The organism is Mesorhizobium sp. J428 (assembly GCF_024699925.1).
Lineage (GTDB): Bacteria > Pseudomonadota > Alphaproteobacteria > Rhizobiales > Rhizobiaceae > Mesorhizobium_A.
On the sequence record NZ_JAJOMX010000001.1, the window covers coordinates 1 to 112,505 of the forward strand.

At 65.4% G+C, this 112,505-nt stretch carries 103 protein-coding genes, 1 other RNA gene and 12 pseudogenes; 55 read left to right on the plus strand and 61 right to left on the minus strand.

Annotated elements, in window-relative coordinates; all coding sequences use genetic code 11:
• Positions 1-244: PfkB family carbohydrate kinase (locus LRS09_RS00005; protein ID WP_257803496.1), on the minus strand; the 244-nt coding region annotated here is incomplete at its 3' end.
• A gap of 377 nt (positions 245-621) precedes the next feature.
• Here LRS09_RS00005 and LRS09_RS00010 point away from each other — a divergent pair.
• The 8 genes and pseudogenes from LRS09_RS00010 to LRS09_RS00045 all read left to right on the plus strand — a co-directional run bounded on the left by LRS09_RS00010 (position 622) and on the right by LRS09_RS00045 (position 6,891).
• Complete coding sequence (locus LRS09_RS00010) at positions 622-927, plus strand: hypothetical protein (protein WP_257803497.1); 306 nt, start codon at positions 622-624, stop codon at positions 925-927.
• A gap of 149 nt (positions 928-1,076) precedes the next feature.
• Positions 1,077-1,250, plus strand: coding sequence for a hypothetical protein (locus tag LRS09_RS00015; protein WP_257803498.1), 174 nt, complete (start codon positions 1,077-1,079; stop codon positions 1,248-1,250).
• Between the two features lie 11 nt (positions 1,251-1,261).
• Positions 1,262-1,909, plus strand: coding sequence for a hypothetical protein (locus tag LRS09_RS00020; RefSeq protein ID WP_374684890.1), 648 nt, complete (start codon positions 1,262-1,264; stop codon positions 1,907-1,909).
• Positions 1,910-2,103: 194 nt separating this feature from the next.
• Positions 2,104-2,388 carry an acyl carrier protein gene (locus LRS09_RS00025; RefSeq protein WP_085465735.1) on the plus strand — a complete coding sequence of 95 codons (285 nt, stop codon included), beginning with the start codon at positions 2,104-2,106 and terminating at the stop codon, positions 2,386-2,388.
• Between the two features lie 49 nt (positions 2,389-2,437).
• Positions 2,438-3,608, plus strand: a pseudogene (locus LRS09_RS00030) (beta-ketoacyl-ACP synthase).
• 5 nt (positions 3,609-3,613) lie between these two features.
• A pseudogene (locus tag LRS09_RS00035) lies at positions 3,614-4,880 on the plus strand (beta-ketoacyl-ACP synthase).
• 46 nt (positions 4,881-4,926) lie between these two features.
• Positions 4,927-5,954 (plus strand): annotated as a pseudogene (locus LRS09_RS00040) (zinc-binding dehydrogenase).
• A gap of 4 nt (positions 5,955-5,958) precedes the next feature.
• Positions 5,959-6,891, plus strand: a complete 933-nt coding sequence (locus LRS09_RS00045) for a lipid A biosynthesis lauroyl acyltransferase (RefSeq protein ID WP_257803502.1) — start codon at positions 5,959-5,961, stop codon at positions 6,889-6,891.
• Between the two features lie 22 nt (positions 6,892-6,913).
• On the opposite strand, the gene LRS09_RS00050 is transcribed toward LRS09_RS00045, so the two are convergent.
• The 4 genes and pseudogenes from LRS09_RS00050 to LRS09_RS00065 all read right to left on the minus strand — a co-directional run bounded on the left by LRS09_RS00050 (position 6,914) and on the right by LRS09_RS00065 (position 11,968).
• Entirely contained in the window at positions 6,914-7,837 is a 924-nt protein-coding gene (locus tag LRS09_RS00050) for a DmsC/YnfH family molybdoenzyme membrane anchor subunit (RefSeq protein WP_257803503.1), read from the minus strand.
• A gap of 2 nt (positions 7,838-7,839) precedes the next feature.
• On the minus strand, positions 7,840-8,598 hold the full coding sequence (locus tag LRS09_RS00055) for a 4Fe-4S dicluster domain-containing protein (protein WP_257803505.1): 759 nt from the start codon (positions 8,596-8,598) through the stop codon (positions 7,840-7,842).
• Positions 8,595-11,444 (minus strand): annotated as a pseudogene (locus LRS09_RS00060) (molybdopterin oxidoreductase family protein). The gene LRS09_RS00055 and the pseudogene LRS09_RS00060 overlap by 4 nt, the downstream one beginning before the upstream one ends.
• A 92-nt stretch (positions 11,445-11,536) precedes the next feature.
• Entirely contained in the window at positions 11,537-11,968 is a 432-nt protein-coding gene (locus tag LRS09_RS00065) for a L,D-transpeptidase (RefSeq protein ID WP_257810090.1), read from the minus strand.
• A gap of 190 nt (positions 11,969-12,158) precedes the next feature.
• Here LRS09_RS00065 and LRS09_RS00070 point away from each other — a divergent pair, with 190 nt between their 5' ends.
• The 7 genes and pseudogenes from LRS09_RS00070 to LRS09_RS00100 all read left to right on the plus strand — a co-directional run bounded on the left by LRS09_RS00070 (position 12,159) and on the right by LRS09_RS00100 (position 20,379).
• Entirely contained in the window at positions 12,159-13,439 is a 1,281-nt protein-coding gene (locus tag LRS09_RS00070) for an acetylornithine deacetylase/succinyl-diaminopimelate desuccinylase family protein (protein ID WP_257803506.1), read from the plus strand.
• A gap of 130 nt (positions 13,440-13,569) precedes the next feature.
• Entirely contained in the window at positions 13,570-14,004 is a 435-nt protein-coding gene (locus tag LRS09_RS00075; protein ID WP_257803507.1) for a L,D-transpeptidase, read from the plus strand.
• 180 nt (positions 14,005-14,184) lie between these two features.
• Positions 14,185-15,667: pseudogene (locus tag LRS09_RS00080) on the plus strand (ABC transporter substrate-binding protein).
• Positions 15,668-15,818: 151 nt separating this feature from the next.
• The gene (locus LRS09_RS00085) at positions 15,819-16,766 is read left to right on the plus strand and encodes an ABC transporter permease (protein ID WP_257803508.1); all 948 of its coding nucleotides are present in this window, start codon (positions 15,819-15,821) and stop codon (positions 16,764-16,766) included.
• Complete coding sequence (locus LRS09_RS00090) at positions 16,763-17,629, plus strand: ABC transporter permease (RefSeq protein WP_257803509.1); 867 nt, start codon at positions 16,763-16,765, stop codon at positions 17,627-17,629. Before LRS09_RS00085 ends, LRS09_RS00090 begins: the two co-directional genes overlap by 4 nt.
• Positions 17,626-19,252: pseudogene (locus tag LRS09_RS00095) on the plus strand (ABC transporter ATP-binding protein). The gene LRS09_RS00090 and the pseudogene LRS09_RS00095 overlap by 4 nt, the downstream one beginning before the upstream one ends.
• A gap of 326 nt (positions 19,253-19,578) precedes the next feature.
• Positions 19,579-20,379 carry a sulfotransferase family protein gene (locus LRS09_RS00100; RefSeq protein ID WP_257803510.1) on the plus strand — a complete coding sequence of 267 codons (801 nt, stop codon included), beginning with the start codon at positions 19,579-19,581 and terminating at the stop codon, positions 20,377-20,379.
• Between the two features lie 24 nt (positions 20,380-20,403).
• Here LRS09_RS00100 and LRS09_RS00105 read toward each other — a convergent pair whose 3' ends face one another.
• Entirely contained in the window at positions 20,404-20,832 is a 429-nt protein-coding gene (locus tag LRS09_RS00105) for a TerB family tellurite resistance protein (protein ID WP_257803511.1), read from the minus strand.
• 164 nt (positions 20,833-20,996) lie between these two features.
• On the opposite strand from LRS09_RS00105, the gene LRS09_RS00110 reads away from it, so the two are divergent.
• From LRS09_RS00110 to LRS09_RS00125, 4 genes are all read left to right on the plus strand, one after another.
• Positions 20,997-21,167: a hypothetical protein gene (locus tag LRS09_RS00110; protein ID WP_257803512.1), complete on the plus strand. Its 171-nt coding sequence runs from the start codon at positions 20,997-20,999 to the stop codon at positions 21,165-21,167.
• An 88-nt stretch (positions 21,168-21,255) separates the two neighbouring features.
• A complete protein-coding gene (locus tag LRS09_RS00115) occupies positions 21,256-22,083 on the plus strand; it encodes an AraC family transcriptional regulator (protein WP_257803513.1) in 828 nt (275 codons plus the stop codon).
• 74 nt (positions 22,084-22,157) lie between these two features.
• Complete coding sequence (locus LRS09_RS00120; RefSeq protein WP_257803514.1) at positions 22,158-22,574, plus strand: VOC family protein; 417 nt, start codon at positions 22,158-22,160, stop codon at positions 22,572-22,574.
• Complete coding sequence (locus tag LRS09_RS00125; RefSeq protein WP_257803516.1) at positions 22,571-22,960, plus strand: cupin domain-containing protein; 390 nt, start codon at positions 22,571-22,573, stop codon at positions 22,958-22,960. Before LRS09_RS00120 ends, LRS09_RS00125 begins: the two co-directional genes overlap by 4 nt.
• A 4-nt stretch (positions 22,961-22,964) precedes the next feature.
• Here LRS09_RS00125 and LRS09_RS00130 read toward each other — a convergent pair whose 3' ends face one another.
• Together LRS09_RS00130 and LRS09_RS00135 are read right to left on the minus strand one after the other, a co-directional pair.
• Entirely contained in the window at positions 22,965-24,431 is a 1,467-nt protein-coding gene (locus LRS09_RS00130) for a cobyric acid synthase (RefSeq protein ID WP_257803517.1), read from the minus strand.
• Complete coding sequence (locus tag LRS09_RS00135) at positions 24,431-25,033, minus strand: dimethylsulfoniopropionate lyase (protein WP_257803519.1); 603 nt, start codon at positions 25,031-25,033, stop codon at positions 24,431-24,433. Before LRS09_RS00135 ends, LRS09_RS00130 begins: the two co-directional genes overlap by 1 nt.
• A gap of 129 nt (positions 25,034-25,162) precedes the next feature.
• Here LRS09_RS00135 and LRS09_RS00140 point away from each other — a divergent pair, with 129 nt between their 5' ends.
• Positions 25,163-26,338: an acyl-CoA dehydrogenase family protein gene (locus tag LRS09_RS00140; RefSeq protein ID WP_257803520.1), complete on the plus strand. Its 1,176-nt coding sequence runs from the start codon at positions 25,163-25,165 to the stop codon at positions 26,336-26,338.
• 147 nt (positions 26,339-26,485) lie between these two features.
• Positions 26,486-27,364 (plus strand): 3-hydroxyisobutyrate dehydrogenase, encoded by an 879-nt coding sequence (mmsB, locus tag LRS09_RS00145; protein WP_257803521.1) that lies wholly within the window; start codon positions 26,486-26,488, stop codon positions 27,362-27,364.
• 303 nt (positions 27,365-27,667) lie between these two features.
• On the opposite strand, the gene LRS09_RS00150 is transcribed toward mmsB, so the two are convergent.
• From LRS09_RS00150 to LRS09_RS00170, 5 genes are all read right to left on the minus strand, one after another.
• Entirely contained in the window at positions 27,668-28,312 is a 645-nt protein-coding gene (locus LRS09_RS00150) for a cytochrome c oxidase assembly factor 1 family protein (RefSeq protein ID WP_257803522.1), read from the minus strand.
• A gap of 66 nt (positions 28,313-28,378) precedes the next feature.
• Positions 28,379-28,789, minus strand: coding sequence for a carboxymuconolactone decarboxylase family protein (locus LRS09_RS00155; RefSeq protein ID WP_257803524.1), 411 nt, complete (start codon positions 28,787-28,789; stop codon positions 28,379-28,381).
• The gene (locus tag LRS09_RS00160; RefSeq protein WP_257803525.1) at positions 28,789-30,168 is read right to left on the minus strand and encodes an aspartate aminotransferase family protein; all 1,380 of its coding nucleotides are present in this window, start codon (positions 30,166-30,168) and stop codon (positions 28,789-28,791) included. Before LRS09_RS00160 ends, LRS09_RS00155 begins: the two co-directional genes overlap by 1 nt.
• 193 nt (positions 30,169-30,361) lie before the next feature.
• On the minus strand, positions 30,362-31,117 hold the full coding sequence (locus tag LRS09_RS00165; RefSeq protein WP_257803527.1) for a DUF72 domain-containing protein: 756 nt from the start codon (positions 31,115-31,117) through the stop codon (positions 30,362-30,364).
• Positions 31,118-31,158: 41 nt separating this feature from the next.
• On the minus strand, positions 31,159-32,346 hold the full coding sequence (locus tag LRS09_RS00170; protein WP_257803529.1) for an MFS transporter: 1,188 nt from the start codon (positions 32,344-32,346) through the stop codon (positions 31,159-31,161).
• Between the two features lie 164 nt (positions 32,347-32,510).
• Here LRS09_RS00170 and LRS09_RS00175 point away from each other — a divergent pair, with 164 nt between their 5' ends.
• The 4 genes from LRS09_RS00175 (at position 32,511) to LRS09_RS00190 (ending at position 38,425) form a co-directional block, all read left to right on the plus strand.
• Entirely contained in the window at positions 32,511-32,717 is a 207-nt protein-coding gene (locus LRS09_RS00175; protein WP_257803530.1) for a hypothetical protein, read from the plus strand.
• Positions 32,718-32,869: 152 nt separating this feature from the next.
• Complete coding sequence (locus LRS09_RS00180) at positions 32,870-34,438, plus strand: trimethylamine methyltransferase family protein (protein ID WP_257803531.1); 1,569 nt, start codon at positions 32,870-32,872, stop codon at positions 34,436-34,438.
• A gap of 30 nt (positions 34,439-34,468) precedes the next feature.
• Entirely contained in the window at positions 34,469-37,036 is a 2,568-nt protein-coding gene (locus LRS09_RS00185; RefSeq protein WP_257803532.1) for an FAD-dependent oxidoreductase, read from the plus strand.
• A gap of 42 nt (positions 37,037-37,078) precedes the next feature.
• Positions 37,079-38,425 carry a Xaa-Pro peptidase family protein gene (locus LRS09_RS00190; protein WP_257803533.1) on the plus strand — a complete coding sequence of 449 codons (1,347 nt, stop codon included), beginning with the start codon at positions 37,079-37,081 and terminating at the stop codon, positions 38,423-38,425.
• A 2-nt stretch (positions 38,426-38,427) separates the two neighbouring features.
• Here LRS09_RS00190 and LRS09_RS00195 read toward each other — a convergent pair whose 3' ends face one another.
• Positions 38,428-39,243, minus strand: a complete 816-nt coding sequence (locus LRS09_RS00195) for a PhnD/SsuA/transferrin family substrate-binding protein (RefSeq protein WP_257803534.1) — start codon at positions 39,241-39,243, stop codon at positions 38,428-38,430.
• A 49-nt stretch (positions 39,244-39,292) separates the two neighbouring features.
• Positions 39,293-40,324 carry a fatty acid desaturase gene (locus LRS09_RS00200; protein ID WP_257803535.1) on the minus strand — a complete coding sequence of 344 codons (1,032 nt, stop codon included), beginning with the start codon at positions 40,322-40,324 and terminating at the stop codon, positions 39,293-39,295.
• 140 nt (positions 40,325-40,464) lie between these two features.
• Here LRS09_RS00200 and LRS09_RS00205 point away from each other — a divergent pair, with 140 nt between their 5' ends.
• Positions 40,465-41,316 (plus strand): helix-turn-helix domain-containing protein, encoded by an 852-nt coding sequence (locus tag LRS09_RS00205; RefSeq protein ID WP_257803536.1) that lies wholly within the window; start codon positions 40,465-40,467, stop codon positions 41,314-41,316.
• A 47-nt stretch (positions 41,317-41,363) separates the two neighbouring features.
• Complete coding sequence (gene bmt, locus LRS09_RS00210) at positions 41,364-42,374, plus strand: betaine--homocysteine S-methyltransferase (RefSeq protein ID WP_257803537.1); 1,011 nt, start codon at positions 41,364-41,366, stop codon at positions 42,372-42,374.
• Between the two features lie 6 nt (positions 42,375-42,380).
• On the opposite strand, the gene LRS09_RS00215 is transcribed toward bmt, so the two are convergent.
• The 4 genes from LRS09_RS00215 to LRS09_RS00230 form a co-directional block, all read right to left on the minus strand.
• On the minus strand, positions 42,381-42,839 hold the full coding sequence (locus tag LRS09_RS00215; RefSeq protein ID WP_257803539.1) for a hypothetical protein: 459 nt from the start codon (positions 42,837-42,839) through the stop codon (positions 42,381-42,383).
• Between the two features lie 91 nt (positions 42,840-42,930).
• The gene (locus tag LRS09_RS00220; RefSeq protein ID WP_257803540.1) at positions 42,931-43,368 is read right to left on the minus strand and encodes a PadR family transcriptional regulator; all 438 of its coding nucleotides are present in this window, start codon (positions 43,366-43,368) and stop codon (positions 42,931-42,933) included.
• Between the two features lie 323 nt (positions 43,369-43,691).
• The gene (locus LRS09_RS00225) at positions 43,692-45,539 is read right to left on the minus strand and encodes a von Willebrand factor type A domain-containing protein (protein ID WP_374684798.1); all 1,848 of its coding nucleotides are present in this window, start codon (positions 45,537-45,539) and stop codon (positions 43,692-43,694) included.
• A gap of 185 nt (positions 45,540-45,724) precedes the next feature.
• Complete coding sequence (locus tag LRS09_RS00230; protein ID WP_257803542.1) at positions 45,725-46,285, minus strand: RNA polymerase sigma factor; 561 nt, start codon at positions 46,283-46,285, stop codon at positions 45,725-45,727.
• Positions 46,286-46,433: 148 nt separating this feature from the next.
• Here LRS09_RS00230 and LRS09_RS00235 point away from each other — a divergent pair, with 148 nt between their 5' ends.
• Positions 46,434-47,399 carry an SDR family oxidoreductase gene (locus LRS09_RS00235; RefSeq protein WP_257803543.1) on the plus strand — a complete coding sequence of 322 codons (966 nt, stop codon included), beginning with the start codon at positions 46,434-46,436 and terminating at the stop codon, positions 47,397-47,399.
• A gap of 3 nt (positions 47,400-47,402) precedes the next feature.
• Here the strand turns inward: LRS09_RS00235 and LRS09_RS00240 are convergent, their stop codons facing one another.
• From LRS09_RS00240 to LRS09_RS00265, 6 genes are all read right to left on the minus strand, one after another.
• Positions 47,403-48,833 (minus strand): APC family permease, encoded by a 1,431-nt coding sequence (locus tag LRS09_RS00240; protein ID WP_257803545.1) that lies wholly within the window; start codon positions 48,831-48,833, stop codon positions 47,403-47,405.
• An 83-nt stretch (positions 48,834-48,916) separates the two neighbouring features.
• Positions 48,917-49,591: a hypothetical protein gene (locus LRS09_RS00245; protein WP_257803547.1), complete on the minus strand. Its 675-nt coding sequence runs from the start codon at positions 49,589-49,591 to the stop codon at positions 48,917-48,919.
• A 188-nt stretch (positions 49,592-49,779) separates the two neighbouring features.
• Positions 49,780-50,229, minus strand: coding sequence for a hypothetical protein (locus LRS09_RS00250; RefSeq protein WP_257803548.1), 450 nt, complete (start codon positions 50,227-50,229; stop codon positions 49,780-49,782).
• Between the two features lie 501 nt (positions 50,230-50,730).
• Positions 50,731-51,465 carry a dienelactone hydrolase family protein gene (locus LRS09_RS00255; RefSeq protein ID WP_257803549.1) on the minus strand — a complete coding sequence of 245 codons (735 nt, stop codon included), beginning with the start codon at positions 51,463-51,465 and terminating at the stop codon, positions 50,731-50,733.
• 716 nt (positions 51,466-52,181) lie between these two features.
• Entirely contained in the window at positions 52,182-52,631 is a 450-nt protein-coding gene (locus tag LRS09_RS00260) for a hypothetical protein (protein WP_257803550.1), read from the minus strand.
• 480 nt (positions 52,632-53,111) lie between these two features.
• Positions 53,112-54,707, minus strand: a complete 1,596-nt coding sequence (locus LRS09_RS00265) for a trimethylamine methyltransferase family protein (RefSeq protein ID WP_257803551.1) — start codon at positions 54,705-54,707, stop codon at positions 53,112-53,114.
• 264 nt (positions 54,708-54,971) lie between these two features.
• Here LRS09_RS00265 and LRS09_RS00270 point away from each other — a divergent pair, with 264 nt between their 5' ends.
• The 12 genes from LRS09_RS00270 (at position 54,972) to LRS09_RS00325 (ending at position 65,361) form a co-directional block, all read left to right on the plus strand.
• The gene (locus LRS09_RS00270; protein ID WP_257803552.1) at positions 54,972-55,670 is read left to right on the plus strand and encodes a B12-binding domain-containing protein; all 699 of its coding nucleotides are present in this window, start codon (positions 54,972-54,974) and stop codon (positions 55,668-55,670) included.
• Between the two features lie 81 nt (positions 55,671-55,751).
• Positions 55,752-56,366 carry a DUF1638 domain-containing protein gene (locus tag LRS09_RS00275; protein ID WP_257803554.1) on the plus strand — a complete coding sequence of 205 codons (615 nt, stop codon included), beginning with the start codon at positions 55,752-55,754 and terminating at the stop codon, positions 56,364-56,366.
• 53 nt (positions 56,367-56,419) lie between these two features.
• A complete protein-coding gene (locus tag LRS09_RS00280) occupies positions 56,420-56,998 on the plus strand; it encodes a DUF4893 domain-containing protein (RefSeq protein ID WP_257803555.1) in 579 nt (192 codons plus the stop codon).
• A 100-nt stretch (positions 56,999-57,098) separates the two neighbouring features.
• Positions 57,099-57,755 carry an exopolysaccharide biosynthesis protein gene (locus LRS09_RS00285; protein WP_257803557.1) on the plus strand — a complete coding sequence of 219 codons (657 nt, stop codon included), beginning with the start codon at positions 57,099-57,101 and terminating at the stop codon, positions 57,753-57,755.
• Between the two features lie 123 nt (positions 57,756-57,878).
• Positions 57,879-58,181, plus strand: coding sequence for a virulence factor (locus tag LRS09_RS00290; RefSeq protein WP_257803558.1), 303 nt, complete (start codon positions 57,879-57,881; stop codon positions 58,179-58,181).
• Complete coding sequence (locus LRS09_RS00295; protein ID WP_257803559.1) at positions 58,174-58,812, plus strand: methylenetetrahydrofolate reductase C-terminal domain-containing protein; 639 nt, start codon at positions 58,174-58,176, stop codon at positions 58,810-58,812. The genes LRS09_RS00290 and LRS09_RS00295 overlap by 8 nt, the downstream gene beginning before the upstream one ends.
• Complete coding sequence (locus LRS09_RS00300; protein ID WP_257803560.1) at positions 58,809-59,912, plus strand: methylenetetrahydrofolate reductase; 1,104 nt, start codon at positions 58,809-58,811, stop codon at positions 59,910-59,912. Before LRS09_RS00295 ends, LRS09_RS00300 begins: the two co-directional genes overlap by 4 nt.
• Before the next feature lie 60 nt (positions 59,913-59,972).
• Positions 59,973-61,040 carry a methyltetrahydrofolate cobalamin methyltransferase gene (locus LRS09_RS00305; protein ID WP_085465788.1) on the plus strand — a complete coding sequence of 356 codons (1,068 nt, stop codon included), beginning with the start codon at positions 59,973-59,975 and terminating at the stop codon, positions 61,038-61,040.
• A gap of 30 nt (positions 61,041-61,070) precedes the next feature.
• Positions 61,071-63,131, plus strand: coding sequence for an ASKHA domain-containing protein (locus LRS09_RS00310; protein WP_257803561.1), 2,061 nt, complete (start codon positions 61,071-61,073; stop codon positions 63,129-63,131).
• A 78-nt stretch (positions 63,132-63,209) separates the two neighbouring features.
• Complete coding sequence (locus LRS09_RS00315) at positions 63,210-63,383, plus strand: hypothetical protein (protein WP_176247564.1); 174 nt, start codon at positions 63,210-63,212, stop codon at positions 63,381-63,383.
• A 70-nt stretch (positions 63,384-63,453) separates the two neighbouring features.
• On the plus strand, positions 63,454-64,401 hold the full coding sequence (locus tag LRS09_RS00320) for an alpha/beta hydrolase (protein ID WP_257803564.1): 948 nt from the start codon (positions 63,454-63,456) through the stop codon (positions 64,399-64,401).
• A 45-nt stretch (positions 64,402-64,446) separates the two neighbouring features.
• Complete coding sequence (locus tag LRS09_RS00325; RefSeq protein WP_257803566.1) at positions 64,447-65,361, plus strand: alpha/beta hydrolase; 915 nt, start codon at positions 64,447-64,449, stop codon at positions 65,359-65,361.
• Positions 65,362-65,364: 3 nt separating this feature from the next.
• Here LRS09_RS00325 and ligD read toward each other — a convergent pair.
• Both ligD and LRS09_RS00335 read right to left on the minus strand, forming a co-directional pair.
• Positions 65,365-67,895 (minus strand): annotated as a pseudogene (gene ligD / locus LRS09_RS00330) (DNA ligase D).
• Positions 67,896-67,983: 88 nt separating this feature from the next.
• Positions 67,984-68,895 (minus strand): LysR family transcriptional regulator, encoded by a 912-nt coding sequence (locus LRS09_RS00335; RefSeq protein WP_257803568.1) that lies wholly within the window; start codon positions 68,893-68,895, stop codon positions 67,984-67,986.
• A 129-nt stretch (positions 68,896-69,024) separates the two neighbouring features.
• On the opposite strand from LRS09_RS00335, the gene LRS09_RS00340 reads away from it, so the two are divergent.
• The 6 genes from LRS09_RS00340 to nhaA all read left to right on the plus strand — a co-directional run bounded on the left by LRS09_RS00340 (position 69,025) and on the right by nhaA (position 72,662).
• The gene (locus LRS09_RS00340) at positions 69,025-69,189 is read left to right on the plus strand and encodes a hypothetical protein (protein ID WP_257803570.1); all 165 of its coding nucleotides are present in this window, start codon (positions 69,025-69,027) and stop codon (positions 69,187-69,189) included.
• 222 nt (positions 69,190-69,411) lie between these two features.
• Positions 69,412-69,588, plus strand: coding sequence for a hypothetical protein (locus tag LRS09_RS00345; protein ID WP_257803571.1), 177 nt, complete (start codon positions 69,412-69,414; stop codon positions 69,586-69,588).
• 124 nt (positions 69,589-69,712) lie between these two features.
• Positions 69,713-69,901, plus strand: coding sequence for a hypothetical protein (locus LRS09_RS00350; protein ID WP_257803572.1), 189 nt, complete (start codon positions 69,713-69,715; stop codon positions 69,899-69,901).
• Positions 69,902-69,958: 57 nt separating this feature from the next.
• Entirely contained in the window at positions 69,959-70,099 is a 141-nt protein-coding gene (locus LRS09_RS00355) for a hypothetical protein (RefSeq protein ID WP_257803573.1), read from the plus strand.
• Positions 70,100-70,334: 235 nt separating this feature from the next.
• Positions 70,335-71,333, plus strand: coding sequence for a GlxA family transcriptional regulator (locus tag LRS09_RS00360; protein WP_257803574.1), 999 nt, complete (start codon positions 70,335-70,337; stop codon positions 71,331-71,333).
• Between the two features lie 141 nt (positions 71,334-71,474).
• Entirely contained in the window at positions 71,475-72,662 is a 1,188-nt protein-coding gene (gene nhaA / locus LRS09_RS00365; protein ID WP_257803575.1) for a Na+/H+ antiporter NhaA, read from the plus strand.
• 7 nt (positions 72,663-72,669) lie between these two features.
• Here nhaA and LRS09_RS00370 read toward each other — a convergent pair whose 3' ends face one another.
• Positions 72,670-73,467: a DUF1194 domain-containing protein gene (locus LRS09_RS00370; RefSeq protein ID WP_257803576.1), complete on the minus strand. Its 798-nt coding sequence runs from the start codon at positions 73,465-73,467 to the stop codon at positions 72,670-72,672.
• Between the two features lie 238 nt (positions 73,468-73,705).
• Here LRS09_RS00370 and LRS09_RS29920 point away from each other — a divergent pair.
• The 5 genes and pseudogenes from LRS09_RS29920 to LRS09_RS00390 all read left to right on the plus strand — a co-directional run.
• Positions 73,706-73,930, plus strand: a pseudogene (locus LRS09_RS29920) (DUF6766 family protein); the annotation flags it as partial.
• Positions 73,931-74,006: 76 nt separating this feature from the next.
• A complete protein-coding gene (locus LRS09_RS29925; RefSeq protein WP_308240261.1) occupies positions 74,007-74,342 on the plus strand; it encodes a DUF6766 family protein in 336 nt (111 codons plus the stop codon).
• A gap of 3 nt (positions 74,343-74,345) precedes the next feature.
• A complete protein-coding gene (locus LRS09_RS00380; protein WP_257803577.1) occupies positions 74,346-74,606 on the plus strand; it encodes a KTSC domain-containing protein in 261 nt (86 codons plus the stop codon).
• Positions 74,603-74,857, plus strand: coding sequence for a hypothetical protein (locus LRS09_RS00385; RefSeq protein ID WP_257803579.1), 255 nt, complete (start codon positions 74,603-74,605; stop codon positions 74,855-74,857). The genes LRS09_RS00380 and LRS09_RS00385 overlap by 4 nt, the downstream gene beginning before the upstream one ends.
• Positions 74,857-75,030: a hypothetical protein gene (locus LRS09_RS00390; RefSeq protein ID WP_257803580.1), complete on the plus strand. Its 174-nt coding sequence runs from the start codon at positions 74,857-74,859 to the stop codon at positions 75,028-75,030. Before LRS09_RS00385 ends, LRS09_RS00390 begins: the two co-directional genes overlap by 1 nt.
• On the opposite strand, the gene LRS09_RS00395 is transcribed toward LRS09_RS00390, so the two are convergent.
• From LRS09_RS00395 to LRS09_RS00415, 5 genes are all read right to left on the minus strand, one after another.
• A complete protein-coding gene (locus LRS09_RS00395; protein WP_257803581.1) occupies positions 75,027-75,581 on the minus strand; it encodes a DUF421 domain-containing protein in 555 nt (184 codons plus the stop codon). The genes LRS09_RS00390 and LRS09_RS00395 overlap by 4 nt on opposite strands.
• A gap of 58 nt (positions 75,582-75,639) precedes the next feature.
• On the minus strand, positions 75,640-76,461 hold the full coding sequence (locus LRS09_RS00400) for an aldo/keto reductase (protein WP_257803582.1): 822 nt from the start codon (positions 76,459-76,461) through the stop codon (positions 75,640-75,642).
• A 29-nt stretch (positions 76,462-76,490) separates the two neighbouring features.
• Positions 76,491-77,123: a DapH/DapD/GlmU-related protein gene (locus LRS09_RS00405; protein ID WP_257803583.1), complete on the minus strand. Its 633-nt coding sequence runs from the start codon at positions 77,121-77,123 to the stop codon at positions 76,491-76,493.
• A 37-nt stretch (positions 77,124-77,160) separates the two neighbouring features.
• The gene (locus tag LRS09_RS00410; protein WP_257803584.1) at positions 77,161-77,643 is read right to left on the minus strand and encodes a CreA family protein; all 483 of its coding nucleotides are present in this window, start codon (positions 77,641-77,643) and stop codon (positions 77,161-77,163) included.
• Positions 77,644-77,720: 77 nt separating this feature from the next.
• Positions 77,721-78,224 carry a cytochrome b gene (locus LRS09_RS00415; RefSeq protein ID WP_257803585.1) on the minus strand — a complete coding sequence of 168 codons (504 nt, stop codon included), beginning with the start codon at positions 78,222-78,224 and terminating at the stop codon, positions 77,721-77,723.
• A gap of 68 nt (positions 78,225-78,292) precedes the next feature.
• Here LRS09_RS00415 and LRS09_RS00420 point away from each other — a divergent pair, with 68 nt between their 5' ends.
• From LRS09_RS00420 to LRS09_RS00430, 3 genes are read left to right on the plus strand one after another with little or no spacing between them, the layout of a single operon-like run.
• A complete protein-coding gene (locus LRS09_RS00420; RefSeq protein ID WP_257803587.1) occupies positions 78,293-78,493 on the plus strand; it encodes a hypothetical protein in 201 nt (66 codons plus the stop codon).
• 37 nt (positions 78,494-78,530) lie between these two features.
• Entirely contained in the window at positions 78,531-79,106 is a 576-nt protein-coding gene (locus LRS09_RS00425; RefSeq protein ID WP_257803588.1) for an SCO family protein, read from the plus strand.
• Positions 79,107-79,108: 2 nt separating this feature from the next.
• A complete protein-coding gene (locus LRS09_RS00430; RefSeq protein ID WP_257803589.1) occupies positions 79,109-79,981 on the plus strand; it encodes a 50S ribosomal protein L11 methyltransferase in 873 nt (290 codons plus the stop codon).
• 83 nt (positions 79,982-80,064) lie between these two features.
• Here the strand turns inward: LRS09_RS00430 and LRS09_RS00435 are convergent, their stop codons facing one another.
• Positions 80,065-80,250 (minus strand): hypothetical protein, encoded by a 186-nt coding sequence (locus LRS09_RS00435; protein WP_085465809.1) that lies wholly within the window; start codon positions 80,248-80,250, stop codon positions 80,065-80,067.
• Between the two features lie 220 nt (positions 80,251-80,470).
• Here LRS09_RS00435 and LRS09_RS00440 point away from each other — a divergent pair, with 220 nt between their 5' ends.
• Complete coding sequence (locus tag LRS09_RS00440) at positions 80,471-82,321, plus strand: aminopeptidase P family protein (protein WP_257803591.1); 1,851 nt, start codon at positions 80,471-80,473, stop codon at positions 82,319-82,321.
• Here the strand turns inward: LRS09_RS00440 and LRS09_RS00445 are convergent.
• The 27 genes and pseudogenes from LRS09_RS00445 to LRS09_RS00575 form a co-directional block, all read right to left on the minus strand.
• Positions 82,306-82,602 (minus strand): AzlD family protein, encoded by a 297-nt coding sequence (locus LRS09_RS00445; RefSeq protein ID WP_257803592.1) that lies wholly within the window; start codon positions 82,600-82,602, stop codon positions 82,306-82,308. The genes LRS09_RS00440 and LRS09_RS00445 overlap by 16 nt on opposite strands.
• The gene (locus LRS09_RS00450; protein WP_257803593.1) at positions 82,599-83,348 is read right to left on the minus strand and encodes an AzlC family ABC transporter permease; all 750 of its coding nucleotides are present in this window, start codon (positions 83,346-83,348) and stop codon (positions 82,599-82,601) included. Before LRS09_RS00450 ends, LRS09_RS00445 begins: the two co-directional genes overlap by 4 nt.
• Positions 83,349-83,432: 84 nt before the next feature.
• A pseudogene (gene ligA / locus LRS09_RS00455) lies at positions 83,433-85,588 on the minus strand (NAD-dependent DNA ligase LigA).
• Between the two features lie 102 nt (positions 85,589-85,690).
• Complete coding sequence (recN, locus tag LRS09_RS00460; RefSeq protein WP_257803594.1) at positions 85,691-87,355, minus strand: DNA repair protein RecN; 1,665 nt, start codon at positions 87,353-87,355, stop codon at positions 85,691-85,693.
• A 10-nt stretch (positions 87,356-87,365) separates the two neighbouring features.
• Complete coding sequence (locus tag LRS09_RS00465) at positions 87,366-88,193, minus strand: outer membrane protein assembly factor BamD (RefSeq protein ID WP_374684891.1); 828 nt, start codon at positions 88,191-88,193, stop codon at positions 87,366-87,368.
• Between the two features lie 180 nt (positions 88,194-88,373).
• Complete coding sequence (gene lpxC, locus LRS09_RS00470) at positions 88,374-89,324, minus strand: UDP-3-O-acyl-N-acetylglucosamine deacetylase (protein ID WP_257803597.1); 951 nt, start codon at positions 89,322-89,324, stop codon at positions 88,374-88,376.
• Between the two features lie 281 nt (positions 89,325-89,605).
• Positions 89,606-91,252 carry a cell division protein FtsZ gene (gene ftsZ, locus LRS09_RS00475; RefSeq protein ID WP_257803599.1) on the minus strand — a complete coding sequence of 549 codons (1,647 nt, stop codon included), beginning with the start codon at positions 91,250-91,252 and terminating at the stop codon, positions 89,606-89,608.
• Between the two features lie 72 nt (positions 91,253-91,324).
• Positions 91,325-92,631: pseudogene (ftsA, locus tag LRS09_RS00480) on the minus strand (cell division protein FtsA).
• A complete protein-coding gene (locus tag LRS09_RS00485; RefSeq protein WP_257803600.1) occupies positions 92,628-93,563 on the minus strand; it encodes a cell division protein FtsQ/DivIB in 936 nt (311 codons plus the stop codon). Before LRS09_RS00485 ends, ftsA begins: the two are co-directional and overlap by 4 nt.
• The gene (locus tag LRS09_RS00490) at positions 93,551-94,477 is read right to left on the minus strand and encodes a D-alanine--D-alanine ligase (RefSeq protein ID WP_257803601.1); all 927 of its coding nucleotides are present in this window, start codon (positions 94,475-94,477) and stop codon (positions 93,551-93,553) included. Before LRS09_RS00490 ends, LRS09_RS00485 begins: the two co-directional genes overlap by 13 nt.
• A 234-nt stretch (positions 94,478-94,711) precedes the next feature.
• Positions 94,712-95,260 carry a hypothetical protein gene (locus LRS09_RS00495; protein ID WP_257803602.1) on the minus strand — a complete coding sequence of 183 codons (549 nt, stop codon included), beginning with the start codon at positions 95,258-95,260 and terminating at the stop codon, positions 94,712-94,714.
• Between the two features lie 6 nt (positions 95,261-95,266).
• Entirely contained in the window at positions 95,267-96,226 is a 960-nt protein-coding gene (gene murB, locus LRS09_RS00500) for a UDP-N-acetylmuramate dehydrogenase (protein WP_257803603.1), read from the minus strand.
• Positions 96,227-97,645 (minus strand): UDP-N-acetylmuramate--L-alanine ligase, encoded by a 1,419-nt coding sequence (gene murC, locus LRS09_RS00505; RefSeq protein WP_257803604.1) that lies wholly within the window; start codon positions 97,643-97,645, stop codon positions 96,227-96,229.
• Positions 97,642-98,768: pseudogene (gene murG / locus LRS09_RS00510) on the minus strand (undecaprenyldiphospho-muramoylpentapeptide beta-N-acetylglucosaminyltransferase). The gene murC and the pseudogene murG overlap by 4 nt, the downstream one beginning before the upstream one ends.
• 3 nt (positions 98,769-98,771) lie before the next feature.
• A complete protein-coding gene (ftsW, locus tag LRS09_RS00515) occupies positions 98,772-99,923 on the minus strand; it encodes a putative lipid II flippase FtsW (protein WP_257803605.1) in 1,152 nt (383 codons plus the stop codon).
• Complete coding sequence (murD, locus tag LRS09_RS00520) at positions 99,923-101,323, minus strand: UDP-N-acetylmuramoyl-L-alanine--D-glutamate ligase (protein ID WP_257803608.1); 1,401 nt, start codon at positions 101,321-101,323, stop codon at positions 99,923-99,925. Before murD ends, ftsW begins: the two co-directional genes overlap by 1 nt.
• Complete coding sequence (mraY, locus tag LRS09_RS00525) at positions 101,323-102,405, minus strand: phospho-N-acetylmuramoyl-pentapeptide-transferase (RefSeq protein WP_257803609.1); 1,083 nt, start codon at positions 102,403-102,405, stop codon at positions 101,323-101,325. The genes murD and mraY overlap by 1 nt, the downstream gene beginning before the upstream one ends.
• 26 nt (positions 102,406-102,431) lie before the next feature.
• A pseudogene (locus tag LRS09_RS00530) lies at positions 102,432-103,855 on the minus strand (UDP-N-acetylmuramoylalanyl-D-glutamyl-2,6-diaminopimelate--D-alanyl-D-alanine ligase).
• Positions 103,852-105,306 carry a UDP-N-acetylmuramoyl-L-alanyl-D-glutamate--2,6-diaminopimelate ligase gene (locus LRS09_RS00535; protein ID WP_257810091.1) on the minus strand — a complete coding sequence of 485 codons (1,455 nt, stop codon included), beginning with the start codon at positions 105,304-105,306 and terminating at the stop codon, positions 103,852-103,854. The pseudogene LRS09_RS00530 and the gene LRS09_RS00535 overlap by 4 nt, the downstream one beginning before the upstream one ends.
• 42 nt (positions 105,307-105,348) lie before the next feature.
• A complete protein-coding gene (locus tag LRS09_RS00540) occupies positions 105,349-107,070 on the minus strand; it encodes a penicillin-binding protein 2 (RefSeq protein ID WP_257803610.1) in 1,722 nt (573 codons plus the stop codon).
• Positions 107,070-107,408 (minus strand): hypothetical protein, encoded by a 339-nt coding sequence (locus LRS09_RS00545; protein ID WP_257803611.1) that lies wholly within the window; start codon positions 107,406-107,408, stop codon positions 107,070-107,072. The genes LRS09_RS00540 and LRS09_RS00545 overlap by 1 nt, the downstream gene beginning before the upstream one ends.
• Positions 107,409-107,451: 43 nt before the next feature.
• The gene (gene rsmH / locus LRS09_RS00550; protein ID WP_257803613.1) at positions 107,452-108,468 is read right to left on the minus strand and encodes a 16S rRNA (cytosine(1402)-N(4))-methyltransferase RsmH; all 1,017 of its coding nucleotides are present in this window, start codon (positions 108,466-108,468) and stop codon (positions 107,452-107,454) included.
• A complete protein-coding gene (mraZ, locus tag LRS09_RS00555; RefSeq protein ID WP_257803615.1) occupies positions 108,465-108,929 on the minus strand; it encodes a division/cell wall cluster transcriptional repressor MraZ in 465 nt (154 codons plus the stop codon). The genes rsmH and mraZ overlap by 4 nt, the downstream gene beginning before the upstream one ends.
• A gap of 566 nt (positions 108,930-109,495) precedes the next feature.
• Positions 109,496-109,896, minus strand: an RNA gene (rnpB, locus tag LRS09_RS00560) — RNase P RNA component class A.
• A 74-nt stretch (positions 109,897-109,970) separates the two neighbouring features.
• The gene (locus LRS09_RS00565) at positions 109,971-110,732 is read right to left on the minus strand and encodes a lytic transglycosylase domain-containing protein (protein WP_257803616.1); all 762 of its coding nucleotides are present in this window, start codon (positions 110,730-110,732) and stop codon (positions 109,971-109,973) included.
• 190 nt (positions 110,733-110,922) lie between these two features.
• Positions 110,923-111,690, minus strand: coding sequence for an N-acetylmuramoyl-L-alanine amidase (locus LRS09_RS00570; protein WP_257803618.1), 768 nt, complete (start codon positions 111,688-111,690; stop codon positions 110,923-110,925).
• Complete coding sequence (locus LRS09_RS00575) at positions 111,687-112,397, minus strand: DnaJ family molecular chaperone (protein ID WP_257803619.1); 711 nt, start codon at positions 112,395-112,397, stop codon at positions 111,687-111,689. Before LRS09_RS00575 ends, LRS09_RS00570 begins: the two co-directional genes overlap by 4 nt.
• Positions 112,398-112,505: the final 108 nt, after the last annotated feature.

Sequence of the window (112,505 nt, forward strand, 5' to 3'; positions counted from 1 at the left end):
GGCCGCATCCGGTTCTGAGCCGCCTTAGTCCAGTTCGACAGGAATGCGTCCGCGTCCGTCCGCCTCGGATAGCTGGCGCGGCCTCCACTGCCGGCACATTTGAGCGCCGCGGCGCATTGGCATAACGGATCGCCGCCTCTTCGCTTTCGCCCTCGGCAAGCTTCAGCGTAAAGGCGCCGTGCTCCACATCGCCCGCACCAAGCGTCTCCACCGCGGTTACGGCAACAGCCGGGACGCTGCGCACGTCGTCTCCGTCTAACCACAAGACGCCCTTCGCGCCGTCCGTTACGCAAACCCAAGCGCCTGTGGTACGCCGCCTCGCGCAATCCCTTCGCAAGGTCGGAATGACCCACATAGTCGCGCAAACCTTGCGCAGAGAAGGCAATGTGCGAGGCGAGCATCAGCGCGCCCTCCCCGGGCGCAGTCAGTCCTTCGGCGTCCAGCACGCCCGGCACGCCGCGCTCCCTCGCCCGGCCGAGCACCGCGGCGCCGCATTGCGGCCAGCGCGTGTCCGACAGTGCAGCGTCAAATTGGCCGAGATCCGCAACCGCCAGCCACTCCGCCCCAAGGGAAATGTCCATGTCGCGATAATTGACGATCTGTCGCTCGCCCGCCGCGTCGATGAAGACCGCCGAGAAAGACGATTTCCGCCCGGCGAAGCGGCGGACCAGCGCGCGATCGACCTCGACTTCCAGCGAACACGATCATGTCCGCGACGGCATCGTCGCCCAGGCGCGCGGCAAGGCGGGCCCGACGCCGAGCCGCGAGATCGCGACGGCGGCATTGGCCGCGTTGCCGCCTGGTCATCCAGGCGTCCTTTGCCCGGTATTTTTCGGCGCGGCGCGGCATCTCGTCGAGTTGGTAGACGAAATCGATGACCGCGACGCCCGCGCACAGGATGGTCGTCATAGAAAGCCGCCAGCGTGATCGTCCGCGGTGTCGCGGACAGGGCCAGCCTATCCTCTTTGGCGCCGGCCGGCGAAGCGATTTCTGGAGCCTCCCGCTGCGGAACAAGGCCGGCGGGTTCCGCTGTCGCCCGTGCTCGGATAAGAGGCAAGGGCAAGGGGCAACCGGACATGAAACTCGTTCACATCTCCGACATCCGCATCAATGCCGACCCGATCGCGGGACAGAATTCGGTCGCCGCCTTCGAAGCCTGCCTTGCCCACGTGGAGAAGCGGCATGCCGATGCCGACGCGGTCGTGATCTCCGGGACCTCACCCATCACGGCAAGCGCGAGGCTTATCTGAAGCTCCGCGAGATCCTTGCCGCGTCTCCGATCGAGCCGATTCTTATGATCGGCAATCACGACCACCGGGAGACCTTCAAGGAGATATTCTCCGACGCGCCGGTGGACGCGGATGGCTATATCCAGCACGTCCGCGAGATCGGCGGCCATCGTCTGATCTTCCTCGACACGAACCTTGCCGGCAATCACAGCGGCCGCCTCGGGCCGAAACGCCTCGCATGGCTGTCGGCCCAGCTCGAGGAATCTCAGCGCGAGCGCAAGCCGGCGCTCGTGTTCCTGCACCATCACCCGGTGCAGATCGGCGTGCTCGCGACCGATATCCTCGCGCTGGTCCAGAAGAAGGAGTTCGCCGCGATCCTGAGCCGCCACCGCGACACGATCCGCCACGTCTTCTTTGGTCACTGCCATATGTCGCTGTCCGGCTCGATCGAGCGCGTCCCCTTTTCCGCGCCGCGTTCCACCAGCCATCCGGGCTGGCCGGAATTCGAGGGACGCCTCGCCTACGGGCATGGTCCGATCGAGCCGAGCTACAACCTCGCCTTGATCGACGACACGTCCGTCGTGATCCATACGATCGAGTATCGGCTGGACGACCGGATCGAATGGGAACCGCTCACCGGCGGAGAGGCCGGAACCGTCACGGTGCCGCCGGGACCATAACGAGGCGGGCCAGCATAGCTGCACCGTGCCTGACTAAAGGCCAGAGGGGTTCGCGACGCCTGCTCCAGCAACCATTTCCGACACGTACAGGCTCCCGCGCACCCCAGGCGCGGCGATTTCACCCTTCCACTTTCGGGCGAAAACGACTAGAGCCTGCAAAGCTATCGCCAACGATTGACCGCAAAAGGCACAGCTTGACGACGACATTCGAAAAGGTCGCGGACCTGATCGCGGAAACGACCGAGATCGATCGCGACAAGATTACGCCGGAGAGCCACACGATCGACGATCTCGGCATCGACAGCCTCGATTTCCTCGACACGGTCTTTGCGATCGACAAGGAATTCGGGATCAAGATTCCGCTCGAGAAGTGGACGCAGGACGTGAACGAAGGCCGCGTGTCGACGGAAGAATACTTCGTTCTCAAGAATCTGTGCGCGAAGATCGACGCCCTGGTGGCAGCCAAGAAGGCGGCCTGATCTCGCAAAGCTTGACGGTGCCGCATTCATTGCCGCACATGAGCGCACAATGAGCGCTCGCGACGTCGTCATCACTGGCATAGGCCTGGTTTCCTGCCTCGGCGAAGGCGCCGAGGTCCACTGGAAGGCCTTCGAGACCCCTTCCCTGCCGCCGCCGACCGATTCGGAGCGATTCGCTCCGTATACGGTGCATGCTCTCCGGAAATCGACTGGACGTCGCAGATCCCCAAGAAGGGCGACCAGCGGCAGATGGAGCTCTGGCAGCGGCTCGGCGTCTACGCGGCCGGACTGGCGCTCGACGATGCAGGCCTCAAGTCCAACGAAGCGCTGTGCACGACGATGGACATGATCGTAGCCGCCGGCAGCGGCGAACGCGACAAGGAAGTCGACGAGAACATCCTCGAGGCCACGCTAACGCGAAACGACGCAGAGGCGCTGATCAACGAGAAGCTGACCAACGATCTGAGGCCGACGCTCTTTCTCGCCCAGCTGTCGAACCTGCTCGCTGGCAACATTTCGATTGTCCACAAGATCACCGGCTCATCCCGCACTTTCATGGGAGAGGAAGGCGCCGGTGTATCGGCCTTGCAGACCGCGGTTGCCCGGCTTGCATCGGGCCAGTCGACGCACACGCTCGTCGGAGGAGCGTTCCAGACCGAGCACCCCGACAAGCTGCTCGCTTACGAATTGGGCGGATATCTTCACCGTGGCAAATGGCAGCCGCTATGGGACCGGCATGCCGAGGGCGGCGGCGTGATCACGGGCTCCGGCGGAGCATTTCTGGTGCTGGAAACGCGCGAGCATGCGCAGGCGCGCGGCGCCCGCATCTACGCAGTCGTGGACAAAGTCGCCTCGTCGCTTTCGTCCCGCGCCAAAGGAAAAGCTGGCGCAGGACATCGCGGCCATCGTGGAGGCGCTTGGCGCAGAGCCCGGCCGCCTGATCATTTCGGGCGCTTCCGGCGCCCCAGGGCCGACACGGACCGAGCGGCAGGCGCTGGCGGCCCACGTGCTGCGCGGCTTCTCCGCCTTGACCGGTCACCTCAAGGAGGCCCAGCTCCCGTTCGCCGTTGCGCTTGCGGCGCTGTCGCTCTTCAACGGCCACGCCCCCCGGAACGATGTCCGACACCGAGACCCCATATGACGTAGCGCCGGATACCGTGCTCGCCACGGCGATCGGCCATCATCGCGGGGAAGGTGCGGCCCTCCTACGAAAGGCTTGAGGACCATGAGCCGATACAAGGATCATCTCGGCCGTCCGCTCATCGCCGTTACCGGCATGGGCGTGGTCACGTCGCTTGGAGCAGGCAAGACGGAGAACTGGTCGAAGCTAACCGCGGGCGCGTCGGGAATCCATGCGATCACGCGATTTCCGGTCGATCATCTGAAGACCACGATCGCCGGCACGGTGGATTTCCTGCCCGGCAGCGACAAGGGCATGTACGCACTCACCTATGAGCTGGCGGCGACCGCCGGCCAGGAGGCGATCGCAGAGGCCGGCATCGGCTCCGACTTCGGCGGTCCGCTGTTTCTCGCCTCACCGCCGGTAGAACTCGTCTGGGCTGACCGGCTCGCAATACCGGAGCGTGAGCGAAGGCAGCGGCTACCAGCGCCTGCTCGAGGCCGCGCGGGCCGGCAACGGTGCCTCGATCTTCGACGAGGCGCTGTTCGGCACCGTCGCCGATCGCCTTGCCGTCCTGTTTGGTACGCGCGGGCTGCCCATCACCACCTCGACCGCCTGCGCGTCGGGCGCGACCGCGATCCAGCTCGGTGTCGAGGCGATCCGGCGCGGCGAGTGCGACCGGGCGTTGGCGATCGGCGCCGACGGCTCCGCAAGCGCGGAATCGATGGTCCGCTTCTCGCTCCTGTCGGCCCTATCGATGCAGAATGAGACGCCGGAGCGCGCCTCCAAGCCCTTCTCGCGCGATCGCGATGGCTTCGTGCTCGCCGAAGGCGGCGCGGCCCTAGTGCTTGAGTCGCTGGAGAGCGCCGTCGCGCGGGGCGCAACCGTGCTGGGCATCATGCGTGGATGCGGCGAGAAAGCGGACGACTTCCACCGTACGCGCTCGAAGCCCGACGGCTCGCCGGCCATCGCCGCGGTGAAGCTCGCCCTCGGCGACGCCGGCGTTTCCGAGGACGAGATCGGCTATGTGAACGCGCACGGCACATCGACGCCGGAAAACGACAAGATGGAGCACCTGTCGCTGTCGACCGTGCTCGGACCGCGGATCAGGTCGGTGCCCGTATCGTCCAACAAGTCGATGATCGGCCACACCCTCTCCGCCGCAGGCGCGATCGAGGCGGTGTTTTCGCTCATGACCATGCGCGAAGGCGTGCTTCCGCCGACGATCAATTACGACCATCCCGATCCGGCGATCGATCTCGACGTCGTGCCGAACGTCAAGCGCGAGGCTGATGTCTCGACGGTGCTGTCGAACTCGTTCGGTTTCGGCGGCCAGAACGCTTGCCTTGTCATGTCGCGCGAACCCGTCTAAGCGGCGCGGTCAAGTCCCGAACCGCCGCAGGAAACCGCACGAAGACATGCGCGCATTGCAGCTCGTCGCCGACCGCCGCATCGAGGCCGTCCACATCGCCTCGCCCTCGCCGCCCGCTCCCGGCGAGGCGACCGTCGCGATCAAGGCCGTCGCGCTCAACCATATCGACGTCTGGGGCTGGCGCGGCATGGCCTTCGCCAAGCGCAAGATGCCGCTGGTGGTCGGGGCCGAGGCGTGCGGCATTGTCGAGGCGATCGGCGAAAGCGTGACGGGCCTGGTGCCCGGCCAACTCGTCGCGATCTACGGCGCACGCACCTGCGGCCATTGCAAGGCGTGCCGCGAGAAGCGCGACAATCTTTGCGAGAACGTCGAAGGCGTGCACGGCTTCCACCTCGACGGCTTCGCACAGGAGCGCATGAACATCGCCGCGCGCCAGCTCATTCCGGCGCCTGCGGGCGTCGACGCGACAGCCGCCGCCGTGACGCCGATCACCTTCGGCACGGTCGAGCACATGTTGTTCGACAACGCGAAGCTGGAAGCCGGCGAAACCGTGCTCGTGCATGCCGGCGGTTCGGGCATCGGCACGGCCGCGATCCAGCTCGCCAAACTGGCCGGTGCAACCGTCATCACGACGGTCGGCTCCGATGCCAAGATGGAAAAGGCCAAGGCGCTCGGCGCCGACCACGTCATCAATTACCGCAAGGACAGGTTCGAGGGCGTCGTGCGCAAGCTGACCGGCAAGAAAGGCGTCGACGTCGTCTTCGAACATGTCGGCGCCGACACCTGGGCCGGCTCGATGCTGTCGATGAAGAAGGGGGGCGGCTCGTCACCTGCGGCTCGACTTCAGGCGTATCGACCACGATCAACCTGATGCAGCTCTTCCAGCAGCAGTTGCGCCTCATCGGCTCGTTCGGCTGCCGCATTGAGAACATGGCGACCGTCATGGCGAAGCTCGCCACCGGCAAGGTGCATCCCGTCATCGATTCCGAGGTGGATTTCGATCATCTCGGCGACGCGCTGGCGCGCATGGAGAGCCGCGACGTCTTCGGCAAGATCCTGCTGCGGATCGCCTGAGCCCATGAAGCTCTCCGCCCTGCCCGGCCGCATTGCCCGCTCGATCGCCTTCCGGACGCGCCGCGCCAATCACTGGATCGTCGCCAAGATCGTGTTCACGACCTTCGCGCTGCTGCAGAAACTGCCGGCCGACAGGGCGCTCAACGTGTCAGACCGCCTCGCGCGCCGCGTTGGGCCATGGACCAGTCGCCACCGCATCGCGATGGACAATCTGCGCAAGGCTTATCCCGAAAAGAGCGAGGCCGAGTGCCAGGAGATCGCGCTCGACATGTGGGGCCACATGGCCCGGCTCGGGGTCGAATACGTCTTCCTCGACAAGCTCTACGATTTCGACGCGGAAAAGCAGACGCCCGGCCGCGTCGAATTCAAGGGCGGCGAGATCTTCACGGAAATGCGCAAGCGCCGCAGACCGCGCATCTTCTTCACGGCGCACACCGGTAACTTCGAGATGTTCCCGATCGCGGCCTCGTCGCTGGGCATGACGGTCGCGTCGCTCTTCCGTGCTCCCAACAATCCGTTCATCGCCCAGGAGATTAGCCAGAGGCGCAAGATCTCCGGCAACCGCATGGTTCGTTCGAAGGCGGGCGCCGCCTATGTGCTGGCGCGCATTCTCCACAACAAGGGCAATGTCGGCGCACTCGTCGACCAGAAGTTCAGCAAGGGCATCCCGACCACCTTCTTCGGCCGCCGCTGCGAGACAAGCCCGCTCGTGCCGCGGCTCGCACGGCAATACGATGCAGAGATTTACCCGGTCCGCTGCGTGCGCCTGCCGGACAACCGCTACCGTCTCGAACTGTTCGACAAGATCGAGCCACCGCGCGATGCCCGCGGCCAGATCGACGCCGATGCCCTTTGCCAGATGATCAACGACATCGTCGAAGGCTGGGTGCGGGAATATCCGGGGCAGTGGATGTGGTTCCATCGCCGGTGGGGCTGACCGGCTTGCCTTCGTCGTCTGATCAGCTTCCGTAGTAGTTCATCACGGCGTGCCGCGCCTCCGCGAAGAACAGCCAGCGCTCGGCCAGCGTGCCCGCGAAGAAGGCCAGCGCCGCAAGGGCCGAGAGGACCGTGGCAACCGCGGGTGAGGTGCCTGCGGTCGCCGCGAGCAACAGAAGCAGCGCCGGCAGCGCACCGCCGACGATCAGCGCGATACGTCGAAGCTTGGCCGCATGCTTGCGCGCCACGCGGAAGCCCATCTCGTTGGTCAGGTAGTTGCCGTTCATGTGCGGACGTTCGAGCAGACGCACCCTGCCGATCGGGCCGAGGCCTGTCGCCGTCTCCGGCGTGGACAGCGGGCCGAGCTCGCCCAAGCGGGCCCACCAGCGCAGCTTTACGATCCAGGCTCCGACCAGCGCAGCGACAGCGAGGAGAGGCAGCCAGACCGCCTCGCTCCCCCCGAGTGTGGAGAACAAGCTCACCAGCGTGAGCCCGCCGGCCAGCGCAAAGACAAGATAGAATACAGGCGTCCACCCCGTGTTCCAGGCCTGGACGGAACGCAGCGAGGCATAGATCATCGCCGTGCAATAGACGGTGACGCCGCAAAGCAGCGCGCCGAGAATGCCTGGCAGAGGCAAGTAGCGCCCGCTCCAGAGCGAGGTGATCGCATTGACGGCGAGCGGGATAAAGGTCAGCACCGCCATCACCCCCTCGCGCGACAGCCAGCTCGACCGCCATTGCGAGAAGGCGCGCCAGGCACGCTGCGGATTGCCGAGATGGAGCGTCGACGAGGACAGCCCACCCGCGATCAGCAGAAGCGCCACGACATGCGCAGCCTTCGTCGCGGTCGCCGACGGATCGAGCAACCCGAGACCGAGCATGGCCGCGAGTCCATAGCCCAGGCCTGACAATGTGGTGAAGAGGATGATCGACGGCGCGGGATGCATGTTCAGATGCGGTCCAGCATGCCGTCGAGCCAGGCGAAGAAGCCCTTAGCGCCATCCGAGTTCTCGGCGAGCGGGATCGTGCTTGCGAGCGATTTTCGCGGTCTCGGAGGCAAATATTTGTTCACCGGTCGCGTGCCCTGCTCCGGCATCAGGTCGATGCCGCCGCGCTCTAAGACCATGATCGAGACATTGGACTGCGGATCGGCGAAATCGCCGTAATGCCGGGCGTTTGCGGGACAGGTCCGCACGCAGGACGGCACACGGTCGATCTCCTGCAGCGTCTCGTTGTAGATGCGGTCGACGCACAGCGTGCATTTCTTCATCACGCCAGCGGCGAGATCCATCTCGCGCGCGCCGTATGGGCAGGCCCAGGCGCAGAGGCCGCAGCCGATGCACTTGTCCTCGTCGACCAGCACGATCCCGTCGGCAGAGCGCTTGTAGGAGGCGCCCGTCGGGCAGACCGTGACACAGGGTGCGTCCTCGCAATGCAGGCAGCTCTTCGGAAAATGGACGATGCGCGCGTCACCCGCCTCACCGACGATCTCGCCGCCCTCCGGCACGACCTCGAAGGTGTGGATTCGGTTGAGAAACGTGCCGGAGACCGCGGATCCATAGGGCTCCTGGTCCGAGAGCGCAGCGCCGTAGCCGCCCGTGTTCCATTCCTTGCAGGAGATCACGCAGGCGTGGCAGCCCACGCACACGTCGAGATCAATGACGAGCCCGAGCTTCTTCGGCGGCGGCAGTGAGGGGAGCGAGGTCATCGATCCCACTCCTGTCCGTAGCGCAGTTCGGATGGGCTATCGTTGGCCGCACCCGCCCGTCCGACGGAGGCGAAGGCCGGCCTCGACACCTGATCCGGCTCCGCCTTCTCGATCCTGACCCTGAGGTCATGCCACGCTGCCTGGCCGGTCACCGGATCGGAATTCGACCAGCGCATGCCGTCGCCCTTGGGCGGCAGAAGCTCGTGGATCAGGTGGTTGAGCAGGAAGCCGCGATTGCTTTCGGGCGCATCCTTCGCGAGCCCCCACGTGCCCTTGCGCTTGCCGATCGCGTTCCAGGTCCACATCGTGTGGCGGTTGACCGCGTCCGAACGCGCGATCTCCACCTTGATCCGTCCATGATGCGAGATGACCCACGCCCAGTCGCCCGTGGCGAGCCCGACCTCGTCGCAGATCGCGCCCGGAACGTACATGACGTTGCGCGTATGGATCTGGCGCAGCCAGGCATTCATTGATCCCCACGAATGATACATCGACATCGGCCGCTGCGTGACCGCGTGGTAGGGATAGGCCTCGCGATCGACGCCCGCCTCTTCCAGCGGCCGGTACCAGGCGGGCAGCGGATCGAACGCCATCTCCAGCCGCTCGCGGTGCGTTTCTGGTGCCAATGGCTCCCTCAGACCCTGCGCCGAGAGACGGAATTTCTGGCAGATTTCGCTGTAGAGCTGGAACGTGACGGGCTGCGGCGTGTCGAAGAAGCCCATCTTCACCGCGAAGTCCTGGTAGGCGCGGTTGGCGTGCTTGTAGAACTGCGCCTCAAGCGGAATATGTGCCGAGAAGTATGCGCCGTTCTCGATGTAGCGCTTCAACTGGTCAGGGTTCGAGGCCCCTCGCCCCACTCGGTCGCCGCCTGCCCCGCGAAATCCGGCCAGCGGTCCGATGCCCGGGCGGCGCTCGTGCCGGACGATGTAGTCGGCGAAATCCTTGTAGAGCGGCACGCCGCGATGGTCGACAAATCCCGGCAGCTTCAGCCGGCCGGCAAGGTCGATCAGCGCCGACTGGAAGCCGCGCACGTCCCGATCCGGCTCCACCACCGGCCAGCGGATCGCGTCGTTGACCGCGTCGGGCTCCGAGATCGGCCGGTCGAGCAGCGAAATACAGTCGTGCCGTTCGAGGTAGGTTGTGTCCGGCAGGACGAGGTCGGCATAGGCGACCATCTCCGACGCATAGGCATCGCTATAGATGATCTTCGGGATGACGTATTCGCCCGTCGTCTCGTCCCTGTCCTCCAGCATCTTGATGACGCCGGCGGTGTTCATGGACGAGTTCCAGGCCATGTTGGCCATGTAGAGGAACAACAGATCGATCTTTGCGGGTCGCCGGCATGCGCATTGGCGATCACCATATGCATCAGCCCGTGCGCGGAGATCGGCGCGTCCCAGGAGAACGCCTTGTCGATGCGGGTCGGGCCGCCGTCCGGGCCGATAAGCAGGTCTTCGGGTCCGCGCGGAAAACCGAGATGTGGGCCGGACAGTGGCTTGTTGGAGCCGAAATGCTCAGCCCTTCCGTGCGGCGTCGGATGCGCCTCGATCGGCTTCGGATAAGGAGGCTCGAAGCGGAAGGCGCCGGGACAGTCGACTGCACCGATCAATGCCTGCAGCACATGGATCGCGCGCGCCGTCTGGAAGCCGTTCGAATGCGCCGAGATCCCACGCATGGCATGGAAGGACACAGGCCGCCCGACGAAGGACGGGTGCCGCTCGCCGTTCATGTCAGTCCAGGGCTGTGCAATCTCGATCGCCTCCTCGAAGGCGACACGTGCGATCTCCGAGGCCAGGCCCCTGATCACCTCGGCCGACACACCTGTCTCGCCCGCAACATTCTCGGGCGCGTAGCGCCGATCGAGATAACGTTCGGCGAGCAGTTGGAACGACGGCACCGTAACCCGGCCATCTTCCAGCTCGAAACGCCCCGACATGGCCGCCCGCGCGCCTTTCGTGCCGGCGGCGACCGCTCGCTCGGTCACGGTCTCCCAGACCAGCGGTTTGCCCTCGCCGTCGCGCGCGAAAAGCCCGTGTTCCGCGGTTCCCGGCGCATCGACCACCAGCCATGGCGCGTTGGTGTAGCGCACGAGGAAATCGACATCGATCCTGCGCGCCTTCAGCAGCTCGTGGATGACCGACATGACCAGGAGACCGTCAGTGCCGGGCCGAATGCCGATCCAGCTGTCCGCCACTGACGAATAGCCGGTGCGCACCGGGTTTACCGAGACGAAGCGCGCGCCGCGCGACTTGAGCTTCGACAGGCCGATCTTGATCGGATTGGAATCATGATCCTCCGCTACGCCGAACATGACGAAAAGCTTGGTACGCTCCCAGTCGGGCGAGCCGAACTCCCAGAACCCGCCGCCCAGCGTCATGATGCCGGCGGCCGCCATGTTGACCGAGCAGAAGCCGCCATGCGCGGCGTAGTTGGGCATGCCCGAACTGCTGCGCGAAGAAACCGGTCAGCGACTGCGACTGGTCGCGGCCGGTGAAGAAGGCAAATTTCTTCGGGTCGCGCGCCCTCACCTCGCCCATCCAGTCGACGGCAAGCGACAGCGCCTCTTCCCACGAGATCGGCTTGAACTCGCCCGAGCCGCGCGGTCCGGTCCTGAGCAGCGGCGAGGAGAGCCGCGCCGGGGCATAATGCTGCATGATCCCGGCCGAACCCTTGGCGCAGAGAACGCCCTTGTTCACCGGGTGGTCGCGATTGCCTTCGATATAGCGCACCTTGCCGTCCTTGATGTGGACGTCGATGCCGCATCGGCAGGCGCACATGTAGCAGGTCGTCTTGCGCACCTCGTCGGAGACGGGCTTGGAGAGCGCAAGGCGTGGTTCAGGACTCATCAGGCATTGCTCCCACGGCCGACTCTTATAGTCGAGCCGCGGTCGCGGCAAAGCCGTTGGGACGGCAAATCGTCACGTTCGGGGCGAATAACCTATTTCGTGACGATGATGCGGGTGTTGCCGGGCCCGATCTCACGAACGAGCGAGTAAAAGGTCTCCGCATTCGTGGTGGCAAGCCTGACGCAGCCGTGCGAGGCCGGCGTGCCCAGCCGGCTTTCGGCTGTCGTGCCATGCACGGCGTAGCCGCCGTGATAGAAGACCGCGAAGGGCATCGGCGCCATGTCGTATTTGCGAGAATGCCACATGCGATGCATGCGGTAGGGCCGCCACTGGCCGGCCGGCGTCACATAGCCGCCGCGCGCAGTCGACACCTTCCAGGTGTAGATCACCTTGCCGTGCTTGCGGACCGTCATGGTCTGCGTCGCGACGTCGACATTGGCAACCAGCGTCGCCGCCTGGGCGACTGCCGGAAGGCCGATCGTCACCGCCGCTGCAAGGCAAGCGCCGAGTATGGTCGTTCTCATCATCATGAAATCCCCCATCCGAATGCCCGCTCGCGAATTTTTAGTCGTCCATGGCTGAAGAGTGTATGAACAAGCGCACACAAACAGGTGAACGCCGGCGGGCTTTCGGCTGCTCTGGTCCAATCGCATTTCGCGCCTGAAACGAAACGCACCGCTTGCGCGGCGTTCGCCATCCCGCTCAAATTGCGCCATGAACGAAAAGACCTTCGACACCATCGATTCCCGCGCCGACGAGCTGGCGGCGCTGACGGCCGACCTGATCCGCTTCCCCACGATCAACCCACCCGGCGAGGCTTACACGCCCTGCGCCGAATATATCGGCGAACGCCTGCGCAAGCGCGGCTTCACGGTCGAATATATCCGCGGGATCGGCACGCCCGGCGACAACGACCGCTACCCGCGCACCAACGTCATCGCGCGTTTCGACGGACGCACCCCCGGCAAGACCGTGCATTTCAACTCGCACATCGATGTGGTGGAGGCAGGCGAAGGCTGGACGCTCGACCCGTTTGGCGGCGTGATCAAGGACGGCCGTGTCTATGGCCGCGGCGCCTGCGACATGAAGGGTGGGCTCGCCGCCTCGATCATCGCTGCCGAGGCCTATATCGACATGAACCCGGACTTCGCCGGCGCGATCGAGATCTCAGGATCGGTGGACGAAGAATCCGGTGGCTTCGGCGGCGTCGCCTATCTCGCCGAGAAGGGATACTTCTCCCCTCCCCGCGTGCACCACGTCATCATCCCGGAGCCGCTGAACAAGGATCGCATCTGCCTCGGACATCGCGGCGTGTGGTGGGCGGAGATCGAGACCAAGGGCCAGATCGCGCACGGCTCGATGCCGTTCCTCGGCGACAGCGCGGTGCGCCATATGGGGGCGGTGCTCGGCGCGTTCGAGGACGAGCTCTTCCCCGCGCTCGACCGCAAGCGGACGCGCATGCCGGTGGTGCCAGAGGGGGCGCGCCGCTCCACCATGAACATCAATTCAATCCATGGCGGCCAGACCGACGACTATTTCCCGGGCCTGCCGTCGCCCAACGTTCCCGATTCCTGCAAGATCGTCATCGACCGCCGCTTCCTGCTGGAAGAGAGCCTCGAGGAGGTGAAGACCGAGGTGACGTCGATCCTCGACCGCCTGAAATGGGAACGCCCGAAATTCGACTACCGCATGCGCGACCTGATGATCGTGCATCCGGGGATGACCGAGGAAGACGCGCCCGTGCCGCGGGCGATCGCCAGTGGCATCCGCCGTGTCTTTGGCCGCGACCCGCAATACGTCATCTCGCCCGGCACCTATGACCAGAAGCACATCGCCCGGATAGGCAAGCTGCACGACTGCGTCGCCTACGGCCCCGGCATCCTCGACCTCGCCCACCGTCCGGACGAATGGGTCGGCATCGACGACATGGTCGAAAGCGCAAAGGTTATGGCGCACGGACTGGATATGCTGCTGCATGGCGAGACAGGTGCCTAGGTTCCGCGAAGCGAGACCAAGTCCTTCCCCATAAACCATGAAATGAAATCTTCGTGCTTTTGCGCGGGGATCGGTTGCGCCCGATTATTGCCGCAACTAGTTTGCCTCGGGGCGCAACAGGGGGTCTGATATGTTGGGCAAGGTCATAGCAAGTCTTTCGCTCGCGGCCATGGTCGCCGCCTTCCAGCCATCGATCGCCGCTGCTGCCAAGGTGGTGGCGACGGTCAATCTGTCCTCGCAGACGATGACGGTCACGCATGGTGGGGTGGTGAAGTATCGCTGGCCGGTGTCCACCGCACGCAAGGGCAAGGTGACGCCGACGGGAAGCTGGTCGGCCAAGTGGCTGTCGAGGAATCATCGCTCGAGCCGCTACAACAATGCGCCCATGCCCTATTCGATCTTCTATTCCGGCAACTACGCCGTCCACGGCACCAACCAGGTCAGCCGCCTCGGCCGCCCGGCATCCTCGGGCTGCATTCGGCTGCACCCTTCCAACGCCGCGGTGCTGTTCTCGATCGCCCAGCGCGAAGGCCTGCGCAACATGAAGATCGTGGTCAGACACTGACCGTCACGAGGCCCGCGCCTGGAAGGCGACGGCCCTGCGAAACTGCAATAGATCGCCGTCGCAACCCGTTGCGACGGCGAAAAATTTCCGTTCCGGATCGGCAGCTTGGCACAAAGCCGATTTACTCGCGGCGTTTTTCGGGCTTCAATCCCGCGTCACACCATTCCGGAGCTCGCTTCCATGAAATCCTGGTCTTCCATTCTCGCAGCGGCGGCGATCGCGCTCGCCTCGTCGACGGCGGCCTTCGCCGCCCGGACTGACATCGTCGTGGGCCTGCCGCTGGAGCCGCCGCATCTCGACCCGACCGCAGGCGCGGCCGCCGCGATCGATGAGGTGGGCTATGCCAACATCTTCCAGGGCCTGACCCGCATCGGTTCGAAGGGTGAAGTGCTTGCGGACCTCGCCGAGAGCTGGACGATCAGCGACGACGGTAAGGTCTACACGTTCAAGCTCCACACCGGCGTGAAATTTCACGACGGCACTACGTTCGACGCCGAGGACGTGAAGTTCTCCCTCGACCGCGCCCGTGCGGAAAATTCAACCAATGCGCAGAAGGCGCTGTTCGCACAGATCGACACGGTCGAGGTTGTTGATCCGGCGACAGTGAAGATCACGCTCAAACAGCCGCAGGGCGCGTTCCTCTACAATATGGGCTGGGGCGACGCTGCGATCGTGGCGCCGGAGAGCGCTGAGACCAACAAGGACAAGCCGATCGGCACCGGTCCGTTTAAGTTCGTGAACTGGGCCAAAGGCTCCTCGATCACGATCGAGAAGAATCCTGACTATTGGGGTGAGCCGGTCTATCTGGACAAGGCTGAGTTCCGCATCATCCCCGACGCCGCCGCGGCCGTGCCGGCGCTGCTGTCGGGCGACGTGCAGGCCTTTGCAAACGCCCAGCTCGGCGACGCCCTGCCGCAGATCGAGATCCGATCCCCGCTTCAAGGTAGTGATCGGCTCGACAGAGGGCGAGACGATCCTGGCCATCAACAACAAGAAGGCGCCGTTCGACAAGCTGCAGGTCCGCCAGGCCATCTCTTACGCGCTGGACCGCGAAGAGATCATCAAGGGCGCATCGGCCGGCCTCGGCACTCCGATTGGTTCGCATTTCTCCCCCGGCAACGCAGCCTATGTCGACCTGACTGGTCGCTATCCGCACGACGTGGCCAAGGCCAAGGAACTGATGAAGGAAGCCGGCCTCGAAAGCGGCTTCAAGGCCACGATCAAGCTGCCTCCGCCGGCTTATGCGCGTGATGGCGGCCAGATCATTGCCTCGGAGCTCAAGCAGATCGGCATCGAACTGGAGATCATTCCCGTCGAGTGGGCCGACTGGCTGAAGCAGGTCTTCACGGACAAGGACTACGACCTGTCGATCGTCAGCCACGTCGAACCAAATGACATCGGCATCTATGCCCGCAAGGACTACTACTTCAACTATGACAATCCGGCCTTCGACAAGGTGATGGCCGACCTGGACGTCACCTCTGATGAGGCGAAACGCAATGAACTCTACGGCCAGGCACAGAAGATCCTCGCTGACGACGCGGTGAACGGCTTCCTGTTCCAGTTGCCCAAGGTTGGTGTCTGGGACGCCAAGATCGAGGGAATGTGGGAGAATACGCCGACCCCCTCGGTCGATCTGACCAAGGTCAAGTGGGTGGATTGATCAGGATGTCTTCTCCCCCTTTCGCGGGGAGAAGATGCCTGCAGGCAAGCGAGGGCCGCGCCGTCTTCTATATGTTCGCGTCGTCCCTCAGCGGGCCCGTCGGGCCGCCGTCTCTCCGTGAAGGGAGAGACGGGAAAGCCTGGTATTTCTTATGACCGCATTTCTCCTTAAACGCTTGCTGATCGGCCTTGCGACGCTCCTCGTGGCGTCGATGGTCGTCTTTGGCGTCATGGAGGTTCTGCCAGGCGATCCCGCTTTGCTGATGCTCGGCATGAACGCCTCGCCGGAAGCCCTTGAAACACTCCGGCAACAGATGGGACTGCATGATCCCCTGATCATCCGCTACCTGGGCTGGGTCGGGGGCCTGTTGGTCGGCGATTTCGGCCGCTCCTACACCTATTCCTCTCCGGTCATCGACCTGATCGGCGAACGCCTTGCCGTCTCGCTGCCGCTGGCGTTGATATCGCTCGCGCTGTCGACGGCGATCGCGATTCCGGTCGGCCTGTTCTCCGCCGCCCGCCGCGGCAGCCTCGCCGATTCCGTCGCGATGGGCACCGCCCAGGTCGGCGTCGCCATACCGAACTTCTGGTTCGCGCTGCTGCTCATCTACGTCTTCGCCGTCTGGCTGCGCCTCGTGCCGGCCGGAGGATTCCCAGGCTGGGCCGGAGGCATTTGGCCCGGCATCAAGTCCCTCATCCTACCAGCGGTGGCGCTTGCGTTGCCGCAGGCGGCAATCCTCGCGCGCGTCACTCGCTCCGCCCTGCTCGAAGTGCTGGGAGAGGACTACATCCGCACCGCCCGCGCTAAGGGCATGCCGCGCCGCACGGTGCTGTGGCGGCACGCGCTGCGCAACGCCATGATCCCGGTGCTCACCATTCTCGGCCTGCAGTTCGCTTTTCTGCTGGCAGGCACGATCATCATCGAGAACGTCTTCTACCTGCCGGGCCTCGGCCGCCTGATCTTCCAGGCGATCACCCAGCGCGACCTGATCGTGGTCGAGGGCGTCGTCATGCTGCTTGTGGCCACGGTGGTCGTCGTCAATCTTCTTGTGGATCTCGCCTATGCGCTCGTCGACCCACGGCTGAGGGTGCGAACATGAGCGCCGAACCCATTGCCGCGCCGGTGGAGGAGAGCATCCTCCGGCTCGCGCTCCGCAACCGCTCCTTCGTCATCGGCCTGGTCATCACCGCGCTGATCGCGGCCATGGCGCTGGTCTCCTTCGTCTGGACCCCTTACGACGTCACCGATCTCATCGTCGCCAACCGGATGAAGCCGCCTTCCTCCGAATTCCTGTTCGGCACCGACCATTTCGGCCGCGACATCCTGTCGATGATCATGGTCGGCGCCAGGAACTCGATCGCCGTCGCCTTCGTCGCGGTCGGCATCGGCATGGCGCTCGGCATACCGCTCGGCTGCTGGGCCGCGGCACGCGGCGGCTGGATCGACGAGACGCTGATGCGGTTCAACGACCTCGTCTTCGCCTTCCCCGCCCTTCTGTCCGCGGTGATGATCACTGCGATCTTCGGTCCCGGTGCGGTCAATGCGATCATCGCAATCGGCATCTTCAACATCCCGGTCTTCGCCCGCGTCGCTCGCGCCGGTGCACTGGCGCTGTGGCCACGAGAATTCATCCTTGCCGCCCGCGCCTCCGGCAAGGGTAAGACGCAGATTACCATCGAGCACATCCTGCCCAACATCGTCTCGATGCTCCTGGTACAAGGCACGATCCAGTTCGCGCTTGGCATCCTCGCCGAGGCAGGCCTGTCCTATCTCGGCCTCGGCGCGCAGCCGCCCATGCCTACCTGGGGCCGCATGCTGTTCGACGCCCAGACCCGCATGATGGTGGCGCCCTACCTCGCGCTCTTTCCCGGCATGGCGATCGTCATCACTGTTCTGGGCCTCAACCTGCTCGGCGACGGCCTTCGCGACGTGCTCGACCCCAAGCTGAGGCGCGAACGGTGAGCCTGCTCGAGATCGAAAAGCTGAAGCTCGAGATAGGCGGCACGCCTATCCTGAAGGGCGTGGACATCGCCATCGGCAAGGGCGAGGTCATGGGCCTGGTCGGCGAGTCGGGCTCGGGCAAATCGATGACCGCGCTGGCGATCATGCAGCTCCTGCCCCAGGCCGCGAAGGCATCGGGCCGCCTTATCTTCGACGGTATCGACATCCTCTCCTCGACCGAGAATGCGATGTGCCGGCTGCGGGGCGATGACATCGGCATGGTGTTCCAGGAACCCATGACCGCGCTCAACCCGGTCAAGACCATCGGCGAGCAGGTGGCGGAGGGCATTCGCTGGCACACCGGCGCGAATTGCGCCGACGCGGAAGCGCGCGCACGCCAGATCCTCGACCGTGTCGGCCTGCCCGAGGCGAAATTCCCCCTCTCCCGCTACCCGCACGAGCTGTCCGGCGGCCAGCGCCAGCGCGTCGTCATCGCCATCGCCTGTGCGCTGAAGCCGAAGCTGCTCATTGCCGACGAGCCGACCACCGCCCTCGACGTCGTGCTGCAGAAGCAGATCCTCGAACTGCTCAAGGATCTCGTCGACGAGCAGAAGATGGGCCTTCTGCTGATCAGCCACGACCTCGCCGTCGTGGCCGACATGTCCGACCGCGTCACCATCATGCGCCATGGCGAGGTGATGGAGGATGGCGAGACCGCACGGACGCTTTCGGAGCAGGTGCATCCCTACACGCGCCAGCTCGCCCAGGCCTCGATGCACGTGCCGGAACGGCCGAACAAGCATGCCGCGAATACTACGGCCGACAACCTCTTGGAAGTCAGCCAGGTCGTCCGCGAATATCCCGGCCGCCGCGTCTCCCTTCTGAAGAAGGGCGAGCCTTTCCGGGCAGTCGACGGCGTCTCGTTCTCGATGAAGCCAGGCCAGTCGATCGCGCTGGTCGGTCGCTCCGGCTGCGGCAAGTCCACGCTCGCCCGGATGATCCTCGCGCTCGACCATCCAACGTCGGGCGACATCCGCTTCATGGGCGAGAGCCTCGTCGGCAAGAACGAGGCAAAGCTGCGGCCCTTCCGCCGCAACATGCAGGTCGTGTTCCAGGATCCCTACGGCTCGTTCAATCCGCGCCACAAGGTCGAGCGGCTGGTCTCGGAGCCGCTTCACCTCCTCGACCACAAACCGTCGCCGCAGGAAAGGCGCGAACTGGTCGCAAGCGCGCTGCACGAGGTCGGGCTGAAGCCGGCCGACATGGACAAATGCCCCGCACGAGTTCTCGGGCGGCCAGCGTCAGCGCATCTCGATCGCGCGCGCCATCATCACCCGCCCAAAGCTGATCGTTGCCGACGAGCCGGTCTCCGCACTCGACGTGTCGATCCGCGCGCAGGTGCTCGACCTCTTCGCCGACCTCAACCAGCGGCTGGGCGTCGCCTACCTCTTCATCACCCACGACCTCACGGTGGCGCGTGCGATCACCGACGAGGTGATGGTGATGCATGATGGCAGGATGGTCGAGGAAGGCCGCACCGGCGAGATCCTCGACAACCCAAAATCGGACGCCGCCAAAGCGCTTGTCGATGCAGCGCCCGATCTACATCGGGCAATCGCGCGCCGCCTGCAGGAACAGGGCTGAACTCCGCCGCCTCGTCGATCCATCCTGGATCGGCTGAACGGATCGGCATCGATCCTCGAGCCGTGCAATGCCGTGCATGAAGGCCCAGACCAGGCATCGTTACCCACGAAAACAAAACGTTACCCCTCCAGCGATGTCTGGAAACATTTCGGCCGAAGTTTGGACACCTCTCATAAGCATGGTCGCCGAACCTGCGTGCTGAGGGCGTCGAGGTCGCGCGGCCGGTTCGACGACTTGCTCGCTCTCTGCCCGCGCCAGAATGTCTGAACATGCAGCGGTCCCGTTGCACTCCCGCGGCAAGGGCCTGTTTTTGGAAGCGTCTCGACATGACCAGCACCCATCATCCAGCCAAGAGCGGCGGTCGGGCATATGATTTGAGAGCCGTCGTCTCGCACAGATACGGGTTCGTCTATGTCCCCGTCCCGAAATGCGGCACCACGACGATGGACCGCGTTCTGCACGTCATCCACGGCATCGAGGATTCGGATTACCGGATCGATACGGATCACGCAGTCCGCTACACGCCGGACCGGAAATCAGGCCGTGACATCGAAACGCTCTACGTTCCGGTCAATTACGTCAGAAGATTCAAGCGCCAATTCGAGGGCTACACATGGATATCGGTCGTGCGGAATCCGTATGATCGTCTGGTATCGATGTATAATTATGACGTGCGCCGATACGCGAAGCATTTCGACCGCAAGACCTATCTGTTTGCAGGCTTTTTCAAGAGAGCCGCTTTCGTTCTCGGCCGCGATCCCAGGTCTACTCAGCGAAACGCGATACGTCGCAGGATCGGTTTCGACAGGTTCGTCCACGGGCTCGAAAGGAGCGGGACGGACTTCGACATTCACTTCATGCGGCAGACGGACATCATGTTCTACGATCTCCTGTCATGCGATCGACTGATCGATGTCGAGCGGCTGTCTACCGAACTACCGCCCTTGCTGAAAGAGCTTGGGGTACGGGAAGACTTCGTCGAACGCCTCGCACCATTCCCGCGCTCAAATCCGTCGCGACCTTCCGATGCCCGCTACGACGAGACGACGCGCGCGGTGGCCTACCGGCTTTATCAACCGGACTTCGCGGCCCTCACGCCGTGGACATCCTCAGTCCCCGGCGAATAGGCAGGCATAGCATCGTGGAACGAGCTATTCCGGCCGCACCAGCTCGCGCGGATCAATGTGGAGCAGCGAAACGGTGCGCTTGAGGAGGTCGATCTCCTGTGCCGACAGTTTCTCGTCCGCCTTCGCGATCTCCGTCATGTGGCGGGCGAGCGTGATGCGGCGCGCCAGAGGCAGTTCGCCGAAAGTGCCGAGCGAACGCGCCGTCGTGTTCTCGTAGCCGAAGTCCTGGAGGTATTTCAGCACCTCCTTCAGGCTCTCCTCGCCGATGCCGAAACCGTCGCGGCAGATGCGCTTGAACGCCTCGAGCTCCGGCCCCGCCGCCTCTCCGTCGGCGAGCACCATTCTGAAGAGCAGCATCAGTTCGGCCGTCAGCACGGGGTCGTCCGCGACGCGCCTGACCGCCGGATCACCTTCGAACAGCACCCATGCCTTCTCGATCAGGCCAGCGATCATGAGCATTCCTCGTTTACGCGATACGGCCAGTCTAGCTCGAATCCGCGCGCATCGAAACGGTTCGCGCGGGCCGCAGAGGAGGCGCCGAACGCACTTGGTTTCTACGACCAAAGTCGTAAGCTTCCCCCGCGTGCGACTCGCACGCACGAGGAGAGGAGAAGAAGATGAATCTGTCCGCGCCCACCATGGTGGTCTTCATCATTTCGTTGATCATCGCGATCATCGCTGTGTTGATGTCCCTCAGCGTCATCACCTTCATTCCGATTGCCGCATTCTGGGTGATGACTCTCGCTTACGTCGTCCTCGCGGCCGGCTGCCTGTTCAAAGGGGCCTGACGGCCCTTGATACATGACGCGCGCCCCGGCAGGCGGGGCGCGCAAATCGGGCCTGGATTCGCCGTTGAAATGCGTCGATGATCGCGCGATGGACATGCATGCCACCTCCGTGCCTGGTCCGCCCGTTCCACCCGACTGGTTCGAGATGCTACGGCGTCCCGCAGCCCTTGGCATCTCGTCCTGCGTCCACGAATTCGTTCACTACCGCGAGATGGTTCCGGGCCTGTTCAGGCAGGTCGAGACCGCGTCCCTGGTAGTTCCGCTGATCATCAGCTTCGGCACGCCGTTCGCGATCGGGCTCGGCCGCGACCCAAGCTCGGACGAGACATACGGCAGCTTCGCCGCAGGGCTCTTTCCCGGTCAGGTGGTGATCCAATCGACAGGCTTTTCGAACTGTATCCAGGTCAATTTCACTCCGCTCGGCGCCTGGCGCTTCTTCGGCCTGCCGATGAGCGAACTGGCTGCGCGGATGGTCACGCTCGACGATCTTGCCGGCGGAGACATACGCGAGTTGCGGCCGCGCCTTGCCGATCAGGCCGACCCCATGCGCAGGCTCGACCTCGTCGAGAGCTTCGTCACCAGCCGGCTGCTCCGCTCCACTGCGCACGACCCCGTTTCCGAGGCAGCCTACGAACTGCTGCTCCGTCGCAACGGCGACGTGCGCATATCGCGGCTCGCAGCGCGGCTCGACTTGTCGCGCAAGCATCTCGCCGAGCGCTTCCGTGCGGCGATAGGCGTGCCGCCGAAGACGGTCGCGCGCATCATGCGCTTCAACCGTGCCCAGCAACTGGCACGCGCCGGCGAGGACTGGGCCGATATCGCGGCCGCCTGCGGCTATGCCGACCAGGCACATCTCGCGCGCGAATTCCAGGAAATGTCCGGCTCGACCCCCACGGCATGGAAGGCAGCCGCCTGAGGGTTACAATTCTTCAAGACCGGTTGAACCCGCCTCGCTAGTCTCATGTTGGCGTACCCAAAAGGAGAACCGACATGACAATCGAAGCCCCTCGCCTCTTCCCAACCTTCCGCTACCGCGACGCAGCCCGGATGATCGACTGGCTGGTCGAGGCCTTCGGCTTTTCCGTCGATGCGAAATTCATGGACGGCGATCATGTCGGCCATGCGCAACTCTCCTTCGGCTCGTCCATGATCATGCTGGGCAGCGTTCGCGACGACGAATATGGCCGCATGGTCGGCGCTCCCGGCGACAATGGCGGCAAGTCGGTCTACATCGCCGTCGACGACTGCGACGCCGCCCACGAACGCGCCGAGGCCGCCGGCGCAAAGATCCTCGAGAAACCCACCGATCGCGATTACGGCAGCCGCGAATTCATCTGCGCCGATCCCGAAGGTGTCGTCTGGTCGTTCGGCACCTACTGGCCGAAGGCCGGCGGAGATGCCGCGTGACCGGCGGACTGATCGTGCTTGGCCCCACCGAAGGCCGCGCCTATGAGATGTCGGACATGCGCGCCGTCTTCAAGGCGGACGGCGAAGAGACGGGCGAGCGCTACAGCGTTTCCGAATGGTGGGTGAAGCCGCATGGCAAAGGCCCCGGACCGCATTTGCACGCTACGGAGGACGAGCTTTTCTACGTGATCGCCGGCACGATGTCGGTGATGGTCGCAGATGCATGGCGCGACCTCGCAGCCGGCTCGTTCATCCGCATCCCGGCGGGAACCATACACGATTTCGAGAACCGCACGACCGAGCCGGCCGCACTTCTCAACGTCTTCATGGGTGCCTTCGAGCACAAGATGCCGGCGATCGTGAAATGGTGCGAGGAGCACCGCTGAATTGCTACCTCGCGGTGGCGAGCAGGTCATCCACGTCGAGCGACCGCTCCAGATGGTCGGCGATGGCATCCAGCGCTTCCTCGACCTTGCGGCGATGATGGAACACCCCGCCCTCCACGCCCAGCTTGCCAAGAAACGCCCGGCGGAACTCGGTCGAGCCGAACAGGCCATGCAGATAGGTCCCCATGATGCGCCCGGTGTCGGATATGGCCCCGTCCGGCTTGCCGCCGATCTCGACCAGAGGCCGCGCGCAATCGGGCCCGCCGGTGCGACCCAGATGAATCTCGTAGCCGTGCACGGCGGCGTTGAACGCGATCGAGAACCCGCCCGCCTCGCCGACGGTCTTCTCCGGCTCGAGGACTGTCTCGATATCGAGCAGGCCGAGGCCTTCCGCGCGCTCCTCCCCGCCCTCGATGCGATGAGGGTCCGCGACGCGGCGACCCAGCATCTGGTAGCCGCCGCAGAGGCCGACGACGTGCCCGCCGCGGGCAACATGAGCAGCGAGGTCATTCGCCCAGCCCAGTGCACGGAAGCTCGCAAGATCGGCGATCGTCGCCTTCGAGCCGGGGATCACCACGAGCGATGCATCCGAAGGCAGGCGCGATCCCGGCGGCACGAAGACCACCTCGACCTCCGGCTCCGCCTTCAGCGGGTCGAGATCGTCGAAATTGGCGATGCGCGGCAGCATCGGCACCGCCACCTTCAGCGCCTTCTCGCCGGCGCGGGCCAGGCGATCGAGCACGACGGAATCCTCCGACGGCAGCAATGCCGCTTCGCGCAGCCACGGCACGACGCCAAAGGATCGCCAGCCGGTGAAGCGGGTGATCGCCGCCAATCCATCGTCGAAAAGCGACAGGTCGCCGCGAAACTTGTTGATCAGGAAGCCTGCGATCATGTGCCGATCCGCCTCTGGGAGGATCAGATGCGTGCCGGCGATCGCCGCGATCACCCCTCCCCGGTCGATGTCGCCGACGAGCACCACCGGAACGTCCGCCTTGGTGGCGAAGCCCATATTGGCGATGTCGCGGTCCCGCAGGTTGATCTCGGCCGGTGACCCGGCTCCTTCAACGACGATCAGGTCGGCGCCTGCCGAAAGCCGTGTCCAGCTCTCCATCACGGCGCCGAGCAGCCGGCCCTTGAGCTCCTGGTAATCCCGCGCGCCGGCCTCACCCGCGACCCTGCCATGCACCACCACCTGAGCGCCGATATCTGACTGCGGCTTCAGCAGCACCGGGTTCATGTCCACGGTCGGCCGGATGCCGCATGCCAGTGCCTGGAGCCACTGCGCCCGGCCGATCTCGCCGGAACCTCCGTCGGGATGCGCAGCAACCGCCGCATTGTTCGACATGTTCTGCGGCTTGAACGGCGCCACTCGAATGCCACGCCGCATCGCCGCGCGGCAGAGGCCCGCCACCAGCACCGTCTTGCCGACGTCCGAGCCCGTGCCTTGCAGCATGATGGCCTTCGCCATCAGTCAGCCCTGCCGGTGATGGTCGAGCGCGCGGCGAGCGGCCCGCCGCGCCACAGATAGAGCGCAAGCAGCGGATCATCGTTGGTCGTCATGGCGTGGTTTATGTTGGAGGGATGATGGATGATCTCGCCTGCCGTACGTGCCGCGAACTCGCCATCGTCCTTTCGCCACAGCGCACCACCGGTGAGGGGAATGTAGATCTCCTCCGCCTCGTGATGATGGTCCGGGTAGTGCAGGCCGGGCCCGAGCAGCAGGAAGCCGCAGGCCACCTTGTCGTCAGCGAAGTGGCCGCGCGTGCCCACCAGCTCCAGCCACCCGTAATTGTCGATGAAATCCTGGCCGAAGTCACTCGCCGCATAAGTCTGGCCCCAGTGGAGCCGCTGGCCCCTCTCCGCGAGCAGGCGCGCCAGTTCCTCGCCCGGACCTCCTTCCGCGCTCGCCGCGCAGGCGTCCAGGTATTGCAGGCACGGCAGGGATGCCGCGTTCAGTGCCCGCTCGGGCAGCTCCGGCGCCCAAGGCGCGATGAAGTCAGCGACCAGCGGCCCGCACTCAGCTAGGAAGGCGCGTGCCTCCGCCATAAGGTCCTGTGCGATTTTTCCCATTCCCATCCCCTCGGAACAGCAATCGATGCACACCGGTTGCACCGGATTGGGTGCGAGCGAGCCGGTTGCACGACCCTTTCATTGGTCTAGACTGTCGCGCCAACAAGACAAGATGCCAGGGAGGCGTAGATGGATGCGACGGTCGATCAGGCCGCGGGCCAGTTCGAGCTCAACGCAGACCAGCGTGCGATCCAGGAGATGGCGGCCGCCTTCGCCGGGGATCGCGTGGCCCCGAATGCGCTCGAGTGGGACAAAAAGCGCTATTTTCCCTCCGACGTGGTGCGCGAGACCGGAGCGCTTGGCCTCGGCGGCATCTATGTCCGCGACGATGTCGGCGGCTCTGGGCTCGGCCGCATGGACGCGGTGCTGATCTTCGAAGCACTGGCGCGCGCCTGCCCGGCCTTCTCCGCCTTCATCTCGATCCACAACATGGCTGCCTGGATGATCGACGTCTTCGGCGACGACGATCAGCGGCAACGGTTCCTGCCGAAAATCACCTCGATGGAGTGGCTGGCGAGCTATGCGCTGACGGAGCCCTCTGCAGGCTCCGACGCGGCAGCGCTGAAGACGCGCGCGGTGCGCGGTCCCGGAAACGGTGCGGACTACACGCTCAACGGGACCAAGCAGTTCATCTCGGGCGCCGGCGACAACGACGTCTACGTCGTGATGGCGCGCACCGGCGAGGACGGCCCCAAGGGCGTGTCGACCTTCGTGATCCCGAAGGATGCGCCGGGGCTCAAGTTCGGTGCTCTGGAATCCAAGATGGGCTGGCACATGCAGCCGACCCGGCAGGTGATCTTCGAGGACTGCAAGGTGCCGGCAGAGAACCGCCTCTCGGCAGAGGGGATGGGTTTCCGCATCGCCATGGCCGGCCTCGACGGCGGCCGGCTCAACATCGCCGCCTGTTCTCTCGGCGGCGCCCAGTCCGCGCTCGACAAGGCGCTGCAGTACGCTTCGGAGCGCCAGGCCTTCGGCCAGGCCATCGACCGTTTCCAGTCGATGCAGTTCAAGCTCGCCGACATGGAGACCGAGTTGCAGGCCTCGCGCATCTTCCTCTACGCGGCGGCCTCGAAGCTTGACGCCAAGGCGCATGACGCCGGCAAATGGTCGGCGATGGCTAAGCGCTTCGTTACCGACACCGGCTTTAAGATCGCCAACGATGCGCTCCAGGTCTTCGGCGGCTACGGCTATCTGCACGACTACGGCGTCGAGAAGCTCGTCCGCGACCTGCGCGTCCACCAGATTCTCGAAGGCACCAACGAGATCATGCGCGTCATCGTCGCGAGGCATTTGATCGGGAGGTAGGGGAGTAAGGCAATAGGGCAGTGAGGCATTAGGGCAGTAGGGAAAGAGCGGTGGCAGCCCTGCCGCGTTCCCCTCCCTACCCACCAACCTACTGCCCTACTGCCCTATTGCCTTACTCCCTAGTTCCCTAATCTCCGGAGGAAACCAATGACCACCATCGCCTTCATCGGTCTCGGCAACATGGGAAATCCCATGGCCGCCAATCTCGTCAAGGCCGGCCACACCGTGTTCGGCTTCGACCTCGTGCCCGCCAATCTCGAGGCGGCGACGAAGAACGGCGTGACCGTGATGGCGAACGCGCCGGCCGCGGTGAAGGATGCCGACGTGGTGATCACCATGCTGCCAGCCGGCAAGCACGTCCTCTCCGTCTACGAGGACATCGCGCCGAAGGCCAAATCCGGCGCGCTGTTCATTGATTCCTCGACCATCGACGTCGATTCCGCCCGAAAGGCACATGCGATCGCCGGTAAGTACGGCCTTCTCTCGGTCGATGCGCCTGTCTCCGGGGGCACTGGTGGTGCCACGGCCGGCACGCTGACCTTCATGGCCGGCGGCTCGAAGGACGCCTTCGCCAAGGCAGAGCCGATCCTCAAGCCGATGGCGGGCAAGATCGTCCATTGCGGCGATGCGGGTGCCGGACAGGCGGCCAAGATCTGCAACAACATGATCCTCGGCATTTCCATGATCGGCGTCGGCGAGGCCTTCGTGCTCGCCGAAAAGCTCGGCTTGTCGCATCAGGCTCTTTACGACGTCGCCTCCACTTCGTCCGGCCAGTGCTGGTCGCTCACCACCTACTGTCCGGTCCCGGGCCCTGTTCCCACCTCGCCTGCCAATCGCGACTACAAGCCGGGCTTCGCGGCCGCGCTGATGCTTAAGGACCTGAAGCTTGCCCAGGAGGCCGCCTCCTCGTCCGGCGCAGTCACGCCTTTGGGCGCGGAAGCCGCCCAGCTCTACGCCCTCTACGCGGCACAGGGCGGCGGCGACACGGATTTCTCGGGAATTATCCGCTTCCTGCGCGGCGAGTGAGCGAACCTTTCTATGTCATTAACGTAAGTATACGGAAATTAACGAAGATTTTCGCCACAGGACGCGAGAAAAATGCGCGATTCATCCTTTGCTAAGCACCTGATAACCGGGCGGTAACGATATCCCGTTAGAACTTGATCCCGAGGCGGACATCAAAGACCCGCCCGGCTCCGGATCAGGTCTCGCGTACCGGAGCCCGAAAGTTTCAGGCGTAGCGTTTCCTGCGTTCCTAGGCTTGAGTCGCGCCCTTCCGGAAGACCGGAGGCGCGGCTTTTGCATTTTGGGGCGCAGCAATGTCCTGCTTCAAAGGTCGATCGGCGCGTTTGGAATCTGGATGTTCTTCGTGTTGCGCAGCACGATCGGAACGTCCCCGCCCTCCGCCCGAACGATCAAGAGCAGCAGCTCCCATGTTCCTCCTGCCCGATCTGCCTGCACATAGGCGTTGCCGGCAGCCTTCGAGCCCGTGAGCGGAATAGACAGTTCTGCCCTGCCCGTTCCGCCCGCGGAGACCGAGATGTTTCCCCACACCCAGAACCCGGCCGTGATGTCGTCGCCGAGCGCCTGCCGGACCCGTTCGTCCGAGCGGATAAGCTCCATGCTCATCTGATAGGCTTCGCTGCGCTTCATCATCGGAACGATGCTGGCGAACAGCCCGGCGATACCGCCGATCACGATGATCCAGATCGCCAGCCCGGCAATCGCCCACCTGCGCTGCGTCTTGCGGAAATGCTCTGCATCCCGCCAATAGCGATTGCGCCAGGCCCAGCGGCTGCCGCGGAGGCCGAGCACGATCATCATGATGAAGTTGATGCCCGGGATCAGCGCCAGCAGCGCGATCAGCGTGCTGTTGCCGATGCCCCAGATCCAGTTGAGAAAGAATGCACCCCAGTTCCAGCGATCGAGCTCGCGCGGAATCTCGGCCGGATCGTTCAAGGGTTGGCTTGCCATTCTCGCTCCAAGCAGCGCTATCGACTGTTCCCGTAGACCGTGGTCGTTCCCGTCAGATCGACCGGTTCAGCCCTTGGGCAGGAATTGCGGGTCGACCGGCGGACGCAGCGCACTCGCCAGCCGGTTTGTCTCGTTGGCCTTGCCGGCCACCGCCAGCACCTCCATCAGCATCGCGTCGGTCATTCCCTTCGCCCGGGCCGAGGCCGTGTGCGAATAGGTGCAATACTCGCACCCGTTGGTCGCCGACACGGCGATGTAGATCAGTTCCTTGGTGAGAGGGTCGAGCGCGCCCGGCCCCATCACCACCTTCAGCGCCTCCCATGTGCGCTTCAGGTTCGCCGGATCGTGCGCCAGCACCTTCCAGAAATTGTTGACCCAGTCGGACTTCCGCGTCGCCATGATGTCATCGTAGACAGCGCGAACCTCGGGCGAGGCATCGGCATATTCGACCAGCGGCACGATAGGCGGGTTGCTCATTATGCCCTCCCCAGGTCGCGGGCGGCGAGATCGAGAGCCTTCTCGATCCGGTCGGCGGCAATGTCGATCGTCTCGCGGGTCCAGATCAGCGGCGGCGACAGGATCATCGTGTCGTCGGTCGCCCGCATCATCAGCCCTTGCGCGATCGCATGGTCGCGCACCCTCACTGCCGCGCTGCCGGAGGGCTGGAAGCGCTCGCGCGTTTCTTTGTCGGCCACGATCTCGATCGCGCCCAGCAGCCCGAACGTGCGCACCTGGCCGACGATCGGATGCCCTGAAAGCCGCTCCATCAGCGTCTTGCGGAAATAGGGGCCGGTGTCGCTGCGAACCCGGTCGACAAGGCCTTCCCGCTCGATGATCTCGAGGTTCTTCAGCGCCACCGCGCAGGCCACGGGATGTCCCGAATAGGTGTAGCCGTGGAAGAACTCGCTGCCCTTGTCGATCAGCGTCCTCGCGACGCGGTCGCCGATGAACAGCGCCGAGAGCGGCTGGTAGCCCGAGGTCAACGCCTTCGCGGTGGTGATCGTATCCGCCTCGATGCCCATCGCCTGCGCGGCAAACCACTCACCGGTGCGGCCATAGCCTGTGATGACCTCGTCGAGCATCAAGAGCACGTCGTACTTGCGGCAGATGCGCTGGATTTCGGGCCAGTAGCTCTCCGGCGGGATCTTGACGCCTCCCGCCCCCATAATCGGCTCGCCGATGAAGGCCGCGACGTTGTCGGCGCCAGCCTCCAGGATCGCCTCCTCGACCGCACGCGCGGCGCGGATGCCGAAATCGTGTTCGCTCTCACCCGGCTCTGCCAGTTCGAACGAATAAGGCGGCATCACGTGCACGATGTTCGGTACCGCGCCGCCGAGCTGCTCGTGCATATGGCTCATGCCGCCGAGCGAGGCGCCGGCGACGGTCGAGCCGTGATAGGCCATCTTGCGGGAGATGATGCGGTTCTTCTGCGGCTTGCCCTCCAGCGCCCAGTAGCGGCGCACAACGCGCAGGGCCGTGTCGTTGGCCTCCGAGCCGGAAGATCCGTAGAAAACCTGGTTCATGTTCGCCGGCGCGATCTCCGCCAGCTTCTTGGACAGCAGCACCGGCGTCGGCGTCGAGCATTTGAAGAAGGAGTTGTAGTAGGGTAGTTCCTTCATCTGCTCATAGGCCGCCTCGGCAAGCTCGGTGCGCCCGTAGCCGGCGTTCACGCACCACAGCCCCGCCATGCCGTCGAGGATCTCGTTGCCCTCGGAATCGTATATATAGGGCCCGTCCGCGCGCACGACCATGCGGGACCCCGCCGCGCGCAACTCCTTGTGGTCGGTGAACGGGTGGAGATGATGCCCCGCATCGATCTCCTGCAACTGCTTCAGGGAAAAGTTCTGGTAGCTCATGGTCTTGCCTCTTTGCTGAATCGATCCGGCACGGCCGGGGATGATTCACGGCAAAGGGGGCGAATAGCCGATACGGGCGCAGAGTCTGAGCAGTTCGACATGTCGCGTGCGCCGTGACGGCGTGCATGCGACGCGCAACTGCGCTTTGTATCTGCCCTTCATGATGGAAGAATAGCGGCCGCCGCGGGGTCGCTCAAGGGTCGAGCATCTCGATCAGGCTTGCCGCATTCCTTGGTGCCGCGCTCTTAACGTCGTTGTCGAAGAAGCACCAGATATCGCGGCCTTCGCTGCGCCAGTGCCGCATGCGGGCAGCCCAGGCGGAAAGGGCCTTCTTCGAATAGCTGCCGTGATAACGTCCGGACGGTCCATGATTGCGCACATAGATCCAGTCGGCGGTGACGGCCGTCGGCGCCGGCGCATCGGCATGGTCGGACAGGCAGAGCGCGGCGTTATGGTCGCGCAGCACTCCGAGGACCGGCTCTTCATACCAGCTCGGATGCCGAAACTCGAAACACCATCGCCGCGACGGGGAAAGCCGCGATATGAAGCTCGCCAGCCGCTCCCGGTCCGCCTTCATGCGCGGCGGCAACTGGAAGAGCACGGGCCCGAGCTTGTCACCAAGAAGGTCCAGCCGGGCATCGAGCAGGCCGAACGAATTTTCATCGACCAGGAGCCTGCGCCAATGGGTGATGAAGCGGGAGGCTTTCCATGCTAAACGGAAATCCACAGGCGTGTCGTCCCGCCATGCCTTCACCGCTTTTTCCGTCGGCGTCCGGTAGAATGGCGCATTGAGCTCCACGGCGTCGAACTGCGTGGCGTAGTGCGTAAGGGCATCCTTCTTCTTCAGGTCCGGCGGATAGAAAGGCCCCCACCAATCGGCATAGTGCCACCCGGACGTGCCGATGCGCGTCTCGGCATTTCGTCTGTTTCGGGTCGGTCGTTTCGCCAATCCGCATCCTCGCGAGCAGAACCCGCGAGACGGCGGAAGGTTCAGGCCCGCTCGGCGCGCGTCGCAGCCCGGTAGAGCGCGAACGCGATCAGGACGGCACTCAGCCCCGCGCTGACGGCGGGCAGGCCGATCGGACCGAAAACCTGCATCGCCGCGCCCGAGCCCGGCGGGCCGATAATGCCGCCCACGCCCCACATCAGGGCGAAGGCCGAATTACCCGCCACCAAAGCCTGGCCGCGGAAGCGGTTGCCGAGCTCGACAAGCGACATCGTGTAAACGCCATAGCCGACGCCGCCCATCACCAGCAGGACGGGCCAGACGAACGGCCCGGAGATCAGGAACGGCAGCGAGAGCACGCAGACGGCATTGAGCGCGGCGCAGCAGATCATCATCGCCCTCGCGCCGAATCGCTCCGCCAGCAAACCGAGCGGCACCTGCAGCAAGATGTTGCCCAGCGAAAGCAGCGTGATCAGCGCGGCAAGCCGCGCCTCGACCAGCCCGTAGCCGGCGCCGAACACAGGCATCAGCGAATAGGCGCTCTGCTGCGTGGCGGCGGAAACCGTGACGGCGAGCAGCAGCGCCGGCGCGAGCAGCCAGAAGCCGAACACGCCGGTGGCCGGCTTTCCGTCCGGGTCCGGCTCGAAGCCGCGCAGTCCCTTCGTGGTCAGGAACAGCAGCAGGGCGCAGCCGGAGAAGCCGAGGATCGCCACCAGGAGCGGCGGCCACCCCTCCGTGCCGACCGCAGTCAGCGTCAGCGGACCCGCCGCATAGCCGACGCCGGTCACGGCGTTGAACACGCCCATGATGCGCCCGCGCTTCTCGTCGGGCGCCAGCGCCATCATCCAGACCTCGCCGAGGATGTAGAGCGGATTGATCGCCAGCCCGATCAGGAAGCGCAGCGGATACCACGCGATCCAGTTTTGCATCAGTCCAACCAGGAAGAAGAGCAGCGCTCCGGCGAGCGCCGCCGTGACGGCGAGCCGCCGCCCGCCCAGTATCCGCACCAGCTGCGGCACGAACAGCGCCGAGACGATCAGGCCGAGCGGCGTCATTGCGGCGGACAGGCCGATCTCCGCGGGCGTCATGCCCTGCCGCTGCATGAGGAAGGTGAAGAGCGGATAGGACAGGCCCTGCGCCAGCGCAAACGCGGTCACTGCCGCCGTCAGGCCGGAAAGCACCCCGAGCGGCATACGGCTGTCACGGGAATCGGATTGGGCTCGCTCTTGCATCGCCTCCCCTAGCACCCTGCACCGCGATCCGGAATCGCAGGCAATGGGCACACTTGTCGAAACCTGATGTTTCAAAGCCCGCCCTACGGCGGCACAGGCACGAAACATTGCCGGGGGATCGTGAACGCGGGTCAGGACGGGCCCCAAACCATCGAGAGGCAGCCATGCAATCGCGCTATCAGGTTCGCATACGCCATGCCGAACATCTTCACGCATTCGCCCTGCGCCTGAACGCGACGTGCGGCGCGTCTCCGGTCCGGTTCGCAGACCGGCATGAAGTCGATCCGAGGCCCGCAGTGGCCAACGCCCGTCTGGCCGTCGCGCGGGACCGCCAGGCGATGCCGGCGGCGGGCACGGGCGAGTGGCTCTGACAGGCTAAAAGCCTGACGGGGCGATATCGGGGGCCGCACGCGCATGATTGGCGCATGTCGTATCCTTCATGCTTGTGGTCGCCGCTCCGGCTGTCCTGATCGTCCGCGCCGTCCAATATGACCCCGAAATCGTCAGCCTGTCGGGGAATCGCATGTCCGAAGCTTCAGCCGATGCCGCTCCGGCAGTCCGCGCCCGCAGCGGGGGCCGCGCCGGCAAGCGCGCCGGGTCCTCGTCCGCTTTCGAGCAGCCGCCGTTCCGCCGCCTGAAGCGTCCTTTCCCGCCTACGCCGATTGTCTCCGAGGACCAGCTCGAGGCGATCCATCTCGCTTCGCTGCGGGTGCTGTCCGAGATCGGTCTCGACGTGCTGCACGACGACGCGCGCAGGATCATGAAAGAAGCCGGCGCCGATGTGCGCGAGGGCTCGGAACGCGTCCGCTTCGATCCTGCCATGATCCTGGAAACGATCGCGACTGCGCCTCCCGAATTCCGCGTGCACGCGCGCAATGCCGACCATTCGATCGATTTCGGTGGCGATAACCTCGTCTTCGCCCAGGTTGCTTCCGCGCCGAACTGCTCCGATCTCGATCGTGGCCGTCGCCCCGGCAACCAGCAGGATTTCCGCAATCTGGTGAAGCTGGCGCAGATGCATAATGTCATCTCGGCAACGGGCGGCTATCCGGTCGAGCCGATCGATATCCATCCGTCGATCCGCCACCTCGAATGCATTCGCGATCTGGCGACGCTGACCGATAAGGTGTTCCACATCTATTCGCTCGGCCGCGAGCGCAATCTCGACGGCATCGAAATCGCCCGCATCGCCAACGGGCTGACGGCGGACCAGCTTCTCGACAACCCGGTCTGCTACACGATCATCAACACCAACTCGCCGTTGAAGCTCGACATCCCGATGATGGAGGGCATCATCCAGATGTCATCACATGGGCAGTTGGTGATCGTCACGCCCTTCACGCTCGCTGGCGCCATGGCCCCGGTGACGGTGGCGGGCGCGGTGGTGCAGCAGAACGCCGAGGCGCTCGCCGGTATCGCCTTCACGCAGATGGTGCGTAAGGGCGCGCCGGTCGGCTACGGCGGATTTACCTCGAACGTCGACATGAAATCGGGCGCACCGGCCTTCGGCACGCCGGAATACATGAAGGCACAGCTTCTCGGCGGCCAGTTGGCGCGCCGATACAACATCCCCTATCGCACCTCGAACACCTGCGCCGCCAATGCAGTCGATGCGCAGGCGGCCTATGAAAGCGTCTTCTCCCTCTGGGGTGCCGTGCAGGGCGGCGGCAACTTTGTCCTTCATTCAGCCGGCTGGCTCGAAGGCGGGCTGCGTGCTTCCTACGAGAAGACAATCCTCGACATCGACTTGCTCCAGATGGTGACCGAGTTTCTGTCGCCGCTTGACCTCTCCGAGGATGCGCTTGCCATCGAAGCGATCCGCGACGTTGGTCCGGGCGGCCACTTCTTCGGCACCCAGCACACGCAGAACCGCTACAAGACCGCCTTCTATTCGCCGATCCTGTCCGACTGGCGCAACTTCGAGACCTGGGCTGAGGCCGGCTCGCCAACCGCAGTGGAAAAGGCCAACCGGGTCTGGAAGGAACGGCTGGCCTCTTACGAAGCTCCGGCCCTGGACCCTGCCCGCCGCGAGGAACTCGACGCCTTCGTCGACAGACGCATCGCCGAAGGCGGCGCGCCGACGGATTTCTGATTCACCATTTCATCCAACGGATCCATCTCCATGAAATCCCACTATAAAGCGGTTGTCATCGGCGGCGGCGTCGTCGGCTGTTCGGTGCTCTACCACCTCGCCCGCGCGGGCTGGACCGACATCGTCCTCATCGAGCGCTCCGAGTTGACGTCCGGCTCGTCCTGGCATGCCGCCGGCGGCTTCCACACGCTCAACGGCGATCCCAACGTCGCCAAGCTGCAGGCCTATACGGTGCAGCTCTACAAGGAGCTGGAGGAGATATCCGGCCAATCCTGCTCACTGCACCTGACCGGCGGTGTCATGCTGGCCGACAGTCCTGAGCGGATGGATTTCCTGCGGCTGGCGCATGCCAAGGGCCGCTACCTCGGCATGGATACGGAACTCATCACGCCTTCGGAGGCGAAGGCGATGTTCCCGTTCATGGACGAAAGCCATTTCGTCGGCGCCATGTGGGATCCAGTCGAAGGCCATCTCGACCCGTCGGGCACGACGATCGCCTACTCCAAGGCGGCCAAGAAACTCGGCGCTGAGATCGTGCTGCGCAACCCGGTCAAGGAACTGACCCAGCAGCCCGACGGCACCTGGAACGTCATCACCGAACAGGGTGTCGTACACGCCGAGCACGTCGTCAACTGCGGCGGCCTGTGGGCACGCGAGATCGGCCGCATGGTCGGCCTGGAACTGCCGGTGCTTGCCATGGAGCACATGTATCTGCTCACCGAGCCGATGCCGGAGGTCGAGGCCTTCAACAAAGAGACCGGGCGCGAGATGGTCGGCGTGCTCGACTTCAAGGGCGAGATCTACACCCGCCAGGAGCGCAATGGCATCCTACTTGGCACCTACGAGAAGGCTTGCAAGCCCTGGTCTCCGGTCAACACGCCGTGGGACTTCGGTCACGAACTGCTCGCGCCCGACCTCGACCGCATCGCGCCGTCGCTGGAGATCGGCTTCAGGCACTTCCCCGGCATCGCGAACGCCGGCATCAAGCAGGTGATCAACGGCCCCTTCACGTTCGCGCCGGACGGCAATCCGCTGGTCGGCCCGGTCCAGGGCCTGACCAATTTCTGGGTCGCGTGCGGCGTCATGGCCGGCTTCAGCCAGGGCGGCGGCGTCGGGCTGGCGCTCTCCAACTGGATGGTAAACGGCGATCCGGGTTTCGACGTGTGGGGCATGGACGTAGCCCGCTGGGGCGAATGGGCCAGCCTGCGCTACACCAACGCCAAAGTGCGCGAGAACTATTCGCGCCGCTTCTCGATCCGCTTCCCGAATGAGGAACTGCCGGCCGCGCGGCCCGCGCAGACGACGCCGCTCTACGACACGATGGTCGCGCAGAACGCCGTCATGGGCGATTCCTGGGGTCTGGAGACACCGCTCTGGTTCGCACCGAAGGGCTCGGAGCCCAAGGACGTCGTCTCCTTCCACCGTTCCAACGATTTCGAGCATATTGGCAATGAGGTGAGGAAGACACGCGAAAGCGTCGGCGTCACCGAGATTGCCAACTTCGCCAAATACGAAGTCAGCGGGGTGGGTTCGGAGGATTTCCTGAATCGCCTCATGACCAACCGCATGCCGAAGACCGGCCGCATCGTGCTCACCCCGATGCTGAACGAGTTCGGCAAGCTGATCGGCGACTTCACCATCGCCAAGACCGGCGAGGACAGGTTCATGATCTGGGGCTCGTCGGCCGCGCAGAAATATCACATGCGTTGGTTCGAGAAGCATCAGCCGAAAGACGTGCGCATCCACCGCTTCGACCAGACGCTGGTCGGCCTCTCCATCGCCGGGCCGAACAGCCAGAAGCTGCTGCAGAAGCTGGTCGACGTCGACGTATCGTCCAAGGCTTTCCGCTTCATGGACTTCCGCGAGATGGCCGTCGGCGGTGCGCCCTGCATGGTCAACCGCATCACCTATACCGGTGACCTCGGCTACGAGATATGGATGGCGCCCGCCTACCAGCGGCTGGTCTATGCCGAGATCAAGAAGGCCGGCGCAGAGTTCGGCATCGTCGATTTCGGCATGCGCGCGCTGCTGTCGATGCGCCTCGAGAAGAATTTCCCGACCTGGTTCCGCGAACTGCGCCCCATCTACGGCCCCTTCGAGGGCGGCATGGAGCGCTTCATCAAGATGGAGAAGAATGACTTCGTCGGCCGCGAAGCCGCAGCGAAGGAACTTGCCGACGGCCCGAAGCTGCGCCGCGTCTCGCTGGTCGTCGATGCGGTCGATGCCGACGTGATGGGCGACGAGCCGATCTGGGCGAAGGTCAACGGCAAGGATTACGGCACGGTCGGCAAGACGCACGACTTCGGCGCGCCGCGCTTCGGCGCGGATGGCAAAGAAGTCCGCACCTCCGAGGCCTCGCACGGCGCATCCTCGATCCGCGGCCTGCACGACGGCGACTGGTCCGTCGTCGGCTGGGTGACCTCGGGCGGCTATGCGCACTACGTGCAGAAGTCGATGGCGCAGGGCTACGTGCCCGCTGAACTCGCCGACGACGAGAGCGACGGCCTGTTCGAGATCGAGATCCTCGGCCACCGCCGTAAGGCGCGCATCACCATCGAGCCGCCCTTCGATCCGAGCGGCGAGAAGATGAGGGGTTGAGCGGAGCACGCCGTTGATCAGCCATCCCCTCGGGCTCGGTCGATGACGAACCCTGCCAATTTCTCTCGCCACCGTAAGATCGCGCCGTTTCTCCCCGGCGACGAGGCGGCGCTGCGCAATGCCTCGCGGGAAAAAGCCGCGGCGTTGAACCAACACGTCCTCGGCTACGGCGCCCAGGCTGAAGCCGAGTGGGCCGCGGCAGGCATTGCCACCCCCGACCTTCCTGAAATGCGGCGCTACCGCCTCGACCGCATCCGCACCGAGCTGAAACGCCGGGACTATGCCGGCGCCCTGCTCTACGACCCGCTCAATATCCGCTACGCGACCGACTCCACCAACATGCAGCTCTGGGTCGCTCACAATCCGACGCGGCATTGCTTCGTCGCGACGGAAGGACCGGTCGTCCTCTTCGACTATTTTTCCTGCGAGCACCTGTCCGATCACTCCGGCGTCGTCGACGAAGTGCGCCCCGCCGTCTCGTGGACGTATCTCTATGGCGGCGAGCTGACCGAGATGAAGGTGCGCCGCTGGGCGGCCGGCATCGCGGAACTGATACGCGAGCATGGCGGTGGCAACACCCGTATCGCCGTCGATCACCTCAACCCGGAGGGCGTGACCGAACTCGCCCGCCTCGGTATCTCTGTCGGCAACGGCGAGGCCGTGATGGAGAACGCCCGTCTGATCAAGTCGCCCGACGAGATCCTGGCCATGCGCCGCGCCATCGTCGCGTGCGAGGCAGCGATGGGCGAGATGCAGGCCGCGTTGAAGCCTGGCATCTCCGAGAACGAGCTGTGGGCGGAACTCCATCGCGCCAACATCGCGCGCGGCGGCGAGTGGATCGAGACGCGGCTCCTGTCGTCAGGCCCACGCACAAACCCCTGGTTTCAGGAATGCTCGTCGCGGATCATCGAGGCGGGCGATCTCGTTGCCTTCGACACTGATCTCATCGGCCCCTACGGCTTCTGCGCCGACCTGTCGCGCACTTGGCTCTGCGGCGACGGCCAGCCGGCGAGCGAGCAGCGCGACCTCTTCCGCATCGCCGCCAACCAGATCACGCACAACACGGCACTCATGCGGCCGGGCGTCGGCTTCCGCGACCTCGTCGAGCGCTCGATGATCCCACCGCCCGACTGCTTCCCCACCCGCTACGGCGTCCTCTACCACGGTGTCGGCCTTGCCGACGAATACCCGACCCTGCCGCACGCCGCCGACTGGACCGACGACACACCGGATGGCGTGCTGCTACCCGGTATGGTGCTCTGCATCGAAAGCTATATCGGCCGGCTCGGCGGGCACGAGGGCGTCAAGATCGAGGAGCAAATCCTGATCACCGCCTCCGGCAACGAGCAGCTTTCCACGTATCCTTTGGATGAACGCCTCCTGGCGTGATCTCAGCCGCCGACTGCCTTACGCAAGACGCCATGCAGGGAAGAAAGGCCCAACGCCGAGATGAACGGCAGCCCCAGCCTTCGCTTCGTCCAGCCCGCGACCCGCAGCGCCATCGCCGCCGGGTCGTGAAGCCTCGCCAGGCTCCAGCTCCGACAGTCGACCGCCGCCACGTCGGCACGGCCTTCCGCCACCGCGCGGATGGAGAGCCGGTGGCTGCCGGTCTCAAGCAGGCCTGAGAAGATCGAGAGCCCCGCCCCCGCGGATTCGAGATCCGCCTTCAGCGCCAGCCGTCCCGACCTGGAATGCGGCTCGTTGAAGGCGAGCCGCACACGCTGGAGGAGATCGAGCGGCAGAGAGGCCTCACCGTCCGCGGGCGCCTCGGCATCGCCCTCCGGCTTGCCGGAATGGGACATGTTCCTGCGGCGCATCACGATCGCGCTTGAATAGAGCTCGCCCTTCCCTCCCGGAACACCGGAATAGTCCGGCTGACCGACGACCGCCACCTGCGCCGCGAGTCCGGTCTCTTCCATCGGTCCCCAGCAGGTCTGGGCCAGAAGCAGCGCCGGATGCCGCCACAGCGTCGGCAGGTCCAGCCCGTCGGGCGGCAATGTCGCCGGATCGGGCGCGACGACATGGCCCGCCGCGTCGCGGATGCCTCCGGGCACCGGCGGCAGGTCGGCGTTACGGCGCACGAGGCTTTCAGGAGCGTCGACGCCGGCTGCATGCAGCCGGTCGCGGATCACGGCCCATTCGGCGTCGACCTCCCCACGTCTTTCGGGCCAGTCGTACATCGGAAGCGCGGCAATGAACGAAGTCATGCGGAAGAGATGCCTCGCTTGGGCAAGGCGCGCAAGCGTCCAGTAGCGTTCACTCCTTGGGCGGCTCGGCGGGCACAGGTGCAGTGCCCAGTCCGCCAACGTTGTGCTGGCGCACGCGCGGCCGGAACGCCCGACCGGGCTCCGGCTGTTGACGCAACACCGGATGGACGACCGGTTCCTTTGCGTGGAAGGCATAGCTTCTCAGGAGCGCGAGATAGTTCGGATAGACATAGCCGCCGTTCATCGCCGCCCACTCGTCGCGCTTCTCGCGGAACCGCGCCGGCAGCCTGTACCAGGCGACCGTCGGCAGCTTATGATGTACCAGATGCAGATTGTTGTTCAGGAAGAAGAACGACAGCGGCGAGCGCTCGACGATGATCGTGCGTCCGTCCGGCCGCTCCGACCACTGGTGCTCGGCATAGGTGCGCACCGCGATGATTGATTGTCCCGCCCAAACCGGAACCAGGACGTAGAGCCACAATGGCATGCCGAAGGCGAAGATCACGACCGGCAGCACAATGGCGAGCCCGGCCGCATGGTGCAACCAGGCCTGTCGCACGGCCTTGTCGCCGGAGGCGATCAGTCGTGCTTCCGACGTCAGAAAGCCGATCGTGGCTAGCGGCGGACCGACGACCAGCCGGCCGAGCATCGTGTTGTTAATGCTGAGCAGCCGCTGCAGCCAACTCGGCATCGCCTGGTGCTGCCATCGCGCCTTGTAATAGCTCTCCGGATCCTCGAACGGATCCGTCAGCCGTTCGTCGGCATGGTGCTGGAGATGCAAGGTCTTGTAGCGCCGGTAGGGATAGATCAGGCCAAGCGGCAGGCCAACGAGCACTTCGTTGACCCAGCCCGTCCGCGTCGGATGGCCGTGCAGCGCTTCGTGGATCAAGGAGGAATGCAGCGCCAGGCTCAGCGCGAGAACGACGAGCGCAGCAACCGGCCAGGATGGGTAGACCAGCCCCACCGCGAGCCAGACGCCGTAGCAGGCGGCGATCAGTGCCACCGTCGGCCATTCGACGCCCGGCCCGCGTCCCCTTCGCCCCGTGTCCCCACCCGCCATGCCGCCGTTCAAGCCCTTCATCGCCCCTGGAACCCCCTGATTCCTGACAGCATCCTGTCAGCAGAGATTCCATGCTGCAACGCGACAATGCGCAGGATTCGTTGACATTGCGCATTAAAATCTTCAATTGTTGCGAATTGTAAACAATCGGGAGTGTTTGCATGGATAAGCGCGATCTATCCAGCCTGTTCCGCGAGCGCCTCGGCAAGCTGGTTGAGCGTGCGGGAGCGAGCCAGTCCGCCTTCGCGGCCTCCGTCGGCATCGACCGCTCGGCGCTGTCGCAGCTGCTCTCGGGTGCCACCACCCGCCTGCCCCGCGCCGAGACGCTTCTCAACATCGCCGCCGAACACAAGGTCTCGCTCGACTGGCTAATGGGCCTGTCGCAGGACGACGGCTCGACGGGAGATCTGCGCGCCAGCCTGGAGATTGAGGAGGAACAAGGAGGCTATGACCGCACGCTGCTGGCGAAGTGGCATGCGGAGGCGATCGGCACCAAGGTCCGCTATGTACCCGCCGGCCTGCCTGACCTGCTGCGGTCGGACGAGCTGATCGCCTACGAGGCCCAGATCTCCAACCGCAATCTTGAGGCCAAGATCGATGAGGTGCAGCACCGCATCGGCTACAATCGCCGGCCGGAGACCGACATGGAGGTGTGCATGCCGCGGCACACGCTGCAGATCTTCGCGGAGGGCCGCGGCATCTGGTCCGGCGTCCCTGCCGAGCTGCGCCGCCGCCAGCTGGACCACATGGCCGACCTCATCGACGAACTCTACCCGGCTTTCCGCCTCTACCTTTATGATGGGCGGCTGCGCTATTCGATCCCCTACACGATCTTCGGCCCGATCCGCGCTGCCATCTATGTCGGCGACATGTATCTCGTGCTCAACGCCACCCCGCCGATCCGAACGCTGACGCGGCACTTCGACAATCTCATCCGCGCGGCCGAGGTGAACGCACACGAAGTCGCCGCCTTTGCGCGCAGCCTGCGCGACCGGGCGATTGACCACATATAAAGACTTCTTTATATCATTATCCGATCTTCCAATCGGAAAGCCCTCCCATGACGAACCCGATCGACGCGCTCCTTGCCGAGAAGGGCGTTCTGCTTGCAGACGGCGCGACCGGCACCAATCTCTTCGCCATGGGTCTTGCAGCCGGCGAGGCGCCAGAACTGTGGAACACGGCCGACCCGGACAAGATCGTCGCCCTCCACCAGGGATTCGTCGACGCGGGCGCCGACATCATCCTCACCAACTCCTTCGGCGGCACGCGCCAGCGCCTGAAGTTGCACAATGCGCAGGACCGCGTGCACGAACTGAACAAGGCAGCCGCCGAGATCGCGCGTGGCGTCGCCGAGAAAGCGGGCCGCAAGGTCATCGTCGCCGGCTCGGTCGGCCCGACGGGCGAACTGCTCGAACCTCTCGGCGCGATGACCTATGCCGAGGCGGTGGAGGCCTTTGCCGAGCAGATCGAGGGCCTGAAGGCCGGCGGCGCCGATGTCGCCTGGATCGAGACCATGTCGGCGCCGGACGAGATCCGGGCGGCCGCGGAGGCCGCGATCCGCGTCGGCCTGCCTTACACCTATACCGCCTCCTTCGACACGGCTGGCCGCTCTATGATGGGCCTGCATCCGAAGGATATCCACGGCGTCGCCACAGGAATGGCCGAGCCGCCGGTCGCCGTCGGCGCCAACTGCGGCGTCGGTGCCTCCGACATCCTTTCCTCGCTGCTCGACATGACGGAGGCGGCTCCGCAGGCGACTGTCATCGTCAAGGGCAATTGCGGCATTCCCGAATTCCGCGGCGCGGAGATCTACTATTCCGGCACGCCGGAACTGATGGGCGACTATGCGCGCCTCGCCATCGACGCCGGCGCGAAGATCATCGGCGGCTGCTGCGGCACATCCTTCGTCCACCTGAAGGCGATCCGCGACGCCGTGGACAGCCACGTCAAATCGACCCGCCCGACCGTCGAGGATGTCGTGGCCCGCATCGGGCCGATGCGCAACAAGCCTGCCAACGAAAGCGGTGCACCGTCCGGTGAACGCCGGGAACGCCGGCGTCGCGGCTGACAGGCACTAAGATTCCGGGTCACGCCCGGGACTTTCCAGGATCTCTCGCAGGACCGCCTCGTATCGGCTCTCGGCAGCCCGCAGCCAGTCGAAGGCCGCGATCCATGCTGCAGTGTCGGTCATCGCTGTCGGCCGGTCCGTCAGGTAGCACAGCGGGTAGTCGCCGCGCAGCGCCGCGCCCAGCGCTGTCCCCAGTTCCGGCTCGTAGGCCGACAATCGGCGCCTAGTCGCGGAATACGGCTCGCCGCGATGGCCGCGAACGAAGAGGCCGACGCTGTGGTTGGTCAGGTAGAGGGAGATGACGGTCTCCTCATTCACCACACGCCACCGCGAATAGAGGCTGCCATGCGACAGGCCGGGGCCGTGCACCACGGCGAAACGCTTCCAGAACAGCTGGATATCCTGCGCGCCAAGCCGGCGCAGGCCGATCTCGGGCAGGTCCCATTCGTGTCGGCGTTCTTCCATCGGCATGGCTCCGTGCTCGGCGCAGCATGAGCGAAGGGCGCGGCAGCTTCAAGCCGCCGCGCCCCCTGCTGCTGACGCCTCCGGTCAAGGCTTACAGGTCCTCGATCTCGCGCCGGGCCTTTTTCAGGATCTCGCGCGCCTTCTCGACCTGTTCGCGCGACCAGTCGCCGCGCATCTTCTGGCGCAGCGCGAAGCCGAGACCGCGCATCTCCTCGCCGATCGCGGCGCCGCCCATATGTCCGGAGAGGTGGCGGATCTGCGCCTTGATGCGGTCGAGTTCGCCGGCGTTCTCTTCCAGATAGGCCTTGCCGGCATCGGTGATGCGATAGAGCCGCTTGTTGCCGTCCGCCTCGGAGACGACGAGGTCGGCCTCCTCCAGCATCTGCAGCATAGGGTAAATCGCGCCCGGGCTTGGGCTGTAGGTGCCGTCGAACATGGCTTCGAGCGCCTTGATGATGTCGTAGCCGTGGCGCGGCTCCTCGGCGATCAGGCCGAGGACAACCAACCGCAACGCACCGGGATCGAACATGCGCGGCCCGCGGCCGCCGAATGGACCGCCGTGATGGCGTCCGAACGGACCACCCCGGCCACCCGGCCCGCGACCGAACGGTCCCCGCCCTTCATGACCGGCCATCTGCCAGCCGGCACAGTCTCGCTTGTGATGTCGTCCAAACATGAAAACTCCTTTCAAAGATATATCGTTCGCACGACATATCGTACGAACGATATATCTTTCAAGAGGCACCCCAAACAAAAAGGCCGGCGGGGTTTCCCCCGCCGGCCTGCCTCGCCCGCCCATGGGCGGCTAAGCTCCCGGAAAGACCTTTTGCGCGAGAGGTGCCGCCCTCGCCGCTACCGCCTGCCGTCGAGCGCCGAGGCAAGGCGCACGAGGGAGAGGAACTCCCCGCGATAGCCGAACGTGTCGGCCCCGCGGGCGGCGGCGGCGATCTCAGAAATCCTGTCATAGCCATAGGATGCGACCTGGCTGGTGCCGCGCAGCTTCTGGCCGAAAGCGGCGACCGCGACCGAGAAGCGCTGGTCTGCGGACGCGGCGTCGAAGCTCGCAACCTCGTTGGCCGCCGTCACAGGCGTCGTGATCAGCTTGCTCGCGTCCTCGTCGGGCAGCTTGTAGCGGATCTTCACGAAGGCATATTCGTCCGCATTGGCGATCCCGGCCGCGTTGTCCGTGCGCGCTTGGCCGTAGCGCAGGTCGTCTATCTGCTGCGCCGGGCTTCCCTTCGGCGTGATCTCATAGATCGCCGTCACCGAATGGCCCGAGCCGATCTCGCCCGCGTCCACCTTGTCATTGTTGAAGTCTTCGCGGTTGAGCGCGCGGGTCTCGTAGCCGATCAGCCGGTATTCGGCGATCGCCTGCGGATTGAACTCCACCTGCAGCTTCACGTCCTTGGCGATCGGGAACAGCGTCGATGAAGCCTCCTCGACCAGCGCCTTTTCGGCCTCGGCGAGCGTGTCGATATAGACGGCCTGGCCGTTTCCGTTCTGGGCAATCTCCTGCATCATCCGGTCGTTCAGGTTTCCCCGGCCGAAGCCGAGCACCGAGAGGAACACGCCGCTCGCGCGCTTCTCCTCAATCAGCCGCTTCAGGTCGTCGTCATCGGTCTGCCCGACATTGAAATCGCCGTCCGTCGCCAGCATCACCCGGTTGACGCCGCCTTTCACGAAGGACTGCTGCGCCAGCCGATAGGCCTCGCGCAGCCCCGCCTCGCCCGCCGTCGAGCCGCCGGAAGACAGGGTGTCGATCGCCGACAGGATCTTCGCCTTGTCCGACGCCTTGGTTGGCTCGAGCACCGTCCCCGCGTCGCCCGCATAGGTGACGATCGAGACGGTGTCGTCGGCGCCGAGCTTGTCGACCAACATGCGGAACGACGATTTCAGCAGCGGCAGCTTGTCCGGCGCGTCCATCGAGCCCGACACGTCGATCAGGAAGACGAGATTCGCCTTTGGCTTCTCGGCCGGCTGCACATCGTAGCCCTTGATGGCGATATGCATCAGCTTCGTCCCGGAATTCCAGGGCGTCGGCATGACGGTCACAGTCGACCTGAACGGCTCGGCTCTGTCGGCCGGACCCGCCCAGTCATAGGGGAAGTAGTTTACCATCTCCTCGACGCGCACCGTGTCGGGCTGCGGCAGCAGGCCTTCCTTCAGCGAGCGCCGCACGAAGGCGTAGGACGCCGTGTCGACATCGATCGAGAACGTCGAGACCGGACTTTCGAGCGCCGACCTCACCGGGTTGGTGTCGAACTCGGTCAACCGTTCCGTGTTCGGTGTCTGGCCGATAAAGGCGTCGGCATCCGGCGACGGCGGCGCGATCATGCGCTCCTGTGCGGCCAGCGGGGCGGTGGCACGGTTGGGCAGGGCCTGGCGGGTCGCGGCGCCGCCGAGATTGGACATCTGATCCATCGCCGGCTCGGCGGACGTCGGCGCGGGCTGCGCAGCGACGGGAGGCGCGGCCTCGCTCTCCTGGACAGACGGCGAAGACGCGATCTCCTTGCGCGCCTCGGCCTGCGGCGCCGCCTTAGGCCTCGGTGCCTCAACCGGCACCGTCACCGGCCCCTGCCCGCCGGCGTCGCGGCCGAGCGTCAGCGGCGAGGTCTCCATCAGATAGAAGGCGGAATAGCCCGCGACCGGCAGGGCGATGAGCGCGGCCAGGGCCGGGCTGGCGATGAGTTTGCGCGACATGAGAGACCTCCAAAGCATGATTGCTTTGTCGGTGAGACGCGCACCCCGGCGCGTTCCTTGGGGGCTGGGAGAGATTTTTTCGTCGAAGGCCTCCAGCGCGGCCGAAAGCGCGCGCTCCCGCGCACCCTTCGAGGGCGCCGGAACCTTCGAGCGGCCGAGCCGCGAAAGATCGTCGTCCGTCATTGTCACGCTTCCCCGGCCAGGCGCATGTGCACCTTCAGCCGTTTCTTCGCTTCGTGGATGTACCAGGAAACCGTCGGCTCGGCGCATCCCATGATCTCGGCCGCATCGCCATGCGAAAGGTCCTCGCCATAGACGAGCAGCACCGCCTCGCGCTGCTTGTCCGGCAGTTTGCGCACCGCCTCCCACAGCGCGTCGGCGCGCTCGTCCGGTTCGGGCATCGCCTCGCCGAACGCCGCCGCATGCACGCCGAAGGCCGCCGTCTTGCGGCTCTCGCGCAGCAGCTTGCGCCCGTGATCGCGCGCGACGTTCAGCGTCAGAGCGTAGAGCCAGGTCGTGAACGCGCCCTGCCCGGTGAAGGAGCGGATCGACCGGCCAAGCCGCGCGCAGACCTCCTGCGCAATGTCTTCTGCATCGGTTTTGCGCCCGCACCATTTCCAGGCAACGCGGAAGACGAAGTCGTAGTGGCGCGCAACCAGTTCGGCGAATGCCTTGCGGTCGCCCGCTTTCGCGTGCGCGATAAGGTCCTCGTCCGGCACGCCGGTGTCTTCCGCAACCAAGGCCATTTCTATCCCTTGGACGAGGCCATTGGGGCATTCCTTGGGTCGGCGGTCAAATATCGCGGCAATTTCCGCCACAAAGTCCAAGGCCCGAATTCCCCGCGAACCTTTCGCGGCCTCGCGTGTTTTGGTTCCAGACCGAAGGAGCCATACGATGTCCGCAACAGCCGCCCGAAACGAAGCCGAGAAGCAACGCAGCATCCAGAAGAAGGTCGACGCCGACGACCGCGCCAAATCCAACGGCAAGCCGAAGCCGATGCAGGCCGGCGCGCGCGAATATCCCGTCCCGCCCTTTCCGAAACAGCATCATCCCAAGCCGGGCATGGAGCACAGGATCGAGCCCGCGCCGATGTACGATGCGCCGTTCTACAAGGGCTCGGAGAAGCTCAAGGGCAAGGTTGCGCTGATTACCGGCGGCGATTCCGGTATCGGACGGGCCGTCGCCGTGCTGTTCGCCCGCGAGGGAGCGGATGTTGCGATCGCCTATCTTACCGAAGACCAGGACGCGAAGACGACGAAGGCCGCCGTCGAGAAGGAAGGCCGGCGGGCGATCCTCATCGCCGGCGACGTTTCGGAGCGCGAATTCTGCGAGAAGGCGGTGGCGAAGACGGTCAAGGAACTGGGCCGGCTCGACATCCTCGTCAACAATGCCGCGTTCCAGATCCATTCGAGCGACTTCGAGGACCTGACCGAAGAGCATTTCGACACGACGCTGAAGACCAACCTCTACGGCTATTTCCATATGGCCAAGGCCGCCCTGCCGCATCTTAGGCCGGGCTCGGCGATCATCAATACCGGGTCAGTGACAGGTATCGAGGGATCGAAGGAACTCGTCGATTATTCGATGACAAAGGGCGGCATCCATGCCTTCACCCGAGCGCTTGCCGGCAACCTGGTCGGCAAGGGCATCCGTGTGAACTGCGTCGCGCCTGGCCCGGTCTGGACGCCGCTCAACCCGTCGGAGAAGGAAGCGGAAGACGTATCGCAGTTCGGGTCGCAGACGCCCATGAAACGGCCGGCGCAACCCGAGGAGATCGCACCGGCCTATGTATTCCTGGCGTCGCCGCAGATGTCGAGCTACATCACCGGCGAGATCCTGCCGATCGTCGGCGGCTACTGAGCCTCAGTTGACCGCACCGTCGCCGCCGATGTCCTCCATCGTCGGCTCGAGCGGCTTCTGGCCGATCGCCCGGTTGACCGCGACGGTGACGAACCAGAGCACGACGCCGAGGAGGAGCAGCACGCCAGCGATCGCATACTGCTCGACCGCACGGCCGGTCCACGGGCCGACCAGGAAGGCGCAGCAGACCGCGCCGACGACGGGCAGGATCGTCGGCGCCTTGAAATGCTGGTGGTCGACCTTGTCCTTGCGCAACACCAGCACCGCCACGTTGACGATGGTGAAGACGCACAGCAGCAGAAGTGCCGTCGTTCCGCCGAGCTGCGGCACGGAGCCGACGAAGGTGATCAGGCCGAACGCGAGCAGCGTCGTGAACAGGATCGCGATGTAGGGTGTGCGGCGCGAGGCATGCACCTTGCCGAGCACCGCCGGCAGAACGTGCTCGCGGCTCATGCCGTAGACCAGCCGGCTCGCCATCAGCATGTTGATCAGCGCGCTGTTGGCGACCGCGAACATGGTGATGAAGGCGAAGATGCCGATCGGGAAGCCCGGCGCGCCGGCCTGGACGACCTTCAGAAGCGGCGCCTCGCCCTCGCCGAGCTGGTCCGGCGGAACGAGCGTGACCGCGGAGATCGACACCAGCACATAGATCAGCCCGGTGATCAAAAGGCCAGCGAGCAGGATCTTCGGGAAGGTGCGGGTCGGGTCCTTCGTCTCCTCGGCCATGTTGACCGAATCCTCGAAGCCGACCATCGCGAAGAAGGCGAGCGTGGTCGCCGCGATGACCGGCCAGAAGGCGCTCGACGAACCCTCGGGAACATGGAACTGGGTGATGCGCGAGACGTCGCCCTGCCCCATGCCGATCGCCCACAGGCCGATGGCGATGACGATCAAAAGGCCCGTGAGCTCGACGCAGGTCAGCACCACATTGGCCTTCACGCTCTCGCCGACGCCGCGGAAATTCACGATCGCGACCACCGCCATGAAGGCGAGGCCGAGCAGCGTGATGCCAACACCCTGTTCGAGGCCGAGCCCGAAGGCGCTGGAGAAGTTGACCGAGAAGGCGCGCGACGCGGTCGAGGCGGAGGTGATGCCCGAGCACATCACCGCGAAGGCGACGATGAAGGTGACGAAGTGGATGCCGAAGGCCTTGTGTGCATAGAGGGCGGCGCCGGCGGCGCGCGGATATTTCGTCACCAGCTCCAGATAGCTGAACGCCGTGATGAGCGCGACCACGAAGGCGACGAGGAAGGGCAACCAGACCACGCCGCCGACCTGTTTGGCGACCTGCCCGGTGAGCGCGTAGATGCCGGTGCCGAGAATGTCGCCGACGATGAAGAGGAGCAGCAGCCATGGGCCCATCACGCGATGGAGGGTGGGCTCGGCGGTGGCTTGCGAGGAGGTGGGGGAAGCGGAGGCGGTGACGTCAGTCATGGGGAAGCTCCGTATGCAGGCGAATGAATGCGGAATACGAACACTACGCAGACAACTTGCACGCCTTCGCTGCGAATAGCGAGTCAGCCGGCAAAGGCCCGCATGTGGAAAACCTGCTGCGCCGCCGGATAGCGGTAGGTCGCGCCGTAGGGACAGGCGTTGCGGTCGAGGCAGCCGCCCTGCCTGCAGGCCGCGCCGCGCGGCGAGCGCACATGAGCGAGGCAGGATTCATAAGCGAAGCCGGCGGCGGAATGAGCACCGACCGGACAGGATTTCAGGCAGGGTTTTCCGTCGCATCCGTCGCACAGGTGAATCGGCGCATGAGCTGGTCGCGCCGCCTGCCCGATCTCCCGGGCCGCGTCTGGGTCCTCGAACAGCAGCGCGCCGCGATAGGCATGCCACAGGCCGAATTCGGGATGCATGAGGATGCCGAGCGGCGACGGCCTCAGCCCTTCGGCCCGCATCGCCCATTGCTGAAACGGCAGATAAGGACGGTCGGAGGGCGAGACCGCACGGGCGCCGAACCGGGCGGCGACCTCGCCGATCTTTTCGCGCGACCAGGTGTCGAGCGGATCGGCAAGGTCCGGCGGCTGTCTCTCCCGCCATGCTTCGAAATGCGGCCATATGCTCGGCCCGCCATGCCCGACGAGCAGCACCGCACGGGCGTCGGCGGGCGCATCCTCGCCCGGCGCGAAGGCGAACCCACCACGCAGGATCAGGCCGTTGCCGGCGAGCTGGCTGGATATCTCGGCGATCATGCTGTGTCGGCGTTTCCTCAGAGACTATTCGATATCGGAATCGAAGACGAATATCCCGTCATGAATCATGGCGATACGCCCGCGCGGGCAGAAGGCCTGATTTCGCCTTTTGCCGTCGCGCCAACCATCTCTCTCCGTCTCGGGCTCCGCCCGATTGCCCCTCGTGCAAAGGGCAGGACAGGTACTTCTCAGGAGGTGTCACGCAGCTCGATCGGCGAGACGACGGCGTCTGCCAAGCGCTGAAGGCCGGCGCAGCGCGCGCCACCCTCATTCCCCGCCTCGTCGGAGGCCTGCCCCCGATGCAGGAACGACAGACGGCACAGATGCGCCGCCACCGCCTGCATGTAGAGCCCGAATGCCCTCAGTGAATCGGCGATCTCCTCCGCATCGAAGGGATTGCTGCCGAAGCCGGCCGGCATCGGGACGGGCGTCCAGGTTCCGCGCGCGGAGCTCCGGAGCGTGCCTTCGACATAGGCGCTAAGCAGCGCGTTGGCCTGCCAGGCCGCCCACAGCACGCACCAGCGGACCCAGAACGAGCGGCCTGCGGCGTGTTCGGCCATGTCGGCGATCGAGAACAGGCGCATGACGATCCGCGCCTTTAACGCCTGTTGCCTCCCCGCCTTCGCCCTCCAGCCCATCGCCGGCTCCTTTCGACCGGCCATAGTGTCGTGCATTCCTGAAAGGCGGGGATGGAAAAATTTCGGGCGCCAATGGGAACAAGGGGTTAGCGGAGAGTGGGCAGAAATCGATCCATCGGATGGATGTCCCGGAACCGACCGCCGAGGCTCTCAAGACAGCGCTCCCCTCGCGCGACGTCATCCCGGCGACCGGAGGTCAGCCGGGATCGATTGACCCTGGCGGGTTGGCGCTGACCCTTGTCTCGCGACAGCGGGTGTTTTCAGCATGTAACCGGAGAGAGGAATGGGTCTCGGCTGACCTCCGGTCGCCGGGATGACGGTCGCGCAGAAGGGGCGTCGCGCAGGGTGAGTGTCGCGGGACGGCGCGACAAGCGGCTCGCCCGGCGAGGAACCGACATGAGGCATAGTGGGGGCGTTTGCCCGGTAAGGATCATGCAAAGCGTGATGACGGAGGGCGGCGAGGGAATGGCTCGATCCACTCCCCGCGGACCAAAAGCCCCCTCACCCCCGCAGCGTCTCATCGAACAGCGTTGCCAGCCGCTTCCAGTGCCGCTCTGCACCGGCCTCGTCGTAGACGGAATGGTCCGGCACGCACCAGCCGTGCTTCATGCCGACATAGTTCTCGACCAGATGGTCGACCTCCGCCTCGCGAAACGCTTGCGCCAGGCGCGCGGACTGTTCAGGCGGGAAGCTGCCGTCGACGCCGGCGACGCCGACATAGACGCGCGCCTTGATCTTCGCGGCGTTGGCGGCCGGGCTGTCGGGCGCGTCGTTGGCGAGGTTGCCGCCATGCAGGCTCGCCGCCGCGACGATCCGGTCGGGATGAGCCGCCGCCGCATTGAGCGCGCGTCCGCCGCCCATACAGTAGCCGACCGTGCCGACCTTGCCGGCAAAACCCTCGTTCGCCAGCGCGTCGAGGAACGCGCCGGTGTCGGCGGCCGTCATCGCCTGCGTCGTCTCGGTGATCATCCTGCGCAGAAACTGACCGGTCTCGGCATTGGCAAAGGCAGTCTTCGCATCGAATGGGCCGTAGGTGCCGAAACGGTAGAACAGGTCGGGCACCAGAACGGCATAGCCCTGCCCCGCCAGCCGCTCGGCCATCCCGTCCATCGCCGGCCGCGGTCCGAAGGCGTCCATGTAGAGGATGACGGCGGGGCTGGACGATGCTCCGGCCGGCACGAACAGGGTAGCAGCGCAAGTCCCGTCGGCAATGTCAATGTCGATTTGCTTCGGCAAGGTCGGTTCTCCTTAGGCGAAACAGACCGTCCTCAAGGTTGGACGGAAACGTTGTGCCAAAAAATTCAAGCCGGGTGTCGAAAGCTACGCGGAGTTCAAGGGATAACAAGTAGCTATACGCTCCGCGACCTATTTGCGTCCATTCGGAGGCGCAGCCGGCACAACGACGGCAGGCTGGGGAGGCTTCGGCTGTCTCGGACCATGCCCGGCGGGTTCAACATTCACCGCACTCCAATCCCGTGCGCGGTGAGCATTCAATGAATTCAGCACCAATGATATAGAGTTCGACAAGAGCCTTCGACTAAGAATACTTTCCTCAGTCTCGGGGAGATTCTGGAGATCGGCATACAACCGTTTGAACTTAGCCTCCATTTCCAAGTCAAAACGGACCATTTTCGTTTCATAAACTGTAAGGGGATCGGTGAGCGTCCCCGATCGATAGCGCCGGATCAGCCCCGTTGGTGCGAGGACAGGTCGGGGAGTAGTGCGCCACCGCGAGAAAGAGGGGGCCGTTCGAGGTAAGACGTGGACGGATCCGGATCTGGCCGCTCGCGAGGGCGGAATGCGGGCTTATAGTCCGGCACCTCCGGCAGCGTCACAGTTTGGGCCATTGCCGCATCGGGCACCCCCACAAACATCATTCCAACGATCACCACTCGGACCAATCCTGCGCGCGGGTCCGTGAAAAGACTAGCGATCAGCGGCCACAACTGAAGTTACTCCGCCGGCAACGCGGGCAGCTTCCCGCTAACCACTTTTCGGTAGTGGTGGCCGTCGAAAGATATAACCGATCCTAACAACCGGTGAATGAGCGGAACCACGAGGCGTTCGTTCTCGTCCCACTCCATCGCGCCAATTGCGTCGTTGTATGCTTTGGCATCGAGTGCACGAAAAACAGGTGGCTCGTCGCCGGCAATCCGTGACATCTTCGCCTCCCAACGACGACAATCCTCTTCAGTCGGATCCGTCTTTTCTTCTATGTCCGCGAGCAGGTTGAAATAGTCGCGCTGAAGGGACTGGTGCGTTCGAGCCGAGCCGCCAAAGTCAAAAACTAACTGCAAGGTACCCACCGCGGCGACCGCACCTCCGATCCACAGGGGCATACGCGCGATCTCAAAGCTCGTTACTGCCTCCCCCACTGTCGCGGTTCCGAGGATGACAACCATGAAATTGAACCACCGATTCCACCTTTCGAAGGTCCGCCGGCGCGCTGTATGATACAGCGCGTTTCGGAGTGCGTTAAATCGAATGAGTTCAATGCTCTGAGCCATGAAAGGGGCCACTACTTCTTAGCGGGCGGAGGTGCCGAAGGTGGTTTAGCAGGAGCCGATGGTTGCCGTGGCCCCGCGTGGTTCTGCACAGATGTCCCAGCTGGTCTCGTTTGCTTGACCATTCAGCGCGCTCCGAAAGCAGAGATGTAGGTAGCTCGATTTTCTACCACAAGATGTGAGCGGCCGAAAGCGTGCCGAGGGATTGACCACGCTCGCCACCACCATGTCCACAAGAAGCCTCGCCTTCGCCACCTAACACGACGCGCGGAAGCGCCTCAGCCGCACAAGATCCAGCGCTCAGCCCCTGACCGCGCTGCGCCAGACTTCGTCGTGGATGATCTTGGCGACTTTAGCCCCGCCTGAATCGGGCTCGCTTCACGTGAAGGCGTCGGGCATCGACTCCTTCTTCTGGCGGATGAAGGCCAAAAGCGCCTCGTCGATGCCCTGGTCGAGCGCCGGGGCCTCGTAGGTTTCGAGCCAGCGACGGGCGAGCTCGTTGGCGCGCTGGTGCGCTGGCTTGGAGCCTTCGGCTTCCCACTGCTCGAACGAATTGTTGTCGGCGATCGAGGAGCGGTAGAAGGCAGTCTGGAAATTCGCCTGGGTGTGGTCGCAGCCGAGATAGTGGCTGCCCGGCCCGACCTGCCGGATCGCGTCCATGGCCTGGCCGTTTTCCGACAGGTCGACGCCCTGGGCGAACTTCTGCTGCATGCCGAGTTGGTCGATGTCCATCATGAACTTCTCGTAGCAGGAGGCGAGGCCGCCCTCGAGCCAGCCGGCCGCGTGCAGCACGAAATTGGTGCCGGCGAGGATGGTCGAGTTCAGCGTGTTGGCGCTCTCATAGGCCGCCTGCGCATCCGGGATCTTCGAGGCGCAGAGCGAGCCGCCGGTGCGGAACGGGAGACCGAGGCGCCGGGCGAGCTGGGCAGCACCGTAGGAGACCAGCGACGGCTCCGGCGTGCCGAAGGTCGGCGCGCCCGATTGCATCGAGATCGAGGAGGCGAAGGTGCCGAACAGCACCGGCGCGCCGGGGCGCACGAGTTGGGTGACGGCGGCGCCCGCCAGGACTTCGGCCAGAACCTGCGTCAGCGTGCCCGCGACCGTCACCGGGCTCATCGCGCCGGCCAGGATGAAGGGCGTGACGATGCAGGCCTGGTTGTGGCGGGCATAGACCTTGAGCGCGCCGAGCATGGTGTCGTCGAACACCATCGGCGAGTTGGCATTGATCAGCGAGGTCAGCACCGTGTTGTTCTCGACGAAATCGTCGCCGAACACGATCTTGGCCATCGCCACCGTGTCCTCCGCGCGCTCGGGCGCGGTGACCGAGCCCATGAAGGGTTTGTCGGAGTAGCGGATGTGCGAATAGATCATGTCGAGGTGGCGCTTGTTGACCGGCACGTCGACCGGCTCGCACACCGTGCCGCCCGAGTGGTGGATCGACGGCGCCATGTAGGCAAGCTTCACGAAATTGCGGAAGTCCTCGATCGTGGCGTAGCGGCGGTTACCGTCGAGGTCGCGCACGAAGGGCGGGCCGTAGACCGGCGCGAAGACGGTGGCGTTGCCGCCGATCTGGACGGAACGCTCGGGATTGCGCGCATGCTGGGTGTAGATGGACGGCGCGGTCTTGAGCAGCGAGCGCGGCAGGCCCTTGGGGAAATGCACGCGGTCGCCGCGCACGTCGGCGCCGGCATCCTTCCACATCGCGAGTGTCTCGGGATCGTCGCGGAAGATAATGCCGACCTCTTCGAGCACCGTGTCGGCGTTCTTCTCGATGAGGGTGAGCCCCTCCTCGTTCAGCACCTCGTAGAGCGGGATCTCGCGCCTGATATAGGTGAGCTGCTGGCCGGGGCCGCCGCCGGAGCGTGCCGCGCGTCGTGCAGCCGCGCCGCCGCTCGCGCGATCGCCGCGCCCGCGCCGGCCGGTGCCGGGTTCCTCGCCGCCCTTTTCCAGGTCAACTGCTGCCGGCTCGCTCATGATCGTTTCGTCCCTGGTGGATAAGTCGCGGGCTTCGCCGCCGTTCCTGCCGGATGGTAGCCATGGACCTTGCGCGAACAGTCCCGCAAACGCCAGACCGTGTCGCAAAATCGACACGGCAAGCCCATGAATTCCAGTCGCTTTCGTTTTGCACGGCGTCGCAAATCAGCTATGAGCGGAAGGCCTTTGCAGACTAGATATGCTCACGAAGTCCAAATGGACGGAAGTCCCTTCGTTCGCATCCTCCCAGCTGGAGCCCAGGCAATGTCCGACGACGAGATCATTCTCTCCGAGCTTTCCGACGACGAACTCGTGCAGCAGATGCACGACGACCTCTATGACGGGCTGAAGGAAGAGATCGAGGAAGGCACGAACATCCTGCTCGAACGCGGCTGGGCGCCCTATAAGGTGCTGACCGAGGCGCTGGTCGAGGGCATGCGAATCGTCGGCGAGGATTTCCGCGACGGCATCCTGTTCGTGCCGGAAGTGCTGCTCTCGGCCAATGCGATGAAGGCGGGCATGGCGATCCTGCGCCCGCTGCTCGCCGCCACCGGCGCACCGAAGCAGGGCAAGCTGGTGATCGGCACCGTGAAAGGTGACATCCACGACATCGGCAAGAACCTCGTCGGCATGATGATGGAGGGCGCGGGCTTCGACGTCGTCGACCTCGGCATCAACAATCCGGTCGAGAAGTATCTGGAGGCGATCGAGCGCGAGAAGCCGGACATTCTCGGCATGTCGGCGCTGCTGACCACGACCATGCCCTATATGAAGGTCGTGATCGACACGCTGAAGGAAAAGGGCATCCGCGACGACTATGTCGTGCTCGTCGGCGGCGCGCCGCTCAACGAGGAGTTCGGCAAGGCCGTGGGCGCAGACGCCTATTGCCGCGACGCGGCCGTGGCGGTCGAGACCGCCAAGGATTTCATGAAGCGCAAGCATAACCAGCGCGCCAACGCCTGAGCCGCCGCCGACAAGCGATGTACACGGACGGGCGCTTCGGCGCCCGTTTCTGTTTCTAAAGGGATCGGATAGGATCGTCGCATGAAGGCAGGCAGCAAGAGCGACCGCGTCCTCGTCATCGGCTGCGGCATGATCGCCCGCGAGGTGCTGGCGGTGAAGGCACAGCTGCGCCTCGACCATCTCGACCTCACCTGCCTGCCGGCCGAGTTCCACTACACACCGGACCGCATCCCCGCCGCCATGGACAAGGCGATCGAGGAGGCGAAGGCGGAAGGCTATAGGCACATCCTGGCCGGCTATGCCGATTGCGGCACCGGCGGGATGCTCGACAAGGTGCTGGAGAAGCACGGCGTCGAGCGCATCGCCGGGCCGCACTGCTTCGCCTTCTACCAGGGCATCGCCGCCTTCGAGGCGATCGGCGACGATGACATGACGACCTTCTACATGACCGACTTCCTCTGCCGGCAGTTCGACGCCTTCTTCATGAAGCCGCTCGGCCTCGACCGGCACCCGGAACTGGCGAAGGATTATTTCGGCCACTACGAGAAGCTGGTCTATCTCGCGCAGACAGATGATCCCGCGCTCGAGCCAGTGGCGCAGAAGGCCGCCGCGATGCTGGGCCTCGCCTACGAAAAACGGCGAACAGGCTATGGCGACCTCGCGCCGGCGCTGGCCAGGGCGGTTGCGGCAACATGAAAGCGCCGGATTGTTCGGCCTTGGTCGGTTGAACAGCCCAACGGAGCAGATGAATGACGTCCCGCAGACTGGCGCTCGCCGCCCTCGCCTTCCTCGTCCCCTCGGCCTCCTGGGCCACCGGCGAGATCGAGGGCCTGATCACCAAGGCCGACCGGGAGAGGCTGTCGAACTACGAGACCACCCGCGCGGAGGCGTTGAAGGAGGCGCGCGAGGGCGGCAGCGCGGAGGAGATCGCGATCCTCGACAAGGTCGTCGACGCGCGGCAGCAGTCCTGGTCCGGCTTCGACATGACCGGCGACTGGCAGTGTCGCACGATCAAGACCGGCGGCTTCGCGAAGCTGATCGTCTATGGCTGGTTCAAGTGCCGCGTGACCGATGACGGCTCGGGCTGGACGCTGACCAAGCTGACCGGCTCGCAGAAGACAAAGGGCCGCTTCTTCACCGACAGCGACTTCCGCCAGACGTATCTCGGCACCTTCGCGGTGAACGACGATCCTTTTCCGACCTACGGCAAGGGTCCGGAGACCGACCAGGTGGGCTACGCGTTCCTGATGTCGCCGACCTCCTGGCGCATCGAGTTCCCGGCGCCCTACTACGAATCCAAGCTCGACATCCTTGAATTCCGCCGCTGAGGTTCTTTTCCGGCCTTCGAGGCACTATGTCATCAGGGATTAACGGCTGTTTGCACATTCTGTGGCAGGGTGTGCAGAGAGGAATGGCGTGAGACAGGGCATGGACGAACACGAGCAGCAGGCTCTGCCTGGGACGCCTCGGCGCCCGCAGCCGGCGCGCCTGTCGTCCCTGTTCGAACGGCTGGCGGCGGAGGGCGAAGGTCCGATCACCATTGCCGAAATCCGCACCGCGCTCGGCGATCGCAGCCTGGCGACGCTGCTGATCTTCTTCGCCGTCATCAACCTGATCCCGCTGCCGCCGCCCTCGTCCGCCATCCTCGGCCTGCCGCTGCTCATCGTCGCCGCGCAGATGCTCTACGGCTCGACCAGCGTCTGGCTGCCGAAGCGCATCCTCGACATCTCGCTGACGCGCCCGCAGTTCCGCGGCGCGATGGACCGTATCGTGCCGTGGCTGACCTGGCTGGAGAAATACATCCGCCCGCGCTACTGGCCCTTCTGGCCGAAGCAGGGCGAGCGCGTGGTCGGCGCGATCTCGCTGTTCCTGGCGATCATCGTGACGCTGCCGATTCCGCTCGGGAACTGGTTTCCTGCCTTTTCGATCACCCTGCTTGGCTTTGCGCTCTCGGAGCGGGACGGGGTCATGCTGGGCGTGGGCGCGCTGGCCGGCATCTTCGCGCTTCTGGTGATCGGGCTGGTGATCGGATCGGCGGGCGCGGCACTCGGCTTCGTCTGGTCGCACATGGGCGCGATCTGGTAGCTTCGCCCTCTCGATACTCGTCCTGAACGCGGCGTCGCTTTTGAAGGCACCCGCGTCGTGCCGCAACAAGCAGCCCGCCAGTGCTTTCGGCAATGCTCGCGATGCAATCGAGGAGGAAGGCCTATGGCCGATTTGATCGTCGTCTACTGGCGGGACATTCCGGCACAGGTGATCGTGAAGAAGGGGCGCCAGACCGCCAAGCGCGAGCTGTCGCTGCGCTTCACGGAGGCGATCGACATGGCCGCGATGCGCTCTGGCGCCGGCGACACCGACGCCTATCTCGCCGAATGGCGCAAGGCCGACCCCGTGCCCGTCAGCGACGAGCTGGAAGCCGAGGCCGACAAGGCGACGGCCGCGCTCGAGGCTGCCTACGACCGCGACCGTCTCGTGGCGCTGGCCAAGTCGGGGGGGCGGGACGATGCCTGAAACCCTGAAATCGACGACGCCGGCCGACACGGCCGCCGCGACACCGCCCTCGGCGCCGGCCGGCGTCACGCAGGCGACCGTGGTCAAGAAATCGGCGCCGAAGAGCGACTACAAGCCGGCCGACGTGTCGCCGCAGCGCCGCGTGCAGCGCTCCTATGCGATCCGCCTCTGGTCGATCCGCCATTCGCGCGGGCTCGAATGGTTCTACGCCCGCTTCGCCGACCTTTTCCTGCTTTTGCATCCGCTGTGGAAGGGCATCGGCTACGGCCGGGTCGAAGCGCCGGTGAAGTTCGTCGAGAAGCGGGTGAAGGGCTTCATGTTCGACTGCCGCATGTGCGGCCAGTGCATCCTGTCCTCGACCGGCATGTCCTGCCCGATGAACTGCCCCAAGCAGCTGCGCAACGGCCCCTGCGGCGGCGTGCGCGCCAACGGCAATTGCGAGGTCGAGCCCGACATGCCTTGCGTCTGGGTGAAAGCCTGGGAAGGCTCTCGCAACATGGTGCATGGCGACGCGATCCTGAACCTGCAGAAGCCGGTGGATCAGTCGTTGCGCGAGACATCGGCCTGGCTGCGCGTCACGGCCCAAGCAGGTGCGGCGAAGGACCAGGCCCGCGCGGGAGCCGGCGCATGACGCCGATCCTGCCCTTGCAGCCGGACGAGAACCCGGCCGGCGTTCATCTGCCGCTGGAGCCCCTGCCCGGCCACACCTCGCGCGGGCGGCTGGAGCGCATCCTGCGCCGGGGCGAATTCGCGGTGACGACCGAACTCAACCCGCCGGATTCCGCCGATCCTGAGGACGTCTACAACCGCGCGAAAATCTTCGACGGCTGGGTGGACGGCATCAACGCCGTCGATGCGTCGGGCGCGAACTGCCATATGTCTTCGGTCGGCATCTGCGCGCTGCTGACCCGCATGGGCTATGCCCCGATCATGCAGATTGCCTGCCGCGACAAGAACCGCATCGCCATCCAGGGCGACGTGCTGGGCGCGGCCGCGATGGGCGTCGCCAACATATTGTGCCTCACTGGCGATGGCGTGCAGGCAGGCGACCAGCCTGGCGCCAAGCCGGTCTTCGACCTCGATTCGATCTCGCTGCTCGAGACGATCCGGATCATGCGCGACAACGGCAAGTTCCTGTCCGGCCGCAAGCTGACGACGCCGCCGCAGCTCTTCCTCGGCGCCGCGGTGAACCCGTTTGCGCCGCCCTACGATTTCCGTCCGATCCATCTCGGCAAGAAGATCGCCGCCGGCGCGCAGTTCATCCAGACCCAGTACTGCTTCGACGTGCCGATGCTGAAGACCTTCATGGCCAAGGCGCGCGACCTTGGCCTGCTGGACAAGGTGTTCCTGCTGGTCGGCGTCGGGCCGCTCGCCTCGGCCAAGACGGCGAAATGGATCCGCTCCAACGTGCCAGGCATCCATATTCCCGACGCGGTGATCCAGCGGCTGGAGGGCGCGCAGGACCAGAAGAAGGAAGGCAAGCAGCTCTGCATCGACATCATCAACGAGGTGAAGGAGATCCCCGGCGTCTCCGGCATTCACGTGATGGCCTACCGGCAGGAGGAATATGTCGCGGAGATCGTCAGTGAATCCGGCGTGCTGCGGGGGCGACGTCCGTGGAACCGCGAGGCCGCGCGCGACGAACTCGTGGTGGCCGAGCGCATGCGCCATCTGCGCGAGGACGAGCCCGACCAGGCACCGCAGAAGATCGTCGAGCGGGTGGGCCACTGAGGCCGCTTGACAGCAGATGAGAACGACCGACAAGTCCCGCTATCCTTTGAGGAGACAGGAATGACCCGCACGATCGTCGCTTCGGCGACCCGCGAAATCGTCATTGGCTTCGACCAGCCCTTCTGCGTGATCGGCGAGCGGATCAATCCGACCGGCCGCAAGGTGCTGAACGAGGAGCTGGAGCGCGGCGATTTCTCGCGCGTGGCGTCCGACGCCGTCGCCCAGACCGAGGCAGGTGCAACCGTTCTCGACGTCAATTCGGGCGCCGTCTTCTCCAACATGATGGCGCAGGACCCGCGCTACGCCGACAACAACTTCGTCGAGCCGATGCTGATGCCGAAGCTCATCGAGACAGTGCAGGCGGCAGTGGATACGCCGATCTGCATCGATTCGTCCGTTCCGGGCGCGCTCGAAGCTGGCCTTCAGACCGCCAAGGGGCGCCCGCTCGTGAATTCGGTGACGGGCGAAGAGGAGCGGCTCGAAAAAGTGTTGCCGCTGGTCAAGAAATACAATGTCGCCGTGGTTGCCATCTCCAACGACGACACCGGAATTTCGGAAGACCCGGACGTGCGCTTTGCGGTGGCGAAGAAAATTGTCGAGCGCGCCGCCGACTTCGGCATCCCCGCCCATGACATCGTCGTCGACCCGCTGGTCATGCCGATCGGCGCAATGGCGACGGCTGGCCACCAGGTTTTCACGCTGGTGCGCCGACTGCGCGAGGAGCTTGGCGTCAACACGACCTGCGGGGCATCGAACATCTCGTTCGGCCTGCCGAACCGGCACGGCATCAACAATGCATTCCTGCCGATGGCCTATGCCGCCGGCATGACGAGCGCGATCATGAATCCGGTGGCGCTGCCGGTCGGCCCGACCAAAATCGCTGAGAAGAAGGCCGAGGTCGAGGCAGCAGGTATCGTGCTGCCGCCGGACATGGACGACGAAACCTTTGTCAAGCTGTTCGGCCTCGGCTCGACAAAGCCTCGGCCCGGCAAGGAGATGGAGGCGATCCGCGCCGCCAACTTCCTGCTCAATCAGGACACGGGCGGCGCGGCGTGGATCAATTTCAATCGTGATCCGGGCGCAGCGCCTCGTGGTCGTAACCGCGAAGGGCGGCGGTCGCGGGGCTAGAGATCGAGCCCGCATCGCTTGCATATTGTCATGAACGCCTCGCCCACCGATCCGCTCGTCCTGTTCATGCCCTCGGGCAAGCGTGGCCGCTTCCCGGTCGGCACGCCGGTGCTCGATGCGGCGCGCCAGCTCGGCGTCTATGTCGAGAGCGTGTGCGGCGGACGCGCCACCTGCGGCCGCTGCCAGGTCGAGGTGCAGGAAGGCAATTTCGCCAAGCACAAGATCGTCTCGTCCAACGACCACATCTCGCCGCGCGGACCGAAGGAGGAGCGCTACGATCGCGTGCGCGGCCTGCCGCCGCACCGCCGCCTCTCCTGCTCCGCGACGATCCTCGGCGACCTGGTCATCGACGTGCCGCAGGACACGGTGGTCAACGCACAGACGATCCGCAAGGCGGCGACCGACCGGGTGATCGAGCGCAACGCGGCGGTGCAGATGTGCTATGTCGAGGTGGACGAGCCCGACATGCACAAGCCGCTCGGCGATCTCGACCGGCTGAAAGCCGTGCTGGCGAAGGACTGGGGCTGGAAGGACCTCCTGATCGCGCCGCATCTGGTGCCGCAGGTGCAGAAGATCCTGCGCAAGGAGAACTGGGGCGTCACGGCCGCGATCCATCGCGACATGGAATCCTCGCGACCCTTCATCATCGCGCTTTATCCGGGCCTGAAGAACGAGGCCTACGGCATCGCCTGCGACATCGGCTCGACGACGATCGCCATGCACCTCGTCTCGCTGCTTTCGGGCCGAATCGTTGCATCAGCCGGCGCCCCCAACCCTCAGATAAGATTCGGCGAAGACGTGATGAGCCGCGTCTCCTACGTCATGATGAATCCCGACGGCCAGGAGGCGATGACGAAGGCGGTGCGCGAGGCCGTCAACGGGCTGATCGGCAAGGTCTGCGCCGAGAGCGGCGTCGACCGCAACGACATCTTCGACTGCGTCTTCGTCGCCAATCCGATCATGCACCACCTGTTCCTAGGCATCGACCCGACCGAGCTCGGCCAAGCGCCGTTCGCGCTCGCCGTGTCGGGCGCGATGCAGTTCTGGGCGCATGAGATCGGCATCGAGGTGAGCAAGGGCGCGCGCCTCTACACCCTGCCCTGCATCGCCGGCCATGTCGGCGCGGACGCGGCCGGCGCCACACTGTCGGAAGGCCCCTACCGGCAGGACCGCATGATGCTGCTGGTGGATGTCGGCACCAATGCCGAGATCGTGCTCGGCAATCGTTCGCGAGTGGTGGCGGCCTCCTCCCCCACCGGCCCGGCTTTCGAAGGCGCGGAAATCTCGTCCGGCCAGCGGGCGGCCCCCGGCGCGATCGAGCGGGTGCGGATCGATCCCGAGACGCTGGAGCCGCGATATCGCGTCATCGGCGTCGACAAATGGTCGGACGAGGACGGTTTCGAGGAGGAAGCGAAGGCGACCGGCGTGACCGGCATCTGCGGCTCGGCGATCATCGAAGTCGTGGCGGAGATGTATCTCAGCGGCATCATCTCCGAGGACGGCGTGGTCGACGGCAGCATGGCCGCGCGCACGCCGCGCATCCTCTCCAACGGCCGCACTTTCTCCTACCTCTTGCGCGACGGCGAGCCGCGCATCACGGTGACGCAGAACGATGTGCGTGCGATCCAGCTCGCCAAGGCAGCGCTCTATGCCGGCATCAAGCTGTTGATGGACAAGCAGGGCGTGAGCGAGGTCGACACGATCCGCTTCGCCGGTGCCTTCGGCTCCTTTATCGACCCGAAATACGCCATGGTGCTGGGCCTCATCCCCGACTGCGACCTGACCGAGGTGAAGGCCGTGGGCAACGCCGCCGGCACCGGTGCTCTGATGGCGCTGCTCAACCGCGAGCATCGCCGCGAGATCGAGCGTGAGGTCGCCAAGATCGAGAAGATCGAGACCGCGCTGGAGCCGGATTTCCAGCAGCTCTTCATCAACGCCATGGCGCTGCCGAACAAGGTCGACCCGTTCCCGAAGCTCGCCGCCGCGGTGAAGCTGCCGCCGAAAAAGCAGCTCCCCGAGGGCGAAGCTGGCGACGGAGCGCCGCGCCGACGCTCGCGCGAGGAGCGCGCGGCACGACGCGGGCGGGACTGAGCCGGTTACGAAGCACCGGCCCGGCGGCGCGGGGATGAAACCCGCCGCCTCTATCCGCCTCCCTGACAGGAGGCCGATATGTTCCCGTTCGATATGATTGCCCGCTATGCTCAGCGCCGTCGCGATGCACGGAGGCGACGCCGCATGGAGGAGCTGCTGGACGCGCTCGATCCCGAGATCAGGCGCGATATCGGCTGGCGCCGGAAGCGCAGGCGGCGGCCGCCCTATGCCTGGGGCATGCCGGACTCTTGACCCAGCCGGCAAACGGATCGATCTTTGCGCGGAGGGAGGAACGAAGGTCCGTCGAGTGGGTTCTGCGCGCATGCCCAGCCTCAAGTCCCGTATCGTCTCGCTCTATCTCCGCAGCACCCGCAAGAAGGCCTTTGCCAGTGCTGCGGAAATGAACCGCTGGATCGCGCGCGCCCGCATGTTCGAGGATCACAGGCCGCCGGCCGCGCTCTCGCGGCGTCTCGACATCGCGCGCCGCGAGGTGCTCGGGGCCCCGGTCTATGACGTCGCGCCGCGCGGCGGCCAGGGCGGCAGGCGGATACTTTACCTGCACGGCGGCGCCTATGTGTTTGAAATCACGCCGTTTCACTGGCGGCTGATCGCCGAAATGGCGGAACGCCTCGACGCCCGCATCACCGTGCCGGTCTATCCGATCGCGCCCGAACACCGCTTCGAGGAGATGTTCGGCATGGTGATGGAGACCTATCGCAGGATGCTGGCGGAGAGCCCGACCGGCGAGATCGTCTTCATGGGCGATTCCGCCGGCGGCAACATGGCCGTGGTGCTGACCATGATGGCGGCCGAAGAAGGCCTCGCTGGTCCTGCCCGCCACGTGCTGATCTCGCCCGGCCTCGACATGACGCTGGAAAATCCCGACGTCGCACAGGCGGCGCGGCTCGATCCCTGGCTCGATATCGAGGGCGGCCTGGAGGCGATCCGCCACTATGCGCCGCATATGGACCGTGCCGACTGGCGCATCAGCCCGATCAAGGGCGACCTCTCGGTGCTGCCGCCGATGCTCATCCTCGCCGGCGAATTCGACCTTTTGACACTGGACACGATCCGCTTCGCCGACCTCGCCCGGCGCGCGGGCGTCGAGGTGGAGCTGGTGGTCGAGCCCGGCATGATGCATGTCTGGCCGCTGATCGACATGCCCGAGGCCCGCCGCGCGCGGAACCTGATCGTGGAGTTCCTGAACAGCGACGTGCCGGACCGCGATCGCAGGAGAGCGCCCGAAGCCGCCGTTTCCCGCGCGTATTGACTAAGCGGGCGGCCGCACTACTACTCCCGCGCCTGGGAGGACGCCATGGCCAGCCTGAAATCGCATTTCTACGCCTTCGTGCTGAAGCGCACGCGCAAGAAGGCGTTCATGTCCGAGGAAGGGCTGCGGCAGCGCCTCGCCAAGATGCGCCTGGTCGAGGACCACAGCCCGCCCGACAAGGTGAAAGACCGCCTCGACATCACCCAACGCGAGGTGCAGGGCCATGTAGTCTACGAGGCTCGGCCGAAGGCGGGCACGGCCGGACGGCGGCTCCTCTACCTGCATGGCGGGGCATATTGTTTCGAACTCACGCCGTTTCACTGGCTTCTGATCGCCGAACTGGCCGAGCGCCTGTCGGCGCAGGTGACGGTTCCGATCTATCCGCTCGCGCCCGAACACCAGTTCGACCAGATCTACGGGATGGCCGGCGAAGTCTACCGTCAGGTCTTTGCCGAAGCGCCGCATGCCGCGATCGTCGGCGACTCCGCCGGCGCCAACATGGCGCTGGTGCTGACCATGATGGCGGCCGAGAGAGGCGAACCAATCGCCTCGTCGCTGGCGCTGCTGTCGCCGAGCGTCGATTCCTCGCTCGCCAATCCCGAGGTGCGGGACTATGCGAAACGCGATCCCTGGCTCGACATTCCCGGCGCGCTGGCGGCGATGCACATGTATGCCGGCGCTCTGAAGCTCGACGACTGGCGCATCAGCCCGATCTACGGCAACGTCGCGGCGCTGCCGCGCACGCTGATCTTCTCCGGCACGCGCGACCTGCTCTATCCGGACACCGTCCTGTTCGTGGACAAGGCGCGGGCGGCCGGCGTCGACATCGAGCTGGTGCGGGCGGACGGGATGTTCCACGTCTGGCCGCTGCTCGACATCCCCGAAGCGCGGCCCGCCCGCGACAGGATGGTCGCCTTCCTGGAACAGGCTCCGGCACAGACGGCCGCGAAGGCGGCCTGACGGTTATCCGCCTGCGACGCTAGCCATGATCTCGCTGGTGATCGACTGTTTCCAGCCGTCGGCCGCCTTCCAGGGATCGGCCTGAGTCAGGCGCTGCTCCATGTCGCCGATGTGGAAGCTGTTCGCCGCCTCCAGATCCTTCAGCTCCCCCCACGACACCGGCGTCGCCACCGGCGCGCCCTTGCGGCGGCGGGTCGAATAGGGGCAGATCGCGGTGGAGCCGCGCTCGTTGCGCAGATAGTCGACAAAGATGCGCCCCTTGCGCTTGGCCTTCGACATGTTGGCGACGTAGCGGTCCGGCGCCTCGTCCTCGAGCATTTTGGCAAAGCCCTTGGCAAACTCCTTCACCTGCGGCCACTCCACGCGCGGCGCGATCGGCGCTATGACGTGGACGCCCTTGCCGCCCGTGACCATCGGGACGGTCTTCAGGCCGATCTTCTCCAACCGAGCATGCAGGTCGAACGCCGCGTCGCGCACGTCGGCGAAGCCCAGCCCCTCGTCCGGGTCGAGGTCGAACACCAGTCGGTCGGGCTTTTCCAACTTGTCGATGCGCGAGCCCCAGATATGGAACTCCAGCGTGCCCATCTGCACGCCCGCGATCAGCGCCGACAGGTCTTCCGCGTAAAGATAATTGTCCCGCTTGCCATCGCTTTCCTCGATTTCCATCCGCTTCAGTTCGTCGGGAAAGCCGCGGGAATCGTGCTTCTGGAAGAAGCACTGGCCGCCCTCCCCGTCGGGGCAGCGCACCAGGCTGAGCAAACGATGCGTCACATGCGGCAGGATCCGCTTCGCCACGCGCTCGTAATGCGCGGCGAGATCGGCCTTGGTCACGCCCTGCTCTTCGAACAGCACCTTCTGCGGGCTGGAGAGCTTAACGCCGGCAAAGATATCGCGCGTCTCATGCTGCATGGCCGTCTCCCTCGGTATCTCCAGCACCACGTCCTTCGCGGGCTTGTCGCCGCGGATCCCGCGCACCACGCCGTGGCGAACCACACCATCGGCCGTGAACTCAGCCATGTCGACCTCTATGACGAGCTCCGGCTTGAGCCAGACCACGCCACGCGCCATCTCGCGCGGAACGGAGACGAAAGGCGACGACTTGCGCACAAGGGAGCCGACGAGCTCTTCCACCTCGCCAAGCGTATCTCCCTCGAAGGCGCCGACCCGCCCCTTGTAGGTGAGCTCGCCATCCTCCATCACGCCGATCAGCAGCGAGCGGACGGTGCGGCCGCGCTTGTCCGACGGCGCATAGCCGCCGACGATGAACTCCTGCCGCTTCGTGCACTTGATCTTCAACCAGCTCCGCCCGCGGCCGGATATGTACGGATCGTCCGCGCGCTTGGCGACGATGCCTTCATGCCCGGCCGAGCAGACCTGCCGGAAGACCTCGTCCGCCTTGCCGAGAACATGGGTGGAGAACAGCAGCGGCTCGCTGCCGGCGCTGATCAACGCTTCCAGCTTCGCCTTGCGCTCGGTGAGAGGCAGTCGCGTCAGATCCTCCCCGTCCAGTTCGAGCAGGTCGAAGACGAAGCAGGACAAGTCCCTGCCGCCGGCCTTGATCTCCTTCTGCAGAGTGGAGAAGTCGGTCTTTCCATTGCGGTCGAAAGCAACGATCTCGCCATCTATCAGCGCAGAGCCGACACCAAGTGCCGCGGCCGCAGCGGCGATGCCGGGGAATTTGCCGGTCCAGTCGAGGCCGCTGCGTGTGTAGATCCTGGCCTCTTCACCGGCCACCGCGATCAGCGCGCGGTAGCCGTCATACTTCATCTCGGCCAGCCACTCGCCGCCGTCGGGCGCTTCGCCGACCAGCGTCGCGAGCGTACTTCGCGCCAGCGCGGCACTGGCAATTCCTTCGAGACCTTACGCGCCGGCGGATCGACCTTGCCCGTCAATCCGCCCTCGGGTCGCTTCGCCGTCAGGTCGCTCTTGCTTAGGCCACGGCCGCCCTTCGCGATCTGCGCCATGGTGCGGCCCGACGCGACGCTCTTGGTGAACCGGTTCAGCACGTCGCCGCGCGGTGGGACGAATCCCTCCTCGCGATGCTTGATCATCAGCCAGTTCTCGCGCTTTTCCCGACCGCGGGGCTTCATGCGGACAAGCGTCCACTCGCCCTTGAGGCGCTCGCCGTCGAGACGGAAGACGATCTTGCCCTCCTTCAGCCCGCTCTCGAAATCGCCGACCGGCTCCCAGGTGCCGCGATCCCACAGCATCACCGTGCCACCGCCATACTCCTTCTCAGGGATCGTGCCCTCGAAGGCGCCGTAGGCGAGAGGATGGTCTTCCGTGCGTACAGCCAGCCGTTTTTCGGCCGGATCGTAGCTCGGGCCGCGCGTCACGGCCCAGCTCTTCAGCACGCCCGCCCATTCGAGGCGGAAGTCGTAGTGGAGGCGCGTCGCATCATGCTTCTGGACGACGAAGGCGAGCCCCTCGCCGGCAGCCTTCGGCGCGGGCCTGTCGTCGGGCTCCGCGGTCTTCGAGAAATCCCGCTTCGCCCTGTATTCCCTGAGCAGTTCGTCGACGGCCGGCCGCTCCATGATGTGTTACGACGCCTCCATACGGATGCGGCGGCCCGGACGGGCCGCCGCACGAAAAACCCCGGTCGGGCGCGGAAGTTCCCGCCGCTCAGGCGGCGAGCGCGAAGCGGCCGTTTTCCTTGAACGCTTCCATCGTCGCGCGGATATGGTCGGCCGCCGCCCGCACCGGCGCGCTGGCGTCCGGACGTACAATCATCACCAGATTGTAGGTGCCGAGCTCCGGCAGACCGTCCTTCGGCCCCAGGATAACGAGATCTTCGCCGATGAACGACTTCGGCAGCGGCGCGACCGCGAGGTCTGCGAGGATCGCCGAGCGCTGGCCGGAGGTGTGGGCGCTCATATAGGCGATGCGGTAGTCGCGTCCGCTGGTGCTCAGCGCATCCAGTGCGCGGATGCGCCAGGCGCAGCCCTCCTCCCACAACGATACCGGCAGCGGCTCTCGCATATGCGCGCAACCGCCCCTGGCGCCCGCCCAGGCGATCTGCTCCGTCAGCAGGATCTCCGCATCCATGGGGATCACCTTGCCGGAGCAAGTCATCAGCGTGATGTCGAGCTCGCGATCGTCCATGCGCCGGCGCAGATTGGAACTCTGGTCGATGACGACGTCGACCGCGACCGAAGGGTGGGACTGCGCGAAGCGGCGCAATACGTCGGGCAGCACGCGCTCGCCATAGTCGTCCGGCGAGCCCAGCCGCACGACGCCCTGGATGTCGGGCATGACGAACTTGGAAACGGCCTCGCGGTTGATCGCGAGCAACCGGCGCGCATAGCCGATGAGGATCTCGCCGTCCGCGGTGAGCGATACGGAGCGCGCGTCGCGCGTGAACAGCGCGCGCCCGAGCGTCTCTTCCAGCTTCTTGATCTGCATCGACACGGCCGAGGGCGTGCGGAACACCGCATTGGCCGCGAGCGTGAAGCTTCCGGTCTCGGCGATCGCCACGAAGGTGCGCAGCACGTCGAGTTCCAGTAGCGGCAAAGGATGGTTGAGCGGAGCGTTCATGGAGCCCTCAGTTCAGTTTTCTTGATCCAATCGATCATTCCATTTCGTTTGATTGAACTCCATTCCGGTCGCATAGTCAATCTCATGGAAGGACGAGACGCCCTTTCGCCCCAACGAATGGAGAAAGTCATGTCGATCTACACCGCATTTGCCCAGTTCATCGCAACGCAGCGCGCCCGCCGTCTTCGCATTCGCACCGCCATGCGCATCGCAGATTTGCCGCACGGCATGCAGAAGGACATCGGCTGGCCCGACGGCATCGATTTCGAGCGTGAATTTCGCGCCCGGTCGTAATCCGCCACCGAAACGCCGCAATGATGCGGTGAACGGGCGCGGCTTGCATGTTGCACTGCAACAAGGCAATTGCCGACGAATTCGGCGAACCGTGACGAATTGATTCGCAAATCGAAACGGTCCGTCAGCCGCCCGCAATAAATTTGAAACAAGAGCTGCCTAAATGGCACGCAATCGAAAGGCTCCTCCCAAGCCTTTCATTGCAAACTCAAGGAGAGTGAAATGTCCATCATGACCGCGCTCAGCCGCTTTGCGGCCGACTATCGCGCCGCCCGCGCCCGCCAGGAAACCGAACGGTCGATCCGCTCGCTGCCCGTCGAGATCCAGAAGGACATCGGCTGGCCGGAAGCCTACCGCCACAACACGGTCAACAAGGTCGTGACCGGCGGCTGGTGCTGATATCGCACGGCGCTGCGACGGCGCCCTGGCCGAGACCCTAAAAGTCCCGCCCCGCAGCTCGCGGCGGGACTTTTGTTTTCTGCCCATCGCGGCGGCAGGTGCCGCGCAGCCATGCAACGGCCGCATGACGCATGTGAGCCAGCCGCATGACTGGGTCAAAATCCAAATAATCCCTTTTGTTTCAAACCGTTATCTTGAATTCGGGAATGTTTCCGGACGTCGCGGTATCGCTTTTACGACGCGGCTGTTCGCTTTTGCCACTGCAAGGATCGCGGCAGATGCCTATATCCGCGCCATGAAAAGAGCTGCTTGACGCAGTCATCGCGCCGGCCGCTCCGAGTAAAACGCACGATTTGCTTGGAGAGCTACCATGAAGTTCCTGTCGACCTTCTTCCGCGGCCGCCGCGCCGGCAACCTCACCACCAGCCTTGAGCGTGCGCGCCTCGGCCGGACGATGCCGGGCCAGACCGCTGCGCTCGCGGCCAACCGCCTCGGCGGTCTCGTGATGTAAAGCATACCGGAGCCGTTCCCTCCCGCGGCTCCGTCTTCTTCCAGTCAAGACCTCCTTGCCCGCGCAGCGCAAGCTGCGTGGGCTTTTTCTTTTTGCGACACGAAAAGAGGGCCATGTCGCATTCGGATCAGCCGCTGCCGCAATCACATTGACATTTCCCGACGTTCCGGATGACACTTTTCCTATCGCGACGATGAAAGCCGTTCGCCGATAGCCAGGTTTCCGGGAGTGTTTCGTGACCGTAAAGCCAGCCATCAAACGCTCGATCGTCTTCTTTCTCGTCCCGGATTTCACGCTGATCGCCTTTTCGACGGCGATAGAGCCGCTGCGGCTCGCCAATCGAATGCTCGGCTACGACGCCTATACTTGGCGGCTCGCCAGCGCTGACGGCCGGCCGGTGAATGCCTCCAGCGGCATCGAGATCGCGGTTCAGACCTCGCTGGAAGACGAGCGGCGCAAGATGAGCGGCCCTGAGCGCCCCTCGATGGTCATCGTCTGCTCGGGCATCAATGTCGAGAAATACCAGAACCGCTCCGCCTTCGCCTGGCTGCGGGAGGAATACAACCGCGGCGTGGCGATCGGCGGCCTGTGCACCGGGGCGCATGTGCTGGCGTCTGCCGGCCTGCTCTCCAACAAGCGCTGCGCGATCCACTGGGAAAACCTGCCCGGCTTCTCCGAGGCGTTCCCCAAGGCCAACGTCTTCGCCGACCTCTTCGAGGTCGACCAGAACGTCTACACCTGCGCCGGCGGCACGGCCGCGCTCGACATGATGCTGAAGCTGATCGGCGACGACTTTGACGAAATGCTTGTCAACCGCGTCTGCGAGCAGGTGCTGACCGACCGCGTGCGCAGCCCGACGGACCGCCAGCGCCTGCCGCTGCGCGCCCGCCTTGGCGTGCAGAACGGCAAGGTGCTGTCGATCATCGAACTGATGGAGATGAACCTCTCCGAGCCGCTGTCGCTGATCGAAATCGCCGACCATGTCGGCCTGTCGCGCCGGCAGATCGAGCGCCTGTTCCAACAGGAGATGGGCCGCTCGCCGGCGCGCTATTATCTGGAGATCCGGCTCGACCGGGCGCGGCACCTCTTGATCCAGTCGTCGCTGCCGGTGGTGGAGGTGGCGGTGGCCTGCGGTTTCGTCTCGGCCTCGCACTTCTCGAAATGCTACCGCGAGCTCTACGCCCGCTCGCCGCAGCAGGAACGCGCCGACCGCAAGCAGCTGCTGGCAGCGTAGGCGATTCTCATACAAAGTTGCGGATTCTCGGTCCGCGGCGCTGCAATTCCACCTCTGATCGGATATGTCTAATGGATGCGTCGGGCCGCCCGGCGCGACTATGATGGCCCTTGCGGCCGACCAACCAAAAGGAGGCCGGACGTGAGCACCCGCCAGAGATCGATCTTTCGCGAATTTCTCGACAGCGAGGCCTCGGGTGGCATCGTGCTGATGGCGGCGGCGGCGCTTGCGCTCATCGTCGCCAACTCGGCACTAGCGCCGGTCTATTTCGCCGCCCTGAAGTCGTATCTTGGCCCGCTCAGCGTGTCGCATTGGATCAACGACGCGCTGATGGCCGTGTTCTTCCTGCTGGTCGGCCTCGAGATCAAGCGCGAGGTGCTCGACGGCCAGCTCTCGACCTGGCCGCGGCGAATCCTGCCCGGGCTGGCTGCAGCCGGCGGCATGGCGGTGCCGGCGCTGATCTACGCCGCGCTCAACTGGGGCAATGCGGAGACGATGCGGGGCTGGGCGATCCCGACCGCCACCGACATCGCCTTCGCGCTTGGTGTGCTGTCGCTGCTGGGCAGCCGTGTCCCCGCTTCGATGAAGGTGTTCCTGACGGCGCTTGCGATCATCGACGACCTCGGCGCGGTGATCATTATCGCGGTCTTCTACACGGCCGATCTGCAGATGGCGTATCTCGCCGGCGCGGTGGGCGTGCTGGCGATCCTCGTCGCCATGAACAGGTTCGGCGTGCGCAGCCTCCTGCCCTATCTCGCGCTGGGCGTGGTGCTGTGGGTCCTTGTCCTGCAGTCGGGCGTGCATGCCACGCTTGCCGGCGTGGCGCTGGCGTTGACCATCCCGCTGCGGGCAAGCCCCGCGCTGCGTGACGACGCCGACCATTCGCCGCTGCACCGGCTGGAACACGCCCTCCACGGCGTTGTCCCCTTCGTGATCGTGCCGATTTTCGGCTTTGCCAATGCCGGCGTTTCCTTTTCCGGCATGTCGGCCGACACGCTCGTCGATCCGCTGACGCTCGGCGTCGCGGCAGGCCTCGTCGTCGGCAAGCTCGTCGGAGTCTTCGGCACGTCTTACGCAGCGATCAAGCTCGGTTTTGCAGACATGCCTGCGAACGCCGCACGTATGCATCTGCTGGGGGTGTCGCTGCTTTGCGGCATCGGCTTTACAATGAGCCTGTTTATCGGCCTGCTCGCCTTCGCCAGCAACGCCGCTCTGCAGGATGACGTCAAGGTCGGCATCCTGCTCGGCTCGGTGGTCGCCGCTCTGCTCGGGTCGCTGGTAATCTATCTCGCACCGCGGCCGGGCGGTCCAGAATCCCGAGAGGAGTGAGAGCCGTCTACTGGATGTCGATCCAGCCGCGATTGTTCCACATCTTCTCGCCGATCTGGCAATCGGTCGTGAAGATCGTGGCGGCCTTGATGACGGGCGGGAACTCCGCCTCCATTGCCGTGCGGAGCGGGTGCTCCCCGTCCGCGAGTTCCAGCACCAGCTTGCGCCGGATCGCCTCGGGAAACTGAGCCCAGCCGTTGACCGGGATCATGAAGGCGCCCGGGCCGCCGATCACGCAGTCCGAGTAATAAGCGTCGAGATTGGCGATGTCGAAGGCCGAGGACATGCCATGGCCGTTCGTCATCAGCGGCAGGCCGTTGATCGTGATGCCTTTTTCCGCGATGCGGTCGCGCGACTGGTCGACGGGCGTGCCCTGGTTGTTGGGTCCGTCGCCCGACACGTCGATCACCCGCTTCATGCCCCTGTAGCCGCTGGTGTCGAACAGCGACGCGGCATAGTCGAGCGCGGCCGAGATCGAGGTACGGCGCGCACTGCGCGGCGGCGTTGCGGTCATCTTGGCGACGAAGGCCTGCGCGTCCTCGGCCGTCGCGATCACTGACCAGGGAACCACGACCTGCTGCACGCCGGAGCCTGCCCATTCGACATAGGTGACGGCGATCCTGCCATGCGCGCCGTCGGCGATCGCCCGCAGCACGGCGTCATCGGTGAGGGCCGCCACATAACCGTCGCGTTGGATGACGAGTTCGTCAGGCGACATCGAGAGCGAGACGTCGACCGCAAGCACCAGTTCCACGTCGACGACCTGATCCTCGGCCGGCGCCGCGGATGCACCGAGCGCCAGCATCACCGCTGCTCCGAAGCATGAGGCCAGTCGAGCTTGCAGGCGAGACATGCGCTCATGATACGCGCATCGGCTGGCCTGAAAAGCGGGCGGCGATGTTGTGCGTTCACGAAATCGCGAGTGGCGTCGACCCCATCCGGCGAGAAGCTGCCGCCGAGTCGCGCACCTCCCCCGCGCCATGCCGCAACCTCCGCCGCTCTTGATCGTTCTGCTCGATCATCCATCACGGAGCGGTTCGGCCATGCGGTTCTTGCGCGACAACAGCCTCACCATCGTGCTGCTGGGCGCCTTCGCCCTAAGTCTCGCCGGCATGCTGGTCGCCGGCCTGGCGCACGAGAACGAGATGCGCGCCGTCCACGGCGAACCGGCCCTGACGCTCGGCGCCTATTTCCTCTCCGCGCCGTTCTCCTCCGCCCTGTTCGAGAACTGGGAGAGCGAATTCCTGCAGATGGCGGCCTACGTCGTGCTGACCGCGATGCTGTTCCAGCGCGGCTCGTCCGAATCCCGCGATCCGGATCAGCCTGCACCGGCCGGGCGACGAGGTGCCGGCCCATCGCCGCGCGGCAAGCCGGCTGGGCGACTGGCTCTACGCGCACGGGCTCGGCCTCGCTCTGGCCCTGCTCTTTGTCCTGTCCTTCCTGCTGCACTGGATGTCGAGCGCGGCGACGCGGAACGCCGATGCACTGGCACACGGCCAGCCGGCCATTCCGGCCTACGCCCATCTCGGCGACCCGACCTTCTGGTTCGAGTCGTTCCAGAACTGGCAGTCCGAGTTCCTCTCGACCGCGGTCCTCGTCGTCCTGTCGATCTTCCTCCGCCACCGTGGATCCCCCGAATCGAAGCCGCTGGCCGCGTCGAACCGCGACACCGGAGAGTGAGCCATGCCCTCCACGTCGATCCGGCATTTCGAGTATGACGAGGCAAGCCGGGTGCTGTCGGTCTGGTTCGTGGCCAACGGCCGCCGCTACGACTACCGGGACGTGCCGCCGGAAACGGCGCGCGGCCTCCGCCACGCGTTTTCGAAGGGCCGTTTCTTCAACGCCCGCATCCGCGACCACTTCCCTTACGCCTGGATCCGCGAGGAGCGGAACAATCCGTCCGGCTCACCGTTGGCAGCAAAAAGCCGAGGAGCAAGACAATGACCGAAGCTGTCGCAACCACCGATCACAAAGTCATCCGCAAATGGGTCGAAAGCCGCGAGGGTCGGCCCGCCGTGGTCGGCGAAGGCGTGCTGCGGATCGATTTCGGCGATCCTGAAGATGGGTTCCGCGAGATCGAGTGGGACGAGTTCTTCGAGATCTTCGAAGACCGCAAGCTGGCCTTCCTGCACCAGGACATGCTCGACAACGGCCAGGTCAGCCGCTTCAACAAGCTGATCGAGAGGCCGAACTGATGCCCGGCGCAGTGAAGACGGACCGGCGCGAGAAGCTGCTGGACGAGGACGTGAAGTTCCTCGCCGAGAACACGGACCTGTCGCCGAACCAGGCGGAGGAACTGATCGCGCGCCACGGCCGCGACAGGGAGCTGCTGCTGGAGAAGGCGCGTTCCATCAAAGCGGAGAGCTAGCGCTGGGTCCTGAGCGGCTCAGTCGAGCGCGAGCGCTTGGCCTTCTCGGCGGGGTAGCGGAACACACTTAGCTTGCCGTTGTTCTCGAAATAGGCCGCCTCGACCTCACCAACGTCGCGCACACTCTCGACACGCAGCAACGCCAAGAGCTCGCGCAGGCTGAGCGCGCCGGAACCGAGCGCTTCCTCGACGACGCGGCCATCCTTGACCACCAGCAGCGGATCGCCTTCGACCAGGCTTTCGACCCTGCTCGATCGTGCGAGCAAAGCGCCCGTAGCCCGATGCAGCAAGACAACAACGGTGATGACCAGTATGCCCTGCAGCAGGCCGACATCGGGATAGAACATCGGATCGCCGGCGGCCGAGCCGACGGCGATGACCAGCACGAACTCGAACGGTCCGATCTGCCCGATCGCGTCATGGCCGACCATCCGGGCGAGGAAGATCGTATAGAGATACATGACCAGGGTGCGGAAGACGATCTCGGCATAGAACCAGACATTGGCCGTCTCCGCCTCGCCGAACACGATGCGAACGATCTCTTCCTGCATGGACCCCTCCTGCTCCGGACCGACGCCCCGAAACGCGGGAGAAGTTCGCACGGTTCCGTCAGGCGAAGGTGTCCGGGTTCGGCCCGGTGCGCACGCCGGCGTCGAGTTTCGCGATTGCCGCCATATCCGCCTCGTCCAGCTCGAAATCGAAGACGGCGATGTTCTCGCGGATACGCGACGGCGTGACGGATTTCGGGATGGCGATATTGCCGAGCTGGAGGTGCCAACGCAGGATCACCTGCGCCGGGGTGCGGCCGTGCTTCGTCGCGATGGCGACGATCTCCGGTGTGTCGACCGCACCGCGCTGCAGCGGGCTCCAGGCCTCGGTGGCAATGTCGTTCGCGGCATGGAAGGCGCGAAGCTCCGCCTGCTGCAGGCCGGGATGCAGCTCGATCTGGTTGAGCGCCGGACGGACATCTGAACTGTCGAACAGCCGCTTCAGGTGCGGGATGTGGAAGTTGGACACACCGATCGAACGCGCGCGTCCGTCGGCCTTCAGCTTCTCCAGCGCCTTCCAGGTGTCGAGATAGAGCCCGCGCGAGGCGGCCGGCCAATGGATCAGGTAGAGATCGACATAGTCGAGGCCGAGCCGGCCCAGGCTCTTGTCGAAAGCCTGGAGCGTGGTGTCGTAGCCCTGCGCATCGTTCCAGACCTTGGTCGTGACGAACAGCTTCTCGCGCTGCGCGCCGGAGCGCCTGATCCCCTCGCCCACCCCGCGCTCGTTGCGATACACCGCGGCGGTGTCGATGCTGGTGTAGCCTGCCTCGATAGCGGTCACCACGGCGTCGGCGGCTACTTCGTCGGCGACCTGCCACACGCCCAGCCCGATCACCGGCATCTCCGCGCCGGAATTCAGCCGCTTGGTCGGAACCTTGGTCATGGATTGTCTCCTATGCAAACAGGCCGGCCTTACGGACCGGCGTCTTCCCATTTGTCGAGGAATGCCTCGGCCGAAAGCCGCTGCATGTCCGGCACGGCCTCGAACAGTCTTTCACGCGAAAAATCCCACCAGGCGAGCTTCTCGATGCGCACGGCGATCTCGTCAGGAAAGCGCCTGCGCACCGTCCTGGCCGGCGAGCCGGCGACGATCGTGAAGGCGGCGACGTCGCGCGTCACCACGGCATTCGCGCCGATCACCGCGCCGTTGCCGACGGACACACCCGGCATGATCACCGCGCCATGCCCGATCCAGACATCGTGACCGATCCTGACCCGCTTGTCCGCGCGGCGGGCGCGGAACTCCTGGTCGACGCCGAGGAAGCGGAAGAACTCGTTCGGACGGTAGCTGATCTTGTGCTGGGTGATCCGCTCGATCGGATGTTCGAGCGCATTGATGCGCGTGTTCGCCGCGATCGAGCAGAACTTGCCGATGTCGGCATAGGCCGCCTCGGAATGGCGCTCGAAATAGGAGTAGTCACCAACGATCACGTCGCGCAGGATGACCCGTTCGCCGACCACGGCGTGGCGGCCGAGCCGGCAGCCCTTCATCTCGGCGGTCGGATGGATGCGCGGCTCGTCGGAGGGAAAGCGCTCGTCGGACATGGCCGAGCCAATACGCGCCCGCTCCCGCGGCCGCAAGTTACTGCGGCTTGCCGTTGGCCCAGGTCACGGGCTGATTGAACAGCGGCACGGTCGAGATCGCCATCTTGGCGGAGCCGTCCTGCACCTGTCGCGAATGCGACAGGTAGATCAGCGTATCGTTGGCCTTGTCGTAGATGCGGTTGACGACGCGCTGCTTCCAGATCAGCGAGATGCCCTGGTTGAACACTTCCTCGCCGCCCTTGGTGAGGTCGATGTCGCGGATCGCGATCGGGCCGGTCTGGCGGCAGGCGATTGAGGAATCGGACGGGTCCTCGAACCAGTTGCCCTTCTGCAGCCGGTCGATCACGCCGCGCTCGAAATAGGAGACGTGGCAGGTGATGCCGTCGACCTTCGGGTCCTTGAAGGCTTCGACGATGATGTCGTTGCCGAGCCAGTCGACGCCGACTTCGCCGACCTCCTGCGCCAGGGCTGGCGACGCGGCAAGGCCGAGGAACAGGGCTGCGGCGGCGAAACGGTTCATGTCGGATCTCCTTGGACGACAGCGCGAGAGGTAGGGTCAGGCCGTCCGCCTTGCAATGCCGGTCTCGCCAGGCGCCGCTATTTCTGCGGTGCCACCATCCTGGTCAGCACGTCCGACTTCAAGACGAAGCGCTGGTAGAGCGCGCCCAGGATGTGCACGACAACCAGCCAGAACAGGATGTTCGCCGCCAGGCCATGTATGCCGGCCGCGGGCTTGACGCCGCCCACCCATGCCGCGAGGCCGCCGAGCGGGATCGCGATCATGAGGATGTAGAGCACGACGTGTGTCGCATTCGCGGCGAGGCGCAGCGGCGCGGGCTCCTCCGCCGGCAGGGCCGGTGCGCCGCGCGTGACGCGGACGCCGAGCCGCAGCAAGGCAAGCAGCAGGACGGACACGCCGACGGCGACGTGCACGGTAACGCCGAAGCTCACGTTCGCCGGAACCGCGAGCCCGTCGCGGACGGCGTCCCACGCCTCTTCCATCGGATCGTGGTAGAGGATCTGCACGCCGATCAGCAGCGCGATGATCCAGTGGAGGGCGATCTGGAGGCGAGAGTAGCCCTTGGGTGCCTGCGTAGCCATGCATGTCTCCTGGCATTCGTGGGTTCGAAGAGCTTCGCGCGTTTCGGACAGGCTGCCAACGCGGCATCATGCCCTTTGCGAAGGCGAATGCCGCCCGCTATATCTGCGGCATGTCTGGCAGATCGACATCGGGAAGTTGGCTGGTCCGCGTCGCGCTTGCCGCGATCGCGGTGGGCGGCTTCACGGGCGTGGCATTTGCCGCATGGATCGGAAACGGATCCGCCATGCTGATGACGCTGACCGCGTCAGGTCTCTCCTGGTGTTTCTGACGCCGGGGCCATTTAGGCACAGTCTCGGGTGAATACGATGCGCGCGATCCTCTACGGGCTTCTCTTCCTCGTCGCGGCGGGCATCGGCTATGTCGCCTTCGACTGGTATGCGAAAGTCGGCTCGGGTGACGCCTATGGCGGCGCGTTCCAACTCGTCGACCAGAAGGGCCAGCCGATCAGCGAGAAGGAATTCAGGGCGCAGCCTTCGGCGGTCTTCTTCGGCTTCACCCACTGTCCCGAGATCTGCCCGACCACGCTGTTCGAGCTCGACGGCTGGCTGAAACAGCTCGGCGCGGAGGGCGAGAACATCCGCGCCTTCTTCGTCTCTGTCGATCCGGAGCGCGACACGCCGGAGATCATGGACCAGTATGTCAGCAACGTCTCGCAGCGCATCACAGGTGTGACCGGCGACCCGGCCAAGGTGGCGGCGATGGTGAAGTCGTTCAACATCTATTCGCGCAAGGTCGAGACCGGCGGCGGCGAGTACACGATGGATCACACGGCCTCCGTGCTGCTGCTCGAGAAGGGCGGCGCGTTTGCCGGCACCATCGCCTATGGCGAGAATGGCCAGACGGCGGTCGCCAAGCTGAAGCGGCTGGCGACCGGATCCTGACCATGGGCCAGATCCGCTATCACCTCCGCGGGCCGAAGGCCGAGACGGAACGCGTCTACGCGGCGCTCGAACTCGGCCTGGAAGAAGAGGGCTGGCCGCTGTCCATCTTCGAGGTGGACGAGAAGGCGGCTATTTTCGAAGTCTCCGCCTATGTCGACGAGGCGGAGGACGGCGTTGCCGAACGCCTTGCCGCGCTGGTTCCCGACGACCTTGCGGACCGCAGCTTCGCGGTCGAGCCCGTTCCGGACATCGACTGGGTGACGAAGTCGCTGGAAGGGCTGAAGCCGGTGCGCGCCGGCCGGTTCCTGGTGCACGGCTCGCACGACCGCGACAAGCGTCGCATCGGCGATCTTGCGATCGAGATCGAGGCAGGACTAGCCTTCGGCACCGGTCATCACGGCACGACGGCCGGCTGCCTGCAGGTTTTGTCGGAAGTGGTGCGGCGCGAGCATCCGCGCAACGCACTCGACCTCGGCACCGGCAGCGCCGTGCTCGCCATCGCGCTGGCGAAGATGGCACATATCCCGGTGCTCGCCACCGACATCGACCCGGTCGCAACGGAGGTGGCCAAGGAGAACGCGGCGATCAACGGCGTCGCCGCCTGGCTGACCTGCGTGACGGCGCCCGGCTTCCACCATGCGGCATTCGCGGCGGCGGGACCGTTCGACCTGATCGTCGCCAACATCCTCGCCCGCCCGCTGATGCGGCTCGCGCCGCAGATGGCACGCCATGTCACGCCGGGCGGATCCCTGGTGCTGTCGGGCATCCTCGACAGCCAGCGCAACGCGGTGGTGGCGGCCTATGCGGGCCAGCGCTTCCGCCATGTCAGGACGCTGCACCGCGAGGGCTGGGTGGCGATCCACCTCAAGCGCTAATCTCTCGCAGGCACGAAAAAGGCGGCTGTCTCCAGCCGCCTTCACCAGCGCGACAAGCGCGCTCTACCGGTAAGGGTAGGAAATCAGTACGCGTAGGGTGCGCGCGCGTTACGGCGCAGCACGTCACGGCTGTAGCCGTTCTTCGCCAGCGTCTCGTCGTCCAGCATCAGCAGGGCGCCGTTAACATAGTGGGTGGCCTGACGAGCACGCGCCTCGATCAACGCATTGAGCGCGTTGCGGAAAAAGCCGGGCTTCGCAGTCTTGGTCATGATGGTCTCCTTCGGTCGGACTATCCATCCTCCACGTCAGCCAATGTATGAAACACCGACTTGATTCACCATGGCTCATCTCGCATGTGCGATATGCAATTTTGCATATGCGAAGAGAGAATTGTGCAATGCAATATTCATAAATGCTCCGCCGGGCATCGAGATTGCAACGGCCGGTCGCTGCGGTTACCGTCGCGCCTCCCCGAAACCGGTGCCGAGCATGTTCCAGTCCTTCGACGTCACATCCGATCCCTCCCAGGGTGCTGCCCGCGTGGCGCGCCTGCGCGAATGGCTTGCGGGGAAGAAGCTCGACGGCTTCATCGTGCCGCGCGCCGACGAGCATCAGGGCGAATATGTGCCGGCGCGCGCCGAAAGGCTGTCCTGGCTGACCGGCTTCACCGGATCGGCGGGCGCTGCGATCATCCTCGCCGACAGCGCGCAGATCTTCGTCGACGGCCGCTACACGCTCCAGGTGCGCGGCCAGGTCGATCCGTCGATCTTCTCGGTGCAGAACCTCGTCGAGACGCCGCCCGCCAAATGGCTGGGCGAGAATGCCCCAAAGGGCGCGCGGATCGGCTTCGACCCGTGGCTGCACACCATCGCAGAAGCCAAGGCGCTGAAGACCGCGCTCGAAAAGCGCGGCGCCGAACTGGTCGCGGTGGCGAAGAACGCAGTGGACGCAATCTGGGACGACCAGCCGGCAGCTCCGCTCGAATCCGTCGACATCCAGCCGCTCGACTATGCGGGAGAGCTCGCCAAGGACAAGCTCGCGCGCATCGCCGAGAGCCTGAAGGCGGAAGGCGCGACCCACACGATCCTGACCGACCCCTCCTCGCTTGCGTGGACCTTCAACATCCGCGGGCGCGACGTGCCCCACACCCCGCTGGCGCTGGGCTTCGCGGTGATCTCGGCCGACGGCCAGCACCTGCTCTTCATGGACAAGCGGAAGCTGCCGCGCACCACGGAGGCCTATCTGACGCAACTGTCCGACATCCGGCCGCCGTCGACGCTGGAGAGCGAGATCGCGGCACTGGCGAAGGCCGGTGCCAAGGTCGGCCTCGATCAGTCGCTCGTGGCGGAGAAGCTGCGCCTGATCGTCGAGGAGAACGGCGGTACGGTCGTGTCCTTCGCCGACCCGGCACGCCTCCCCCGCGCCACCAAGAACGACGCCGAACTTGCAGGCACCCGCAACGCGCACCGGCGCGACGGTGCGGCCGTGTCGCGCTTCGTCCGCTGGATCGAGACGCGGCCGCCCGGTTCGGTGGACGAGATCGCGGCGGTGACCGCGCTGGAGAACTGCCGCACAGAGACCGGCAAGGAGCTGCAGATGCCGCTGCGCGACATCTCCTTCGACACGATCTCCGGCGCAGGGCCCAATGGCGCGGTCATCCACTATCGCGTGACGACCGCGACCAACCGCACGCTGGGTCCGGGCGAACTCTACCTCGTCGATTCCGGCGCCCAGCACCAGGACGGCACCACCGACATCACCCGCACGCTGCCGATCGGCGAGCCGACCAAGGAGATGCGCGAGCGCTATACGCTGGTGCTGAAGGGCATGATCCAGATCTCGATGCTGCGCTTTCCGCCAGGCACGCGCGGCGCCGACATCGACGCCTTCGCGCGCGCCGCCTTGTGGAAGGCCGGCCTCGACTACGCGCACGGCACCGGCCACGGCGTCGGATCGTTCCTGTCGGTGCACGAAGGCCCGCAGCGCATTGCCAAATCCGGCACCGAGAAGCTGCTGCCGGGGATGATTCTCTCCAACGAGCCGGGCTACTACAAGGAAGGCGCCTACGGCATCCGGCTGGAGAACCTGATCGTCGTCACCGAGGCGATGCCGGTCGAAGGCGGCGACCTGCCGATGCACGGCTTCGAGACGCTGACGCTGGTGCCCTTCGACAAGCGCATGATCGCGACGGAGCTCTTGACGCGCGAGGAGTTCGAGTGGCTGAACGCCTACCATGCGCGCGTGCGCGAGGAGGTAGGTCCCCTGCTGGCGGGCGACGAGCGGGCCTGGCTGGAAGCTGCGACCTCACCCTTCGCCGACCACCATCATCCGAGCAGATAGCGCAGCCCGATCAGCACCACCGCGCCGGCGATGAACATCGGTATGAAGCTGAAGCGCAGCGCGACGAGGCCCGCGACCACCATCGCCGATAGTTCGGCCGGCCCGCCGTTGAACAGCGCCGGCGCGAACAGCGTGGTGAGAACCGCGGCGGGCACGGCGTTGAGCCCGGCCTCCACGCGCGGGGGAATGCGCTCGAAGCGCGACAGGACGAAATGGCCGCCTGCACGTGCCAGATAGGTCATTGCCGCAGCGGCGAGGATGATCCAGACCGTCCCGCTCATGGCGCGGCCCCCGCCTCGTCGGGCTCAGGATCGGCCGGCGGATGCGGCTTCGCCAGCGCGGCGGCGAGCGCTACGCCGGCGGCGGCGCCGATCGAGACATGCCAGGGCGAACCGACATAGCGGTAGGCGATCACCGCGACGACGCCTGAGGCGACGACGATGGGCAGCCAGAGCGGACGCTTGCGGAAGCCCATGACCAGCCCGAGGAAGTAGATCGGCAGGAGGAAGTCGAGCCCAAGCGCATGGGTGTCGGGGATCAGTGCGCCGAACCCCGCGCCGATCGCCGAGAGCAGGACCCAGGTAAGGTAGACCAGCACGCCCATGCCCATGTACCACGCGAAGCCGATCTCCTGCCGCGCCTCGATCTTGCGCTCGCTCTCCGCATAGACGGGATCGACAAGGAAGAAGAAGCCGACGGCCTGCTGCCAGGGACGCCAGTGCGTGATGCGCCGGCCGACGGCGGCGGAATAGAGCACATGGCGGAAATTGACGGCGAAGATCGACAGGACCACGATCCAGCCCGGCAGGCGCTGCCCGAACAGCTCGACGCCGACCATCTGCGATGCGCCGCCGAAAATCGTCATGCTCATCAAGACGATCTCGAAGAACGAGAGCCCCTGCTTCGCGGCGAGCGCCCCGTAGAGGATACCGAACGGCGCTGCCGCAAACGTCGCGGGAATTGCGGCCCGCATGCCCGACCAGAACTGGCTCGAAGTATTCGCAGGAATGGTAGTCTCCACGCCCATGTCAGGTTCATCGTCGCGGGCGTTGTAGGTTCGTCCGCCGGGCGTGTCTGTTGAATTCGGTTGAGCCAGCGTTCAGCCCGGCAATCACCCTTCCACGCGCCTGAACCACTCGTCCTCGTCGATCACCTCGATGCCGAGATCCGTGGCCGCCTTAAGCTTGGAACCGGCGCCGGGGCCGGCGACGACGAGGTCGGTCTTCTTCGATACCGACCCTGCCGTCTTGGCGCCGAGTCGTTCGGCCATGGCCTTCGCCTCGTCGCGCGACATGCGCTCCAGCGCGCCGGTGAACACTATGGTCTTGCCGCTGAACTGGCTATCGACCTGCCCCACCTTCTCCTCGTCGAGCGGAACGACGCCGGCCGCGAGCAGGTCATCGACGGCCTTCTGGTTGTGCGCCTCGTTGAAGAACTCGACCAGCGCTTCGGCCACGACCTCGCCGACGCCGTTGACGGCGTTCAGTTCCTGCCAGGCGGCATTGCCCTTGTCGCCCTTGCCGGCGGGGATCTCGGCCTCGGTCGCGACGGCACGGATCGCCTCGAAGCTGGTGAAATGACGCGCGATGCGCTTCGCATTGGTCTCGCCGATGTGGCGGATGCCGAGGGCGAAGAGGAAGCGGGAGGTCTCCACCGCCCGTCGGGCATCGATAGCGTCGAACAGTTTCTTGACCGAAACCGCGCCGAAGCCCTCGATGTTTTCGAGCTTGGTCAGCGAAGCGCGCTGGCGCTCCCTCAGGGTGAAGATGTCGGCCGGCTCGCGTATGCGCAGTGCCGGATCCTCGGCGTTGAAGAAGAACTCAATCTGCTTCTCGCCAAGCCCCTCGATGTCGAACGCGTTGCGCGACACGAAGTGGCGCAGCCGCTCCACCGCCTGCGCCGGGCAAATCAGCCCGCCGGTGCAGCGGCGCACCGCCTCCCCTTCCTCGCGGACGGCATGGCTGCCGCAGGCTGGGCAGAGATGCGGGAACTCGTAGGGCGTGGAATCGGCCGGCCGCTTCTCAGGCATGATGTCGAGGATCTGCGGAATGACGTCGCCGGCGCGCTGGATCAGCACCGTGTCTCCGACGCGGATGTCCCTGCCCTCGCGGATCGGACTACCGTCATTGCCGATGCCGCGGATGTAGTCCTCGTTGTGCAGGGTTGCGTTGACGACCACCACACCACCGACCGTAACCGGCTCAAGGCGTGCCACGGGCGTCAGCGCGCCAGTGCGGCCGACCTGGATGTCGATGGCCTTGAGGACGGTGGTGGCCTTTTCCGCGGGGAACTTGTGCGCCGTCGCCCAGCGCGGCGAGCGCGAACGAAAGCCGAGGCGCTCCTGCAGGTCGAGCCGGTCGACCTTGTAGACGACGCCGTCGATGTCGCATGCGGCAGGCTCGCGCGGTCGGCCTCGATCGCGCGATATTGTGCCAGCATCTCCTCCAGCGAGGCGCAACGCTTCATCCGCTCGTTGACGGGAAACCCCCAGTCGCGGAAGCGCAGCACCGAGTCGTATTGCGTGTCGGCCAGCGGCTCGGACGTCTCGCCCCAGGCATAGGCGAAGAATTTCAGCGGGCGCGACCGCGTCACCTCCGGGTTCTTCTGGCGCAGGCTGCCGGCGGCGGAGTTGCGCGGATTGGCGAAGGTCTGGCCGCTCTCTGCCATGCGCTTCTGCAGGTCGAGGAAGTCGTCTCGGCGCATGTAGACCTCGCCGCGCACATCGACGATATCCGGCGCATCCGCCGGCAGGCGTTCGGGAATCTCGGCAATGGTGCGGATGTTGGCCGTGACGTTCTCGCCGGTGGTGCCGTCGCCGCGGGTGGCGGCCGTCACCAGCCTCCGGTTCTCGTAGCGCAGCGACATCGACAGGCCGTCGATCTTGGGCTCGGCGGTGAAGACCAGCGGCGCCTCGGGACCGAGGTTGAGAAAGCGGCGCACCGAGGCAACGAAATCCGTGACGTCCTCTTCCGAGAAGACGTTGTCGAGCGACAGCATCGGCTTCGAATGCTGCACCTGCGCGAAGGCGGAGGAAGGTGCGGCGCCGACCGACTTCGACGGCGAATCCTCCCGGATCAGCTCGGGGAAACTCGCCTCGATCGCGGCATTTCGCAGTTTCAGCGCGTCGTAGGCGGCGTCGGAAATCGTCGGGGCATCTTCGGCGTGGTAACGCCGGTCGTGTCCGGCGATCTCGGTCGCCAGCCGCGCCAGCTCCTCGGCGGCCTGTTCTTCCGTGAGCTTCTCGACGGGCGTGTTCTCGATCGTCATGAGGGCATCCGTTTCGGCGATTGAGGCGGCAAGGTTTCGACCAAACGGCGGGATTTGTAAATCGCCCCGTGCCGACCGGCACAACCTGCTGACAAGTTCCTGTCAGCCGGCGCTTTCGGCCAACAGCCGGTGCGCGGCGGCGCGGGCTTCCTCGGTGATCGTCGCACCGGCGAGCATGCGCGCGATCTCCTCGCGCCGGTCGGACTGTTCGAGCTCCACAACCGCCGTGGTGACGCGATCGACACCCGACTTGGAGATCAGGTAGTGCGTGGCCGCACGCGCTGCCACCTGCGGCGCATGCGTGACCGACAGGACCTGCACCCGCGCCGACAATCGCGCCAGCCGCTTGCCGATCGCATCGGCGACAGCGCCGCCGACGCCTGTGTCGATCTCGTCGAAGACCAGGGTCGGCGCCGAGCCGCGATCGGCGAGCGCCACCTTCAGCGCCAGCAGGAACCGCGAAAGCTCGCCGCCGGAGGCGACCTTCATCATCGGGCCGGGGCGGGTGCCGGGGTTCGTCCGCACCTGGAACTCGACATGGTCGATCCCCTCCTCCGTCCGGTCCGCGGCTTCGGTGGAGATGTCGACGATGAACTCGGCGCGCTCCAGCTTCAACGCCGGCAGCTCAGCCATGACCGCGGCCGCGAGACCGGTCGCAGCGGCGTGCCGCAGCGCGGACAGGTGCTCGGCCTGGCGGTCGTAGACGCCGCGCAGCTCCGTCGCGGTCTTCTCGAGTAAGGCGAGCCGCCCCTCGCCCGCATCGAGGTCGGCAAGGTCGGCCACCATCGAATCGCGCAGTGCCGGCAGGTTCTCGACCGTCACTGAGAATTTTCGTGCCGCGCCCCGCAGCGCAAACAGCCGCTCCTCGGTCTGCTCGAGGATGCGGGGATCGAAATCAAGCGCGCGTTCGGCGGCCGCCACGGCCTCCTGCGCGGCGTCGAGCGCGATCAGCGCCTCGTCCAGCGTCCGGACGATCTCACCGAGCAGCTCCGGTGCCTCCGCTTCCTTGCGCTGCAGACGACGCAGCAGGCTCGACAGCGCGGGGACCGGCGATGTGGAGCCGGACAGCGTCTCGACCGCGTCGTTGACTTCCGAGGCGGTCTTCTCAGCCCGCATCATGCGCGCGCGCTTCTCCGCCAGTTCTTCTTCCTCGCCAGGCTGGGGATCGAGCTTGGAGAGTTCGGCGACGGAAGCGCGCAGATAGTCCGCCTCCCGCGCCGCGGCCTCGACCTTGGCCCGGTGGCGGGCAAGCTCCTGCTCGGTCGCGCGCCACTGGCGGAACGCGTTGGCCGTCGCTGAAACCTCGCCGAGATGGCCGCCGAACGCGTCGAGAAGCGTCCGGTGCGCGGCGGGATCGACCAGCGCGCGCTCGTCGTGCTGGCCATGCAGTTCAACCAGCAGCCGGCCGATGTCCTTCATCAGCCCGACGCTCGCCGGCTGGTCGTTAACGAAGACGCGCGTGCGGCCGTCGGCCGTCTGCACGCGGCGCAGGATGATGTCGCCGTCGGTGTCGAACGCGTTCGCTTCAAGAAGTTCGCGGGCCGGATGGTTGCCCGGCACGTCGAACACGGCCGTCACCTGCCCCTGCGTGGACCCTTGGCGCACCAGGGAAGCGTCGCCGCGCGCACCGAGCGCCAGCGACAATGCATCGAGAAGGATGGATTTGCCCGCGCCTGTCTCGCCCGTCAGCACGGAAAGGCCCGACCCGAAGTCGAGGTCGAGCCGCTCGATCAGGACGATATCGCGGATCGACAGGCGCGAGAGCATGAATGGCGGATCAGGTGCCGATGATGGCCCGGCCGGCCTTCGAGATCCATGAGCCGGTATTCTCGCGCGGCTCCAGCCCGCCCTTCTGCAGCAGGGCGTAGGAGTCCTTGTACCACTGGCTGTCCGGATAGTTGTGGCCGAGCACGGCGGCGGCGGTCTGTGCTTCGGAGGTGAGGCCCATCGCGTAGTAACCTTCCACCAGGCGCGCCAGCGCTTCCTCGACGTGGCGGGTGCTGGAATAGGTTTCCACCACGACGCGGAACCGCTTCATCGCCGCGATATATTCGCGCCGCTCGAGATAGTAGCGACCGACCTGCATCTCCTTGCCGGCCAGCTGGTCGCGCGCAAAGCGCATCTTCGCCTTGGCGTCCTCGACATATTCCGAATCGGGCCAGCGCTGGACCAGCTCGTCCATCGCCTCCACCGTGCGGCGCGCTTCCTTCTGGTCCTGCGTCACATCGCGGATCTGGCGATACCACGACAGGCCGATGATGTACTGCGCATAGGCGGCGTCCGGCGAAGTCGGGTAGAGGCTGATGTAGCGCTTGGCGCCGGAGATCGCCTCGTCGTAATTGCCCTGCCGGTAGTTGGCGAAAGCGCCCATAACGAGCGACTTGCGGGCGAACTCGGAATAGGGGTGCTGGCGATCAACGGCCTCGAACTTCTTGATCGCCTCGCCCATGCGGCCCGCATTCATGTTGGCGAGGCCTTCATTGTAGAGCTTGTCCGCCGGATCGGTTTCCTCGACATAGGTCGAGAGGTCGAGGTCCTTTTCGCCGCCAAAGCCCATGCACCCCGACAAAGCGACGGGCGCAAGGAGAACCGGAAGAACCAACATCGGCAGTCGCGAGATCACGCTCGCTTTGTGCAGCTTCGACATGGACTTGCCTCTCCGGTGCACCCGAGAATTATGGGCGAAATGACTTTGGCCCGGAACGGTTCATAAATCATAACCGCCCGAACGGGGCAACGCTGTGCCCATTCAATGGCGCAATTTTGTGGCGGAAAAGGCGACGCCTCAAATCATCCAGGGCGCATACACAGGCGCGTTCACGGCGACCATTTCGCCGACACGCCCCCGACCCTGCCGCACCGTCTCGACGATCTCGAAGGCGCTGCGATCGGACAGCAAGCGGCGAAGCGCCGATGCGTTGAGCTTGTGACCGCCGCGCCACGACCGGAAGCAGCCGATGAAACGAGCGCCCGCGAGCGCGAGGTCGCCCATCGCGTCGAGCGTCTTATGACGGGCGAACTCGTCGGCGAAGCGCAGCCCCTCGACATTGATCACACGGTGATCGTCGCCGATGACGACCGAGTTCTCCAACGAAGAGCCGAGCGCATAGCCCGCCGCCCACAGCCGCTCGACGTCGCGCATGAAGCCGAAGGTGCGGGCGCGCGAAATATCCTTGCGGAAGCGTGCGGCGTCGATGTCGGTCGCAAACGCCTGGCGGCCGATCGCCGGACTGTCGAACTCGATGTCGACCTCGAACCGGGTGCCGTTATAGGGGCGGAATTCGGCCCAGGACGATCCGCTCTCGATTCGCACCGGCTTGACGATGCGGATGTAGCGGCGGCGCGCATCCTGTTCCTCGATGCCGGCCTGGTCGAACGCGTCGACGAACATCGCCGCGCTGCCGTCGAGGATCGGAACCTCGGGCCCGTCGATCTCGATCGCGACATTGTCGATGCCGAGGCCGAGAAGCGCGGCCATCAGATGCTCGACGGTCGCGACATAGGCGCCCGACGGGTCGCCGAGCACGGTGCTCAGGTCCGTCGCGCCGATCTCCGACACGAGCGCGCGAATCTCGCGCGGCGTCCCGTCCAGATCGATACGACTGAAAACGACCCCGGTATCGGGGTCGGCGGGACTGAAATGAATCGAAACCGCCTTGCCGCTGTGAACGCCAATGCCTGAAAGCGTCACGCGCGATTTCAGTGTCGTCTGATATTCCTGCAAACTAAGCCCCATACAACCCGCCTTGGCTGGCATGCCTCCGTCTCGCGGAGCTTCCTTTTCGTCCTGCCAGCACAGACCGGGTCACCATCCCCAAATAGGCCCGATCCAACCAAAATCTCGCCTGGAAGATAGTTTGTGCGCAGAGAGTCGCCAAATCACGCTTTCTTACTCGCTGTTACCGCACAAACTCTCAAAAACCCCGTCTAAGCCCTTATCGCAGCTTACATTTCACAAGTGAAAAGGAGGGGTCGAAACCCCTCCTCCACATCACACGTAACAAACGGCGCCGAGCGTCAGTTGGCCTGCCTGCGCAGGAAGGCCGGAATCTCGAGCTGATCGTCCTCGTGAATCGCCCGCGGCTGGGCGACGACACGGCCGTGCTCGTCGAGCTGGCCGCGGCGCGGTGCGTAGAGCGAGGGGTCCTGGCTGGGCAGCCGGCGGGCTTCCGGAGCGGGTTGCAGCTTCGGTTCGCGCGGCTGGGCCGGCTGAAGACGTGCCGGCTCCTCTTCCTTGCGGCCGAGGCTGGAGGTCAGGCGCTTGAGGAGCCCCATCGGGCCGCGCTCGTCGGGTTCGGCGGCGCGCGCAGCCTGCTGTGCCTCAAGGGCAGCATGCACGACCGGCGGGAAATCCTCGACCCGCGGCATGCGCGGAGCGACCGGAGCCTGAGCGACCGGAGCGGCCTGGGCCACCGGCTGCTGGACCTGCCGCACGACCTGCTCGGCAACGGGCTGCTGGAAGAGCGTGCTCTTCGGACGGAAATCCTGCTCGGGCTGGGCCGGCGCGACGTGGACCTCGGCGGCGCGAATGGCCTCTGCGATCGGGTCGAGAGGACGCTCCTCCATCCGCGGCGCCTCGGCGACGCGGGCCACCGGCTGCTGCGGAGCGGCGACCGGACGAACCTCAGCAGCGGGCTGCTGCGGCTTGGCGACCTGCTTCGGCATCTGGCGCAGCGGCGGGGCCGACATCTCGATGCCGGTCTTGTCGATGCCCGTGGCAACCACCGACACGCGGATAACGCCCTCCAGCTCTTCGTCGAAGGTGGCGCCGAGGATGATGTTGGCGTCCGGATCGACTTCCTCGCGGATGCGGGTCGCAGCCTCGTCGACCTCGAACAGGGTGAGGTCGCGGCCGCCGGTGATCGAGATCAGCAGGCCCTTGGCCCCCTTCATCGAGGTCTCGTCGAGCAGCGGATTGGCGATCGCGGCCTCCGCGGCGGCCATCGCACGGCCCTCGCCCGAGGCCTCGCCCGTGCCCATCATCGCCTTGCCCATCTCGCGCATCACCGAACGGACGTCGGCGAAGTCGAGGTTGATCAGGCCTTCCTTGACCATTAGGTCGGTGATGCAGGCGACGCCGGAGTAGAGCACCTGGTCGGCCATCGCGAAGGCGTCGGCGAAGGTGGTCTTGTCGTTGGCAATGCGGAACAGGTTCTGGTTCGGGATGACGATGAGCGTGTCGACGCTCTTCATCAGTTCCTCGATGGCCGATTCCGCGGTCTTCATGCGGCGCTGGCCCTCGAAGTGGAAGGGCTTGGTGACGACGCCGACGGTGAGGATGCCCTTTTCGCGCGCCGCACGCGCCACGACGGGAGCAGCGCCCGAGCCAGTGCCGCCGCCCATGCCGGCGGTGACGAAGCACATGTGGGTGCCGTTGAGATGATCGACGATCTCGTCGAGGCATTCTTCCGCGGCGGCGCGGCCGACCTCAGGCTGCGATCCGGCACCGAGGCCTTCGGTGACGTTGGCGCCGAGCTGGATGATGCGTTCGGCCTTGGACGTGGCTAGTGCCTGGGCATCCGTGTTGGCCACGACGAACTCGACGCCGCGCAGGCCGGCGGTGATCATGTTGTTGACGGCATTGCCGCCGCCCCCGCCGACGCCGAACACGGTGATCCGGGGCTTCAGCTCTGTGATGTCCGGCTTCTTGAGATTGATCGTCATTGTCCTCGTCCTTTGCCTTTCCTGCCGCCTCGCCGCGCGGCTGCTGTTCTTCGGGCCGCAGCCCCACCCAAACTAGAAACTGTCCCTGATCCACTGGCCGACACGATGGAGCCGTCCCCCGGTGCCGTGCTCTTCATACGCAATCCGCCGACCCGCCTCGTTTCGAAGCTTGCGACCTGCGGATAGATCATCAGGCCGACCACCGCCGAGAAGGCAGGCCCTTTCGCCGCTTCCGGCAGGCCCTGGATTCCCAGCGGCCGGCCGATGCGCACATTGCGTCCGAGAATGCGCCGCGCTGCATCCGGCAGGCCGGAGAGCTGGCTGGCGCCGCCCGTCAACACCACGCGCTTGCCTACGGTGTTGCCGAAGCCGGACTTGTTGAGCCGGTCGCGCACGAGTTCGAGCGTCTCGTCGATGCGGGCGCGCACGATGCGCGTCATGACGGCGCGCGGGATCTGCAGCGGCACGTCGGTGTCGTCGCCGCCCATCGGCGGCACCGTGACAATGTCGCGGTCGTCCGCACCGGTCTGCAACGCTGAACCGTGCATCACCTTCAACCGCTCGGCATCCTCAAGCCGAGCCGACAGGCCGCGCGCGAGATCGTGGGTGACGTGGCCACCACCGATCGGAATCGCATCCGCGAAGACGAACTTGCCTTCCGAGAATACCGAGATCGTCGTCGTGCCGCCGCCCATGTCGATGCAGGCGGCACCCATCTCGGCCTCGTCGTCGACGAGAGCCGCGAGCGCACTGGCATAGGGCGTCGCAACCATGCGCTCGACCGACAGGTGGGCGCGGTTGACGCAGAGCTCCAGATTGCGCTGCGGCGCGGCGTCGCCCGTCAGCACATGCATGTCGACGCCCAGCGTTTCGCCCACCATGCCGCGCGGATCGCGCACGCCGCGCTCGCCGTCGAGCGAGAAGCCGACGGCGAGCGAATGAACCACTTCGCGCTCGGCCCTGAGCGCCTGACGCGAGCCCGCAGCCAGGACCTGCTTGATGTCGTTGGCGTCGACCTCGTGGCCGCCGAGATTGATCGAGGCCTGGAAGGATTCGCTCTTCAGCCGGCCGGACGACAGGTTGATGATGAGCGATTCGACCGTCAGACCCGCCATCCGCTCGGCGGCGTCGACCGCCAGGCGGATCGCCTGCTCGGCCTTGTCGAGGTCGACGATCATGCCGGCCTTGACGCCCTGCGACTTCTGGTGGCCGATGCCGATGACCTGCATCTTGTGCGTCCGCCCCGGCAGGCGCGCGCTCTCCTCGCGCGGCTTGAGGCGCGCGATGATGCAGCAGACCTTGCTCGACCCGATATCGAGAACGGTGATGACGCCCGACTTGGGCGCGCCGCTGGATTTGTTGGGGACGAGCCAGCTCATATCTTCTTCCCCGACTTGGATTTCTTGGCCTGTTCGCTCAGTGCAGCCTCGCGGCGCGTCGCGGCCTCCGGGGTGAGCCTTACGACCACCCTGTCCTCCAGCCGCATGTCGACGGCGGCAACATCGCGCGACAGGATGCCCTGCTCGCGGTCGAGACGGGCGACCTCGGCGATCGCCGCATCCTCGCCATACTCTGGCAGGCGGATGGTTACGCCATTCTCCAGCCGTAGATCCCAGCGCCGGTCGGCGACGCGGATGAAGGCCTTCACACGGACGGAGAGCTCCGGCGTCCGCGCGATGCGGGACATGAACTCGGCGGCGCGCTCGTTGGCGCCAGCGCCGATGAACACCGGCAGCGTGGCGTAGCGCGGATGGTTGAACGGCACGATGATGTGGCCGGCATCGTCGATCAGCGACAACTGCTGGCCGTGCTGCCAGATCGCCAGCGGCTTCTTCTCCGCAAGCTCGACCTCGAGCACGTTCGGGTAGATCTTGCGCACGGACGCGTCCGACACCCAGGGCATGTTCGCGATGCGCTCGCGCGCCGCATCGGCATCGAAGCCGACCAGCGAGGTCCAGCCGTCGAGGCCGAGCTCCTGCAGAACGTCGATTTCCGACGTCTCCTTGTTGCCGGCCATGCGAACATCTTCAATCGCGAAGCCGCTACGGGCGGTGACGGCCTGGATTACGGCCGGCGCGTGGCCGCCGATGATCGCCCCGTAGACGCCGGTCGCCGACATGAAGACAGCCGTCATGATCGTCGCCGCATAGCGGGGCGCCGTCATATCGCCGGAGACGAGGCGACCGAGAACGCGCGCAGGCTTGCGCAGCCAGCGCGGCAGCACGATGCCATCCCACGCCGCAGCCGCGCGGGATGCCGCGGAGCGATCCGCAACCTGCCGCGCACCCTGTGACGACTTCAACGCAAACACGAAGCGTCCTCCACCATCCAACTCAGAAGCTCGCCGAAGTCATGACCAGCATGCTGGGCGATCTCGGGCACAAGCGATGTCGGCGTCATACCCGGCTGGGTGTTCACTTCGAGCCAGACGAGCTCACCATTCTCCGAATAGCGGTCGTCGTAGCGGAAGTCGGAACGAGAGACGCCCCGGCAGCCGATTGCTTGATGAGCCTTGAGCGCCAGTGTCTGTATTTTTTGGTAAATATTCGGTGAAATTTTTGCAGGGATTTCGTGTTTCGACCCGCCCTTCACGTATTTCGAATCGTAGTCGTAGAAGGAATGGCCGACCGGAACGATCTCGCAGACACCGAGCGCCACATCGCCCATGACGGCACAGGTCAACTCCCGGCCATGGATATAGCGTTCGACCATGACCACATCACCGTAACGCCACTCGCTCGACCCCACGACCTGCGGCGGATGCGACTGATCCTCCTGGACGATCACAACGCCGAAACTCGAGCCTTCGCTGACAGGCTTCACGACATAGGGCGGCTTCATCGGATGCTTCGACCCAATGGCATGCCGGTCGAGCACCTTGGACTCGGCAACCGGAATGCCGACCGACTTCGCGATCCGCTTCGCCTGCTCCTTGTTCATCGCAAGCGCGGACGCCATCACGCCGGAATGGGTGTAGGGAATCTGGAGATATTCGAGGATGCCCTGAATGGTGCCGTCCTCGCCGAAAGGACCATGCAGCGCATTGAAGGCGGCATCGGGCGCCAGATCAGCAAGGACGCGCGCGACATCGCGTCCGACATCCACCCGCGTTACGCGATAGCCGACCTTTTCCAGCGTATCCGAACAGGCATTGCCGGACGACAACGACACGGGCCGCTCGGACGAAAATCCGCCCATCAGAACAGCTACGTGCTTACCTGTCATGCCCCGGTGTCCCTCTCCGGTCGGGTTGGCGATGACGTCCCAAGGATTCAGAGTCCGAGTCTTCCGGTGGATTCCCCCGCCAGACGGAAAACGCGGTTACGCGTCGAACGACTCAAATCAGGAAACGCTTTAACCCAAGGAATCAGAACTGGGATTCGCTGGCAAGCCAAGATTGCGGAGAAGGTCGCGAAGCTTGCGTCGGGCTGACGAGCCACGCCCGCCAAGTCGCGGAAATCACGGAGAATTCCGTTTCAGGATAAGTGAGCGGGCGTCGTCGAGCTGGAGCTGGTAATCGCGCGACGCCGAGTAGAAGTCGCCGGGCTCAAGCACGTTTTGAAGAGAGTTGAGGGCCCAAAACTCGCCCACCACTACTAAGGCGTGCGAGAGGTTGCGCCCTTTCTGCTCGTCCACCTCGCGGCACAGGAACTCGAACAGGACGAGCGTCTCGGGCCTCGCGAGGTCGAAGCGCTCGTCGCGTTCAGGCGGACAAGCATCGGGCAACGGAGGATCGTCTTCATGTCCCAGCAGATCGACGATGATCTCGGTCTCTTCCGGAGCAAGCATTTCGCGCGCCGCGCGGAGCATCGACCTGCCGCCTGCCGTGCCCGGCGTGGCTTGCAGCGAGGCAGCAAGGGCATGGAGCGCGACCGGTTCGGCGGCGTGCGCGCATGCGGAGGAGAGGTTGGCGCAGCGACGGGCGATCACTTCCCTGCGCAGCCAGCCGTCGAGAACGATGGCCTCGGCCGCCGAGAGTACAATCCGGAACGTGTTGCGACCGGTCATGGCCCCTTAGAGCAACTGTCCCAGAAACTCGTCCACTTCCTTGCCTTGCTTGAAGTTTCCGAGCCGCTTGATTTCCCATTCGAGCCGGATGCCGGAGGTCTCCAGCACCTTGGCCCGCACAGTCTCGCCGAGGAATTCGAGGTCGTAGCCGGTCGCCGTGCCGGTGTTGATCATGAAGTTGCAGTGCATCGGCGACATCTGCGCGCCACCGATCATCAGGCCGCGGCAGCCGGCCTTGTCGATCTCCTTCCAGGCCGACGTGCCCGGCGGGTTCTTGAAGGTCGAGCCGCCGGTCTTCTCGCGGATCGGCTGCACCGTCTCGCGATGATGCTGCACGGCGTCCATCGCCGCTTTGATCGCATCGCGATCCTCGGGAACGCCCTCGAAGATCGCCGAAGTGAAAATCAGGTCCTTCGGCGCGGAAGAGTGGCGGTAGGAATAGCCCATCTGCTCGTTGGAGAGCACGTGCAGTTCGCCCTTGCGGTCGAGTGCCCTTACCTCGACGACGCGCTCGCGCGTCTCGACGCCGTTGGCGCCCGCATTCATGCGCAGCGCCCCGCCGATCGCGCCGGGAATGCCGTGGTAGAAGTGGAAGCCGCCGATGCCGGCCTCAAGGGCCAGTGCGGCGACGCGCTTGTCGGGACAGGCAGCACCAGCGCGGATGCGTGTCGGCGAGATCACCTCGGCCTCGCCGAAGCCCTTCGCCGACAGCCGCACGACGAATCCGGGAATGCCGCCGTCGCGCACCAGCAGGTTCGAGCCAATGCCGACCACCATCACCGGCACATCCTCCGGCACCGCCTTGAGGAAGGCGGCGAGGTCGTCCTCGTCCGCCGGCTGGAACAGAGCTTCCGCCAGCCCGCCGGCGCGGAACCAGGTGATATTGTCCATCTCCGCGTCCGGGGTGATCCGGCCGCGCAGGCCCTCCAGCCGCCCTTCGAGACGCTTCAGGAGGTCGGGTACCACTCATGCAGGCCCTCCGTCGCCGCCAGCCGCCAGTTCCTTCGGCAGCGCATAGGCCCACTGGGTGATGTTGCCCGCGCCGAGGAAGACGACGAAGTCGCCCGGCTTCGCCAGTTCGCGCACGATCGGCGCGACGGCAGCGGCACCATCGATATAGCGCGCGTCGCGGTGGCCGCCGGAACGGATGCGCGCGGTCAGCGCATCGGAGCTTACGCCTTCGATCGGATCCTCGCCTGCCGGATAAACCGGCGCGAGCAGCACCGTGTCGGCATCGTTGAAGCAGGAGGCGAATTCGTCGAACAGATCGCGCAGGCGGGTATAGCGGTGCGGCTGCGCGATCGCGATGACGCGGCCCTTGGTCGATTCGCGCGCGGCCTTGAGCACTGCGCGGATCTCGACCGGGTGGTGACCGTAGTCGTCGAACACCTCGACGCCATGCCACGAGCCCGTATGGGTGAAGCGCCGCTTGACGCCGCCGAAGGAGGCGATGCCAGCACGGATCGCGCGGTCGGCGATGCCGAGCTCATGCGCCACCGCGATCGCCGCGGTCGCGTTCGAGACGTTGTGCCGGCCGGGCATCGGCAGGCGCAGACCGTCGATCGCGACGATCTCGCCGGTCTTGCGGTTGCGGATGGTGACGTCGAACAGCGACGCGGCGCCGTCCATGCGATGGTTGCGAAATCGCACGTCGGCCTGCGGGTTTTCGCCATAGGTGACGACGCGGCGGTCCTCGATGCGCGAGACCAGCGACTGCACCTCGGGATGGTCGATGCACATGACGCCGAAGCCGTAGAACGGCACGTTCTCGACGAAGAGGCGGAATGCCTCCTTGACCTTGTCGAAGGTGCCGTAGTGGTCGAGGTGCTCGGGGTCGATGTTGGTCACGACCGCGATGTCGGCCGGCAGCTTGAGGAAGGTGCCGTCGCTCTCGTCGGCCTCCACCACCATCCAGTCGCCCTCGCCCATGCGCGCATTGGTGCCGTAGGCGTTGATGATGCCGCCGTTGACGACCGTCGGGTCGAGCCCGCCGGCTTCCAGCAGGGTCGCGACCATCGAGGTGGTCGTGGTCTTGCCATGCGTGCCGCCGATGGCAATCGCCTGGCGGAAGCGCATCAGCTCGGCCAGCATCTCTGCGCGGCGCACGATCGGCAGCAGCTTTTCGCGCGCCGCCGCGAGCTCCGGATTGGATTTCTTGATCGCGGTCGAGACGACAACCACCTCGGCCTTGCCGAGGTTCTCGGCCTTGTGGCCGACGAAGCACGGGATGCCCTTGTCGCGCAGGCGCTGGACGTTGGCGCTGTCGGCCTGGTCGGAGCCCTGCACCTGGTAGCCGAGATTGTGCAGCACCTCGGCGATGCCGCTCATGCCGATGCCGCCGATGCCGATGAAATGCACGAGGCCGATGGTCTGCGGCATCTTCATGCGCCGACACCTCCCTTGATCGCCTGGATGGTCTTGCCGGAGGCAATAGCCTCTGTGAGGTCCGCGAGCAACATCGTGGCCTGCGGCTTGCCGGCAGACTTTGCGTAAGCCGCCATGTCCTCGCAAGCCTTCTCATCGTTCATGCAGTCAGCGAGAACGCCGGCGATAACTTCGGGTGTGGCCGCCGATTGGTATAGCACTTTCGCTCCGCCGGCCTCTGCCAGCGCCGCAGCGTTTGCGGCCTGATCGTGGTCCAACGCGTAAGGATATGGCACCAGTATAGCAGGGCGCCCAATGGCTGAAATCTCGGCCACCGTGGAGGCGCCGGAACGCGAGATAACAAGTTGCGCCTTCGCCATACGCTCGGCCATGTCGGTGAAGAACGGCGCTATCTCAGCCGGAACGCCAAGCTTCTCGTAGGCAGCGCGCACTGCGGCTTCATCTTCCTTGCGTGCCTGCTGAACAACACGCAGTCGTTTGCGCAGCATTTCGTGCAGTTCAGCAATTGCTGCGGGAATGGCTTCCGAGAAGAACTGGGCGCCTTGGCTGCCACCGAAGACAAGTAGGTTAAACTCACCGATCTCACCCCAAGTCTTGTAATCGACCTTGGCCGCCTTGATGATCGCTGGCCGCACCGGGTTGCCCGTGACGACGATCTTGGCTTCCTGGGGGCCGGAGGGCGTCAGAAAACCACCGGCGATGGCCGTGACGCGCCGCGCCAGCGCCTTGTTGGCCCGGCCCATCACCGCGTTCTGTTCGTGGATCAGCGTCGGCACGTTTCGGCGCGTCGCGGCGTAAAGCGGCGGCAGGGTCGGATAGCCGCCGAAGCCGACGACCGCCTTCGGTTTGATCTGCGCGATCACGGCCGAGGCCTGCCGCACGCCCTGCCAGATGCGCCAGAAGGTGCGCGCCAGCGCGACCGGGTTTTTCGAGCCGAACGTTGCCGAGCGGATCGGATGGATCGCGCTGGCAGGGAACGTTCCGGCATAGCGCTCGGCCCGGTCGTCGGTCGCCAGATGCACCTCCCAGCCGCGCGCCGTCAGCTCGTGCGCCAGCGCCTCGGCCGGGAAAAGATGTCCGCCGGTGTCACGCCGGCGGCAAGCAGGATAACACCCTTCGACATCGGCTACTCGGCCGGCATCATGCGGCTGTCGAAGGCGCCGAAGCTGGAGCGCCGCGTCTCGGGCCGCTTGCGGGTCAGCGCCAGCACCATGCCCATCGAGAGCGCCATCGCCACCAGCGAGGAGCCGCCATAGGAGATGAACGGCAGCGTCATGCCCTTGGCCGGCATCAGGTGCAGGTTGACGCTCATGTTGATGATCGACTGAAGGCCGAACTGGATGACGAGGCCGGCGACCGCGAAGCGGGTGAAGTCGTCATATTCGCGCAGCGCGATCTTGAGGCCCCGGAGCACGATGAAGGCAAAGAGCGCGACCAGCAGGAAGCACAGCACCAGGCCGAACTCCTCCGCCGCGACCGAGAAGATGAAGTCGGTGTGGCTGTCGGGCAGGATGCGCTTCGACACGCCCTCGCCTGGCCCGCGGCCGAACCAGCCGCCGCTGATCATCGCGTCGCGCGCCATGTCGGTCTGGAACGTGTCGCCCTCGCCCGTCAGGAAGCGGTCGATACGGCCGGCGACGTGCGGGAAGACGGTGTAGGCCAAGAATGCGCCACCCGCGCCGAGCGCGCCGAGCACGATGATCCAGATCCAGGCCATGCCTGCCATGAAGAACATCACACCCCAGGTGCCGACGATGAGCATAGTCTGGCCGAGGTCCGGCTGGGCGACCAGCAGCGTCACCACGACGCCGAGCAGGATCATGGCGAACAGGTTGCCGGGGATATCCGGCTGGCGCGCGTGTTCGGCGAACAGCCAGGCGCAGATGACGACGAAGGCCGGCTTCAGGAACTCAGACGGCTGCAGCGAGATGCCGGCGAGCGACACCCAGCGGCGCGAGCCCTTGATCTCGACGCCGATGAACAGCGCCAGCACCATCAGCACGATCGAGGCGACCAGCAGCAGGATTGCGAGCCGCCTGATTTGGCGCGGCTCTAGGAAGGATACCCCGAGCATCACCGCCAGTGCCGGCAGCATGAAGACGATCTGGCGGGTGACGAAGTGGTATTCCTCGAGCCCGATGCGCTCGGCAACCGCCGGGCTCGCCGCGAAGGAGAGCACGATGCCCAGCACCATCAGGGCCAGGAAGGCCGACAGGAACCAGCGGTCGATCGTCCACCACCAGTTGGAAACTAATCCGCGATCGGTGCGGCTGGTCATCAGCGTGTCCCTCCGATGGGCTCTATGCCGTCGAGCGCCAGCACGGCGGCGCGGAACGCATCGCCCCTGACCTCGAAATTCTTGAACTGGTCGAAGCTCGCGCAGGCGGGTGAGAGAAGCACCACCACGTCGCCGGCCTCGTCCTTCGCGGCGTCCGCCGCGGCGTGCTCCACGGCCGCCGCGAGCGTGCCTGAGATCTCGTAGGGCACTGCTTCGCCCAGCGTGGCGGAGAAGGCGGGCGCCGCCTCGCCGATCAGATAGGCACGCGCAATGCGCGGGAAGAAGGAGCGCAAAGGCTCGATGCCGCCCTCCTTGGGCAGGCCGCCGGCGATCCAGTAGATGCGCGGGAAGCTCGACAGCGCGGGAGCCGCCGCATCGGCATTGGTCGCCTTGGAATCGTTGACGAAGAGCACGTTGCCCTTGCGGCCGATCTGCTCCATGCGATGCGCGAGGCCGGGAAAGCTGTCGAGCCCGTGCTGGATGTCCTTCAGGTCGAGCCCGACCCTGAGACAGGCCGCGACCGCGGCGAGCGCGTTCTGCGCATTGTGCTGGCCACGCAGCGAGCCGATGTCCTCAAGCGTCGCGATCTGGGTGATCCGGCCGCCCTGTGCCCTCAGCAGCGCGAAGCCGTCGGCGAAGTAGCCGTCGGTAACGGCGAGCCGCTTGGAGATGCGGATCACGTCGTGGCCCGCCCGCTCGAGCCGGTCGGCGACCTGGGCGCAGTAGATGTCGTCGACGCCGATGATCGCTGTCTCGCTGCCCGCCACCAGCCGTTCCTTGATCGCAGCGTAGTGCTGCATCGTGCCGTGCCGGTCGAGATGGTCCGGCGTCAGGTTGAGCAGCAGGCCCGCGGTCGGGTTGACCGACGGCGCGAGGTCGATCTGGTAGGACGAGCACTCGACCACGTAGTGCCGGTCGGGCGTCGGCGGATCGAGCGTCATCACGGCGCGGCCGATATTTCCGCCCATCTGCGTGTCGCGCCCGGCCGAGGAGAGCATGTGCGCGGTCAGCGCCGTGGTCGTGGACTTGCCGTTGGTGCCGGTGATGGCGATGAACGGCGCGTCGGGCGAGGCGCGGCGGCGCTCTCGGGCGAAGAGCTCGATGTCGCCGATGACTTCCACGCCGGCACCGCGCGCCAGGTCCACCGTCCAGTGCGGCTTCGGATGGGTCAGCGGCACGCCGGGCGACAGGACGAAGGAGGCGAAGCCGGACCAGTCCACCTGCCTGAGATCGACCGTCGAAATGCCTTGGGCACCGGCCTTGGTCACGCTTTCGGGATTGTCGTCCCACGCAGTGACGTCCGCCCCGCCGTCGATCAGCGCGCGCGCGGTGGCGATGCCCGAGCCGCCGAGCCCGAACAGCGCGACCTTCTTGCCGGAGAGGGAGGTGGCCGGGATCATCAGCGCAGCTTCAGGGTCGAGAGGCCGATGAGGGCCAGGATGACGGCGATGATCCAGAAGCGGATCACGATCTGGCTCTCGGTCCAGCCGAGCTTCTCGAAATGGTGATGGATCGGTGCCATCAGGAAGACGCGCCGGCCGGTCATCTTGAAATACCCGACCTGGATGATCACCGACATCGCCTCCATGACGAACAGGCCGCCGATGATGGCGAGCACGATCTCGTGCTTGGTGGCCACGGCGATCGAGCCGATCAGGCCGCCGAGAGCGAGCGAACCCGTGTCGCCCATGAAGATCGCCGCAGGCGGAGCGTTGAACCAGAGGAAGCCGAGGCCCGCGCCAATCACCGCTCCGAGCACCACGGCGAGTTCGCCCGTGCCCGGCGTGAAATGGATCTGCAGGTAGTCGGCGAAGACCGCGTTGCCGGCGAGATAGGCGATGACACCGAACGAGGCGGCCGCAATCATCACCGGCACGATGGCAAGCCCATCGAGGCCGTCGGTCAGGTTCACGGCATTGCCCGCGCCGACCATGACGACGGCGCCGAAGGGAATGAAGAACCAGCCGAGATTGACGATGAAGTCCTTCACGAAGGGAAAGGTCAGCGACGAGGAGAACGGCGCGGTGCCCGCCCGCATGATCACATAGGCGGCGATGCCGGCGACGGTGAACTCGATCGCGAGGCGCACCCGGCCGGAGACGCCGAGATGCGACTGCTTCGTCACCTTCATGTAGTCGTCGTAGAAGCCGATCGCGCCGAACGAGATCGTCACGAAGAGCACCACCCAGACATAGACGCTGGCGAGATTGGCCCACAAAAGCGTCGAGCCGATGATGCCGCTCATGATCATCAACCCGCCCATGGTCGGTGTGCCGGCCTTCTTGAAATGGGTCTGCGGGCCGTCGGCGCGGATCGGCTGGCCCTTGCCCTGCCGGATGCGCAGCGAGTTGATGATCGTCGGACCGAACATGAACACGATCAGCGCCGACGTGATCAGCGCTCCTCCCACGCGGAAGGTGATGTAGCGGAAGACGTTGAACGCCGAGATCTGGTCGGCGAAACCAACGAGAAACGTGAGCATGCGGTTCGCCCCCCAACGGACGGAATTCAGGCGCGTCTCTGGCTCTCGCCTTCGACAGGAAAATTCTTGATCAGCGCATCGACCAGCTTGGAAAAGCCGATGCCCTTGGATGACTTGACGACCACGACGTCGCCGGGCCGGAGCGCGGACAGCACGATCGGCTTCAGTTCGTCGACATTGGCCGCATGCGCGCCCAGCCGCTCCGGCGGCAGCCTTGCGGCGAGCGCGGCCATTTCCGCGCCGCCGAGGAAGACGAGGTCCGTCGCGGTCGGCGCAATGATGTCGGCAAGCGCGCCGTGCAGCTGCTCGGCATGCGCGCCGAGTTCCAGCATGTCGCCCAGCACCGCGATACGACGGCCGCCCTTGGGCGGCTCCGTCCGGTCAAGCAGATCGATCGCCGCCTTCATGGAGGCAGGATTGGCGTTGTAGCTCTCGTCGATGAGTGTGATGCCGCCGGCCAGGCGGTGCCGTCGCCCGCGTCCCGCTTCGGCCTGAAGCCCGGCGAGCGCCTCCGCGACAGGGGCAAGGCCCGCTCCCACGAGTTTCGCAGCGCCCAGCACGGCAAGCGCGTTCTGGACCATGTGGCGCCCCGGCGCGCCGACCCGTGCAGCGATCCGGTCGCCGCCGATACCGACCGCGATGTCGGAATGATCCGCCGACAACTCGCAGCCGAGCAGGCGCACATGCGCACGCTCCTGCTCGCCGAAGGACACGATATGTGCGACGCCCGCCGCCTTGGCGAGCTTCTCCAGCAGCTGTACTGCGCGTCGTCTCGGTTCAGCAGCGCATAGCCGCCCGGCTCTATCCCCTCGAAGATCTCCGCCTTGGCGCGTGCGATCTCCTCGATCTTGCGGAAATGGCCGAGATGGGCGGCGGCGATCAGCGTGATGATCGCGACATGCGGCCGGACGAGCTTCACCAGCGGACGGATCTCGTCGGGATGGTTCATCCCGATCTCGAAGATCGCGTAGTCGGTGTCTTCCGGCAGCTTGGCGAGCGTCAGCGGGACGCCCCAGTGATTGTTGAACGACTTTTCCGAAGCGTGCACCGAGCCGACCGTCGACAGCACGTGCCGCAACGCTTCCTTGGTCGTCGTCTTGCCGGCCGAGCCGGTCACGGCAATGATCTTTCCCTTGGCCCGGGCGCGCGCGGCGATCGCGAGCTTCACCAGGCCGACAAGCACGTCGTCCACCACGATCATCGGCGTGGTGATGCGTCCGAGCGCCGGCAGCTTTCCTTCCGCGACCACCAGCAGTGCGGCACCGGCCTTGATGGCGGCGGTGGCGAAGTCGTGCCCGTCGAGAGCATCGCCCTTGATGGCAAAGAAGGCTTCGCCCGGCTTCAGCGTGCGGCTGTCGATCGAGATTCCGGTGATGCCCTGCGGCAGCACGCCGATGGGCCGTCCGCCCATCGCCTCGACCATCGCCTGGGCCGTCCAGAGCAGGCTCATGCCGCCCTCCCCGTCAGCGCGACGCGGACTTCGTGATGATCGGAGAAGGGATGCGTGACCGAGCCGACCGTCTGGCCTTCCTCATGCCCCTTGCCGGCGACGATCAGCGTGTCGCCGGCGCCGAGCAGGTCGATCGCATGGCGGATCGCCTCGCGGCGGTCGCCGATCTCGATCGCGCCGGGCGCATTGGCGAGAATCTCGGCGCGGATGGTTGCAGGAACTTCGGAGCGCGGATTGTCATCCGTGACGATGACGATGTCGGCAAGCCGGCTGGCGATGCCGCCCATGATCGGCCGCTTGCCCTTGTCGCGGTCGCCGCCGCAGCCGAACACGACCACCACCTTGCCGGTGGTGAACGGCCGCACCGACAGGAGCACGTTCTCCAGCGCCTCGGGCTTGTGCGCATAGTCGACATAGACCGGCGCGCCGCTTCGCGTGGTGCCGACGAGGTCGAGCCGCCCGGGCGCGCCCTTGAGATGCTCGAGTGCTGCGAGTGCTGTCTCGGCCTTGACGCCGGTCGCCATGGCGAGGCCGGCGGCAACGAGCGCGTTCGACATCTGGAAATCGCCGGCAAGCGGCAGGTCGACCTCGTAGAGTGCGCCGGAGAATTCGATCTCGGCGCGCTGGCGATGGCGCTCATGCTCCAGGCGCTTGAGGCGCAGGAAATCGCCCTTGCGCCCGACCGTGAGCACGATCCGGCCGGCCTTGTTCGCCGCCGCGACCGTCGGCTCGGACCAAGCGTCGTCGGCGAAGATCACCGCCGGCGCGCCCTTGGGCAGCAGCGTGTCGAACAGGCGCAGCTTGGCGCGGTGATAGTCCTCGACCGTCGGATGATAATCCATGTGGTCGCGGCCGAGATTGGTGAAGCCGGCGGCCGACAGCTTCACGCCGTCAAGACGGCGCTGGTCGAGCCCATGGCTGGAGGCTTCCATCGCGGCGTGGGTGACGCCCACGTCTGCCAGTTCCCTGAGCAGGAGGTGCAGCGCGACGGGATCGGGCGTGGTCAGCGTGCCGTAGTCGTCGCGGCCGGGCGCCACGACGCCCGTCGTGCCGATGCTGGCCGCCTGGAGCCCGGCATGCGCCCAGATCTGGCGTAGGAAGGAGACGACCGAGGTCTTGCCGCTCGTGCCGGTGACCGCGGCCATCGTCGCCGGCTGCGCGCCGTAGAAGCGCGCGGCGGCGAGCGCGAGCGTGTGCCTTGGATCGTCTACCCGCAGGATCGGAATCGGGAGATCGCCGAGCGCGGCGTTGCGCGCGGCGATGATGGCCGATGCGCCCTTCGCCACCGCGTCAGCGGCATAGGACGCGCCGTCAGCCTTCGTTCCAGTCAGGGCGGCAAAGAGGAATCCGGGCGCGACGCCACGGGAATCAGCGGTCAGCCCAAGCACTTCGACGGACGCGGTCGACCCGTCGCCCAGCGGCAGAATTCCGGCAAAATCCTTCAGATGCATCAAATGCCTGTTCAAGAAACGTTGCCCCCGATCCCCCGGGAATCACTGTGAAGAAACAAGCAACGCCTCATTTGTTTGACCGAATTCGGGCTTCACGCCAAGCAGTGACGCCGAGCGGCGGATGATGTTGGAGACGATCGGGGCCGCGTTGAGGCCTGCTGTGGCGCCCATGCCGGGCTTTTCCGGCTTCGGCTCGTCCACGATCGACAGCACGATGTATTGCGGATCGTCCATCGGGAACGCCGCGACGAAGGCGTTGAAGCGGACGTTTGTCGAGTAGCGTCCGTTGACCACCTTCTCGGCGGTGCCCGTCTTGCCGCCGACCCGATAGCCGGGAACGGTGGCGCGCTTGCCCGAGCCGCCCGGGGCGGTCGCGTTCAGGAGATAGAGATAGCGCATGTCGGCGGAAGTCTTGTCGTTCACCACCTTGGTGGCGCCGGCCTTGGCCTGTTCCTCCGTCCGCGGCAGGAGGGTCGGGTTCATCAGGTAGCCGCCGTTCATCAGCGCGGCCGCGCCGACGGCGGTCTGCAGCGGCGTGGTGGAGAAGCCGTGCCCGAACGCCGCCGTGATCGAATGCACCTTCTTCCAGACCTTCGGCTCGGACGGCCTGGCGACCTCGGGCAGCTCGATCGTCATGCGGTCGAGCAGGCCCATGCGGTGAAGGAACTCGCGGTGTCCCTCGACACCGACCACGTCGGCCTCGCGCGCGGAGCCGATGTTGGAGGAGTAAATGAACACTTCCGGCACGGTGAGAACCCTGCCCTTGCCGTGGAAGTCGCGGATCGTCTGCCGGCCGATGGTGATAGGGCGCGTCGCGTCGAAGCGGCTCTGCAGGTTCACCTTGCCGGAATCGAGCGCCATCGCGGTCGTGAAGCTCTTGATGGTCGAGCCCATCTCGAACGTGCCCGCCGTCATGCGATTGAACTTGTCCTTGTCGTGCGCGCCGACCGGATTGTTTGGGTTGAAGTCCGGCACCGAGGCCATCGCGACGATCTCGCCGGTCTTGGCGTTGAGCACGACCGCGCCGGCCGCGATCGCATGGTAGCGATCCAGCGCATTCTTCACCTCGTCCCGGACGATGTGCTGCACGCGGATATCGAGCGTGGTGCGGAAGGGAGCGAGGTTGCCCGACGTGGCGAGCCCGAGCTCGCGCAGGTCGGCAAGCCCCTGGCTGTCGATGTATTTCTCCAGTCCCGCAATGCCCTGGTTGTCAATGTTGACGAGGCCGAGGATATGCGAGGCGGTTTCTCCGCCGGGGTAGAACCGCCTTGTCTCGGTGCGGAAGCCGATGCCCGGCAGGCCCAGCGCCATGATGTCCGCCTGCTGCTTCGGCGAAAGCTGTCGCTTCAGCCAGACGAAGCCGGAACCGCTCTTCAGCTTGTTGTAGGTCTGCTCCGGCTCTAGGTCCGGCAGGACGGTGGAGAGAAGCTCCAGCGTCTCGTCCGGGTCGATGATGTTCTTCGGCTCGGCATAGAGCGACGCGGTCTTGATGTCGGTCGCGAGCACCTCGCCGTTGCGGTCGACGATGTCGGGGCGCGCGGCGAGGCCGCGCACGGACGGCGCCACGGTCGCGCCGGGCTCCTGCAGCCCGAGATAGACGAGGCGGCCGGCGATCACGCCGTAGATGCCGAAGAAGATCGCCATCGTCATCAGCACGCGGTTCTTCGTCCGTCCGCCGGCCTTGCGGCGTGCATCGACCACGATCGAACCGGCGGAAGCCACTGGCGCGGCGGCAGGCTTGGAGGCCAAGAGACGCTTGATCATCACCTTACGACTCCGCCCGTGGTTACTTTGTCTGTCTTGCCTTCCGCCATGCCGTCGACGCGGGTGGACGGTATGATCTCCATCTCGACCGGCTTGGCGGGCAGGTCATCCACACCCACCACCTGATGCGCGTCGAGCGGCGCGAGCTGCAGCTCGTCCTGATAGATCTCGGTAAGCTTCTGCAGGCGTGCCGGCTGCGTGAGCAGGCTCCAGTCGGCCTTGAGGATCGTCAGCGAATCCTGTTCAAAGCGGATCATCGCCTCGATCTTGCGCACCTCGGAGAGCTGCGCCTCGACCTGGTGCTTGGTGTTGTAGGTGAAGGCGGCCCCCGCCACCATCACCGCGATCAGAACGATATCGGTCGCATGCGGAACACGGCAACTACCTCTCGTCCGGCTGGCGAATGTCGGGAAGATCGGGAAGCCCGAACAGCGAAACATCCTCGCGGCGCGGCGCTGCATCGGTGCGCACCGCGCTGCGCAGCTTGGCGGAACGGGCGCGGGGGTTGCGCTCGGCCTCGACGTCGGACGCGGCGACCACCTGTGCGGGCTTCTCGAACGTCGCCGGGATCAGCTGCGCCTGCGGCAGGTGGCGCGAGCCGCCGCCCTGCGAGGAGCGGTCGGCGAGGAAGCGCTTGACGATGCGATCCTCGAGCGAATGGAAGGTGACGACCGCGAGCCGCCCGCCGGGCCTCAGCGCCCGCTCGGCCGCCATAAGCGCACGCGAAAGCTCGCCGAGCTCGTCGTTCACGTGGATGCGCAGCGCCTGGAAGACGCGCGTCGCCGGATGGATGCGATCCTTCGGATTGCGCCCGACGAGGGTCTCGATTGCCTGCGCCAGGTCGAGCGTCGTCGCGAACGGCTTCGACGCCCGCCGCTTTTCGATCATGCGGGCGATGCGGCCGGCATGCCGCTCCTCGCCGAGGAAGCCGAACACGCGGGCGAGGTCGCCCGGCTTGTAGGTGTTGACCACATCAGCGGCGGTTACGCCGCGCTGCGCCATGCGCATGTCGAGCGGGCCGTCGTGACGGAACGAGAAGCCGCGCTCGGCCTCATCGATCTGCATCGAGGATACGCCGATGTCGAGCACGACGGCATCCACCGGCTGGCCCGCATGTTCGTCGAGGCGCGAGAACGGCCCGTGCACCAGCCTGAGCCGCCCGGCCGAGGCGGCCTCAAGCGCGCGGCCGTCGGCGATCGCGTTGGGATCGCGGTCGATCGCCACAACGTCGGCGCCGGCATCGAGGATGGCTCTGGTGTAACTGCCCGCGCCGAAGGTTCCGTCGACCACGAGCATACGTGGGCCAGCCTGGAGCGCTGCCAGCACCTCGTCGAGAAGCACCGGAATGTGGCGGACCGGTCCGCCACCGGCGTCGGAAACGCCGGGGTCCGCCATCATTCCGAGGCTCCGGGCGAGCCCGCCTGCGCGGCCTGCCGAAGAGAGGTGAGCCGGGCCCTTACCTGTGCCAGATGCTGGCGCATGCGCTCCGGCTCCCAGATCTGAAAGAACTGTCCGCGCCCGAGGAAGCCGACCTCCGAGGTGATCCCCGTATGCTCGCGGATGAAATCGCTCATCGTGATACGCCCGTCCCCGTCCAGCTTCAGGAAGGTCCCTTCCCCGTGCACATAGGCGGACATGTCGTCCGCAGTCCGCAGGAACGGGTTCGTCTGTTCGAGCTGCCGCTCGTAGCGCTCCAGGAGATCCATTCCGCCGACATCCAGCGCCGGCTCGTCCAGCGCCCGCAGAGCGTAGAGCTCGTGATAGCCGCGCTTCGCCGCGAGCGCGCGGAAGGCGCCGGGAACGGAGACCCGTCCCTTGGCATCGATCCTGTTCACCGCGCTCGACAAAAAACGATCCATGCGCCGGTATCGTCCCGCTTCCGTTCATTTCGCCGTCCGCGCCTGCGCGCAGTCCCTCGAGAGCCCCACCGCCGCTCGAAATCAGGACATGCGTTCCACTCCGCGCGGACCCTGCCACCGCGCGTTCGGGACACATGGAACCCGTCACCGAAACGAAGTCTTGATTGCAGCTATGGGATAACATGGGACAGAATGGGCGTCAAAGGGAAATGGCTACTCGAACCGGGCTGCGCACGACCGGAAGACAGCCTCGCCCAAGCTTCCCACGTTTATGAGCGATTAAGGCTAACGAACCGTTAGTGCCCGGATTTCCGGCTCTCGCCGGCCATTGCCGGAGCTACCCGTTCGTCCTTGCCGAATACTTCAATGCGGCCAGCGGCAGCATGCAGTGCGTGATCATAGGGACCCTGAAATAGCTTCGGGGAATCTCTCAAGGCGGTGGCGCAGGTATGGTCGCAGGGCGCGGATTGATCCCGCCAAGCCCTGCCAACGCTGCCGATGTTCAAGGTCGGCGTGACGAGGGGTCACGCCATTGCCTCGAACAGCCGCCGTTCTCCCGCGAAAAAAGCGCCAGCCGGCCTGTAAGCCGGGTTCTGTATGGCCGCGTGTCCTTGCGGACGGCGCGACGCGGTGGCCATTCATCTTCGGCGGCCATTGCTGGACGCCTGACGCAACCCACCCGGACGACTGGGCCGGAAACAGCCCGCGGGTCGCCCCGCGCGTCGTCCCTATTCGGTCTTGCTCCCGGTGGGGTTTGCCGTGCCGCTCCCGTTGCCGGTCGCGCGGTGGGCTCTTACCCCACCCTTTCACCCTTGCCCCGCCCTAAGGCGAGGCGGTCTGCTCTCTGTGGCACTTTCCCTGGGGTCGCCCCCGCCGGCAATTGGCCGGCACCGTGTTTCCATGGAGCCCGGACTTTCCTCGACCGCAGCCTTTCGGCTCTCGCGGTCGCGGCCACCCGGCCGGCTGGCGTTGCGCATAAAGGCGTTCCCCGCGCGAATTGCAAGGCTGCGCGCGGGATTTCCGCCGGCCGGCACTGCGTCATCAACTGCTCAGATGACGCTTCACCTTCGAGCAATAGGCGGCCGACACCGGGTTCATGCGCTTGGCGCCGTGGCCGGCATTGTATTTCAGGATCGTCCCGCAGGTCGTCCCGCCGCCGAGCTTGTGCGCCATACCGAGATATTTCATCCCGTATTTGATGTTGGTCTCGGGATTGTAGAGTCCCTTCAGCGAGCCGGAGTAACCGAGGCCGCGCGCCGTCGACGGCTTGATCTGCATCAGCCCGACCTCGCCGGCGCTGCCGCGGGCGTTGACGCGATAGTTGCTCTCCACGCGGATCACGGCATGAGCGAGCGACACCGGCACGCCGTAGGTCGATGCGTAGCGGGCGATGATGTCGCCGTAGCTGCCCGATGCGCGGCCGCCGGTGACCGTCTCTCCCTTCCGCGCCTTGGCGACAAGTTCGGGCCGCTTGCCGGCCGGGATCGCGCCCGTCGTCTGCCCATCGACCTCGGGTAGGGAGGCCAGGCCGCGATCGTCGAAACTGACAACGGTGCGGCCCTTGCGGTCGGACGCGACCTTCTTCGCGGCGGAAGCCTCCTGATGCGGAACGACTGCCGACATGCGGCCACGCCCCACGGGCGCGCTGGCTACGCCGCGCGTCACTTCACCTTTCCGCGACTTCTCCTTGGCGGAGGCCGCGACCTGAGAGCTCGTATACGAATTTCCCGGCGCCTCCTGGGCAGACACAGCAAAACTCATCATGCTGGCAGCAAAAGCTGCCGCAATGGTCACCTTCATCATGTATTTGTTGTTCTCTTTACAGATATCGGCCTTTGCCTGAGCGCGCCGATATAGTTGAAATTGTCGAAGTCATTTTCGCATACTTCGACGGTTGGACGGCAAGCGATCTCGCAGGCCATTGCGCCGCCAATTGGGTCCGGGAAATAACATTTGAAGACGGAAGGAAATATTCCGACAGAGCCTGGTTTTGCTAACCCAGCGGTAGTTCGGGCAGCTCCCCGACCAGCGCTGTCAGCAAAGCGTGTGTCTCCGCATCCACGACGCCGTCGACCTTGCGGCGACGGAAATGCAGCTGGAACGCCTCGACGACCGTCTTCGTGGGCGCATCGAAACATCCAGTGATTTCAATTCCATAGCCATAAAGGTTGAGCATGGATTGAAGGCATTCCACCCGCGCACCCTCGTCACCTGGTGCGATCGGATCGGCGGCGGCGGCCACAACCACCCCAGGCATATGCCCCACTCCCGCGGCGTGGAGCGTCTCCCAGGGAAACGCCGGGCCTGGGTCGATTTTTCGTCCGGGGGCAACATCGGAATGGGCGAGAATTTGCGCGGCCGGAACGTCGAGACGGGCGGAAATGTCACGGCAGAGCGCGATGACCGCCTCGATCTGGGTGTCGGAAAATGGCGGATGGCCGGCGAGCGGGCCTGGATTGACGACCTCGATGCCGATCGAGCGCGAGTTGATGTCGGTGGCTCCCTGCCAGGAACTTCGGCCGGCATGCCAAGCCCGATCTGCCTCCCGCACCATCTGGACGACGCGTCCGTCCTCATGAACCAGATAGTGGGAGGACACCTCGCTGGCCGGATTGCACAGCCATTCCTCCGCAGCCGCGCCCGTCTCCATGCCGGTGTAATGAAGGATGATCATGTCCGCGCGCGAGACGTCCCGCCGGGGGCCGAAGTTCGGGGAAACCCTCACCTCCGCGCCCACGAAATCGGCGACGAACCCGCTCATACCCGTGCGAGCGTCTGTTCGATCGCCTCGAACGCGACATTGATCGCGGCGAGCCGCCGCGTTGCGATGGCGATGAATTCCTCCGGCATGCCCCGTGCGATCAGCCGGTCGGGATGATTCTGCAATACCAGCGTCCGGTAGCGCCGCCGCACCTCGTCCAGCGACGCCGATGTCGACACGCCGAGCACCTGGTAGGGATTGGCGCCTGTGGCGAGCGTGTGTCGCGCCAGGATGCGCTCGAACTCGCGCTCGCCGAAAGCGAAGATCTCCGCTGTGCGCCTCAGGAATCCGACCTCGCGCTCATGCACGAAACCATCGGCCTTGGCGATGTGGAACAGGCCGTCGAGGATATCCTCCAGCACCTCGGCGCGGTCGGCATCCTCGTTGAAGAGCGCGGCCATTCTCGCCGCATAGGACTCGAAGCCGGCGATGTCCTCCTTTGCGAGATCGTAGAGCCGCGCGACGTTGCGGACCTGCTCCGCCGGGACGGAGAAGATCTGCTGGAAGGCGCGCACCTCGTCCTGGGTGACGATTCCGTCGGCCTTGGCCATCTTGGCCGACAGCGCGATCATGGCGATGGAGAAAGCAACCTTGCGGCGAAGCGCCGGGTCGCCTTCGAACACGGTGCGAAGGGCCTCGATCACGCCCGAAAAGGCTGTGCCCGAAACCCTCGAGACGAAATCGCCAAGGCGCGACCAGATCGACATTGCGCTGCAATACGACGAAACCTCGCCAGAGGCGAGACCTCGTGGCCGCCATGACGGCGACCCAGTGTCGCAAACCCGCCGCATGAAAAAGGGGCCGGGACGAGCCCG

What these genes read in the sequence shown, in the direction of transcription:
- LRS09_RS00010 (WP_257803497.1), top strand. Translation starts at nt 622, where the DNA reads ATGAAGACCGCCGAGAAAGACGATTTCCGCCCGGCGAAGCGGCGGACC.
- LRS09_RS00015 (WP_257803498.1), top strand. Translation starts at nt 1,077, where the DNA reads ATGAAACTCGTTCACATCTCCGACATCCGCATCAATGCCGACCCGATC.
- LRS09_RS00045 (WP_257803502.1), top strand. Translation starts at nt 5,959, where the DNA reads ATGAAGCTCTCCGCCCTGCCCGGCCGCATTGCCCGCTCGATCGCCTTC.
- LRS09_RS00050 (WP_257803503.1), bottom strand. Translation starts at nt 7,837, where the DNA reads ATGCATCCCGCGCCGTCGATCATCCTCTTCACCACATTGTCAGGCCTG.
- LRS09_RS00055 (WP_257803505.1), bottom strand. Translation starts at nt 8,598, where the DNA reads ATGACCTCGCTCCCCTCACTGCCGCCGCCGAAGAAGCTCGGGCTCGTC.
- LRS09_RS00065 (WP_257810090.1), bottom strand. Translation starts at nt 11,968, where the DNA reads ATGAGAACGACCATACTCGGCGCTTGCCTTGCAGCGGCGGTGACGATC.
- LRS09_RS00070 (WP_257803506.1), top strand. Translation starts at nt 12,159, where the DNA reads ATGAACGAAAAGACCTTCGACACCATCGATTCCCGCGCCGACGAGCTG.
- LRS09_RS00075 (WP_257803507.1), top strand. Translation starts at nt 13,570, where the DNA reads ATGTTGGGCAAGGTCATAGCAAGTCTTTCGCTCGCGGCCATGGTCGCC.
- LRS09_RS00085 (WP_257803508.1), top strand. Translation starts at nt 15,819, where the DNA reads ATGACCGCATTTCTCCTTAAACGCTTGCTGATCGGCCTTGCGACGCTC.
- LRS09_RS00090 (WP_257803509.1), top strand. Translation starts at nt 16,763, where the DNA reads ATGAGCGCCGAACCCATTGCCGCGCCGGTGGAGGAGAGCATCCTCCGG.
- LRS09_RS00100 (WP_257803510.1), top strand. Translation starts at nt 19,579, where the DNA reads ATGACCAGCACCCATCATCCAGCCAAGAGCGGCGGTCGGGCATATGAT.
- LRS09_RS00105 (WP_257803511.1), bottom strand. Translation starts at nt 20,832, where the DNA reads ATGATCGCTGGCCTGATCGAGAAGGCATGGGTGCTGTTCGAAGGTGAT.
- LRS09_RS00110 (WP_257803512.1), top strand. Translation starts at nt 20,997, where the DNA reads ATGAATCTGTCCGCGCCCACCATGGTGGTCTTCATCATTTCGTTGATC.
- LRS09_RS00115 (WP_257803513.1), top strand. Translation starts at nt 21,256, where the DNA reads ATGGACATGCATGCCACCTCCGTGCCTGGTCCGCCCGTTCCACCCGAC.
- LRS09_RS00120 (WP_257803514.1), top strand. Translation starts at nt 22,158, where the DNA reads ATGACAATCGAAGCCCCTCGCCTCTTCCCAACCTTCCGCTACCGCGAC.
- LRS09_RS00130 (WP_257803517.1), bottom strand. Translation starts at nt 24,431, where the DNA reads ATGGCGAAGGCCATCATGCTGCAAGGCACGGGCTCGGACGTCGGCAAG.
- LRS09_RS00135 (WP_257803519.1), bottom strand. Translation starts at nt 25,033, where the DNA reads ATGGGAAAAATCGCACAGGACCTTATGGCGGAGGCACGCGCCTTCCTA.
- LRS09_RS00140 (WP_257803520.1), top strand. Translation starts at nt 25,163, where the DNA reads ATGGATGCGACGGTCGATCAGGCCGCGGGCCAGTTCGAGCTCAACGCA.
- mmsB (WP_257803521.1), top strand. Translation starts at nt 26,486, where the DNA reads ATGACCACCATCGCCTTCATCGGTCTCGGCAACATGGGAAATCCCATG.
- LRS09_RS00150 (WP_257803522.1), bottom strand. Translation starts at nt 28,312, where the DNA reads ATGGCAAGCCAACCCTTGAACGATCCGGCCGAGATTCCGCGCGAGCTC.
- LRS09_RS00155 (WP_257803524.1), bottom strand. Translation starts at nt 28,789, where the DNA reads ATGAGCAACCCGCCTATCGTGCCGCTGGTCGAATATGCCGATGCCTCG.
- LRS09_RS00160 (WP_257803525.1), bottom strand. Translation starts at nt 30,168, where the DNA reads ATGAGCTACCAGAACTTTTCCCTGAAGCAGTTGCAGGAGATCGATGCG.
- LRS09_RS00170 (WP_257803529.1), bottom strand. Translation starts at nt 32,346, where the DNA reads ATGCAAGAGCGAGCCCAATCCGATTCCCGTGACAGCCGTATGCCGCTC.
- LRS09_RS00175 (WP_257803530.1), top strand. Translation starts at nt 32,511, where the DNA reads ATGCAATCGCGCTATCAGGTTCGCATACGCCATGCCGAACATCTTCAC.
- LRS09_RS00180 (WP_257803531.1), top strand. Translation starts at nt 32,870, where the DNA reads ATGTCCGAAGCTTCAGCCGATGCCGCTCCGGCAGTCCGCGCCCGCAGC.
- LRS09_RS00185 (WP_257803532.1), top strand. Translation starts at nt 34,469, where the DNA reads ATGAAATCCCACTATAAAGCGGTTGTCATCGGCGGCGGCGTCGTCGGC.
- LRS09_RS00190 (WP_257803533.1), top strand. Translation starts at nt 37,079, where the DNA reads ATGACGAACCCTGCCAATTTCTCTCGCCACCGTAAGATCGCGCCGTTT.
- LRS09_RS00195 (WP_257803534.1), bottom strand. Translation starts at nt 39,243, where the DNA reads ATGACTTCGTTCATTGCCGCGCTTCCGATGTACGACTGGCCCGAAAGA.
- LRS09_RS00200 (WP_257803535.1), bottom strand. Translation starts at nt 40,324, where the DNA reads ATGAAGGGCTTGAACGGCGGCATGGCGGGTGGGGACACGGGGCGAAGG.
- LRS09_RS00205 (WP_257803536.1), top strand. Translation starts at nt 40,465, where the DNA reads ATGGATAAGCGCGATCTATCCAGCCTGTTCCGCGAGCGCCTCGGCAAG.
- bmt (WP_257803537.1), top strand. Translation starts at nt 41,364, where the DNA reads ATGACGAACCCGATCGACGCGCTCCTTGCCGAGAAGGGCGTTCTGCTT.
- LRS09_RS00215 (WP_257803539.1), bottom strand. Translation starts at nt 42,839, where the DNA reads ATGGAAGAACGCCGACACGAATGGGACCTGCCCGAGATCGGCCTGCGC.
- LRS09_RS00220 (WP_257803540.1), bottom strand. Translation starts at nt 43,368, where the DNA reads ATGTTCGATCCCGGTGCGTTGCGGTTGGTTGTCCTCGGCCTGATCGCC.
- LRS09_RS00225 (WP_374684798.1), bottom strand. Translation starts at nt 45,539, where the DNA reads ATGTCGCGCAAACTCATCGCCAGCCCGGCCCTGGCCGCGCTCATCGCC.
- LRS09_RS00230 (WP_257803542.1), bottom strand. Translation starts at nt 46,285, where the DNA reads ATGGCCTTGGTTGCGGAAGACACCGGCGTGCCGGACGAGGACCTTATC.
- LRS09_RS00235 (WP_257803543.1), top strand. Translation starts at nt 46,434, where the DNA reads ATGTCCGCAACAGCCGCCCGAAACGAAGCCGAGAAGCAACGCAGCATC.
- LRS09_RS00240 (WP_257803545.1), bottom strand. Translation starts at nt 48,833, where the DNA reads ATGACTGACGTCACCGCCTCCGCTTCCCCCACCTCCTCGCAAGCCACC.
- LRS09_RS00245 (WP_257803547.1), bottom strand. Translation starts at nt 49,591, where the DNA reads ATGATCGCCGAGATATCCAGCCAGCTCGCCGGCAACGGCCTGATCCTG.
- LRS09_RS00250 (WP_257803548.1), bottom strand. Translation starts at nt 50,229, where the DNA reads ATGGGCTGGAGGGCGAAGGCGGGGAGGCAACAGGCGTTAAAGGCGCGG.
- LRS09_RS00260 (WP_257803550.1), bottom strand. Translation starts at nt 52,631, where the DNA reads ATGGTTGTCATCCTCGGAACCGCGACAGTGGGGGAGGCAGTAACGAGC.
- LRS09_RS00265 (WP_257803551.1), bottom strand. Translation starts at nt 54,707, where the DNA reads ATGAGCGAGCCGGCAGCAGTTGACCTGGAAAAGGGCGGCGAGGAACCC.
- LRS09_RS00270 (WP_257803552.1), top strand. Translation starts at nt 54,972, where the DNA reads ATGTCCGACGACGAGATCATTCTCTCCGAGCTTTCCGACGACGAACTC.
- LRS09_RS00275 (WP_257803554.1), top strand. Translation starts at nt 55,752, where the DNA reads ATGAAGGCAGGCAGCAAGAGCGACCGCGTCCTCGTCATCGGCTGCGGC.
- LRS09_RS00280 (WP_257803555.1), top strand. Translation starts at nt 56,420, where the DNA reads ATGACGTCCCGCAGACTGGCGCTCGCCGCCCTCGCCTTCCTCGTCCCC.
- LRS09_RS00285 (WP_257803557.1), top strand. Translation starts at nt 57,099, where the DNA reads ATGGACGAACACGAGCAGCAGGCTCTGCCTGGGACGCCTCGGCGCCCG.
- LRS09_RS00290 (WP_257803558.1), top strand. Translation starts at nt 57,879, where the DNA reads ATGGCCGATTTGATCGTCGTCTACTGGCGGGACATTCCGGCACAGGTG.
- LRS09_RS00295 (WP_257803559.1), top strand. Translation starts at nt 58,174, where the DNA reads ATGCCTGAAACCCTGAAATCGACGACGCCGGCCGACACGGCCGCCGCG.
- LRS09_RS00300 (WP_257803560.1), top strand. Translation starts at nt 58,809, where the DNA reads ATGACGCCGATCCTGCCCTTGCAGCCGGACGAGAACCCGGCCGGCGTT.
- LRS09_RS00305 (WP_085465788.1), top strand. Translation starts at nt 59,973, where the DNA reads ATGACCCGCACGATCGTCGCTTCGGCGACCCGCGAAATCGTCATTGGC.
- LRS09_RS00310 (WP_257803561.1), top strand. Translation starts at nt 61,071, where the DNA reads ATGAACGCCTCGCCCACCGATCCGCTCGTCCTGTTCATGCCCTCGGGC.
- LRS09_RS00315 (WP_176247564.1), top strand. Translation starts at nt 63,210, where the DNA reads ATGTTCCCGTTCGATATGATTGCCCGCTATGCTCAGCGCCGTCGCGAT.
- LRS09_RS00320 (WP_257803564.1), top strand. Translation starts at nt 63,454, where the DNA reads ATGCCCAGCCTCAAGTCCCGTATCGTCTCGCTCTATCTCCGCAGCACC.
- LRS09_RS00325 (WP_257803566.1), top strand. Translation starts at nt 64,447, where the DNA reads ATGGCCAGCCTGAAATCGCATTTCTACGCCTTCGTGCTGAAGCGCACG.
- LRS09_RS00335 (WP_257803568.1), bottom strand. Translation starts at nt 68,895, where the DNA reads ATGAACGCTCCGCTCAACCATCCTTTGCCGCTACTGGAACTCGACGTG.
- LRS09_RS00340 (WP_257803570.1), top strand. Translation starts at nt 69,025, where the DNA reads ATGTCGATCTACACCGCATTTGCCCAGTTCATCGCAACGCAGCGCGCC.
- LRS09_RS00345 (WP_257803571.1), top strand. Translation starts at nt 69,412, where the DNA reads ATGTCCATCATGACCGCGCTCAGCCGCTTTGCGGCCGACTATCGCGCC.
- LRS09_RS00350 (WP_257803572.1), top strand. Translation starts at nt 69,713, where the DNA reads ATGACGCATGTGAGCCAGCCGCATGACTGGGTCAAAATCCAAATAATC.
- LRS09_RS00355 (WP_257803573.1), top strand. Translation starts at nt 69,959, where the DNA reads ATGAAGTTCCTGTCGACCTTCTTCCGCGGCCGCCGCGCCGGCAACCTC.
- LRS09_RS00370 (WP_257803576.1), bottom strand. Translation starts at nt 73,467, where the DNA reads ATGCTGGCGCTCGGTGCATCCGCGGCGCCGGCCGAGGATCAGGTCGTC.
- LRS09_RS00380 (WP_257803577.1), top strand. Translation starts at nt 74,346, where the DNA reads ATGCCCTCCACGTCGATCCGGCATTTCGAGTATGACGAGGCAAGCCGG.
- LRS09_RS00385 (WP_257803579.1), top strand. Translation starts at nt 74,603, where the DNA reads ATGACCGAAGCTGTCGCAACCACCGATCACAAAGTCATCCGCAAATGG.
- LRS09_RS00390 (WP_257803580.1), top strand. Translation starts at nt 74,857, where the DNA reads ATGCCCGGCGCAGTGAAGACGGACCGGCGCGAGAAGCTGCTGGACGAG.
- LRS09_RS00395 (WP_257803581.1), bottom strand. Translation starts at nt 75,581, where the DNA reads ATGCAGGAAGAGATCGTTCGCATCGTGTTCGGCGAGGCGGAGACGGCC.
- LRS09_RS00400 (WP_257803582.1), bottom strand. Translation starts at nt 76,461, where the DNA reads ATGACCAAGGTTCCGACCAAGCGGCTGAATTCCGGCGCGGAGATGCCG.
- LRS09_RS00405 (WP_257803583.1), bottom strand. Translation starts at nt 77,123, where the DNA reads ATGTCCGACGAGCGCTTTCCCTCCGACGAGCCGCGCATCCATCCGACC.
- LRS09_RS00410 (WP_257803584.1), bottom strand. Translation starts at nt 77,643, where the DNA reads ATGAACCGTTTCGCCGCCGCAGCCCTGTTCCTCGGCCTTGCCGCGTCG.
- LRS09_RS00415 (WP_257803585.1), bottom strand. Translation starts at nt 78,224, where the DNA reads ATGGCTACGCAGGCACCCAAGGGCTACTCTCGCCTCCAGATCGCCCTC.
- LRS09_RS00420 (WP_257803587.1), top strand. Translation starts at nt 78,293, where the DNA reads ATGCCCTTTGCGAAGGCGAATGCCGCCCGCTATATCTGCGGCATGTCT.
- LRS09_RS00425 (WP_257803588.1), top strand. Translation starts at nt 78,531, where the DNA reads ATGCGCGCGATCCTCTACGGGCTTCTCTTCCTCGTCGCGGCGGGCATC.
- LRS09_RS00430 (WP_257803589.1), top strand. Translation starts at nt 79,109, where the DNA reads ATGGGCCAGATCCGCTATCACCTCCGCGGGCCGAAGGCCGAGACGGAA.
- LRS09_RS00435 (WP_085465809.1), bottom strand. Translation starts at nt 80,250, where the DNA reads ATGACCAAGACTGCGAAGCCCGGCTTTTTCCGCAACGCGCTCAATGCG.
- LRS09_RS00440 (WP_257803591.1), top strand. Translation starts at nt 80,471, where the DNA reads ATGTTCCAGTCCTTCGACGTCACATCCGATCCCTCCCAGGGTGCTGCC.
- LRS09_RS00445 (WP_257803592.1), bottom strand. Translation starts at nt 82,602, where the DNA reads ATGAGCGGGACGGTCTGGATCATCCTCGCCGCTGCGGCAATGACCTAT.
- LRS09_RS00450 (WP_257803593.1), bottom strand. Translation starts at nt 83,348, where the DNA reads ATGGGCGTGGAGACTACCATTCCTGCGAATACTTCGAGCCAGTTCTGG.
- recN (WP_257803594.1), bottom strand. Translation starts at nt 87,355, where the DNA reads ATGCTCTCGCGCCTGTCGATCCGCGATATCGTCCTGATCGAGCGGCTC.
- LRS09_RS00465 (WP_374684891.1), bottom strand. Translation starts at nt 88,193, where the DNA reads ATGTTGGTTCTTCCGGTTCTCCTTGCGCCCGTCGCTTTGTCGGGGTGC.
- lpxC (WP_257803597.1), bottom strand. Translation starts at nt 89,324, where the DNA reads ATGGGGCTTAGTTTGCAGGAATATCAGACGACACTGAAATCGCGCGTG.
- ftsZ (WP_257803599.1), bottom strand. Translation starts at nt 91,252, where the DNA reads ATGACGATCAATCTCAAGAAGCCGGACATCACAGAGCTGAAGCCCCGG.
- LRS09_RS00490 (WP_257803601.1), bottom strand. Translation starts at nt 94,477, where the DNA reads ATGACAGGTAAGCACGTAGCTGTTCTGATGGGCGGATTTTCGTCCGAG.
- LRS09_RS00495 (WP_257803602.1), bottom strand. Translation starts at nt 95,260, where the DNA reads ATGACCGGTCGCAACACGTTCCGGATTGTACTCTCGGCGGCCGAGGCC.
- murC (WP_257803604.1), bottom strand. Translation starts at nt 97,645, where the DNA reads ATGAAGATGCCGCAGACCATCGGCCTCGTGCATTTCATCGGCATCGGC.
- ftsW (WP_257803605.1), bottom strand. Translation starts at nt 99,923, where the DNA reads ATGACCAGCCGCACCGATCGCGGATTAGTTTCCAACTGGTGGTGGACG.
- murD (WP_257803608.1), bottom strand. Translation starts at nt 101,323, where the DNA reads ATGATCCCGGCCACCTCCCTCTCCGGCAAGAAGGTCGCGCTGTTCGGG.
- mraY (WP_257803609.1), bottom strand. Translation starts at nt 102,405, where the DNA reads ATGCTCACGTTTCTCGTTGGTTTCGCCGACCAGATCTCGGCGTTCAAC.
- LRS09_RS00535 (WP_257810091.1), bottom strand. Translation starts at nt 105,306, where the DNA reads ATGCATCTGAAGGATTTTGCCGGAATTCTGCCGCTGGGCGACGGGTCG.
- LRS09_RS00540 (WP_257803610.1), bottom strand. Translation starts at nt 107,070, where the DNA reads ATGATCAAGCGTCTCTTGGCCTCCAAGCCTGCCGCCGCGCCAGTGGCT.
- LRS09_RS00545 (WP_257803611.1), bottom strand. Translation starts at nt 107,408, where the DNA reads ATGGTGGCGGGGGCCGCCTTCACCTACAACACCAAGCACCAGGTCGAG.
- rsmH (WP_257803613.1), bottom strand. Translation starts at nt 108,468, where the DNA reads ATGATGGCGGACCCCGGCGTTTCCGACGCCGGTGGCGGACCGGTCCGC.
- mraZ (WP_257803615.1), bottom strand. Translation starts at nt 108,929, where the DNA reads ATGGATCGTTTTTTGTCGAGCGCGGTGAACAGGATCGATGCCAAGGGA.
- LRS09_RS00565 (WP_257803616.1), bottom strand. Translation starts at nt 110,732, where the DNA reads ATGATGAAGGTGACCATTGCGGCAGCTTTTGCTGCCAGCATGATGAGT.
- LRS09_RS00570 (WP_257803618.1), bottom strand. Translation starts at nt 111,690, where the DNA reads ATGAGCGGGTTCGTCGCCGATTTCGTGGGCGCGGAGGTGAGGGTTTCC.
- LRS09_RS00575 (WP_257803619.1), bottom strand. Translation starts at nt 112,397, where the DNA reads ATGTCGATCTGGTCGCGCCTTGGCGATTTCGTCTCGAGGGTTTCGGGC.